General features: G+C 71.5%; 123 protein-coding genes and 1 pseudogene (1 of these 124 cut by a window edge). 84 read left to right on the forward strand and 40 right to left on the reverse strand.

Features of this window, described 5'->3' with window-relative positions; genetic code table 11:
* The first annotated feature begins 175 nt into the window (after positions 1 to 175).
* The 7 genes from meaB (at position 176) to OIE40_RS03245 (ending at position 8,408) form a co-directional block, all read left to right on the forward strand.
* Complete coding sequence (gene meaB / locus OIE40_RS03215) at positions 176 to 1,210, forward strand: methylmalonyl Co-A mutase-associated GTPase MeaB (protein ID WP_264700013.1); 1,035 nt, start codon at positions 176 to 178, stop codon at positions 1,208 to 1,210.
* A 60-nt stretch (positions 1,211 to 1,270) separates the two neighbouring features.
* On the forward strand, positions 1,271 to 2,449 hold the full coding sequence (locus OIE40_RS03220) for a phosphotransferase enzyme family protein (protein WP_264700015.1): 1,179 nt from the start codon (positions 1,271 to 1,273) through the stop codon (positions 2,447 to 2,449).
* A gap of 164 nt (positions 2,450 to 2,613) precedes the next feature.
* Positions 2,614 to 3,714 carry a BMP family lipoprotein gene (locus OIE40_RS03225; RefSeq protein WP_264700016.1) on the forward strand — a complete coding sequence of 367 codons (1,101 nt, stop codon included), beginning with the start codon at positions 2,614 to 2,616 and terminating at the stop codon, positions 3,712 to 3,714.
* Positions 3,715 to 3,791: 77 nt separating this feature from the next.
* Positions 3,792 to 5,363 carry an ABC transporter ATP-binding protein gene (locus OIE40_RS03230; RefSeq protein ID WP_413774449.1) on the forward strand — a complete coding sequence of 524 codons (1,572 nt, stop codon included), beginning with the start codon at positions 3,792 to 3,794 and terminating at the stop codon, positions 5,361 to 5,363.
* Positions 5,363 to 6,544: an ABC transporter permease gene (locus OIE40_RS03235; protein WP_264700020.1), complete on the forward strand. Its 1,182-nt coding sequence runs from the start codon at positions 5,363 to 5,365 to the stop codon at positions 6,542 to 6,544. Before OIE40_RS03230 ends, OIE40_RS03235 begins: the two co-directional genes overlap by 1 nt.
* Positions 6,541 to 7,857: an ABC transporter permease gene (locus OIE40_RS03240; protein WP_264700022.1), complete on the forward strand. Its 1,317-nt coding sequence runs from the start codon at positions 6,541 to 6,543 to the stop codon at positions 7,855 to 7,857. Before OIE40_RS03235 ends, OIE40_RS03240 begins: the two co-directional genes overlap by 4 nt.
* A gap of 146 nt (positions 7,858 to 8,003) precedes the next feature.
* Positions 8,004 to 8,408 (forward strand): cytidine deaminase, encoded by a 405-nt coding sequence (locus tag OIE40_RS03245; RefSeq protein WP_319805197.1) that lies wholly within the window; start codon positions 8,004 to 8,006, stop codon positions 8,406 to 8,408.
* Positions 8,409 to 8,414: 6 nt separating this feature from the next.
* On the opposite strand, the gene yczR is transcribed toward OIE40_RS03245, so the two are convergent.
* Positions 8,415 to 9,842: a MocR-like transcription factor YczR gene (gene yczR, locus OIE40_RS03250; RefSeq protein ID WP_264700026.1), complete on the reverse strand. Its 1,428-nt coding sequence runs from the start codon at positions 9,840 to 9,842 to the stop codon at positions 8,415 to 8,417.
* Positions 9,843 to 9,904: 62 nt separating this feature from the next.
* Between yczR and yczE the strand changes: the two genes are divergently transcribed.
* The gene (yczE, locus tag OIE40_RS03255) at positions 9,905 to 10,582 is read left to right on the forward strand and encodes a membrane protein YczE (protein WP_264700027.1); all 678 of its coding nucleotides are present in this window, start codon (positions 9,905 to 9,907) and stop codon (positions 10,580 to 10,582) included.
* On the opposite strand, the gene OIE40_RS03260 is transcribed toward yczE, so the two are convergent.
* Together OIE40_RS03260 and OIE40_RS03265 are read right to left on the reverse strand one after the other, a co-directional pair.
* Positions 10,572 to 10,853, reverse strand: a complete 282-nt coding sequence (locus OIE40_RS03260) for a hypothetical protein (protein ID WP_264700029.1) — start codon at positions 10,851 to 10,853, stop codon at positions 10,572 to 10,574. The genes yczE and OIE40_RS03260 overlap by 11 nt on opposite strands.
* A complete protein-coding gene (locus tag OIE40_RS03265; RefSeq protein WP_264700030.1) occupies positions 10,853 to 12,076 on the reverse strand; it encodes an inorganic phosphate transporter in 1,224 nt (407 codons plus the stop codon). Before OIE40_RS03265 ends, OIE40_RS03260 begins: the two co-directional genes overlap by 1 nt.
* Positions 12,077 to 12,225: 149 nt before the next feature.
* On the opposite strand from OIE40_RS03265, the gene metG reads away from it, so the two are divergent.
* A complete protein-coding gene (metG, locus tag OIE40_RS03270; RefSeq protein ID WP_264700032.1) occupies positions 12,226 to 14,013 on the forward strand; it encodes a methionine--tRNA ligase in 1,788 nt (595 codons plus the stop codon).
* 110 nt (positions 14,014 to 14,123) lie between these two features.
* Entirely contained in the window at positions 14,124 to 15,029 is a 906-nt protein-coding gene (locus OIE40_RS03275; protein WP_264700034.1) for a sulfotransferase family protein, read from the forward strand.
* Here OIE40_RS03275 and OIE40_RS03280 read toward each other — a convergent pair.
* The 4 genes from OIE40_RS03280 to OIE40_RS03295 all read right to left on the reverse strand — a co-directional run bounded on the left by OIE40_RS03280 (position 14,966) and on the right by OIE40_RS03295 (position 18,151).
* Positions 14,966 to 15,571, reverse strand: a complete 606-nt coding sequence (locus OIE40_RS03280) for a uridine kinase (protein ID WP_264700036.1) — start codon at positions 15,569 to 15,571, stop codon at positions 14,966 to 14,968. The two genes, OIE40_RS03275 and OIE40_RS03280, sit on opposite strands and share 64 nt — an antisense overlap.
* Before the next feature lie 164 nt (positions 15,572 to 15,735).
* The gene (locus tag OIE40_RS03285) at positions 15,736 to 16,110 is read right to left on the reverse strand and encodes an HsmA family protein (RefSeq protein ID WP_264700037.1); all 375 of its coding nucleotides are present in this window, start codon (positions 16,108 to 16,110) and stop codon (positions 15,736 to 15,738) included.
* Positions 16,107 to 17,651 carry an MFS transporter gene (locus OIE40_RS03290; protein WP_264700038.1) on the reverse strand — a complete coding sequence of 515 codons (1,545 nt, stop codon included), beginning with the start codon at positions 17,649 to 17,651 and terminating at the stop codon, positions 16,107 to 16,109. The genes OIE40_RS03285 and OIE40_RS03290 overlap by 4 nt, the downstream gene beginning before the upstream one ends.
* On the reverse strand, positions 17,651 to 18,151 hold the full coding sequence (locus tag OIE40_RS03295; protein ID WP_264700040.1) for a DUF2871 domain-containing protein: 501 nt from the start codon (positions 18,149 to 18,151) through the stop codon (positions 17,651 to 17,653). Before OIE40_RS03295 ends, OIE40_RS03290 begins: the two co-directional genes overlap by 1 nt.
* Before the next feature lie 112 nt (positions 18,152 to 18,263).
* Here OIE40_RS03295 and OIE40_RS03300 point away from each other — a divergent pair, with 112 nt between their 5' ends.
* Both OIE40_RS03300 and OIE40_RS03305 read left to right on the forward strand, forming a co-directional pair.
* The gene (locus OIE40_RS03300; RefSeq protein WP_264700042.1) at positions 18,264 to 18,863 is read left to right on the forward strand and encodes a TetR/AcrR family transcriptional regulator; all 600 of its coding nucleotides are present in this window, start codon (positions 18,264 to 18,266) and stop codon (positions 18,861 to 18,863) included.
* Positions 18,864 to 18,941: 78 nt separating this feature from the next.
* Positions 18,942 to 19,133 (forward strand): hypothetical protein, encoded by a 192-nt coding sequence (locus tag OIE40_RS03305; RefSeq protein WP_264700044.1) that lies wholly within the window; start codon positions 18,942 to 18,944, stop codon positions 19,131 to 19,133.
* Positions 19,134 to 19,161: 28 nt separating this feature from the next.
* Here the strand turns inward: OIE40_RS03305 and OIE40_RS03310 are convergent, their stop codons facing one another.
* From OIE40_RS03310 to OIE40_RS03325, 4 genes are all read right to left on the reverse strand, one after another.
* Positions 19,162 to 20,832: a phospho-sugar mutase gene (locus OIE40_RS03310; protein ID WP_264700046.1), complete on the reverse strand. Its 1,671-nt coding sequence runs from the start codon at positions 20,830 to 20,832 to the stop codon at positions 19,162 to 19,164.
* On the reverse strand, positions 20,829 to 21,620 hold the full coding sequence (locus OIE40_RS03315; protein ID WP_264700048.1) for a purine-nucleoside phosphorylase: 792 nt from the start codon (positions 21,618 to 21,620) through the stop codon (positions 20,829 to 20,831). The genes OIE40_RS03310 and OIE40_RS03315 overlap by 4 nt, the downstream gene beginning before the upstream one ends.
* A gap of 67 nt (positions 21,621 to 21,687) precedes the next feature.
* Entirely contained in the window at positions 21,688 to 22,017 is a 330-nt protein-coding gene (locus OIE40_RS03320) for a hypothetical protein (RefSeq protein ID WP_264700050.1), read from the reverse strand.
* 51 nt (positions 22,018 to 22,068) lie between these two features.
* On the reverse strand, positions 22,069 to 22,500 hold the full coding sequence (locus OIE40_RS03325; RefSeq protein WP_264700052.1) for a hypothetical protein: 432 nt from the start codon (positions 22,498 to 22,500) through the stop codon (positions 22,069 to 22,071).
* A gap of 66 nt (positions 22,501 to 22,566) precedes the next feature.
* On the opposite strand from OIE40_RS03325, the gene OIE40_RS03330 reads away from it, so the two are divergent.
* A complete protein-coding gene (locus OIE40_RS03330; RefSeq protein WP_264700054.1) occupies positions 22,567 to 23,976 on the forward strand; it encodes an NAD(P)H-quinone dehydrogenase in 1,410 nt (469 codons plus the stop codon).
* An 18-nt stretch (positions 23,977 to 23,994) separates the two neighbouring features.
* Here the strand turns inward: OIE40_RS03330 and OIE40_RS03335 are convergent, their stop codons facing one another.
* The 5 genes from OIE40_RS03335 to OIE40_RS03355 all read right to left on the reverse strand — a co-directional run bounded on the left by OIE40_RS03335 (position 23,995) and on the right by OIE40_RS03355 (position 28,960).
* Entirely contained in the window at positions 23,995 to 24,672 is a 678-nt protein-coding gene (locus tag OIE40_RS03335) for a hypothetical protein (protein ID WP_264700055.1), read from the reverse strand.
* 11 nt (positions 24,673 to 24,683) lie between these two features.
* A complete protein-coding gene (locus OIE40_RS03340; RefSeq protein ID WP_264700057.1) occupies positions 24,684 to 25,322 on the reverse strand; it encodes a hypothetical protein in 639 nt (212 codons plus the stop codon).
* Between the two features lie 76 nt (positions 25,323 to 25,398).
* On the reverse strand, positions 25,399 to 27,156 hold the full coding sequence (locus OIE40_RS03345) for an acetyl/propionyl/methylcrotonyl-CoA carboxylase subunit alpha (RefSeq protein ID WP_264700058.1): 1,758 nt from the start codon (positions 27,154 to 27,156) through the stop codon (positions 25,399 to 25,401).
* Positions 27,157 to 27,179: 23 nt separating this feature from the next.
* Entirely contained in the window at positions 27,180 to 27,395 is a 216-nt protein-coding gene (locus OIE40_RS03350) for an acyl-CoA carboxylase subunit epsilon (protein ID WP_264700060.1), read from the reverse strand.
* Positions 27,392 to 28,960: an acyl-CoA carboxylase subunit beta gene (locus tag OIE40_RS03355; RefSeq protein ID WP_264700061.1), complete on the reverse strand. Its 1,569-nt coding sequence runs from the start codon at positions 28,958 to 28,960 to the stop codon at positions 27,392 to 27,394. Before OIE40_RS03355 ends, OIE40_RS03350 begins: the two co-directional genes overlap by 4 nt.
* Positions 28,961 to 29,226: 266 nt before the next feature.
* On the opposite strand from OIE40_RS03355, the gene OIE40_RS03360 reads away from it, so the two are divergent.
* Positions 29,227 to 30,225: a magnesium transporter CorA family protein gene (locus OIE40_RS03360; RefSeq protein WP_264700063.1), complete on the forward strand. Its 999-nt coding sequence runs from the start codon at positions 29,227 to 29,229 to the stop codon at positions 30,223 to 30,225.
* Between the two features lie 129 nt (positions 30,226 to 30,354).
* Here OIE40_RS03360 and OIE40_RS03365 read toward each other — a convergent pair whose 3' ends face one another.
* The 7 genes from OIE40_RS03365 to OIE40_RS03395 all read right to left on the reverse strand — a co-directional run bounded on the left by OIE40_RS03365 (position 30,355) and on the right by OIE40_RS03395 (position 34,934).
* Positions 30,355 to 30,651 (reverse strand): hypothetical protein, encoded by a 297-nt coding sequence (locus OIE40_RS03365; RefSeq protein ID WP_264700065.1) that lies wholly within the window; start codon positions 30,649 to 30,651, stop codon positions 30,355 to 30,357.
* A gap of 86 nt (positions 30,652 to 30,737) precedes the next feature.
* A complete protein-coding gene (locus tag OIE40_RS03370; protein WP_264700067.1) occupies positions 30,738 to 31,409 on the reverse strand; it encodes an SDR family oxidoreductase in 672 nt (223 codons plus the stop codon).
* A gap of 24 nt (positions 31,410 to 31,433) precedes the next feature.
* The gene (locus tag OIE40_RS03375; protein ID WP_264700069.1) at positions 31,434 to 32,309 is read right to left on the reverse strand and encodes an SDH family Clp fold serine proteinase; all 876 of its coding nucleotides are present in this window, start codon (positions 32,307 to 32,309) and stop codon (positions 31,434 to 31,436) included.
* Positions 32,306 to 32,470 (reverse strand): hypothetical protein, encoded by a 165-nt coding sequence (locus OIE40_RS03380; RefSeq protein ID WP_264700070.1) that lies wholly within the window; start codon positions 32,468 to 32,470, stop codon positions 32,306 to 32,308. The genes OIE40_RS03375 and OIE40_RS03380 overlap by 4 nt, the downstream gene beginning before the upstream one ends.
* Positions 32,471 to 32,582: 112 nt before the next feature.
* On the reverse strand, positions 32,583 to 33,485 hold the full coding sequence (locus OIE40_RS03385) for a decaprenyl-phosphate phosphoribosyltransferase (RefSeq protein ID WP_264700072.1): 903 nt from the start codon (positions 33,483 to 33,485) through the stop codon (positions 32,583 to 32,585).
* Positions 33,486 to 33,495: 10 nt separating this feature from the next.
* Positions 33,496 to 34,128 carry a Maf family nucleotide pyrophosphatase gene (locus tag OIE40_RS03390; protein ID WP_264700074.1) on the reverse strand — a complete coding sequence of 211 codons (633 nt, stop codon included), beginning with the start codon at positions 34,126 to 34,128 and terminating at the stop codon, positions 33,496 to 33,498.
* Positions 34,125 to 34,934 (reverse strand): DUF937 domain-containing protein, encoded by an 810-nt coding sequence (locus OIE40_RS03395; RefSeq protein ID WP_264700076.1) that lies wholly within the window; start codon positions 34,932 to 34,934, stop codon positions 34,125 to 34,127. Before OIE40_RS03395 ends, OIE40_RS03390 begins: the two co-directional genes overlap by 4 nt.
* A gap of 92 nt (positions 34,935 to 35,026) precedes the next feature.
* Between OIE40_RS03395 and OIE40_RS03400 the strand changes: the two genes are divergently transcribed.
* The 5 genes and pseudogenes from OIE40_RS03400 (at position 35,027) to OIE40_RS03415 (ending at position 38,235) form a co-directional block, all read left to right on the forward strand.
* On the forward strand, positions 35,027 to 35,812 hold the full coding sequence (locus OIE40_RS03400; RefSeq protein WP_264700078.1) for a biotin--[acetyl-CoA-carboxylase] ligase: 786 nt from the start codon (positions 35,027 to 35,029) through the stop codon (positions 35,810 to 35,812).
* A 119-nt stretch (positions 35,813 to 35,931) separates the two neighbouring features.
* The gene (locus OIE40_RS03405) at positions 35,932 to 36,957 is read left to right on the forward strand and encodes a DUF808 domain-containing protein (protein ID WP_264700080.1); all 1,026 of its coding nucleotides are present in this window, start codon (positions 35,932 to 35,934) and stop codon (positions 36,955 to 36,957) included.
* A gap of 27 nt (positions 36,958 to 36,984) precedes the next feature.
* A pseudogene (locus OIE40_RS16990) lies at positions 36,985 to 37,362 on the forward strand (chloride channel protein); the annotation flags it as partial.
* The gene (locus OIE40_RS03410) at positions 37,349 to 37,711 is read left to right on the forward strand and encodes a chloride channel protein (protein WP_264700082.1); all 363 of its coding nucleotides are present in this window, start codon (positions 37,349 to 37,351) and stop codon (positions 37,709 to 37,711) included. The pseudogene OIE40_RS16990 and the gene OIE40_RS03410, both read left to right, overlap by 14 nt.
* The gene (locus OIE40_RS03415; protein WP_264700084.1) at positions 37,708 to 38,235 is read left to right on the forward strand and encodes a mycothiol transferase; all 528 of its coding nucleotides are present in this window, start codon (positions 37,708 to 37,710) and stop codon (positions 38,233 to 38,235) included. The genes OIE40_RS03410 and OIE40_RS03415 overlap by 4 nt, the downstream gene beginning before the upstream one ends.
* 22 nt (positions 38,236 to 38,257) lie before the next feature.
* Here the strand turns inward: OIE40_RS03415 and OIE40_RS03420 are convergent, their stop codons facing one another.
* Both OIE40_RS03420 and OIE40_RS03425 read right to left on the reverse strand, forming a co-directional pair.
* Positions 38,258 to 39,481 carry an MFS transporter gene (locus tag OIE40_RS03420; protein ID WP_264700086.1) on the reverse strand — a complete coding sequence of 408 codons (1,224 nt, stop codon included), beginning with the start codon at positions 39,479 to 39,481 and terminating at the stop codon, positions 38,258 to 38,260.
* Positions 39,482 to 39,500: 19 nt separating this feature from the next.
* A complete protein-coding gene (locus OIE40_RS03425; protein ID WP_264700088.1) occupies positions 39,501 to 40,139 on the reverse strand; it encodes an alpha/beta fold hydrolase in 639 nt (212 codons plus the stop codon).
* Positions 40,140 to 40,189: 50 nt separating this feature from the next.
* Here OIE40_RS03425 and OIE40_RS03430 point away from each other — a divergent pair, with 50 nt between their 5' ends.
* Both OIE40_RS03430 and OIE40_RS03435 read left to right on the forward strand, forming a co-directional pair.
* Positions 40,190 to 40,678, forward strand: coding sequence for a PH domain-containing protein (locus OIE40_RS03430; RefSeq protein WP_264700090.1), 489 nt, complete (start codon positions 40,190 to 40,192; stop codon positions 40,676 to 40,678).
* Positions 40,675 to 41,109, forward strand: coding sequence for a GtrA family protein (locus OIE40_RS03435; protein ID WP_264700091.1), 435 nt, complete (start codon positions 40,675 to 40,677; stop codon positions 41,107 to 41,109). The genes OIE40_RS03430 and OIE40_RS03435 overlap by 4 nt, the downstream gene beginning before the upstream one ends.
* Positions 41,110 to 41,126: 17 nt before the next feature.
* Here the strand turns inward: OIE40_RS03435 and OIE40_RS03440 are convergent, their stop codons facing one another.
* Positions 41,127 to 41,840, reverse strand: coding sequence for a Type 1 glutamine amidotransferase-like domain-containing protein (locus OIE40_RS03440; protein WP_264700093.1), 714 nt, complete (start codon positions 41,838 to 41,840; stop codon positions 41,127 to 41,129).
* A 24-nt stretch (positions 41,841 to 41,864) separates the two neighbouring features.
* Between OIE40_RS03440 and OIE40_RS03445 the strand changes: the two genes are divergently transcribed.
* The 3 genes from OIE40_RS03445 to OIE40_RS03455 all read left to right on the forward strand — a co-directional run bounded on the left by OIE40_RS03445 (position 41,865) and on the right by OIE40_RS03455 (position 45,047).
* Entirely contained in the window at positions 41,865 to 43,007 is a 1,143-nt protein-coding gene (locus OIE40_RS03445) for a 5-(carboxyamino)imidazole ribonucleotide synthase (RefSeq protein WP_413774450.1), read from the forward strand.
* Entirely contained in the window at positions 43,004 to 43,507 is a 504-nt protein-coding gene (purE, locus tag OIE40_RS03450) for a 5-(carboxyamino)imidazole ribonucleotide mutase (RefSeq protein ID WP_264700095.1), read from the forward strand. Before OIE40_RS03445 ends, purE begins: the two co-directional genes overlap by 4 nt.
* Positions 43,508 to 43,577: 70 nt before the next feature.
* On the forward strand, positions 43,578 to 45,047 hold the full coding sequence (locus tag OIE40_RS03455; RefSeq protein WP_264700097.1) for an LCP family protein: 1,470 nt from the start codon (positions 43,578 to 43,580) through the stop codon (positions 45,045 to 45,047).
* 27 nt (positions 45,048 to 45,074) lie between these two features.
* Here OIE40_RS03455 and OIE40_RS03460 read toward each other — a convergent pair whose 3' ends face one another.
* Positions 45,075 to 45,941, reverse strand: a complete 867-nt coding sequence (locus OIE40_RS03460; RefSeq protein ID WP_264700098.1) for a class A beta-lactamase-related serine hydrolase — start codon at positions 45,939 to 45,941, stop codon at positions 45,075 to 45,077.
* A 7-nt stretch (positions 45,942 to 45,948) separates the two neighbouring features.
* Positions 45,949 to 46,644, reverse strand: coding sequence for a TIGR03089 family protein (locus tag OIE40_RS03465; protein ID WP_264700099.1), 696 nt, complete (start codon positions 46,642 to 46,644; stop codon positions 45,949 to 45,951).
* Positions 46,645 to 46,681: 37 nt separating this feature from the next.
* Between OIE40_RS03465 and OIE40_RS03470 the strand changes: the two genes are divergently transcribed.
* The 5 genes from OIE40_RS03470 (at position 46,682) to OIE40_RS03490 (ending at position 53,136) form a co-directional block, all read left to right on the forward strand.
* Positions 46,682 to 47,761: a mannose-1-phosphate guanylyltransferase gene (locus OIE40_RS03470; protein WP_264700100.1), complete on the forward strand. Its 1,080-nt coding sequence runs from the start codon at positions 46,682 to 46,684 to the stop codon at positions 47,759 to 47,761.
* Between the two features lie 33 nt (positions 47,762 to 47,794).
* Positions 47,795 to 48,490: a hypothetical protein gene (locus OIE40_RS03475; protein ID WP_264700101.1), complete on the forward strand. Its 696-nt coding sequence runs from the start codon at positions 47,795 to 47,797 to the stop codon at positions 48,488 to 48,490.
* Between the two features lie 89 nt (positions 48,491 to 48,579).
* On the forward strand, positions 48,580 to 48,843 hold the full coding sequence (locus OIE40_RS03480; RefSeq protein WP_264700103.1) for a WhiB family transcriptional regulator: 264 nt from the start codon (positions 48,580 to 48,582) through the stop codon (positions 48,841 to 48,843).
* A gap of 64 nt (positions 48,844 to 48,907) precedes the next feature.
* Entirely contained in the window at positions 48,908 to 51,751 is a 2,844-nt protein-coding gene (locus OIE40_RS03485; protein WP_264700105.1) for a hypothetical protein, read from the forward strand.
* Positions 51,748 to 53,136, forward strand: a complete 1,389-nt coding sequence (locus OIE40_RS03490; RefSeq protein ID WP_264700107.1) for a DUF5719 family protein — start codon at positions 51,748 to 51,750, stop codon at positions 53,134 to 53,136. Before OIE40_RS03485 ends, OIE40_RS03490 begins: the two co-directional genes overlap by 4 nt.
* Positions 53,137 to 53,152: 16 nt before the next feature.
* Here OIE40_RS03490 and OIE40_RS03495 read toward each other — a convergent pair whose 3' ends face one another.
* A complete protein-coding gene (locus OIE40_RS03495; RefSeq protein ID WP_264700109.1) occupies positions 53,153 to 53,599 on the reverse strand; it encodes a metallopeptidase family protein in 447 nt (148 codons plus the stop codon).
* 104 nt (positions 53,600 to 53,703) lie between these two features.
* Between OIE40_RS03495 and OIE40_RS03500 the strand changes: the two genes are divergently transcribed.
* The 5 genes from OIE40_RS03500 to OIE40_RS03520 all read left to right on the forward strand — a co-directional run bounded on the left by OIE40_RS03500 (position 53,704) and on the right by OIE40_RS03520 (position 58,089).
* Positions 53,704 to 54,048, forward strand: coding sequence for a DUF3499 domain-containing protein (locus OIE40_RS03500; RefSeq protein WP_264700111.1), 345 nt, complete (start codon positions 53,704 to 53,706; stop codon positions 54,046 to 54,048).
* A gap of 20 nt (positions 54,049 to 54,068) precedes the next feature.
* On the forward strand, positions 54,069 to 55,430 hold the full coding sequence (locus tag OIE40_RS03505; RefSeq protein WP_264700112.1) for a phosphohexomutase domain-containing protein: 1,362 nt from the start codon (positions 54,069 to 54,071) through the stop codon (positions 55,428 to 55,430).
* The gene (locus OIE40_RS03510) at positions 55,423 to 55,608 is read left to right on the forward strand and encodes a Trm112 family protein (RefSeq protein WP_264700114.1); all 186 of its coding nucleotides are present in this window, start codon (positions 55,423 to 55,425) and stop codon (positions 55,606 to 55,608) included. The genes OIE40_RS03505 and OIE40_RS03510 overlap by 8 nt, the downstream gene beginning before the upstream one ends.
* 4 nt (positions 55,609 to 55,612) lie before the next feature.
* Positions 55,613 to 56,629, forward strand: a complete 1,017-nt coding sequence (locus OIE40_RS03515; RefSeq protein ID WP_264700116.1) for an SIS domain-containing protein — start codon at positions 55,613 to 55,615, stop codon at positions 56,627 to 56,629.
* A 167-nt stretch (positions 56,630 to 56,796) separates the two neighbouring features.
* Complete coding sequence (locus tag OIE40_RS03520) at positions 56,797 to 58,089, forward strand: HNH endonuclease (protein WP_264700118.1); 1,293 nt, start codon at positions 56,797 to 56,799, stop codon at positions 58,087 to 58,089.
* 134 nt (positions 58,090 to 58,223) lie between these two features.
* Here OIE40_RS03520 and OIE40_RS16995 read toward each other — a convergent pair whose 3' ends face one another.
* Positions 58,224 to 58,625 carry a class I SAM-dependent methyltransferase gene (locus tag OIE40_RS16995; protein WP_413774451.1) on the reverse strand — a complete coding sequence of 134 codons (402 nt, stop codon included), beginning with the start codon at positions 58,623 to 58,625 and terminating at the stop codon, positions 58,224 to 58,226.
* On the opposite strand from OIE40_RS16995, the gene aroQ reads away from it, so the two are divergent.
* A complete protein-coding gene (gene aroQ / locus OIE40_RS03525) occupies positions 58,613 to 59,053 on the forward strand; it encodes a type II 3-dehydroquinate dehydratase (protein WP_264700119.1) in 441 nt (146 codons plus the stop codon). The two genes, OIE40_RS16995 and aroQ, sit on opposite strands and share 13 nt — an antisense overlap.
* Before the next feature lie 56 nt (positions 59,054 to 59,109).
* On the opposite strand, the gene OIE40_RS03530 is transcribed toward aroQ, so the two are convergent.
* On the reverse strand, positions 59,110 to 59,604 hold the full coding sequence (locus OIE40_RS03530) for a SixA phosphatase family protein (protein WP_264700121.1): 495 nt from the start codon (positions 59,602 to 59,604) through the stop codon (positions 59,110 to 59,112).
* Between the two features lie 2 nt (positions 59,605 to 59,606).
* Entirely contained in the window at positions 59,607 to 59,861 is a 255-nt protein-coding gene (locus tag OIE40_RS03535) for a DUF3039 domain-containing protein (RefSeq protein WP_264700123.1), read from the reverse strand.
* Positions 59,862 to 59,920: 59 nt separating this feature from the next.
* On the opposite strand from OIE40_RS03535, the gene OIE40_RS03540 reads away from it, so the two are divergent.
* From OIE40_RS03540 to malQ, 4 genes are all read left to right on the forward strand, one after another.
* Complete coding sequence (locus OIE40_RS03540) at positions 59,921 to 60,952, forward strand: chorismate-binding protein (RefSeq protein WP_264700125.1); 1,032 nt, start codon at positions 59,921 to 59,923, stop codon at positions 60,950 to 60,952.
* Between the two features lie 27 nt (positions 60,953 to 60,979).
* Entirely contained in the window at positions 60,980 to 62,356 is a 1,377-nt protein-coding gene (locus tag OIE40_RS03545; RefSeq protein WP_264700127.1) for an MFS transporter, read from the forward strand.
* Entirely contained in the window at positions 62,356 to 62,853 is a 498-nt protein-coding gene (locus tag OIE40_RS03550; RefSeq protein WP_319805198.1) for a MarR family winged helix-turn-helix transcriptional regulator, read from the forward strand. Before OIE40_RS03545 ends, OIE40_RS03550 begins: the two co-directional genes overlap by 1 nt.
* Positions 62,854 to 62,949: 96 nt before the next feature.
* On the forward strand, positions 62,950 to 65,124 hold the full coding sequence (gene malQ / locus OIE40_RS03555; protein ID WP_264700131.1) for a 4-alpha-glucanotransferase: 2,175 nt from the start codon (positions 62,950 to 62,952) through the stop codon (positions 65,122 to 65,124).
* Between the two features lie 42 nt (positions 65,125 to 65,166).
* On the opposite strand, the gene OIE40_RS03560 is transcribed toward malQ, so the two are convergent.
* Positions 65,167 to 65,736: a helix-turn-helix domain-containing protein gene (locus tag OIE40_RS03560; RefSeq protein WP_264700133.1), complete on the reverse strand. Its 570-nt coding sequence runs from the start codon at positions 65,734 to 65,736 to the stop codon at positions 65,167 to 65,169.
* 94 nt (positions 65,737 to 65,830) lie between these two features.
* Here OIE40_RS03560 and OIE40_RS03565 point away from each other — a divergent pair, with 94 nt between their 5' ends.
* Positions 65,831 to 67,027, forward strand: coding sequence for a benzoate/H(+) symporter BenE family transporter (locus OIE40_RS03565; protein WP_264700135.1), 1,197 nt, complete (start codon positions 65,831 to 65,833; stop codon positions 67,025 to 67,027).
* A gap of 55 nt (positions 67,028 to 67,082) precedes the next feature.
* On the opposite strand, the gene OIE40_RS03570 is transcribed toward OIE40_RS03565, so the two are convergent.
* Complete coding sequence (locus OIE40_RS03570; protein ID WP_264700137.1) at positions 67,083 to 67,472, reverse strand: VOC family protein; 390 nt, start codon at positions 67,470 to 67,472, stop codon at positions 67,083 to 67,085.
* Between the two features lie 292 nt (positions 67,473 to 67,764).
* Between OIE40_RS03570 and rpsJ the strand changes: the two genes are divergently transcribed.
* The 31 genes from rpsJ to OIE40_RS03725 all read left to right on the forward strand — a co-directional run bounded on the left by rpsJ (position 67,765) and on the right by OIE40_RS03725 (position 86,850).
* A complete protein-coding gene (gene rpsJ / locus OIE40_RS03575; RefSeq protein WP_020488540.1) occupies positions 67,765 to 68,076 on the forward strand; it encodes a 30S ribosomal protein S10 in 312 nt (103 codons plus the stop codon).
* 11 nt (positions 68,077 to 68,087) lie between these two features.
* Entirely contained in the window at positions 68,088 to 68,747 is a 660-nt protein-coding gene (gene rplC / locus OIE40_RS03580; RefSeq protein WP_264700144.1) for a 50S ribosomal protein L3, read from the forward strand.
* Positions 68,744 to 69,388, forward strand: a complete 645-nt coding sequence (gene rplD / locus OIE40_RS03585) for a 50S ribosomal protein L4 (RefSeq protein ID WP_264700146.1) — start codon at positions 68,744 to 68,746, stop codon at positions 69,386 to 69,388. Before rplC ends, rplD begins: the two co-directional genes overlap by 4 nt.
* Positions 69,385 to 69,693 carry a 50S ribosomal protein L23 gene (gene rplW, locus OIE40_RS03590; RefSeq protein ID WP_264700148.1) on the forward strand — a complete coding sequence of 103 codons (309 nt, stop codon included), beginning with the start codon at positions 69,385 to 69,387 and terminating at the stop codon, positions 69,691 to 69,693. The genes rplD and rplW overlap by 4 nt, the downstream gene beginning before the upstream one ends.
* A 19-nt stretch (positions 69,694 to 69,712) precedes the next feature.
* A complete protein-coding gene (gene rplB / locus OIE40_RS03595) occupies positions 69,713 to 70,549 on the forward strand; it encodes a 50S ribosomal protein L2 (RefSeq protein ID WP_264700150.1) in 837 nt (278 codons plus the stop codon).
* A gap of 21 nt (positions 70,550 to 70,570) precedes the next feature.
* A complete protein-coding gene (rpsS, locus tag OIE40_RS03600; protein WP_264700152.1) occupies positions 70,571 to 70,852 on the forward strand; it encodes a 30S ribosomal protein S19 in 282 nt (93 codons plus the stop codon).
* A 22-nt stretch (positions 70,853 to 70,874) separates the two neighbouring features.
* Positions 70,875 to 71,267 (forward strand): 50S ribosomal protein L22, encoded by a 393-nt coding sequence (rplV, locus tag OIE40_RS03605; protein ID WP_264700153.1) that lies wholly within the window; start codon positions 70,875 to 70,877, stop codon positions 71,265 to 71,267.
* A gap of 2 nt (positions 71,268 to 71,269) precedes the next feature.
* On the forward strand, positions 71,270 to 72,088 hold the full coding sequence (rpsC, locus tag OIE40_RS03610; RefSeq protein ID WP_264700157.1) for a 30S ribosomal protein S3: 819 nt from the start codon (positions 71,270 to 71,272) through the stop codon (positions 72,086 to 72,088).
* A 2-nt stretch (positions 72,089 to 72,090) separates the two neighbouring features.
* Positions 72,091 to 72,510, forward strand: a complete 420-nt coding sequence (gene rplP, locus OIE40_RS03615) for a 50S ribosomal protein L16 (RefSeq protein ID WP_264700158.1) — start codon at positions 72,091 to 72,093, stop codon at positions 72,508 to 72,510.
* Positions 72,510 to 72,740, forward strand: coding sequence for a 50S ribosomal protein L29 (gene rpmC, locus OIE40_RS03620; protein WP_264700160.1), 231 nt, complete (start codon positions 72,510 to 72,512; stop codon positions 72,738 to 72,740). The genes rplP and rpmC overlap by 1 nt, the downstream gene beginning before the upstream one ends.
* A 5-nt stretch (positions 72,741 to 72,745) precedes the next feature.
* Positions 72,746 to 73,012: a 30S ribosomal protein S17 gene (gene rpsQ / locus OIE40_RS03625; RefSeq protein ID WP_264700163.1), complete on the forward strand. Its 267-nt coding sequence runs from the start codon at positions 72,746 to 72,748 to the stop codon at positions 73,010 to 73,012.
* Between the two features lie 14 nt (positions 73,013 to 73,026).
* Positions 73,027 to 73,395 carry a 50S ribosomal protein L14 gene (rplN, locus tag OIE40_RS03630; protein WP_264700165.1) on the forward strand — a complete coding sequence of 123 codons (369 nt, stop codon included), beginning with the start codon at positions 73,027 to 73,029 and terminating at the stop codon, positions 73,393 to 73,395.
* A 1-nt stretch (position 73,396) separates the two neighbouring features.
* The gene (gene rplX / locus OIE40_RS03635; protein ID WP_264700166.1) at positions 73,397 to 73,771 is read left to right on the forward strand and encodes a 50S ribosomal protein L24; all 375 of its coding nucleotides are present in this window, start codon (positions 73,397 to 73,399) and stop codon (positions 73,769 to 73,771) included.
* Complete coding sequence (gene rplE / locus OIE40_RS03640) at positions 73,771 to 74,427, forward strand: 50S ribosomal protein L5 (protein WP_264700167.1); 657 nt, start codon at positions 73,771 to 73,773, stop codon at positions 74,425 to 74,427. The genes rplX and rplE overlap by 1 nt, the downstream gene beginning before the upstream one ends.
* 4 nt (positions 74,428 to 74,431) lie before the next feature.
* Positions 74,432 to 74,617 carry a type Z 30S ribosomal protein S14 gene (locus OIE40_RS03645; protein ID WP_264700169.1) on the forward strand — a complete coding sequence of 62 codons (186 nt, stop codon included), beginning with the start codon at positions 74,432 to 74,434 and terminating at the stop codon, positions 74,615 to 74,617.
* A gap of 81 nt (positions 74,618 to 74,698) precedes the next feature.
* Positions 74,699 to 75,106 carry a 30S ribosomal protein S8 gene (gene rpsH, locus OIE40_RS03650; RefSeq protein WP_264700171.1) on the forward strand — a complete coding sequence of 136 codons (408 nt, stop codon included), beginning with the start codon at positions 74,699 to 74,701 and terminating at the stop codon, positions 75,104 to 75,106.
* 15 nt (positions 75,107 to 75,121) lie between these two features.
* Positions 75,122 to 75,664 (forward strand): 50S ribosomal protein L6, encoded by a 543-nt coding sequence (rplF, locus tag OIE40_RS03655; RefSeq protein WP_264700173.1) that lies wholly within the window; start codon positions 75,122 to 75,124, stop codon positions 75,662 to 75,664.
* On the forward strand, positions 75,664 to 76,047 hold the full coding sequence (gene rplR, locus OIE40_RS03660) for a 50S ribosomal protein L18 (RefSeq protein ID WP_264700175.1): 384 nt from the start codon (positions 75,664 to 75,666) through the stop codon (positions 76,045 to 76,047). The genes rplF and rplR overlap by 1 nt, the downstream gene beginning before the upstream one ends.
* A gap of 24 nt (positions 76,048 to 76,071) precedes the next feature.
* Positions 76,072 to 76,680 carry a 30S ribosomal protein S5 gene (gene rpsE / locus OIE40_RS03665; protein WP_264700176.1) on the forward strand — a complete coding sequence of 203 codons (609 nt, stop codon included), beginning with the start codon at positions 76,072 to 76,074 and terminating at the stop codon, positions 76,678 to 76,680.
* The gene (gene rpmD / locus OIE40_RS03670) at positions 76,680 to 76,862 is read left to right on the forward strand and encodes a 50S ribosomal protein L30 (protein WP_264700178.1); all 183 of its coding nucleotides are present in this window, start codon (positions 76,680 to 76,682) and stop codon (positions 76,860 to 76,862) included. Before rpsE ends, rpmD begins: the two co-directional genes overlap by 1 nt.
* Before the next feature lies 1 nt (position 76,863).
* Positions 76,864 to 77,304, forward strand: coding sequence for a 50S ribosomal protein L15 (rplO, locus tag OIE40_RS03675; protein WP_264700180.1), 441 nt, complete (start codon positions 76,864 to 76,866; stop codon positions 77,302 to 77,304).
* Between the two features lie 127 nt (positions 77,305 to 77,431).
* Positions 77,432 to 78,166, forward strand: a complete 735-nt coding sequence (locus tag OIE40_RS03680; protein ID WP_264700182.1) for a FadR/GntR family transcriptional regulator — start codon at positions 77,432 to 77,434, stop codon at positions 78,164 to 78,166.
* Between the two features lie 83 nt (positions 78,167 to 78,249).
* Positions 78,250 to 79,560, forward strand: coding sequence for a preprotein translocase subunit SecY (gene secY / locus OIE40_RS03685; protein WP_264700184.1), 1,311 nt, complete (start codon positions 78,250 to 78,252; stop codon positions 79,558 to 79,560).
* Positions 79,561 to 79,580: 20 nt separating this feature from the next.
* On the forward strand, positions 79,581 to 80,156 hold the full coding sequence (locus OIE40_RS03690) for an adenylate kinase (protein ID WP_264700186.1): 576 nt from the start codon (positions 79,581 to 79,583) through the stop codon (positions 80,154 to 80,156).
* 3 nt (positions 80,157 to 80,159) lie between these two features.
* Entirely contained in the window at positions 80,160 to 80,996 is an 837-nt protein-coding gene (gene map, locus OIE40_RS03695) for a type I methionyl aminopeptidase (protein WP_264700188.1), read from the forward strand.
* Entirely contained in the window at positions 80,996 to 81,496 is a 501-nt protein-coding gene (locus OIE40_RS03700) for a DUF2087 domain-containing protein (protein WP_264700190.1), read from the forward strand. The genes map and OIE40_RS03700 overlap by 1 nt, the downstream gene beginning before the upstream one ends.
* A gap of 114 nt (positions 81,497 to 81,610) precedes the next feature.
* Positions 81,611 to 83,041, forward strand: a complete 1,431-nt coding sequence (locus tag OIE40_RS03705) for a sodium:proton antiporter (RefSeq protein ID WP_264700192.1) — start codon at positions 81,611 to 81,613, stop codon at positions 83,039 to 83,041.
* Between the two features lie 62 nt (positions 83,042 to 83,103).
* Entirely contained in the window at positions 83,104 to 84,684 is a 1,581-nt protein-coding gene (locus tag OIE40_RS03710) for a circularly permuted type 2 ATP-grasp protein (RefSeq protein ID WP_264700194.1), read from the forward strand.
* Positions 84,678 to 85,610: an alpha-E domain-containing protein gene (locus OIE40_RS03715; protein ID WP_264700196.1), complete on the forward strand. Its 933-nt coding sequence runs from the start codon at positions 84,678 to 84,680 to the stop codon at positions 85,608 to 85,610. Before OIE40_RS03710 ends, OIE40_RS03715 begins: the two co-directional genes overlap by 7 nt.
* Entirely contained in the window at positions 85,607 to 86,452 is an 846-nt protein-coding gene (locus OIE40_RS03720) for a transglutaminase family protein (protein ID WP_264700198.1), read from the forward strand. The genes OIE40_RS03715 and OIE40_RS03720 overlap by 4 nt, the downstream gene beginning before the upstream one ends.
* Positions 86,453 to 86,478: 26 nt before the next feature.
* Complete coding sequence (locus OIE40_RS03725; RefSeq protein ID WP_264700199.1) at positions 86,479 to 86,850, forward strand: DUF1707 SHOCT-like domain-containing protein; 372 nt, start codon at positions 86,479 to 86,481, stop codon at positions 86,848 to 86,850.
* Here OIE40_RS03725 and OIE40_RS03730 read toward each other — a convergent pair.
* From OIE40_RS03730 to OIE40_RS03740, 3 genes are read right to left on the reverse strand one after another with little or no spacing between them, the layout of a single operon-like run.
* A complete protein-coding gene (locus OIE40_RS03730) occupies positions 86,840 to 87,313 on the reverse strand; it encodes a GNAT family N-acetyltransferase (protein WP_264700201.1) in 474 nt (157 codons plus the stop codon). The two genes, OIE40_RS03725 and OIE40_RS03730, sit on opposite strands and share 11 nt — an antisense overlap.
* Positions 87,310 to 88,566 carry a phytoene desaturase family protein gene (locus tag OIE40_RS03735; protein ID WP_264700202.1) on the reverse strand — a complete coding sequence of 419 codons (1,257 nt, stop codon included), beginning with the start codon at positions 88,564 to 88,566 and terminating at the stop codon, positions 87,310 to 87,312. The genes OIE40_RS03730 and OIE40_RS03735 overlap by 4 nt, the downstream gene beginning before the upstream one ends.
* A complete protein-coding gene (locus OIE40_RS03740) occupies positions 88,563 to 89,153 on the reverse strand; it encodes a DUF4126 domain-containing protein (protein WP_264700204.1) in 591 nt (196 codons plus the stop codon). The genes OIE40_RS03735 and OIE40_RS03740 overlap by 4 nt, the downstream gene beginning before the upstream one ends.
* Positions 89,154 to 89,450: 297 nt before the next feature.
* Here OIE40_RS03740 and OIE40_RS03745 point away from each other — a divergent pair, with 297 nt between their 5' ends.
* From OIE40_RS03745 to OIE40_RS03765, 5 genes are all read left to right on the forward strand, one after another.
* The gene (locus OIE40_RS03745) at positions 89,451 to 89,780 is read left to right on the forward strand and encodes a DUF6504 family protein (protein WP_264700206.1); all 330 of its coding nucleotides are present in this window, start codon (positions 89,451 to 89,453) and stop codon (positions 89,778 to 89,780) included.
* The gene (locus tag OIE40_RS03750; RefSeq protein WP_264700208.1) at positions 89,780 to 90,163 is read left to right on the forward strand and encodes an SAV_6107 family HEPN domain-containing protein; all 384 of its coding nucleotides are present in this window, start codon (positions 89,780 to 89,782) and stop codon (positions 90,161 to 90,163) included. The genes OIE40_RS03745 and OIE40_RS03750 overlap by 1 nt, the downstream gene beginning before the upstream one ends.
* Positions 90,160 to 93,894, forward strand: coding sequence for a DNA polymerase III subunit alpha (locus OIE40_RS03755; protein WP_264700210.1), 3,735 nt, complete (start codon positions 90,160 to 90,162; stop codon positions 93,892 to 93,894). Before OIE40_RS03750 ends, OIE40_RS03755 begins: the two co-directional genes overlap by 4 nt.
* Positions 93,891 to 95,078, forward strand: coding sequence for a DNA polymerase IV (dinB, locus tag OIE40_RS03760; protein ID WP_264700212.1), 1,188 nt, complete (start codon positions 93,891 to 93,893; stop codon positions 95,076 to 95,078). The genes OIE40_RS03755 and dinB overlap by 4 nt, the downstream gene beginning before the upstream one ends.
* A 148-nt stretch (positions 95,079 to 95,226) precedes the next feature.
* Positions 95,227 to 95,598 carry a DUF3040 domain-containing protein gene (locus OIE40_RS03765; RefSeq protein WP_264700214.1) on the forward strand — a complete coding sequence of 124 codons (372 nt, stop codon included), beginning with the start codon at positions 95,227 to 95,229 and terminating at the stop codon, positions 95,596 to 95,598.
* Between the two features lie 17 nt (positions 95,599 to 95,615).
* Here OIE40_RS03765 and OIE40_RS03770 read toward each other — a convergent pair whose 3' ends face one another.
* The 3 genes from OIE40_RS03770 to OIE40_RS03780 are packed head-to-tail and all read right to left on the reverse strand — an operon-like array spanning position 95,616 to position 99,904.
* Entirely contained in the window at positions 95,616 to 97,757 is a 2,142-nt protein-coding gene (locus tag OIE40_RS03770; RefSeq protein WP_264700216.1) for a transglutaminase TgpA family protein, read from the reverse strand.
* On the reverse strand, positions 97,754 to 98,947 hold the full coding sequence (locus OIE40_RS03775; protein WP_264700218.1) for a DUF58 domain-containing protein: 1,194 nt from the start codon (positions 98,945 to 98,947) through the stop codon (positions 97,754 to 97,756). The genes OIE40_RS03770 and OIE40_RS03775 overlap by 4 nt, the downstream gene beginning before the upstream one ends.
* Positions 98,948 to 98,971: 24 nt before the next feature.
* A complete protein-coding gene (locus OIE40_RS03780) occupies positions 98,972 to 99,904 on the reverse strand; it encodes an AAA family ATPase (protein ID WP_413774462.1) in 933 nt (310 codons plus the stop codon).
* Positions 99,905 to 100,072: 168 nt separating this feature from the next.
* Between OIE40_RS03780 and mraZ the strand changes: the two genes are divergently transcribed.
* The 8 genes from mraZ to murD form a co-directional block, all read left to right on the forward strand.
* Positions 100,073 to 100,501: a division/cell wall cluster transcriptional repressor MraZ gene (gene mraZ, locus OIE40_RS03785; RefSeq protein WP_264700221.1), complete on the forward strand. Its 429-nt coding sequence runs from the start codon at positions 100,073 to 100,075 to the stop codon at positions 100,499 to 100,501.
* A 147-nt stretch (positions 100,502 to 100,648) separates the two neighbouring features.
* Positions 100,649 to 101,614: a 16S rRNA (cytosine(1402)-N(4))-methyltransferase RsmH gene (gene rsmH / locus OIE40_RS03790; protein WP_264700222.1), complete on the forward strand. Its 966-nt coding sequence runs from the start codon at positions 100,649 to 100,651 to the stop codon at positions 101,612 to 101,614.
* On the forward strand, positions 101,611 to 102,276 hold the full coding sequence (gene ftsL / locus OIE40_RS03795) for a cell division protein FtsL (protein WP_264700224.1): 666 nt from the start codon (positions 101,611 to 101,613) through the stop codon (positions 102,274 to 102,276). Before rsmH ends, ftsL begins: the two co-directional genes overlap by 4 nt.
* The gene (locus tag OIE40_RS03800; protein ID WP_264700226.1) at positions 102,273 to 104,102 is read left to right on the forward strand and encodes a peptidoglycan D,D-transpeptidase FtsI family protein; all 1,830 of its coding nucleotides are present in this window, start codon (positions 102,273 to 102,275) and stop codon (positions 104,100 to 104,102) included. The genes ftsL and OIE40_RS03800 overlap by 4 nt, the downstream gene beginning before the upstream one ends.
* 8 nt (positions 104,103 to 104,110) lie before the next feature.
* Positions 104,111 to 105,604 (forward strand): UDP-N-acetylmuramoyl-L-alanyl-D-glutamate--2,6-diaminopimelate ligase, encoded by a 1,494-nt coding sequence (locus OIE40_RS03805; RefSeq protein WP_264700227.1) that lies wholly within the window; start codon positions 104,111 to 104,113, stop codon positions 105,602 to 105,604.
* Positions 105,597 to 107,021, forward strand: coding sequence for a UDP-N-acetylmuramoyl-tripeptide--D-alanyl-D-alanine ligase (locus OIE40_RS03810; RefSeq protein ID WP_264700228.1), 1,425 nt, complete (start codon positions 105,597 to 105,599; stop codon positions 107,019 to 107,021). Before OIE40_RS03805 ends, OIE40_RS03810 begins: the two co-directional genes overlap by 8 nt.
* Complete coding sequence (gene mraY / locus OIE40_RS03815; RefSeq protein ID WP_264700229.1) at positions 107,018 to 108,091, forward strand: phospho-N-acetylmuramoyl-pentapeptide-transferase; 1,074 nt, start codon at positions 107,018 to 107,020, stop codon at positions 108,089 to 108,091. The genes OIE40_RS03810 and mraY overlap by 4 nt, the downstream gene beginning before the upstream one ends.
* Positions 108,070 to 109,032, forward strand: the 5' portion of a protein-coding gene (gene murD, locus OIE40_RS03820; RefSeq protein WP_264700231.1) for a UDP-N-acetylmuramoyl-L-alanine--D-glutamate ligase. Its footprint extends 546 nt past the window's final position; 963 of the gene's 1,509 nt are visible here — the first part of the coding sequence; the start codon lies at positions 108,070 to 108,072; the stop codon falls past the right edge of the window. Before mraY ends, murD begins: the two co-directional genes overlap by 22 nt.

Genomic DNA, 109,032 nt, shown 5'->3' on the forward strand with positions numbered 1-109,032 from the left:
CCGGCGGGCGCGCGCGCGCCCCCCCCCGCCCGCCGCCCCCCCCCGCCCCCCCCCCCCCCCCCCCCCCCCCCCCCCCCCCCCCCCCCCCCCCCCCCCCCGGGCTGCAAGCGACCGACGGTGAGCGGAAGGCCGTGCTTGCGACCGGACGTCGTCCGAACTCTGAAAGGCTGTTGCCATGCGCAGGTTGAACCCCGTCGAACTCGCCGAGCGGGTGCTGGAGGGGTCGCGTCCGCACATCGCCCGCGCCATCACCCTGGTCGAGTCGTCCAGGGCCGACCACCGCGAGCTGACCAAGGAGCTGCTGCGGCTGCTCGGGCCGGCCAGTGGTGGATCGGTGCGGGTCGGCATCACCGGCGTCCCCGGCGCGGGCAAGTCCACCTTCATCGACGCACTCGGGGTGAAGCTGATCGACGCCGGCCACAGGATCGCGGTGCTGGCTGTCGACCCGTCGTCCTCGCGCACCGGCGGCTCGATCCTCGGTGACCGGACGCGGATGGCCGCGCTCACGGCGTCCGACAACGCCTACGTGCGACCCTCGCCCTCGGGTGGCCACCTGGGCGGGGTGGCGCGCGCCACCCGCGAGTCGATGATCGTGATGGAGGCCGCCGGCTACGACGTGGTGCTGGTCGAGACGGTGGGCGTCGGCCAGTCCGAGGTCGCGGTGGCCGGCATGGTCGACACCTTCCTGCTGATCGCCCTGGCCCGGGCCGGCGACCAGTTGCAGGGCATCAAGCGCGGCATCCTCGAGATGGCCGACGTGATCACCGTGAACAAGGCCGACGGCGACCACGAGGGTGAGGCCCGGGTCACCGCCCGCGAACTCACCATCGCGATGAAGCTGATCAGTTCGGACCCGAGCGCCCGGCGCCCCCCGGTGCTGACGTCGTCGTCGTACACCGGCAAGGGTCTCGACGACGTGTGGCAGGCGGTGCTCGACCACCGTGCCCACCTTCAGGCCAACGGCGGGCTCGAGTTGCGCCGGGCCCGGCAGCAGGTGGACTGGCTGTGGTCCCTGGTCGACGGGGAGGTGCTGGACGGCGTCCACAACTCCGAGCGGGTGCGGGCGCTGCGCAGCGGCATCGAGCACGCCATCGCCGACAACGAGCTGTCCGCGCTGGAGGGAGCCGAGGAACTCGTGCGCGCCTTCGTCGCCGATGTGCCGGTGATCTGGCCGTCGCGCGAGGCCGATCCGCAGGGCTTCACCGGCTGACCTACGGCGAACCACGTTGGGTACGGACCCCATTGTGGTGCACGCCGCTAGGGTGCCCGCATGCGGAAGCCGTTCGCCGAGGTGACCCGCCGCACCCAGGTGCGTCGGCTCAAGCGGCTCGCGACCCTGGCACTGCCCGCCTGGGGCCTGACCGACGCCGCGGTGCGGCTGCTGTTCCACGGCTACAACACCACCTTCCGCATCGAGGTCGCCGACGGGCGCCGTTACGCGCTGCGACTCAACACGGCGGCGGCCAAGCCCGAGCCGAACCTGCTCGCCGAGGTGTCGTGGCTGGCCGCGGTCGCCGCCGACACCCCGTTGCGGGTGCCGACCCCGCAGCGCACCCTGGACGGCGCCTGGGCCGCCCGGGTGGCCAGCCCCGACCACGGCCGCGACGTGGCGGCGGTGCTCTTCAGCTGGCTCGACGGACGCGACCTGGGCCACCGCCCCCGGCCCGAGCAGGCGTGGGTGGTGGGCCGGGCGATGGCGACCCTGCACGACCACGCCACCCGGTGGCGGCTGCCCGAGGGCGCCGAACTTCCGTTGTTCGACAAGGTGCTCACCGACCTGCCCAACCGGTTCGGCGACCATCCCGCGCTGGTCGGTGGAGCGCGCGAGGTCGTGCTGGCGGCGCACGAGCGGGCGCAGGCTCTGCAGGACGAGGCCTTCGCGGCCGGTGGGATCATCCCCCTGCACGCCGACCTGCACGGCGGGAACCTGAAGTGGGCGGCCGCGGGGCGAGATCCCTGCGTTCGCCGGGATGACGGGCAGAGCGGACCGGATGACGGGCAGAGCGGCCCGACGGACGGGGAGAGCGGCCCGACGGACGGGGAGAGCGGCAGGGGGGACGGGGAGAGCGGCCGGACGGACGGAGAGAGCGGCAGGGGGGACGGAAGCGGCCTGGCCCGGTTGCGGGTGTTCGACTTCGACGACGCCGGCCTCGGCGTCCCTGCGCTCGACCTGGCGATCAGCATCTTCTACCTGCGCGACGACGAGGCGCTCGAGGAGGCTCTGAAGGAGGGCTACGCGTCCGTGCGGACCCTGCCCCAGGTGCGGCCCGAGGTGCTGGAGGGGATGATCGCGGGCCGCAACCTGCTGCTGCTCGACGACCTCATCGAGCAGTCCAACGCCGACTTCCGGGCGATGGTGCCGACCTACGTCGCGAACACCACCCTGCGGCTGCGGAACTGGCTCGACACCGGCCGATTCCGGCGCGACGTCCCCGGCGTCCAACGCTGAACGACACCCGCTGACTCGGCGAAAACTGAGCGTGGGTAACAAGTCGGTCACACCCTGCGCCGATCCCCCTGTACGGCGCGACGAGAAGGGCCCCGACAGCTAAGGTGTGGCGCAGTTTGAGGCCGATCCGGCCCGCACCCATCTTGCTCAGGAGGCAGGTTTTCGTGAAGAAGTCCCTGATCGCACCGGTCGCTCTCGGTGCCTTCGCCCTCGCTTTCGCCGGTTGTGCGACACCGCCCGCCGCGACGTCGGCCGCTCCGTCCGCGTCGACGTCCTCGGTCGCGCAGTCCGATTTCAAGGCCTGCATGGTCTCCGACGCCGGCGGCTTCGACGACAAGTCGTTCAACGAGACCGCCTACGCCGGCCTGACCAGGGCCGTCACCGAGCTGGGCGTGCAGAAGCAGGAGGTGCAGTCCGCTGTCGCCGCCGACTACGCCAAGAACGTTCAGTCGATGGTGGACGCCGACTGCAACATCATCGTCACGGTCGGCTTCAACCTGGGTGACGCCACCCTGGCCGCGGCCAAGAAGAACCCCGACATCGACTTCGCCATCGTCGACTTCGCCTACAGCGACGACGACGGCAAGAACACCGCTCCGGACAACCTGAAGGGTCTGGTGTTCAACACCTCCGAGCCGTCCTTCATGGCCGGCTACCTGGCCGCCTCGCTGTCCCAGACCGGCAAGGTCGGCACCTTCGGCGGCGCGCCCATCCCGTCGGTCACCGCCTTCATGGACGGCTACGCCCGCGGCGTCGCCTACTACAACGAGCAGAAGGGCAAGTCCGTCTCGGTGCTCGGTTGGGACACCGCCAAGAAGGACGGCACCTTCATCGGTGGCCAGGATCCCTTCGGCGACATCCCCGGCGGCAAGAAGGTCGCCACCAACCTGACCGCCCAGGGCGCGGACATCCTGCTGCCTGTCGCCGGCCCGTCCGGTGAGGGTGCGCTGCAGGTCGCCCAGGCCAGCAGCGGCAAGGTCGGCTCGCTGTGGGTGGACACCGATGGCTGCGTCAGCCAGGAGCAGTACTGCGCGGTGATCCCGTCCTCGGTCGGCAAGGCCATGGACGTGGCCGTGTTCGAGGCGATCAAGGCCGCCAAGGACGACCAGTTCAGCAACGAGCTGTACGTCGGCACCCTGGAGAACAGCGGCGCCTACCTGGCTCCGTTCCACGACTGGGACTCGAAGGTGAGCGACGAGACCAAGGCCGAGCTGGACAAGATCAAGGCCGACATCATCGCCGGGACGCTCAAGACCAGCGAGTAAGTCGACGCGATGGAGAAGGGGGGCCGTGGTGCCCCCCTTCTTCCGTTGCCGACTCCCGAGGTGGAGGGGAACGTGGAATGATCCGGCCTGTGGCAGAGCAAGCGCGGGGCACCGGCCTGCAGTTGAAGGGGATCACCAAGAAGTTCGGGTCCTTCGTCGCCAATGACGCCGTCGACCTCGACGTCCGGCCCGGTGAGATCCACTGCCTGCTCGGCGAGAACGGGGCCGGCAAGTCGACGCTGATGAACGTGCTCTATGGGCTCTACCAGCCCGACGGCGGCGACATCCTGATCGATGGACGGCCGGTCCGTTTCGCCGATCCGAAGGCCGCGATGGGCGCCGGGATCGGCATGGTGCACCAGCACTTCATGCTGGTGGAGGTGTTCACCGTCGCGGAGAACCTGATCCTGGGACGCGAGCCGGGCGTCGTGGTCGACCTGAAGGCCGCGAAACGCACGGTGCGCGAACTGTCCGAACGCTACAACCTGCCGGTCGACCCGGACGCCGTGATCGAGGACCTGCCGGTGGGCGTCCAGCAACGGGTCGAGATCCTCAAGGCGCTGGCCAACGACGCCCAGTACCTCATCTTCGACGAGCCGACCGCCGTGCTCACCCCCCAGGAGATCGACGACCTGATGGAGGTGATGAAGGCCCTGCGCGACGAAGGCAAGGGCATCGTCTTCATCACGCACAAGTTGCGCGAGGTGCGGGCCATCGCCGATCGGATCACCGTGCTGCGCCGGGGCCGGATCGTCGGCGACGCCGAGCCGGGCACGTCCGAGACCGAGCTGGCACAACTCATGGTGGGCCGGGCCGTCGACCTGACCGTCGACAAGGAGCACGCCGCCCCCGGCGACGTCCGGCTCACCGTCGACGAGCTGACCGTGGCCAACGCCGCCGGGGCGGTGGTAGTGGACTCGATCAGCTTCGAGGTGGCCGGCGGCGAGATCCTGTGCATCGCCGGCGTCCAGGGCAACGGCCAGTCCGAGCTGGCGGACGCCCTGCTGGGCAACATTCCGGTGCTGTCCGGACGGATCCGGCTGGACGGCCGCGAGTTGAGCCAGGCGAGCCCCCGGCAGTCCATCGCGGCCGGCATGGGGTTCGTCCCCGAGGACCGCCAGCACGACGGGTTCATCGGGAGTTTCACCATCGCCGAGAACCTGGTGCTCAACCGCTACGACACCGCCCCGTTCGCCCGGGGTGCCGCGCTCGACCTGAAGGCGATCAACGACAACGCGGTGGCGCTGCGCGACGAGTTCGACATCCGTACCCCCGACGTGCAGAACCTGGGCAGTTCGCTGTCCGGCGGCAACGCGCAGAAGGTGGTGCTGGCCCGCGAGCTGAGCCGTGACCTTGCCCTGCTGGTGGCCTCCCAGCCCACCCGCGGCGTCGACGTCGGCGCCATCGAGTTCCTGCACAAGCGCATCGTCGCCGAGCGGGACAAGGGCACCGCGGTGCTGCTGGTCTCCACCGAGCTGGAGGAGGTGGAGGCGCTGGCCGACCGGGTGCTGGTGATGTACCGCGGCGGCGTGGTCGGCATCGTGCCCCCGGACACGTCGCGCGACGTGCTCGGCATGATGATGGCCGGCGTGCCCTATGAGGAGGCGCAGGCACTGGCCGTGGCCGACACCAAGGGGAAGGACGCCTGATGACCACCGCGAACGCACGAGCGGACCGGTTCACGCAATGGGCCCGCGGCCGCTGGCGGGAGTGGGCGATCACCCTGGCCGCCTTCGTGCTGGCCCTGCTGGTCGGCGCGATCCTGATGTGTGCGGCCGACCCGGACGTCGCGGGCCAGTTCGCCTACCTGTTCACCGCGCCGGCGTTGCCCCTGGGGGCGGCCTGGGCCAAGGTGTCCACCGCCTATAGCGCGCTGCTGGCCGGAGCGGTCGGCTCGCCGACGGCATTGGCCGCGACCTCGGCGGCTGCGGCCCCACTGATCTGTGCCGGTCTCGCCGTCGGTCTGGCCTTCCGCGCCGGGCTGTTCAACATCGGCGCCCAGGGCCAGGCCATCGTCGGCTCGATCGCGGCCGCCTGGGTCGGCTTCGCGCTGCCGTTGCCGCCGGTGATCCACCTGGTGGTGGCGGTGCTGGCCGGCCTGCTCGCCGGTGGCGTGTGGGGCGGGGTGGTCGGCTGGCTGAAGGCCCGCACCGGCGCCCACGAGGTGATCGTGACGATCATGATGAACTACATCGCCGGCGGGGTGCTGGCCTGGGTGCTGACCACCGACGCCTTCCAGCGGCCCGGCCGCGATGACCCGATCTCGCCGGAGGTGCCGGCCTCGGCAGCGTTCCCGCGGCTGTACGAGCAGCTCCATCTCGGCTTCTTCGTCGCGATCCTCGCCGCGGTCGCGGTGGCGTGGCTGCTGGACCGTTCGGTGCTCGGCTTCTCCATCCGGGCCGTCGGCGCCAACCCGCACGCGGCCGGCACCGCCGGCATGAACGTGAGTGCCACCACCATCATCACGATGGCGACCGCAGGCGCCCTGGCCGGCCTGGCAGGGGTGATGGCCGCACTCGGGCCGTCGGTCAACGGCGTCCCGGTACCGCTCACGGAAGGCCTGGTCGGCACCGTCGGCTTCGACGCCATCACCGTGGCGCTGCTGGGCCGGTCCCGGCCGCTGGGCATCGTGCTGGCCGGCCTGCTGTTCGGCGGCCTGAACAGCGGCGGTCTGGCGATGCAGAGCGTGGCGCAGACGCCGCTCACCCTGACCCTGGTGCTGCAGGCACTGGTGGTGCTGTTCGTGGCGGCCCCACAGCTGGTGGCCACCCTGGTGCCCTTCCTGAACGCCCGCAAGGCGAAGGTGTCGCTGACAGGAGCCGACGCATGAGCGCGACCACCCAGCACGAGCCGCACCTGCCGAGCCTGAACGACGAACCCGAGCAGCTCGACTTCACCGTCACCGAATCCCGGGACGCCCGGCGGGCCCGGTTGTCGTCGGGGGTGCTGATCCTGGTGGTCGGCGTCCTGCTCGCGGTGCTGTTCTTCACCACCACCGGAATCTCCCGGTTCGCACTGTCGGACGCCTTCGCCGAGGTGCAGTTGCCCACCATCGAGCTGCCCGGCCGGCTCACCGTGGCGTTGTGCGCGGTGCTGTGCCTGCTGGCCGGCGCCGGGTTCCTGTCCGGACGGCTGAGGGGCCGCGCGCCGATGATCGCCGGACTGGTGGCCGGCCTGGCCGTGACCCTGGGTTTCCTGGCCTGGGCGGCGGCCGGCAAGGACCTGCCGTTCCCCGTCGCCAACCAGCTGGCCGGCACGGTCTTCACCGCGACCCCGCTGATCCTGGGAGCACTGTGCGGGGTGGTCGGCGAGCGGGCCGGCGTGGTCAACGTGGCGATCGAGGGCCAGTTCCTGACCGCGGCGTTCGCGGCGGCACTGACCGGGTCGATCACCAAGTCGATCTGGGCGGCACTGTTCGCGGCGGTTCTGGCGGGCGTGCTGATGGCGGCGGTGCTGGCGCTGTTCGCCATCAAGTACCTGGTCGACCAGGTGGTGCTGGGCGTGGTGATCAACCTGCTGGCCTCAGGCCTGACCGGCTTCCTGTTCGACCAACTGGTGCAACCCAACTCACGTGCCCTGAACAGCGGTCCGGTGATGCAGGCGATCCCGATCCCGCTGTTGGCCGACATTCCGCTGCTCGGCCCGGTGCTGTTCCAGCAGACCATCCTGGTCTACCTGGCCATCGCGTCGATCGTGGTGGTGTGGTGGCTGCTCTACCGGACCCGGTGGGGGCTGCGGCTGCGTGCGGTCGGCGAGCACCCCAAGGCCGCCGACACCGTCGGCATCTCGGTGAAAGCGGTGCGCTGGCAGGCGGTGCTGGTGGGCGGCATCTTCTCCGGCCTGGGCGGAGCCTTCTTCACCGTCGGCTCGATCGGATCGTTCAGCAAGGACCTGACCGTCGGCAACGGCTTCATCGCGCTGGCCGCGGTGATCATGGGTCGCTGGCACCCGGTGCTGGCCGCCACCATGGCGCTGTTCTTCGGCTTCGTGGTGCAGATGGCGTCCCAGTTGCAGACGCTGAACACGCCGGTGCCCAGCCAGTTCCTGCTGATGCTGCCCTACATCGCGACGATCATCGCCGTCGCCGGCCTGATCGGCCGCACTCGGGGCCCGGCCGCCGACGGCGTCCCCTACACGAAGTGAGAATGAGATGCGTCAGCAGATCATTTGAGCGGAGTGTCGACGGGCATGGCAATGCCCGGAATATACGAAGTGACCGGCCACGACACCCCTTTGAACCGGATTGGGGTCTGTCCCCATTCAAGGCCACCGACCGGGAGGAGATGAGCATGGACATCGACTGGGACGCCCTGCGCGCGACGGCGCGCGAGCTGTGCGGTCGCGCCTACGCGCCCTACTCGGGGTTTCCGGTGGGCGCGGCGGCGCTGGTCGACGACGGACGCCTGGTGGGCGGCTGCAACGTCGAGAACGCCGGCTACGGGGTCACCCTGTGTGCCGAGTGCGGGCTGGTCTCCGAGCTCGTCGCCACCGGGGGTGGACGCCTGGTGGCGTTCGCCTGCGTGAACGCCCTCGGTGAGCCGCTGATGCCCTGCGGACGGTGCCGGCAGCTGCTGTTCGAGCACGGCGGTGACGCCCTGCTGGTGGACACCCCGGAAGGTATCTGGCCGATGAGCCGGGTGCTGCCGCAGGCCTTCGGCCCGGACGACCTTGACCACGTCGCCGAGAGCCGTTGAGCGGCCTCAGGCGATCAGGATGCGGACCGGGTCACCGGGGGAGCCGAGGTCGTCCAGGGAGTGCCACGCTGCCTCGAGGACGTCGACGGCGGCTTTCAGGTCGGCCTCGGGACGGGTGTAGGGCAGCCGGACGAACGAGGCCAGGCCGCCGTCGGGGGCGAAGACCGAGCCGGGAGTGATCACCAGCCCGCGGCGTTCGCACTCCACCGCCAGGGCCGACGCCCGGGGCCGGGGCAGCTCGCACCACAGGGCGAGGCCGCCCGAGGGCAGCCGGAACCGCCACTGCGGCAGCCGTTCCCGCAGCAGGCCCGCCAGCAGGTCGCGTTGCGTGCGCAACCGATCCCGTTGCGGGACGGCGTCGGCGTCCGGGCCGGTCAACAGCCGGGTCAGCACGAGCTGTTCGAGGATCGGGGCGCCCAGGTCGAGGCCCAACCGGGCGCCGGTGAAGCGGGCGACGAGGGCCTCGGGCAGTCGTAGCCACCCGACCCGCAGCCCGCCCCAGAACGCCTTGGACGAACCACCGATGCTGACCGCGGACGCCGAGTGCGCCGCGAACGGCAACGGCGCAACGCCGTCGTCGAGGGCGAGCCCGGCGTGGCTCTCGTCGATGACGGCGGTGGTGCGGGCGGCGGCCAGCGACTCGGCCACCCGGGCGCGCTGGTCGTCGTCCATCAGCGTCCCGGTCGGGTTCTGGTAGTCGGGGATGAGGTAGGCGACCCGTGGGTGGGCCTGGCGGACGACCGCCGCGAAGGCGTCCAGGTCCCAGCCGTCGGGGTCGACCGGTGCGGTCACCACCCGCGCGCCGTTGCGGCGCAGCGCCGCGACGGCGTTGGGGTAGACCGGTGACTCGACCAGGGCCCGGTCCCCGGTGCCGACCAGGGCCTGCGCGGCGGCGGCGATGGCGGCGATGGCGCCGGAGGTGACCAGCACCTGCTCCGGATCGGTCGGGACGCCGCGCGCGCGGTAGCGCACCGCGATCGCCTCGCGCAGTTCGGGCAGGCCGAGCGGGAAGTAGCCGTGCCCGGTGAGGTAGGCGGGCAGGGCCGCCACCGCGTCGGCGTAGGCGCTGGCCAGGCCGGGGGCGGCGGCCGGTGCCGCGCAGGTCAGGTCGGTGACGTCGTCGCGATCCGGCTGCGGCAGCAGTGCCCGGTCGCGGCCGCGGGCCGCCCCGCCGGGCACCTGGGTCGAGGTGCCGGAGCCCTGTCGGGCGGTCGCGTAGCCGGCCTCCCGCAGGGTCGCGTAGGCGCGGGTCACCGTCGTGCGGGAGAGTGTCAGCGCGGCCGCCAGGTCGCGCTCGCTGGGCAACCGCAGGCCCAGCGGCAGGCGTCCGTCGGCGATCAGGCCGGCCAGTGCCGAGGCCAGCCAGGAGAACGCCGGGCTGCCTGGTTCACCGAGCAGAGCGGCCAGCCGCCCGGCGGGAATGGTTCCATTCACCGGGCCACTTTCCCACGATTGGCCCTTTGCAACAAGGCCAATGCGCTGGCAGGCTGAGGGTCATGGGTCAGCCGCGCTCCTTCGAGATCTCCAATCTGGGTCCGCTGGGGCAGCTGCGCACCGGACGCCTCATACGCCGGTTCGTGCAGTTGTTCGGCGGCCTGGCACTGTTCGGTTTCTCGATCGGCCTGATGGTGCGGGGCGGCATCGGCCTGGCGCCGTGGGACGTGCTGCATTCCGGGCTCACCCACTGGCTGCCGCTCACCATCGGGCAGGTGCTCGTGCTGGCGAGCTTCCTGGTGCTGCTGGCCTGGATCCCGCTGGGCGAGCGCCCCGGCATCGGCACGCTGGCCAACGCGATCGTGATCGGCCTGGCGGCGGACGCCTCGCTGGCGGTGCTGCCGCCCGTTGCGGGCCTGCCCGCGCAGATCGCGCTGATGCTGGCCGGCGTGGTGCTCAACGGCGCGGCGTCGGCGATCTACATCGGCGCCCAGCTCGGCCGTGGCCCGCGGGACGGGCTGATGACCGGACTCGCGCGCCGAACCGGGCGCAGCCTGCGGCTGGTCCGCACCCTGCTCGAGGTGATCGTCCTCGCGGTGGGCATCGCCCTGGGTGGCGCGCTCGGCGTGGGCACGGTGGTGTTCGCGGTGGCAATCGGGCCACTCACGCAACTGTTCCTGCCGTGGGTGGCGGTGCCGGCCGAGGCGGCGGCGCAGCCACTGGGCGAGGTCAGCGCTTGACGATGTGCGGCAGCAGGCCGTCGAAGCCGACCGTGTAGCCGAAACCGTGGGCGACGATGTAGGTGATGCCCAGGGCGACGGCGGCCACGACCGCGAAGAACAGCACGCCGGCGATGACCTTGCCGAGCGGGTTGGCGGGGGTGCCGGGCAGGTCGCCGTTCGCCCAGGCGATCGACTTGACGCCCAGGGCAAAAAGGATGGGCAGCCCGGCGCCGAGCAGCAGGCCGGCGACCAGGATCCTCCAGGCGTCGTCGAGCGCGGTGAGCCACATCAGACCGTCACCTCGTGTCCGTGCTTGTCCTTGGTCTTCTTCGGCTGGGCCCACTCGTCGTTGACGTTGTGGCTGCCGATCGGCTCCTTGCGCGAATGCAGGTACATGTACACCCCAGCGCCGGCCAGCAGTAAGAACACCAGGCTGGCCCCCCACGGCGCGGGCAGCAGGTGCCCGATCAGGAACATCAGCGCGCCGACCGCCGCGGCGGCCGGCAGCGTGCTCAACCAGCCGGACGCCATCCGTCCGGCCACGCCCCAGCGCACCTGCGCCCCGGGGCGTCCGACGCCGGAGCCCAGGATGGAGCCGGTCGCCACGTGGGTGGTCGACAGCGCGAAGCCGAGTTGGCTGGAGGCCAGGATCACCGACGCGGACGCCATGTCGGCGCTCATGCCCTGCGGCGGCTCGATCTCGACCAGGCCCTTGCCCATCGTGCGGATGATCCGCCAGCCGCCGAGGTAGGTGCCCATCGCGATGGTGAGGGCGCACGCCAACTTCACCCACAGCGGCACCTCATGGGTGGTGTTCCACTGACCCGAAGCGATCAGCGCCAGGGTGATCACACCCATCGTCTTCTGAGCGTCGTTGGTGCCGTGCGACAGCGACATCAACGAGGCGGCGCCGACCTGGCCCCAGCGGAACCCGCGGGTGCGGTACCGCTCGGTGAGCCGGGCGGCGACCTTGAACACCATCGAGGTGCCCACCATCGCCACGATCATCGCCACCCCTGGTGAGATCAACGCCGGCAGGATGACCTTGCCGACCACGCCGTCCACGCTCGAGCCCTCACCGACCCACTTCACGCCGCCCCAGCCGAGGGCTGCGACGGTCGAGCCGATCAGGCCGCCGAACAGTGCGTGCGACGAACTCGACGGCAGGCCCCACAGCCAGGTGGCCAGGTTCCACACGATGGCGCCGGCAAGTCCGGCGAGCAGGATCAGCAGCAGTTTCGTGCCCCCGTCGGCCATCACCTCAGGCCGGGGCGTACCGTCCGCGTTCTGCAGGTTGATCACCGCGTTCGTCACGGTCAGCGCCACTTCGACCGACAACAGGGCGCCCACGAGGTTCAGCGAGGCGCACAGCACCACGGCCATCTTCGGGGTCAGGGCCTTCGTCGCGATCGACGCGGCCATCGCGTTGGCCGTGTCGTGGAATCCGTTCGTGAAGTCGAAGGCCAGGGCCGTGACGACGACGAGCGCAAGCAGGATGAGCTCGGGGGACACGACTTCATCGTAGGGACAATCGCTGCGCCCGTGAAACGGCAGGTTGAGGGTCTCACATCACCCCTAGTTAACGTCTCGTTCACCGGTCCGGTGGGCAGCGCGGGACGCTCGGCAAGGGTGCCGCCACGCAGCCAATAGGATGGGTGACCATGAGTTCTCCCATCCTGACCGCGGTTGCCTGGCCCTACGCCAACGGCCCGCGGCACATCGGTCACGTGTCCGGCTTCGGCGTCCCCTCGGACGTGTTCTCGCGCTACATGCGGATGGCCGGCAACGACGTGCTGATGGTGTCGGGCACCGACGAGCACGGCACCGCCATTCAGGTGCAGGCCGAGAAGGAGGGGCTCACCCCGCGGAAGACCGCGGACAAGTACCACCGGGTGATCGCCGAGGACCTGGTCGGGCTGGGCTGCTGCTACGACCTGTACACCCGCACCACGACGGTCAACCATCGCGAGACCGTGCAGGAACTGTTCCGGGCGCTGCACGCCAACGGCTACATCGTCGAGCGGCGTGAGATGGGGGCGATCAGCCCCTCCACCGGCCGCACGCTGCCCGACCGGTACATCGAGGGCACGTGCCCGCACTGCGGCTTCGACGGCGCCCGCGGCGATCAGTGCGACAACTGCGGACGCCAGCTCGACCCGATCGACCTGATCAACCCGCGCTCACGGATCAACGGCGAGACCCCCGAGTTCATCGAGACCGAGCACTTCTTCCTCGACCTGCCGGCACTGGCCGGGGCACTGGGGGAGTGGCTGGAGACCCGCACCGACTGGCGTCCCAACGTGCTCAAGTTCAGTGAGAACCTGCTCGCCGAGCTGCGGCCGCGGGCGATCACCCGCGACCTCGACTGGGGCGTCCCGGTGCCGTTGGAGGGCTGGGCGGACGCCCCGATGAAGCGCATCTACGTGTGGTTCGACGCGGTGATCGGGTACCTGTCGGCGTCCATCGAGTGGGCGAAGCGGTCCGGCGACCCGGACGCCTGGAAGCGCTGGTGGTGCAACGACGAGGCGAAGTCGTACTACTTCATGGGCAAGGACAACATCACCTTCCACTCGGTGATCTGGCCCGGCATCCTGCTCGGCGCCAACGGCCAGGGCGACAAGGGCGGCCAACCGTCGGCGTTCGGCGTCCTCGACCTGCCGACCGAGATCGTGTCGTCGGAGTTCCTGACGATGTCGGGCTCGAAGCTGGCGAGCTCGCGCGGGCACGTCATCTACGTGCGCGACTTCCTGCGCGACTTCGGCCCCGACGCCCTGCGCTACTTCATCGCCGTCAACGGCCCGGAGAACCAGGACACCGACTTCACCTGGGAGGAGTTCGTCCGGCGGATCAACTTCGAGCTGGCCAACGAGTGGGGCAACCTGGTCAACCGGTCGATCTCGATGGCGCACAAGAACGTCGGTGAGATCCCGGCCGCCGGTGAGCTGACCGAGGCGGATCAGGCCCTGCTGCAGGCGGCCAGGGACGCCTTCGCGGTGGTCGGCGACGCGTGGAGCCGGTGCAAGTTCAAGCTGGCCACCACCGAGGCGATGCGCGTGGTCGGGCTGGCCAACAAGTACCTCTCCGAGCAGGAGCCGTGGAAGCTGAAGGACGACCCGGCCCGGCGCGACACGGTGCTGCACGTCGCACTGCAGGTGGTGCAGGACTGCAACACGCTGCTCACCCCGCTGCTGCCGCACGCCGCCCAGAAGGTGTTCGAGGCGCTCGGCGGCGAAGGGGTGTGGGCCGCTCAGCCAGAGCTGGTCGAGGTGACCGAACCCGGCGCCGAGGCTCCCTACCCGGTGCTGCGCGGCGACTACGTCAACCAGGCCGCGGTCTGGGAGTCGAGGCCGATCGCGGTCGGGACGACGCTGGTCAAGCCGACCCCGATCTTCAGCAAGCTCGACCCGAAGCTCGCCGAGACCGGCCCGGAGTGGGCTCCGATCGGCTGAACCTCCCGCCCACCGGTCCTGTCGCTCGTCCCTGCGGGTGACGCAGCGTGTCACCCGCAGGTCATCGGGCGGCAACCGGGTGTTCTCGTCGCCGGGTTAGCGTGCCCGTCATGGGATCGAGATGGCGCTCCACGGTGCAGAATCTGCTGGAGTCGTGGACCGGCTACCGGTTGATGCGTCCGCGTGGCAACGACGAGGTCCGGCGTGGGCTCGCCCGGGCGCCGCTGCACCCCGAGATCGACCGGCTGGTGCCCGAACCGGTGTTCCTGTTGTCGTCGGTGCGCTCGGGCTCGACCCTCCTGCGCGCCGTGCTGAACTCGCACAGCCAGCTGCACTCGCCGCACGAGACGCACTTCCGTCGGCTGCAGGTCGTGCCGACGACCCCACCCGCGTACCAGGCGCTGGAGGTCGACGGGTTGCGGGTCGTCGACGTCGAGCACCTGCTGTGGGACCGGATGCTGCACCGCAGCCTGCAGCTGTCCGGCAAGCGGGTACTGGTCGAGAAGACGCCCAGCAACGTGTTCGTGGCCGACCGGCTCGCGACGGCGTGGCCCCGGGCGCGGTTCATCTTCCTGCTGCGGCACCCGTTGGCCATCGCGCGGTCGTGGCACGCCGCCGACCCGAACCGGCGTCCGATGGTGCGGGCCGTGCCCCACACGTTGGCGTTCATGCAGCAGCTGGAGTCCGCGCGACAGCGCCACCCGGGCGTCACCGTCCGCTACGAGGAGTTGACCGCCGACCCCGAGACGGTCACCCGGCGGCTGTGCGACTTCGTGGGCGTCGACTGGGAGGCCGCCATGCTCGACTACGGCCGCGTCGATCATGGCGAGTGGCGCGCCGGCATCGGGGACTGGAGTGAACGGATCCGCTCGGGCCGCATCCAGCAACCGCGGGCGCTGCCTGATCCCGACGAGATCCCGGACTCTCTGCGACCGATCGCCAGGGCGTGGGGCTACCTGCCGGAGGACGACGCGGGCGCCGTCAGGCCGCCCAGCCGGGCCTCGGCGTCCGCGTAACTCAGCGCCTCGAACCCGTTGGCGAGCGCCTTGCGCCGCAGCGCCCCCTGCGCCCGCCACAGCGCGAGGCCACGACGCACCAGCACCCAGGGCGACTTCCGCTTCTGTCTCAGGTCGCGGCGCAGCCGGTACCAGGCGACCAGGGCTCCCGGCCGGTCCAGGTAGAGGCCGGACGCCTCCAGGCCGGCCGCGCGGGCGAGTGGCAGCGCCTCGATCGCGAAGATGCCCTCGGCCAGCACCACTGGCGCGTCCTCGGGGACGACCAGTTCCTTCTCGCCGATCTTGCGCGATTCCGGGATGGAGTAGTCGGGGGTGTGGGTGCGAGAGGTGGCGAGCAGTTCGCTCAGCGCCTCGACGGCGGCTGCGCCGTTCCAGGTGGCCGGGTCGTCCCAGTCGGGGATGCCCAACGTCTGCGGCAGGCCCGGGTGGTCGGCGTCGTGGTAGAAGTCGTCGAGGCGGACCTGGGGGAGACCGGAGCGCAGCACCAGCCGGCTCTTGCCGCTGCCGGACGGCCCGGCCACGAACACCAGGCGTCGGTCCATGAGCCCGCAGTGTAGCGAGGCGATGGCGGTGCGGCGGTCAGCTTCGGGCATGAGGGCAATGCGTCGAGTGGGCTGCTCCAAGTCGAGCGCGGGGCTCGTGCCGGCGACCATGTCGACAAGGTGCCGGCGAGGTCCCGAGGTGGAGCGACCAGCGTGCAGTTCGGTCAGCCGGTCATGGCGGATGCGGCGCCGACGATGTAGGGGATCAGCCACAGGATCCACACGGCGATGCTGAAGCGGTGGAACGTTTGCTTCTCGTCGGCACGGTTGCGGATCAGGACGACGATGGCCCAGACCAGGTGGATGGCCATCAATGCGATGGCGGCGGTGCCGCTGACGGCCATCAGCGAGGAGAGGCCGCTGGCCTGGATGTTCTCCATTCGGCGATCCGCGGCGATCTGGGTCATCAGAAGGGTGCCGGTGGCGTCGGCTGACAGGCCGAGGCCGAAGAAGGCGGCGTGCCAGGGTTTGAGGATGCCCTGGATGCGCTCGGCCCAGATGCCGATGGAGTAGAAGACGAGGGCGAGGGTGATGATCACGATGGCTGCAACGAGCAAGGCTTCCCCTGAGGATTGGACGCCGGCTGGCGTCGGCTGGCGCGATCGAGCGCGATGGATGTGAGGGTGGCGGTGAGGAGGACGGCGACCGCGACCCAGATCGCAGAGGCGCTGGCGCCGGCGAATTGGAGGGGGCCGCTGAACGAGGTCGAGTTGGTGACGCCGGCGTTGAGGGCGGCGCCGCCGACGGCGGTGCCCAGAGCGGCGCCAAGTTGACGCACTGTGCTCTGGGTGGCCGACCCGCTGCCGGACTGGTCGGTGGGCACGTCGCGCAGAGTGGTGGAGGTGAGTTGAGCCGAGGCCAGGCCAAGACCCAGCCCGTACGGGATGAGCGTCACGGCAACCGCCCAGCCGGGTCCGTTCGCTGCGGCGACGAGCGCGGTGGCGGATGCGCCCACGACCTCGAGGACGAGGCCGAGGATCACGACCCGGGTCGGGCCGAAGTGGGCGGCCAGGTGGCGGGCGGCTGCCCCGGATGCGAACGCTCCGGCTGCCATGCCCGCCAGTACCAGGCCTGTGGTCAGGGTGTTCATCGCGAGCGAGGTGACCAGGAACAGCGGCAGGACGAACAGCAGGGCGAACTCGCCGACGGCCACAAGGCCGGCGGTGGTGTTGCCGAGGCGGAAGGTGAGCAGCCGGAACAGCCGAAGGTCGAGCACGGTGGCACGTCCGCTGCGTTGGCGCCGGGACTCCACGGTCACGAAGAGGGTCAGCAGGAGGGTCCCCGCCGCCAGGGCGACCGGTACGGCCGAGACGGGGGCGTCGACCGGCCAGGCCAGCCCGAACACCGTCAACGGCTCCTGCGGCGTCCACCAGCCCAGCGAGCTGCTCTCGATCAGACCGAACACGATCAGGCCGAGCCCGGCGGCACTGAGCAGCGTTCCGGGCACATCGACCTGGCCCTCGTCGCTGGTGCCGCGCGTGTCCGGCACCAGTCGTGCCGCCGCGATGGTTACGGTGATGCCGATCGGCACGTTCACCCAGAAGATCAGCTGCCAGCTCGCCACATGGGTGAGGAAACCGCCCAGCAGTGGCCCGAGAGCGGCCGCCCCGGACATCACCGCTCCCCACACACCGAACGCGGCGGCCCGGTCGCGACCGCGGAAGGTCGCGTTGACCGTGGACAGGGTGGACGGCAGCACCATGGCGCCGCCGACGCCCTGCACGGCGCGCCCGAGCAGGAGCGCCGTCACCCCACCCGCGAGCGCGGCCACGACGCTGCCCAGCACGAACACAGTCACGCCGACCAGCAGCAGCCGGCGGCGCCCCCATCGGTCGCCCAGCCGACCCGCCGCGAGCAGCAGTGCCGCAAAGACCACCGAGTAGAGGCCGTTCACCCATTGCGCGTCGGTCAGGTCGAGGCCGAGGTCGGCGATGATCGACGGCAGCACGACGCTGACGATGGTGCCGTCCAGCACGATCGTGCCCAGCGCCGCCGCCAACACCCACAAACTCGCCCAGGCCCTCCGGCCGACGGCCGGTTCCTCGCCCAGCACCGGCCGTGCTTCGTCGGCCGCATTCACTACAGTGACGCGGTTGCGACGGCCGGCTCCTGGGCGTGACGGACGCGTCGTCCCAGCACCAGGAACAACAGGACGAACCCGATGGTCAGCACGATGTGGCCGAGTCCGGAGACTCCGGCCAGTGCCGGCGATTCGGCGACGGCAGGCGCGATCACCTGCAGGGTGCCCTTCACCGCCATGCCACCTGCGGTCAGGACGAGCCCGACGTTCCAGAGCCAGACGAACCAGCCGAAGCGTCTGTCCTCACCCAACTGATAGACCCGCTTGAGGACGAGCAGCAGCAGGCCCACCACAGTGCCCAGCACCAGCGTGTGGGTATGCACCACGGCGAGTTGGGTGAACCCGCTGAACCCACTCGATCGGGTCAACTCCCGATACGCCAGACCGCTGGCCAACCCGACCGCGGTCCATAGCGCAGACAGACGAAACAGAACCAGGTCTGCCTTCTTCACAACCAACCTCCACGTATTGCGACACGATGTCTCGAACATGAGCAGCATACGTTGGGGACAGGGCGTCCGCAACTTGCGGACGCCGACGTCGCCAACACGGAGGCTGAGGTAGGCTCCCTCTCATCGGGCATGGCCCATCGAGCGGTGGAGGGAGCATCGGATGCCCAAGATCGCCGCGCCGACCGTCGCCGAGCACCGAGCAATGATCCGGGCGCGACTGATCGACGCGGCCGAAGCTGTACTGCGGGACCCCGCTGGCCAGCTCACCGCGGGCGCGGTCACCTCGGCGGCCGGCATCGCCCGCAACAGCATCTACCGCTACGTGGACTCGGTCGAAGACCTGCGCGCCCTTGTCGTTGACCGCTACCTGCCCGAGTGGCTGAACGCGGTGGCGGAGGCCCTGGAGGACGCCCATACCCCCGGGGACCGCGTGGTGGCCTGGGTCAGGGTCAACCTCGAACAGGCAGCCGCCACCGGCCACGGTTGGCTGATGGAGGCAGCTCGGAGCCAGTCACCGAACGCCGAGATGGACGAAAGCGTCGCCGAAGCCCACGCCGGCTTACGCAACACGCTCGCCGACTCGTGGGCCGATCTCCTCCGCCCTCACCCCGAACGCATCCCCATCGCGGCGGGCCTGACGGTCGCAATTCTCGAGGCAGGCTTCCGTCAGCTTGACCGCCGCCATCCCGCGGACCTGGTCATTCACCTCGGCACGACCGCCGCCCGAGCCCTCGTCGACGCTCTCTCCGGCGACTCCTGATCTGCGCCCCCGGCTCATTGTTGGCTGCTCGGTGGACGGTCGCACTGTTCGGCTCTGGACGGGCAACGACCGCCGCAGGTGGCGTCCGAACAGTGGCTGTTCGGCATGGAGCCGGAACAGGTTCCCGCCGTTCTCGCCGGCCGCGGGCTCAGTCTGGTCGACGACGTCGATGCCGACGAGCTCAGGTCGCGGTATGTCGAACCACTCGGTCGGCAGCTGGAGATCAACGCCATCGAGCACGCCGCCCTTGCCGTTGTCAGGCGTCCGTGATGCCGAGCGGACGCGGCGTGCCGCGCTGCTACAGGGCCAGCGCACGGGCCACCTCGGCGCGCAGCCTCGCCATCAGTGCGGACGCCTCGGCGCGGGCCACCGCCAGGTCGCCGGCACCGGGCGGCAGCCTCACCTGCAGGTAGCACTTCAGCTTCGGCTCGGTACCGGAGGGCCGCACCACGGCCCGGACCCGCTCACCGGTGAACACCAGGCCGTCGGTGGGGGGCAGCTGCGCGGTCCCGGCCGCCAGATCGACGACGTCGACCCGCTCGCCGGCCAGGAGGCCTGGGGGAGTGGCGCGCAGCCGTGCCATGGCGTCGGCGATCAGGGACACCTCCTCCACCCGGTAGCTGAGCGGTTCGGTCAGGCAGACGCCGTGGTCGCGGGCCAACTGGTCGAGCAGGTCGGCGACGCTGCGGCCCTCGGCCTTGAGCCGCGCGACCAGCGCCAACACCCGCAGCAGGGCGGTGATGCCGTCCTTGTCGGCGACGGCGCCCGGGTCGGTGCAGTAGCCGAGCGCCTCCTCGTAGCCGAACGCCAGGCCCGGCACCCGGGCGATCCACTTGAACCCGGTGAGGGTGGGCGTGAACGGCTGGCCGTGTGCGGCGGCCAGGTCGGCCAGCAGGGTGGATGACACCACCGAGCAGGCGTACGTGCCCCGCACTCCCGCGTCCAGGGAGGCGGTCGCCAGCAGCCAGCCGAGCTCGTCGCCGGACAGCATCCGCCAGTGTCCGTCGACCGGGCAGGCCAGCGCGCAACGGTCGGCGTCGGGGTCGTTGGCCAGTGCGACGTCGGCGCCCAGCTCGAGCGCCTTCGCCAACGCGAGGTCGATGGCGCCCGGCTCCTCCGGATTCGGGAAGGCGACGGTCGGGAAGGCCGGGTCGGGTTCGGCCTGGGCGCCCACCTGGTGCGGGGCGGGGAAGCCGGCGGCCTCGGCGGCCCGCGCGACTACGGCGCCCCCGACCCCGTGCAGTGCGGTGTGCACCCAGACCACCTCGCGGGGGGCGTCCGGGTCGACGAGCGTGACGGCACGGGCCAGGTAGGCCTGCACCAGTTCGTCGCCGACCACGTCGACCGAGTCGCCGCGTGGCAGGTCGGCCAGCGGTCGCTCGGACGCCGCCGCGATCTGGCTGGCGATGTCGGCGTCGGCCGGCGGGATGATCTGCGAGCCGTCACCCAGGTACACCTTGTAGCCGTTGTCCTGGGGCGGGTTGTGCGAGGCCGTGACGATCACCCCCGCCACGCAGCCGAGATGCCGGATGCCGAAGGCGACCACCGGGGTGGGTTGGTGCTGGGCGCACAGCAGCGGCCGCAGCCCGGCGCCGGCCAGGATCTCGGCGGTGTCACGGGCAAACACGTCGGAGTTGTAGCGGGCGTCGTAGCCCACGATGACCCGGCCACCGGAGTGCCCCGCCGCGACCAGGTAGCCGGCCAGGCCGGCCGCCGCCCTGGTCACCACCACCCGATTCATCCGGTTCGGCCCCGGCCCGAGTGCCCCCCGCAGGCCGGCCGTGCCGAAGGTGAGCGTGCCGGTGAACGCATCGGCCAGTTCGGACCGGGCCGACGGGTCGCCGTCGCGGGCGCGGTCGCGCAGGTTGGTCAGCGCCAACTGGGTGGCCGGGTCGGGATCTTCCGCCAGCCAGGAGTCGACGGCGTCCTCGAGCGCGTCGCCCAGGGAATGGTGCAGTTCGCCGGTCACAGTCGCTCCAGCAGGCCGGCGAGCAGGCCGCGCAGCCGCGGCTGGGCGGCCAGCCCCGCTTCGACCACCTCGGCGTGGGAGAGCGGCTCGGCGGCGATCCCGGCGGCGGCATTGGTGACCAGCGAGATGCCCAGCACGCGTAGTCCGGCCTCACGGGCCGCGATGGCCTCCAGCGCGGTCGACATGCCGACCAGGGTGCCGCCGATCGCCCGCGCCATCGCCACCTCGGCCGGTGTCTCGTAGGAGGGGCCGTGGAACTGGCAGTAGACACCGTCGGCGAGGCTCGGGTCGACCTCGCGGGCCAGCGCCCGCAGCGCGGGGTCGTAGACCGCCGTCAGGTCGACGAAACGTGGGCCGACCAGGGGAGTCGCCCCGGTCAGGTTGATGTGGTCGGCGATCAGCACCGGCTCGCCCGGTGGGTGTGAGATGCCGCCGCAGCCGTTGGTCAGCACCACCGTCGTCGCACCGGCCGCGGCCGCGGTGCGGACGCCGTGCACCACCGGCGCCACTCCGCGTCCCTCGTAGAGGTGGGTGCGGCCGGTGAAGATCGCCGCGATCGACCCGGACGTCGTCCCGACCAGCCGCAGCACGCCCCCGTGCCCGGCGACCACGGGCGCGGAGAAGCCCGGCAGTTCGTCCAGGGGGCACTCGTCGATGGGTTCACCGAGGCCGTCGGCGGCCTGGGCCCAGCCGGAGCCCAGCACCAGCGCAACGTCGAAGCCCGGGATGCCGAAGCGGCTGCGCAGGGCGTCCGCCGCCTGCCGGGCCACCAGGTAGGGGTCGTCCATGCGGTGACCTTAGCGTCGCCGACCGACGTTCGTGGCCAGGCCCCCGAACACACCCACCGACGGCGGGTCAGTCGCTGCTCGGGGCCTCGCCCTGGCGGCGCAGGTAGTCGCGGTCGAAGAAGCGGGGCAGGTCGTCACCTGGGCCGTCGCCCTCGTCGGCGACCGCCCAGTCGTCATCCCCGGCGCCGCCGTCGGGGCTGTCGTCCCACGCCGACGGGTCGAAGGACCGGGACTGCTCCAGCATCGAGCGCCGCAGCACCTGCGGGGGGCCCTCGTCGGGCTCGGGCTCGGACGCGGTGTCGGGGAAGCCCTCCTGGAGCAACTGCTTGCGCCGGCGGGTCAGCCACCACACCCCCGCCGCGACCAGGACGCCCAGAACGATCAGCACCGGCTCCATGACGTCATCATGACAGCAGGAGCCCGGGATGGCCCGAACCGGCGAGGTCGCTCAGTCGTCCTCGTCCTCGTCGTCGACCGGACGCAGGGCGAAGGTTCGAGTGCTTTCGGAGCGGCGCGGCAACTGGCCCACCAGCCACAACAGCGCGAAACCCAGGGTCAGCCACATCAGCGCCTGTCCGAGCGGCAGCAGCTCCACCAGGCCGGTGACGATGCCGAGCGCCATCAGCGCCACGCCCAGCAGCGCCGCGACCGCGGTCACTCCGAGCACGATCCGGGTGGCTGGGCTCAGCGCCGGCAGCCGTCCCGCCAGGTGCACCACGCCCAGCGCCAGGGCGCCGGATAGCGGCACCGAGTACAGCTGCAGCAGCCGCTGCTGCAGCAACGTCTGCTCGGGCAGCCCGAATGCGATCATCAGCACCGCGGCCAGTACGAGAACCCCGCTGAGTGCTGCGACGGTGATGCTGGAGCGGTCGGTGGGCACCCGGTGAGGCTACCCGTCCCGCCGGGGAACCCACGCCCGTAACACCGGGATGCGAGAATGCGGCCTGTGACGGACGTGGTGATCATCGGCGGTGGACCGGGCGGCTACGAAGCGGCGCTGGTGGCCGGTCAGCTCGGCGGAAACGTGACGCTGATCGAACGACGCGGCGTGGGCGGGTCGGCCGTGCTGACCGACGTGGTGCCGTCCAAGACGCTGATCGCGACCGCCGAGGTGATGACGACGCTGCGCGGCGCCCATGAGCTCGGCCTGCGGCTCGACGGCGAACGACACCTCGATGAGGCGTTCAGCGTCGACCTGGCCGCGGTCAACGATCGGGTGCTGAAGCTGGCCGCGGCCCAGTCCAGCGACATCGGCGGACGCCTCGAGGCCGAGGGCGTCCGGCTCATCGAAGGCACGGGACGCCTCGACGGCACCGAGCACGTGATCGCCGGCACGGCCGACGGCACGGAGCGGCTACCAGCCGACATCATCCTGATCGCCACCGGCACCACGCCGCGCGAACTGCCCACCGCCCAACCCGACGGTGAACGGATTCTCACCTGGACCCAGCTGTACAACCTGCGTGAGCTTCCCGAGCGGCTGATCGTGGTCGGGTCCGGTGTCACCGGGGCGGAGTTCGCCAGCGCCTACCACGCCCTGGGCGCCGACGTGGTGCTGGTCAGTTCCCGGCACCAGGTGCTGCCCGGCGAGGACGACGACGCGGCCCGGGTCGTCCAGCAGGTGTTCGAGCGCAGCGGGATGACCATCTTGTCCAAGTCGCGGGCGCAGGCGGCCCGGGTGGTCGGCGACGAGGTGGTGGTCGAACTGGCCGACGGCCGGACGGTCACCGGCTCGCACTGCCTGATGGCGGTCGGCTCGATCCCCAACACCAGCGGGCTCGGCTTGGCCGAGGCCGGCGTCCGCTGCAACGACGCGGGCTACGTGACCGTCGACAAGGTGTCGCGCACCACCGCCCGTGGCGTCTACGCCGCCGGTGACTGCACCGGGGTGTTCGCGCTGGCGTCGGTGGCGGCGATGCAGGGCCGGATAGCCATGTGGCACTCGTTGGGCGACGCCGTCGGTCCGCTCGACCTGCGCACGGTGGCCGCCAACGTGTTCACCGCACCCGAGATCGCCACGGTCGGCGTGAGCCAGGCGGAGGTCGCTTCGGGTCTGGCCAACGCCCACGCCGTGATGCTGCCGCTGAACACCAACGCCCGCGCCAAGATGCGGGGCATCAACGACGGCTTCGTGAAGATCTTCTGCCTGCCCACCACCGGCATCGTCATCGGCGGCGTGGTGGTCGCACCGATCGCCAGTGAGCTGATCGAGGGCCTGTCGCTGGCGGTGCGGGAGAAGCTGACCGTCGACCAGGTCGCACAGAGCTTCACCGTCTACCCGTCGCTGACCGGCTCCATCGCCGAGGCAGCCCGCCGGCTGCACGGCCGCTCGGCCGCTCAGGCCGTCTCGTACTGAGCCGCGCAACCCCGTCGCTCAGTCGACGCGCAGGCCGTCCAGGCTCGCAGCGATCGTGTCGGCCAGCTCCGGCGCCGAGTTGGGCAGGTAGCTGAGGTAGGCGTAGCTGGCATCGCCCACCTGGACGATCACGACCGTCTGCACCTCGGCGTTCGCCCGCACCCCCGGCACGGTGAAGGTCAGGTCGGTGACCCGGATCCAGGCGTCGTGGCCGTCGACCTCGGTGGCCTCGTCGCGGCGCACCTGCGGGTGGTAGTCGATGCCGCGCCAGGTGATCGACAGCGAGCACTGCGACACGACCTCGGCGCCGCTCTGACCGCCCCACGCGCCGTCGCCGGAACTCATCCGGGCCAGCGTCACGACGGCGTCCCACCCCATCGAGGTGCTGGAGCCCGGTTCGACGTTCGCGCTCTGTGAGCCGAGCAGGTTGGCGAACGGCACGTACTCGTGGTTGGACACCGGACCGAACGGCGCCGCGGCCGCCGGGTACGACATCGCCCCGACGCGGACGCGGCCGGCGGCCAGGACGGGGGTGGGGGATGCCGAGGTGGGTCGTTCGAAGGCGGGGCACGGGAAGCCGGCCACCGTCGTGGAGGTGGTGTCGGGCGGTGTGGTGCGGCCGCCGCCGTCGGTGCAGCCGACAAGCGACGAGGACGTCACCAGCAGCGCGAGCAGGCCCAACAGACCGCCACGCATGCCGCCTCCGATCAAGCGTTCCCGGACTGGATGTCTGCGATCAGCCTGCTGCCGTGCCACGACTTGAAGTAGCCGCGCGCCCAGCCCGCGTAGCCCGGCCCGCCCTCCCAGTACGGCACCCGCCGGTCGTCGCACTCCACCGTCCGGATGTAGGGGTCGGCGCCGGCCTCGATCCGGCCCGCGTCGGCGGCGCAGGCGGGAACGTTGCGGTGCTGCCAGGCGATGTTGCGCGCCGAAGGCCCGTGGCCGGGGTTGAAGAAGCAAGGCGGACGCCGCGACGGCATCGGCTCGCCGGCGGCTCGGGCCACCAGGCGCGCGGTCGTCCAGCGCGCCTCCTCGAGGATCTCGGTGACCAGGCACAGGTCGTCGGGAAGCTGAGCCTCGGCCAGCGCCGCCACCGCCCGCTGGTGCAGGCTGACGGCCCGGTCGTACTCGTCGCCGCACCCGGCATCGACCTCGGCGCCGCCGGCCAGCCGACCGAGCTCCTCACCGAAAGCGCTCACATCGGCCTCGGCCGCCTGCTTGGCCAAGGTGAGCTGACGCTGCTGCTCGGCCCTGACCCGGCGTCCCTGCAGGGCCTTGCGCCGAGCGATCACGACGAAGGCCGTGGCCACGGTGGCCACGATCAGCACGACGCCGAGATAGTCCATCTCGACATTGTGCACACAGATGCTGGCATGTCACCAAGAAAATTCGATGAATTTCGTCCCTTGCGACATAAGAACCTCATTCGATGCTGCAGAGTACGGCGCCGCTGGTCACCGTTGCGCCGGCTTCGGCCTTCAGGTTGGTGACCGTTCCGGAGCGGTGCGCGGCGATCGGCTGCTCCATCTTCATCGCCTCCAGCACGACCACCAGATCGCCCTCGGCTACCTGGTCGCCCTCGGCGACCGCGACCCGGACGATCGTGCCCTGCATGGGGGCGGTCAGGTCCGCCGAGGCGGGCGCCGTCGCCTTCGAGCCGCCGCCGCGACGGGCCGTCCGGGCCGGTTGACCGGACGCCTTGCGCGGTGCGGCGAGCAGGTCGGCCGGCAGCCGAACCTCGAGCCTGCGTCCGTCGACCTCGACCACGAAGCTCTGCCTGCCGGTGGTCTCGGTGGCCTCGGCGGAGTCGGTGTAGGGGGCGATCTCGCCGTCGAACTCGGTTTCGATCCACCGGGTGTGGACGCCGAACTCGCCGTCGGCGGCCACGAAGGCGGGCTGGTCGAGCACGGCGGCGTGGAACGGCAGCACCGACGGCATGCCCTCGAGCACCGTCTCGGCCAGGGCGCGGCGGGACCGCTGCAGCGCCTGCTGCCGATCGGCCCCGGTGACGATGATCTTGGCGACCAGCGAGTCGAACGCGCCGGGCACGGTCATCCCGGCCAGATATCCTTCGTCGACCCGGACGCCCGGGCCCGTGGGGGGACGCCACTGGGTGAGGGTGCCCGGGGCGGGCATGAAGTTGCGCCCGGCGTCCTCGGCGTTGACCCGGAACTCGAACGAATGGCCGCGGCTCACCGGGTCGTCGTAGCCGAGCTCCTCGCCGGCCGCGATCCGGAACATCTCGCGGACCAGGTCGAGACCGGTCACCTCCTCCGACACCGGATGCTCGACCTGCAGCCGGGTGTTCACCTCGAGGAAGCTGATCGTGCCGTCGAGCCCGACCAGGAACTCACAGGTGCCCGCGCCCACATAGCCGGCCTCGTGCAGGATCGCCTTGCTGGAGTCGTAGAGCCGCCGCACCTGGTCCTCGCTCAGGTAGGGGGCGGGCGCCTCCTCGACGAGCTTCTGGTGCCTGCGCTGCAGTGAACAGTCCCGGGTCGAGACCACAACCACGTTGCCGTGCGAATCGGCCAGGCATTGCGTCTCGACGTGCCGTGGCTTGTCCAGGTAGCGCTCGACGAAGCACTCGCCGCGGCCGAAGGCGGTGACCGCCTCACGGGTCGCCGATTCGAACAGCTCGGGCACCTCGGCGAGCGTGCGGGCCACCTTCAGCCCGCGCCCCCCACCGCCGTAGGCGGCTTTGATGGCGATCGGCAGGCCGTGCTCCTTGGCGAAGGCGACGACCTCGTCGGCGTCCGCGACCGGGTCGGCGGTTCCCGGCACCAGCGGCGCCCCCACCTTCGCGGCGATGTGCCGGGCCTGGACCTTGTCGCCGAGCGCCTCGATCGCCTGCGGCGGCGGGCCGATCCAGGTCAGTCCGGCGTCCAGCACGGCCTGGGCGAAGCCGGCGTTCTCGGCGAGGAATCCGTAGCCGGGGTGCACCGCCTCGGCGCCGGCCTTCTCGGCGACGGCCAGGATCTTGTCGATGTCGAGATAGGTCTCGGCGGGGGTGCTGCCCCCCAGGGCGAACGCCTCGTCGGCGAGCGTGACGAACAACGCGTCGGCGTCGCTGTCGGCGTAGCAGGCGACGCTGCCGATGCCGGCGTCGGCGGCGGCGCGGATCACCCGCACGGCTATCTCGCCCCGGTTGGCCACCAGGACCTTCGAAAACCCAGCCATCTGCCGAGATTCCTTTCTGCTTGTCAGAGCCTGCTGCTCGCGCGCCAGGCACCCGGCCCGGGGGAGGGTGGGATGCGTAGCTGGCGACGCCGGGACCGCCACCCCTGCGGCGCGGGGGTGGCGTCGTCCTCGGTGTCGGAGCCCCCGGACGCCAGCGCGGCCAGCACGCCGGTCAGCGCGGCCAGCTCGACGGCCGAGGGACGGCCGCGCACGACGATCGGGGCGATGGAGGAGGTCACAGCGGGATGTTCCCGTGCTTCTTGGGCGGCAGCGAGGCCCGCTTGGTGCGCAGCAGCCGCAGCAGCTTGGCGATCTCGGCCCGGGTGTCGTGCGGTGCGATCACCCGGTCGACGTAGCCGCGCTCGGCAGCGATCCACGGGTTGCTCAGGTGGTCGTTGTACTCCTCGACCAGCTCGGCCCGGCGGGCGATCGGGTCGTCGGCGTCGGCGAGCTCGCGCCGGTAGAGGATGTTCACCGCGCCCTCGGCCCCCATCACCGCGATCTGCGCGGTCGGCCAGGCCAGGTTGACGTCGGCCCCCAGGTGTTTGGAGCCCATCACGTCGTAGGCGCCGCCGTACGCCTTGCGGGTGATCAGGGTGACCAGCGGGACGGTCGCCTCGGCGTAGGCGTAGAGCAGCTTGGCGCCGCGGCGGATGATGCCGTTCCACTCCTGGTCGGTTCCGGGCAGGAAGCCGGGGACGTCGACGAAGGTGAGCACCGGCACGTTGAACGCGTCGCAGGTGCGGACGAAGCGGGCCGCCTTCTCGGAGGCGTCGATGTCGAGACAGCCGGCGTACACCATCGGCTGGTTCGCCACCACGCCGACCGGGTGGCCCTCGATCCGCCCGAACCCGCAGATCACGTTGGCGGCGAAGCGGGCGTGGATCTCGCAGAAGTCGCCCTCGTCCAGCACCCGTTCGATCACCTGGTGCATGTCGTAGGGCTGGTTCGGCGAGTCGGGGATCACCGTGTCGAGGAAGTCGTCCGGGTCGAGGCTCAGCTCGTCGTCGGCGTCGAGGACGGGCGGCTCGTCGAGGTTGTTGGAGGGCAGGAAGCTCAGCACGTGCCGGACGAACTCCAGCGCGTCCTGCTCGTCGCTGGCCAGGTAGTGCGCATTCCCGGAGCGGGTGTTGTGGGTGCGTGCGCCGCCCAGCTCCTCCATGCTCACCTCTTCGCCGGTGACGGTGCGGATCACGTCCGGGCCGGTGATGAACATCTGCGAGGTCTGGTCGACCATCACCACGAAGTCGGTCAGTGCGGGCGAGTAGACGTGCCCGCCGGCCGCGGCGCCCATGATCACCGAAACCTGCGGGATGACCCCCGAGGCATGGGTGTTGCGTTTGAAGATCTCGGCGTAGAGGCCCAGGCTGACGACGCCCTCCTGGATGCGGGCGCCACCACCCTCGACGAGTCCGATGACCGGCACGCCGGTACGCAGCGCCAGGTCCATCACCTTGCAGATCTTCTCGCCGTACACCTCGCCCAGGGCGCCGCCGAAGATGGTCACGTCCTGGCTGAACACGGCGACGCTGCGGCCCTCGATGGTGCCGATGCCGGTGATCACACCGTCGGTGTAGGGGCGTTTGGCGTCCATGCCGAACGCCGTCGCCCGATGCCGCGAGAACTCGTCGAGTTCGGTGAAGCTGTCCGGATCCAGCAGGGCCAGCACCCGTTCGCGGGCGGTGAGCTTGCCCTTGGCGTGGATCTTCTCGACGGCCGCCTCGGACGCCGGATGTTTCGCCTGCTCATTGCGTCGTTGAAAGTCGGCGAGCTTGCCGGAGGTCGTATGCAGATCGAGCTCCATGGACGCACCCTAGTCCTAGTCGCGCCCGGCCAGACGGCATTCCGGCAGACCCCCTCGGAGCTCTTCGGCACGGTCACGTCCGGGGAATGAGCCGGGCCGGCGCGCGGAGCGTCGACCCGATCACGGGGAAGGGGCGCGCGATTGTGGTAGACCGTGATCTCGTCGATGTCGAATGCGCGGCGACGGCTGACCACGGAGGTGTCCATGGAGACCAGGCGGCGTGAGCGCTCCGCGCGCGTCGGCGGAGTCCGGCGAGGGGCCGTCCGGTGACGCAACTGCGCAGCCGGGTCTGGCGGCACGGCGAGCCGATCGCGTCCGACTTCGCGTTGGGCGACCTCGACGGGTACCTGACCGACCAGGAGGCTCTGGTCTGGCTCGACGTGTGCGATCCCGAGGGCCAGGTGCTCGGCGAACTGGCCGGCGAACTGCAACTCGACCGGCACTCGGTCGAGGACGCCATCGCACCCCGCGAGCGGGCCAAGGTGTCGCGGCACGCAACACACCTGTTCTTCACCTGTTACTCGGCGACGCTGGGCCAGGACGCCGCGGGGTTACCCGAGCTGAAGGTCGGCCGGATCTCGGCGTTCGTGATGCGGCGGGGGCTGATCACGGTGCGGACGACGCGTGGCGCCGAGATCGACCTCGATCAGGTGATCGAGCGCTGGGAGGGCGAAGGGCTGCTCGCCGACGGCGTCGGCGCCCTGGTGCACGGCCTGCTGGACGTGCTGGTCGACGGCCACTTCGAGGCCGTGCAGGTGATGGACGACAAGCTCGAGGACCTCGAGGACCTGCTGTTCGCGGACAGCGTCCAGACCCGGCAGATCCAGCAGAAGGTGTTCGCGCTGCGCAAGGCGCTGGTCCGGCTGCGCCGGGTGGTGCTGCCGATGCGTGAGGTGGTGGCCGGGGTGATGCGGCAGCGGCTGACCGACGAATGGGAGCAGTCCCGCGACCTGGACGGCGAATTCAACGACCTGTACGACCACGTGCTGCGAGCCGCGGAATGGACCGAGTCGTTGCGCGACATGGTCACCTCGGTGTTCGAGACGAACCTGTCGCTGCAGGACGCCCGCCTCAACACGATCATGAAGAAGCTGGCTTCGTGGGGCGCGATCATCGCGGTGCCGACCGCCGTCACCGGCTGGTTCGGGCAGAACCTGCCCTACTGGGGCTACGACGCGCCCTGGGGGCTGTGGCAGAGCGTGGCGCTGATCGTCATCGGGACACTCGGGCTGTACCTGCTGTTCCGCCGCAACGACTGGCTGTAGGGCGGCGTCCTGCGCGTTGCTCGCCTGGGTGGCGCGCAGGCCGGCCGCCGCGGCGCCGACGGCGGTGATCCCGGCCTGTTCGGACTGGAACGCGGACCAGCGGATAGCCGAGCAGTCGGGCAGGACGCCCTACAGCAGCCGATCGGGGGCGTCCGGCGGCAGGTAAGGGCGGTCCTGTCCGTTCGGTTGACCCGCGGGTCCCCCCGGCCAGGTGAAGTCGAACCGCGGCCAGGTCTGGGCCATTGCGGTTCCGTCCGGATGGGTGACCTGCCACCAGTGGTGCTCGGGCGACTCGGCGTGCTCGGGCACCCAGGTGACGGCGCCCTGCGCCGTCCAGCCCGGAGGGTGCCGCAGTGCCAGCAGCGGCATTCCGAGGTGCGGGTCGTCCAGCGTCCAGCCAACCCAGTCCGCCGGCGGTGTCTTCATGGCGTCCTCCCCTCGCCGTATGATCCGCCGCACGGTTCGGCACAAGTGTGGGGGGCGGCGGGCGCCGTGCACCAGCCCCGCCGGGCTCACACCGGCCGGATGCTCAGCGTGTCGATCGACGCGTTGGCGGGGGCGTCCAGGGCCAGCCGCACGGTGGCCGCCACCGCGGCCGGGGAGAGGAACTCCTCCGGGTCGTAGGCGGCGCCCTCGTGCGCGCGCACCGCGCGCTGCATGTCGGTCGCCGTCCGGCCGGGATGTACGGAGGTCACCTTCACCACCCCGGCCTGTTCGGCGCGCAACGAGTCGGCGAGCGCCCGGAGGCCGAACTTCGACGCCGCGTAGGCGCCCCAGCCGGCGCGGGCGGTGAATCCGGCGCCGGAGTTGACGAACACGACGTGCCCGTGGGCGGTGCGCAGCGCCGGCAGCAGCAGCCTGGTCAGGTTCGCCGGTGCGATCAGGTTCGCCTCCAGCGCCTGCCGCCACGTCTCGGGATCGGTCTCGGCGATCGTGCCGAGCGGGCCGACGCCCGCCGAGTGCACCAGGACGTCGAGCGTGCCGATGCCGGCGACGGCGGCCGCCACGGCGTCGTCGTCGGTCAACTCGACGACGAACGGCTCGGCGCTGGGCAGGGACGCCGCGACCTGCGCCACGGCGTCCGCGTCACGCCCGCCGATCAGCAGGTGATGGTCGGCGGCCAGGGCGTCGGCGACGGCACGGCCGATGCCGCGGGAGGCTCCGGTGATCAGGGCGGTCTTCATGCCCCGGAGCCTACTGACCACAGCTCAGCCGTCGCGTGGGTCGTAGGTCTGCGACGCCAGCCGGCCCTCGTAGATCGCCCGCCGGCCGTTGGGGAAGCACCCCATGGAGAAGTAGCGCGTCCACAGCTCCCAGATGATCGCCCAGGACGGGCCGGCCAGGTCGGCGACTTCGACCGGCAGCCCGATCCGGGCCGCCAGTTTGGGGCCGACCGTGGCCGCGTGCTGGGTGAGCTCGTCGACCAGCGGCCCGCGCAACGACTGCACCAGGGCGCGACGCTCGTCGTCGCCGAGCTCCTCGGAGCGGCACTGCAGCGCCTCGTCGATCAGCGCCTCGGTGCGGGTGATGGCCGCCTTCGCCTGTTCGAGCATCAGCATGTTGAGGTCGGCGAGCAGGCCCGAGTACAGCGGGTACGAGTTGGGCTGCTGGGACACCCGCTCCTCGGCGGTCGCGACGGCGGCGACGATGTCCTTGGCGCCGGCCAGGCTCGGACCGACCTGGAACTGCGGGTCGACCGGGCCGAGGTCGCTGAACGGAGCCATCAGGATGCGGTCGGCGCCCAGGCACATCAGCGTGCCCGCCGACTTCGCCATGTCGGGCACGATGACCATCAAGCGGCTGCAGCGGGCCTGCATGGCGCGGATCATCCGCACCGCCACCTCGCCGTCGCCGCCCGGCGTGGCCAGCACGACATGCAGCTCACGATCGGGCTCCAGACCGATCAGCAACTCCTGGAGCACGGTCAGCCCCGGCACGAAGATCTGGTCGATCATCACGATCAACTGGGCGCCGGTCAGCGCCTCGTACTCGCGGATCAGCGCCTGCCGGGCGTACCGCTCGGCGTTCTGCGCCTGGAACAGGGGAGTGTTGGCGCTGTCGGCGCCGGCGCCCCCTTTGCTCACGCGGTGCCCATGCCCACGGCCGCGACGAAACTCGTCGGACGCCCCCGCCGCAACTCGGCGGCCGCCCGCCTCGCCTCACGGGCCACCTGGGCCTTCACCTGCCACTGCGCCACCGCGCCCGTGCTGGGCGGCAGCAGTACCGGCTGTGAGCTCCTGCTCATGTCGCCCCCTTCTGAAGGATCGATTCCCACATGTGCGCAGTGCATCATCCGGTACCGACAGAATCCTCCCGGTGAGGGTGCGGATGCAACGGTGCCGGCCGTTTCGCGGCGCTCAGCCCAGGAAGATGCCGACGCCCAGTGGGATCAGCCACAGCACCGCCAGCGCCTGCAGCACCCGGTCGTTGAGCACGACGTCCTCGGGCTCGCCGGCGTTGCCGGCGTCGATGTCCATGGCGTAGCGCAGCAGGGCCAGCACGAACGGCACGATCGAGATCGTCGTCCACGGCACCCCCCACAACTGCGACTCGCCCTGCTCGAACGTCCACAAGCTGTAGGACATGATCACGATCGAGCACGAGATCGCCCAGACGAAGCGCAGGTAACTCAGCGAGTACCGCTCCAGCGCGGCCCGCGTCCCGGCCTCGGAGCCCAGCTCCTTCATCTCCGAGTAACGCTTGCCGGCGACCATGTACAACGAGCCGAAGGACGCCACCAGCAGGAACCACTGCGACAACTCGATGCCCGAGGCCACACCGCCGGCGACCGCCCGCAGCAGGAACCCCGACGACACCATCGCCAGGTCGATGATCGGCTGGTGCTTGAGGAACATCGAGTAGCCGACCTGCAGCACCCAGTACACCGCCAGGGTCACGCCCAGCATCGGCGCCACCCAGAAGCCGATGGCGAAGCTCGCCGCCATCGTCACCGCCGCCAGCACCGTCGCAGGGGTGCTGCCGAGCTCACCGGCGGCGATCGGCCGGAACCGCTTCTTCGGGTGCAGCCGGTCGGCCTCGACGTCACGGACGTCGTTGATCAGGTAGATCGACGCGCTGATCAGCGAGAAGGCCAGGAAGGCCCACAGGCTGTTCACCAGCACCCGCGGATCGAACAGAGCCCCGGCGGCCACCGGGGCGGCGAACACCAGGATGTTCTTCACCCACTGCTTGGGACGCATCGCCCGCAGCCAGGCCGGCAACGGCGACCGCTTGACTTCGACTGTGGCGTTGGTTGACATCGCCGAAAGGCTAGCGCAGGCCCTGGGGATCGCCCGTAGGCGACGCCCACAGCCGCGTCCACTCGACGCCGAGCTGCAGCAGCAGCGTGCGCAGCAGCGGCAACGAGAGCCCGACCACGTTGTGGTGATCGCCCTCGATGCCGGTCACGAACGGCCCGCCCAGGCCGTCGACGGTGAACGCGCCGGCCACCCACAGTGGCTCGCCGGTGGCCACGTAGGCGTCGATCTCGGCGTCGTCCAGGTGTGCGAAGTGCACCACCGTGGACGCTACGGACTCGGCCGAGCGAGTGTCGGCGCCGGCCCGGACGATGATCCGGTGCCCGGTGTGCAGGACGCCGCTGCGCCCCCGCATCGCGCGCCACCGGGCAGCCGCCTCGGCGGCGTCGGCCGGCTTGCCCTGTGGCCGGCCGTCGAACTCCAACAGCGAGTCACAACCGATGATCAGTTCGTCCGATTCGCTGGGCGGCAGCCGGTCGGCCACGGCCTGCGCCTTGAGCCGGGCCAGGGTCAGCGCCAGGGCCGCCACGTCGTCGATGTCGACGGCGTCCTCGTCGACGCCCGACACGACCGCCTCGGCCGTCACCCCGGCCCGACGCAGCACCTCGAGCCGCGCCGGGCTCGCCGAGGCGAGAACCACCCTCATCGGCCGAACAGGCCCCCCAGAATGTCGCCGATCCCCCCGTCGGAGCGCTGTTGTTGCTGCTGGTCGCCCTCGTCGGCCGGGTTCTCCTCGGCGGTCGGCATCCGGACCTGCCCGTCGTCCGGGCCGGTCGGGTTGAACTGCGGCTGCTGCGCCTGTCCGCCGCCGGGGAACTGCTGGCCGGTGCCCTGCTCGGCCTGGGACTGGGTGGCCTGCGGAGCCTGACCGCCCAGGATCTGACCGAGGATGTCGCCGAAGCCACCACCGGCCGATCCCGACGATCCGGCCGCGGCGCCCGCGCCGCCGAACATGCCGCCGAGGATCGGGCCGAGCAGGTCACCGAGGCCGCCCTGGGAGGCCGATCCCGCCTGGCCGGACGCCGTGGAACCGCTCTGCTGGCTCGCGCCCATGTTGAGCTTCTTGGCGATGTAGGCCATCACGATCGGCGCCAGGATCGGTAGCAGCTTCTGCAGCAGGCCGCCCGTACCGCCGGCCGAACTGGCCTGCAGCACCTGCGCCTGTTCGGGGGAGTTGGCGAAGATGTGCCGGACGATCGCCTGCCCGTCGTCGGTGTCGACCTGGTTCAGGTCGATGCCCCCCTCGAAGAACTGCGGGTCGCTGTGCTGGGTCAGCGCCTGCGCCAGGCTCTGCGGCCCGGCGTCATCGGTGGCGACGTTGGTCTGCAGGCCGCCGAACAGGGCGGGCAGCGCATCGCGGACGGCCTGTTCGGCGGTCGTCTGGTCGGTGCCCAGCTGCTGGGCCAGCTGGTCCATCGGCAGGTCGGCAATGATCTCGTCAGCGGCACTCATTCTGAATCCCCTTGTCCGGAGGTCCGCGATGACCTCCCGGCCTCATTCTTGCGCGCCCGCGCCGGCGGCGACAGAGCCCTAGGCTGTCGGGCATGCAGCAGCCGTTGGTGGACGCCGCCGCCCTGGCCGCGCAGCTGACCGGCCCGGCCCGGCTCTACACCACCGTCGAGGCGGTGCCGACCACCGGTTCGACCAACGCCGACCTGGCCGCCGCGGCCCGCCGCGGGGCGGCGTCCGGCACCGTCCTGGTGGCCGACCATCAAAGCACCGGACGCGGCCGCTTCACCCGGCGCTGGGAGGCGCCCCCCGGCTCATCGGTTGCCATCTCGGTGCTCCTGCGGCCCGCGGCCGTGCCGCCGGAGCGCTGGCTGTGGCTGCCACTGGTCACCGGGGTCGCGGTGGCCGGCGCCCTGGCCGCACTCGGCGTCCGGACCGAGGTGAAATGGCCCAACGACGTGCTGGTCGGTGGCCGCAAGCTGTGCGGCATCCTGTCCGAGAAGGTGCTCGGCCCCGAGCCGGACGCCGCCGCGGCCGTGATCGGCATCGGCATCAACACCACCCTGAACGCCGGCCACCTGCCGGTGCCGACCGCCACGTCGCTACTGCTGGAGGGCTGCGACGCCGAGCCGACCCGGGTGGTGGCCGAGGTGCTGGCCGCGCTCGAGCCCGCCTACCGTCGCTGGGCCTCCGGCGCCGACCTGACGAGTTGGTACGCCCGGCACTGCGACACCGTCGGCCGCTCGGTGCGGGTGCTCGAATCGCCGACCGCCTCGGTCGAGGGCCGCGCGGTCGGGGTGGACGCCGTGGGCCGGCTGCTCGTCGACACCGCCGCCGGCCGGCGCGCCTTCGCGGCCGGCGACGTGTTCCACCTGCGTTGATCCAAATCGGGCACCGAACTCGGTGCCCAATCCGGATCGGCCCGGCGCCATCCGGTGGCGACGCACCGACACGCCGCTAGGCTGAGCGCTCAATCGACGGCTGGATGAGGTGGTGACGGGTGAGCGGAGGCTTCTTCGCCCTGCTGGACGACATCGTGGCGATGGCGAAACTGGCGGCCTCGTCGCTGGACGACATCGGCGCCGCCGCCGGCCGGGCCAGCGCCAAGGCCGCCGGCGTGGTCATTGACGACACCGCCGTCACCCCGCGCTACGTGCACGGGTTCAGCCCCGACCGTGAACTGCCGGTGATCAAGAAGATCGCGGTCGGCTCGCTGCGCAACAAACTGATCTTCATCCTGCCGGCCGCCCTGCTCCTCAGTCAGTTCCTGCCCTGGCTGCTGACCCCGATCCTGATGGTCGGGGGCACCTACCTCTGTTACGAGGGTGCCGAGAAGGTCTGGGAGAAGTTCGGCGGCGGCCACCACGAACCGACACCCAAGGCGGTCGTCGGCGGTCCCGACGAGAAGGCGATGGTGGCCGGCGCGATCCGCACCGACTTCATCCTGTCGGCCGAGATCATGGTGATCGCCCTGAACGAGGTGGCGTCCGAACCGCTGATGTCACGGGCCGTGACCCTGGTCGTGGTGGCGTTGGCGATGACTCTGCTGGTCTACGGCGTCGTGGCCGTGATCGTGAAGATGGACGACATCGGCCTGCACCTGGCCACCGAGCGCACGGGCTGGCTGGCCGGGCTGGGCCGGGGCCTGGTGGCGGCGATGCCCAAGGTGCTGGCCGTGCTCTCCAGCGTCGGCATCGTGGCGATGTTGTGGGTGGGCGGGCACATCCTGCTGATCGGGGTGAACGACCTGGGCTGGCACCCGGTCTACGAACTGGTGCATCACGCCGAGGAGGCGATCCTGCACGCCGTGCCCGGGTTCGCCGGCGAGAGCCTGGCCTGGCTGGTCGACACCGCGGTCTCCGCCGTGATCGGCCTGGTGGTCGGCGCCGTCGTGGTGGCGATCATGCAACTCGTCACACGCCTGCTGCCGCATCCGAAGCCGGAGGCCTCCGAGGTGGCCCCGTCGACGGGGTCAGCGGAATCCGACGCCGACCCGGCGCAGGACCACGAGAACCCCCGCCCCTGACCTGATCGGCTGTCCTGGGCTGCGGCCGTGGCCGTCAAGTTCGGAGCGAAGTCCGACCCGTTCGGGTCGCGCCGGGCGATGCCGCTGTTCAGCGTGGCCGCCGGCGTCGCGGCGATCGGAGTCGGCCTGCTCAGCGGCGGTCTCGGCGTGGTCTACAACGCGCTCACGATGGGTCTGCTCAGGGGCTCGGACGCCTCACGCGTCCCCGCCGGGGCACGCGCCGCCGCCATCGGAGCCGTTGTCGGGCTGCTGCTCTGGTTCGATCCGCTGCTGGTCGGCGGCGGGGACGACATCGCCCAACTGTTGCTGTACGGGCAGCAGTGGTCGCTGTGGGTGCTGCTGGGCTACTTCGCGGTGCGGTTCCTGGCCGGTCCGCTGTCGTACGCGGCGAATGCACCGGGCGGCCTGTCGCGCCCCTGCTGGCCTCGGTCCGCTGTGGGGGGCCATCTTCCATCAGGTGCTGACCGGCCTGGGCGGCGCGGCGGTGGTCGCCGTGGTGGGCGACAGCCCGATCCCGTTCGCCCTGGTGGGCATGGCGGCGCTGTTCACCGCCACGGTGCGGGCCCCGCCGACCGGGGTGGTGCTGATCATCGAGATGTCGGGCACTGCGTCGCTCACCACAGCCACGTCCGCCGCCGCGGCGGCCGCACTCTTTGCGGCGGTGCTGCTGAAGGGGCCGGCCCATCTACGACTCGTTGCGGGCGCGGATGCTGGCCGGCGGGATTCCCCAGCGGGGGTAGCGTCGGGGTCGTGACCAGCACACTGCGCCCCCACGACATCCTGCTCGACTCCTTCGGCCGCATTCCGCCGCTGTACGCCGAGGCCGTCGGCGGCCTCGACGTCGCCGAACTGCTGTGGCGTCCCGAGGTGGACGGGGTGAGGAACAACTCGATCGGCTGGATCGCCTGGCACCTGGCCCGGATGGAGGACGCCCAGCTCGCGCAGCTGGCCGGCCGTGAGCAGGTGTGGCTCGCCGACGGGTGGTTCCGGCGCTCGGGCGTCCCGTACCAGCCGCATGCGATGGGCTACGGGATGGGCGAGCAGGAGGTGTCGCTGTTCGACGTCACCGGCGCCGAGGTGCTGCTCGACTACTACGCCGCCGTCCACGCCCGCAGCGTCGAGGTGATCCGGTCGTTGTCGGCGGCCGACCTGGGCCGGGTGGTCGACGCGTCCTACGACCCGCCGGTGACGGTCGCCGTCCGGCTGGTCAGCGTGGTCGACGACGCCGCCCAGCACGTCGGCCAGCTCGCCTACCTGCGGGGCCTGCGCGGCCGCTGAGCTGAGGTGCTGGCCTGGGCGCTCAGTCGCCGGGCAGCAACCGCCCGGGTCCGGCCCGCAGCAGCGCGCGGCGTCCACTGAGCGCGATCACCGCGGCGAGGGTGCCGAACACCGCAACCGTGACGAAACCGCCGTGGTAGCCGGCGTGGTCGATCACCTGCCCGGACGCGCTCGACCCGATCGCCACGCCGATGCCGATGCCGGTGCCCATCCAGCTCAGGCCCTCTGTCAGCCGGTCGCGGCTGACCAGCACGGCGACCAGAGAGTTGCCGTTGATCAGGGTGGGTGCCACCGTCACGCCCACCATCGGCCCGATCAGGCACAGCAGCAGCACCGAATCGGCGAACAGCAGGGCCCAGCAGGCGACGAACAGGGCGGCCACGCCGGCCATGAACCGGGTCACCAGCGGGGCCTGCCACAGCCGGGCGCCGTACCAGAAGCCCGCAGCCGCCGAGGCGACCGAGAACAGCGCCAGCACCAGGCCGGACGCCTCGCGCACCCCCCACTCGGTGGCCGCGGCCACCACCGACACGTCGATCGAGCCAAACACGGCACCGATCAGCAGGTTGACCGCCACCACGGCCGCCACCCCGGGCACCAGCAGGATCAGCCGGCGCAGCAGCGGGGTCGGCTCGGCGGTCGCCGCCCGCGGCGTGATCGGCGGCTCGGTCGCCCGCTGCGAATACAGCAGGTGCGCACCGAGCAGGGCCAGCACCACCGGGGCGATCAGCCCCGCGGCGGGGTGCACGGCGGTGGAGAGGAACGTGGCCAGCACCGGCCCGACGATGAACGTCACCTCGTCGAGCGTCGACTCCAGCGAGTAGGCGGTGTGCAACTGGTCGGCGTTGGAGACCGCATGGTTCCAGCGGGCCCTGACCAGCGCCCCGGGCGCGCCGCCGGTGGCGCCGCAGATGATCGCGGGGGCGAACAGGGTCCAGGCCGGCAACAGCAGCACGGCGAACACCACCAGCAGCGCCAGCGCGGCGCAGGACACGATCACGGCGGGGTACATGACCCGGCGCTGGCCGTACCGGTCGACCAGGTTCGACAGCGCCGCGGTGCCCAATGCCCAGGCGACGGCGTTCGAGGCCGCCAGCGCACCCGCCAACCCGTAGCTGCCGTACAGCGCCGAGACCATCAGCACCAGGCCGATGCCCATCATCGCCCCGCCCGCGCGGGCCAGCAGGCCGGCCGCGCTGAACTGCCAGGCACCGGGAATGGTCAGGATCTCCCGGTAGGCGCGCACCGGCCGATTCTTCCACGTTTCAATCGTCGAGAAATCCGTACAGCGCGTCGTTGAACGCCGCCGTCGCCGTGCGGGGCAGATCGGCGCCCTCGCCGGCTATCGTCTCCAGCCGCGCGCCGCTGATCCTCCCGGCCAGTTCGGACGCCGCACGCGCCCCCGCCTGGTCGGCGGCCCCGGCCAGCACCAGCGTCCGGGCGGTCACCGCGGGCAGCCAGTGGCCCAGATCGATGCCCGAGGCGGCCCGGACCAGCGCCAGCATCCTCGCCCGGTCCAGCCCGGCGTCGGCGAGGCGTCCCTTCGGCATCGCCAGTACGGCCAGCCGCTGCACCAGGCCGGCCAGCTTCGGCGCCTTCGGCGGGACGTCGGTCAGCACCAGGTGCGAGACGGCCGCGGGGGAGCGGCCGGCGGCCGCCACGGCCACCGAGGCACCCAGACCGGCGCCGGCCAGCGCCACCTGGTCGACCCCGAACCGGTTCAGCTGGCCGAGTACGGCGTCCGCGGCCCGGTCGAGGTCGAAGTCGCCGGGGCGTCCCGGGCGCAGGCCCTCGAGCCAGGGCGCCACCGCCCTGGTGCCGGCGGGCAGGGCGGTCACCTGGTGCTGCCAGTAGGGCGGCGTCTGGCCGAGGCCGTGCAGGAAGACGAGCAGGGGAACGGGCATGCCCCCATGCAACCACGGACCCTCGCGCGGGCCCCGACATAATGGTCCGCATGGGATTGCCGGCCAAACTGCTCGGAGACGGTGAGCACGAGTTGCTGCACCTGCGCTCGCACGGCAAGACCATGATCGGCCCGACGCTGTGGCTGCTGCTGATCTCGGGCCTGGGCGGTGCGCTCTTCGCCGTGCTGCCGGTGGACTGGCGGCCCTGGTCGGGCTGGACGGTCGCCCTGCTGGCCGGCTTGCTCGCCGTCCCGGCCTGGTTGCTCCCGGTGCTGCGCTGGCGGACCACCACCTACACCCTGACCACGCACCGGCTGATCACCCGGGCCGGCATCATCAACAAGGTCGGCCACGACGTCCCGGTGAACCGGATCACCAATGTCGCCTACCAGCGCAGCCTGTCCGACCGGATCTTCGGCTGCGGGTCCCTGGTGTTCACCACGTCGGCGGAGGCGCCGGTGGTGCTGCACGACGTCCCCAAGGTCGAACAGGTGGGCGTTGAGGTCTCGAACCTGCTGTTCGGGGCGCGGACGCGGTGACCGAGGCGCTCTCGCCGCGGCTGTCGCTGCGCACCCAACTGGTCAGGTTCGTGCTCACCGGCGGGTTGTCGGCGATCGTCGACTACGGGCTGCTGGTGGTGCTGATGGCCTTCGGCCTCGATCACACGCCGGCGAAGATCCTGTCGTTCATCGCCGGTACCACCACCGCCTACCTGATCAACCGGCGCTGGACCTTCAACTCCGACGGGTCGCGGCGCAAGTTCGCGGCCGTGATGGCCCTGTACGCACTGACCTTCGTCCTGCAGGTCGGCATCTTCACCCCGCTGTACCCATGGCTGGTGTCGGTGGGTCTCGGCGCGGAGTTCCTGCCGAACATGAACTGGGCGCAGCTGATCGGCTTCGTGGTCGCCCAGGGCATCGCCACGGCGGTCAACTTCGTGGTGCAGCGGACCGTGATCTTCAAGTCCTGACCCGCCGCCGGTGCGGCTCAGGCCAGCAGCGTCATCTGCTGCGGTTCCCGGATCACCGTCGGCCCCGGGACGTCGTTGGGCAACACCCGGTACACCGCATGGCCCTCGGCCTCGGCGATGAAGTGCGCCGGGACGCCGTCGACGTAGTGCACCCCGGCCCCGTCGTCGGCGGCATAGCCGCCCGGCAGGTCACCGGCGGCGATCGCCGCGGTGAACATCGGATCGCGTTCCGGCTCACCGTCCAGGTGCGGGCAGAAGCTGCCCCGGACCAGACCCATCCCGCCGAGCCAGGGCCGCAGGTCGCCGAAGCTGTCGGTCACGCAGCCGGTGTACCAGCAACACGCGCCGGCCGAGATGCCGGCCAGCACCAGGGCTCCGTCGCCGTAGCGCTGCCGGATCACGTCGGTCACCCCGTGCGCCTCCCACAGCGCCATCAGGTTGACCGTGCTGCCGCCACCGACGAACAACAGATCGGCCTCGGCGAGCCGGTCGATGGACGCCGCGGCGTCCTGCCACAGGGTCAGCACCGAGGTGCGGACGCCGAGCGACCCGTAGGCGGTGAGGAAGCGGTGGATGTAGCCGGCGTCGTCGCCGGCGGCCGTCGGGGCGAAGCAGACCTGAGGATGCGCCCGACCGGTCAGGCCGATCAGGTAACGGTCCAGCGCGGTCGGCTCGCCGAACTGAGACATCGAGAAGCCGCCGCCGCCCATGGCCACGATGTGCCGCGTCATGCCGCTCACACTAGTGTTCGGAATGTGACTGTGCGGACGATCGGCATCATCGGCGGCGGCCAACTGGCCCGGATGATGCACGCGGCCAGCATTCCGCTCGGCGTGCGGATCGCGCTGCTCGCCGAAGGGCCTGACGTCTCGGCCGCGCAGGTGGTCGCCGACGTGACCGTGGGCGACTACACCGACCCCGCCACCGTCTACGACTTCGCCCGGCGCTGCGACGTGGTCACCTTCGACCACGAGCACGTGCCGCAGCCCATCCTGCGCGGCCTGCTCGAGCGCGGCGTCGGCGTCCACCCCGGCCCGGACGCCCTGGTACACGCTCAGGACAAGGTGGTGATGCGCGAGCGGCTGTCCGCGCTCGGCGTGCCCTGCCCGGCCTTCGCCGTCGTCGCCGACCCGGCCGAACTGGTCGCGTTCGGTGAGCGGACGCTCTGGCCGGTGATCGCCAAGACGTCGCGCGGCGGCTACGACGGCAAGGGGGTCTGGAAGATCGACGGGCCCCACGCCGCTGCCGAGCCGTTCGCGGCGCTGAAGCCGGGGGTTGCCATCCTGGCCGAGGAGTTCATCGACTTCAGTCGCGAGCTGAGCGTGCTGGTGGCCAGGCGACCCTCGGGTGAGGAGCGGGTCTACCCGGTCTCCGAGACGGTGCAGACCGACGGCATCTGCACCCACACCTTCACCCCGGCGCCCGGGTTGTCGCGCGAGCAGTCCGCCGAGATCGAGGCACTGGCGCTGCGCATCGCGGCCGAGCTCGGCGTCACCGGCATCCTCGCCGTCGAACTGATGCAGCGGGCCGACGGGTCGGTGGTGGTCAACGAGTTGGCGATGCGACCGCACAACACCGGCCACTGGAGCATCGACGGCGCCGCCACTTCGCAGTTCGAGAACCACCTGCGCGCCGTGGCCGACCTGCCGCTCGGACCCACGACCCAGCGCGAGGCGCACGCGGCCATGGTGAACGTGCTCGGCGGTGCCCGCGACGACCTGCTCGAGGCGCAGGCCGAACTGCTGGCCGGTGAGCCCGGCGCGCGCGTCCAGCTCTACGGCAAGAGCGTCGTCCCGGGCCGCAAGGTCGGGCACGTCACCGTCGTCGGGCCGGACGCCGAATCGGCCGCCCGCAGCGCGCAGGCCGCCGCCGACCATCTGATGGGAGTGCAGTCATGACCGACGCCACGCAGCAGCCGCAGGTGGGCATCGTGATGGGGTCCGATTCGGACTGGCCGGTGATGCGGGCCGCCGCGGACGCCTGCGCCGAGTTCGGCGTCGGCTACGAGGCCGACGTGGTCAGCGCGCACCGGATGCCCGAGGACATGGTGGCCTGGGGCCGGGCCGCGCACACGCGTGGACTCCGGGTGGTCATCGCGGGCGCCGGCGGCGCCGCCCATCTGCCGGGCATGCTGGCCGCGCTCACCCCGCTGCCGGTGATCGGCGTCCCGGTGCCGCTGAAGTACCTCGACGGGATGGATTCGCTGCTGTCCATCGTGCAGATGCCGGCCGGCGTCCCGGTGGCCACCGTGGCGGTCGGCAACGCCCGCAACGCCGGCTTGCTCGCCGTCCGGATCCTGGCGGCGGCCGACCCCGACCTGCAGCAGCGGATGCTCGATTTCCAGGTCGAGCTGCGCGATGCAGCCCGGGCCAAGGGCGCCCGCGTCCGCGGCGACTGACCGGCGTCGTTGCGACCCGTCCCGGCGAGCCGGGTCGGGGGCCGTTGGCGACGGTAGCAATACTTGTTCGGTGACCGCCGTGACTTCCCCGCTTCTCGACGCCCAGGTTCGCAGCCAGGGCGTCGCTCTGCGCCGCGGCCTGACGCTGCTCGGCATGACCCTGGTCGTGCCCGGCTCGGCCCAGCTCGCCGGCGGCAACGAACGCATCGGCCGGTTCGCCTTCCGGATCTGGCTGACGCTGATCGCGCTGGCGGTGCTGTTCGGCGTCCTGCTGCTCACCTTCCGTTCGTTCGCGATCGGCCTGTACGCCAATCCGATCACGCTGCAGCTGTTGCGCTGGGCGAGCCTGGTCCTGGGCGCCGGCTGGGTGCTGCTGTTCATCAACGCGTGGCGGTTGGGCGACCCTGCCGCGCTGTCGGCGAGGGGCAGGGTGATCGTGCCGGCCGTCGCGTTCGTGCTCGCCCTGGCCGTCGGCTTCGGCTCGTGGAACCTGGCGGCCGCCTTCGACGCGCAGAGCCGGCTGTTCGGCAATGTCTTCGGGGGCGGTGGCGACGACACCAGCAACCAGGGCCGCTACAACGTCCTGCTGCTCGGCGGCGATGCCGGCGAGGGCCGCGAGGGGCTGCGGCCCGACACGATGATCGTGGCCAGCATCGACGCCCAGACCGGCCGGACGGTGCTGTTCAGCCTGCCGCGCAACCTGCAGTGGGCGCCGTTCCCGGATTCCTCGCCGTTGAAGAAGCTGTATCCCAACGGGTACTGGTGCAAGGACGAGTCCTGCCTGCTCAACGCCGTCTACACACTGGGGATGAACCACAAGGACCTGTACCCGAAGTCGAAGAACGCGGGGATCGAGGCCACCATGGAGGTCATCTCGAACATCCTCGGCCTCGAGCTCAACTACTACGCGCTGGTCGACCTGAAGGGGTTCAAGACGCTGGTGGACGCCGTCGGCGGCATCACCCTGGACGTCGCCCGCAAGGTGCCGATCGGTGGCGGCACCGACCTGACCACCGGCCGCAAGTACCCGATCACCGGTTGGATCGGGCCCGGCAAGGATCTGCACCTGGACGGCTACAAGGCGCTGTGGTTCGCCCGCTCGCGGGAGGGTTCCACCGACTACGAGCGGATGGCCAGGCAGAAGTGCGTGCTGAACGCGATGGTCAAGCAGCTCAACCCGGTGACGGTGCTGACCAAGTTCCAGGAGATTGCCAAGGCGGGTGAGGAGATCGTCGCCACCGACGTGCCGACCTCGCAGCTCGGCACGTTGCTCGACCTGGCCCAGCGGGGCAGGTCCCTGCCGCTGAGCAGCGTCAGCTTCGCGCCGCCGCTGATCCTGCCGGTCAAGCCCGACTTCGCGAAGATCCGCGAGGTGGTGGCGACCAAGATCGCCGCCTCCGAGGCCAAGGACGACAAGGGCGACCAGCCGAAGACCGCCAGCCCCGACGGGTCCGGCTCGGCGAGCGCCAGGCCGTCGAACCAGTCGACCACGAGCCAGACCCAGGCCGACGACCTCGATTCGGTCTGCACCGTCAGCTGACGCCGCGCCTGCCGGCCGGCCGACGGCTCAGCGCAGTTCGCCGGTGCCCAGGATGTCGAACACCCACTGCCCGATCGCGTTGCAGTAGGCGCGGCCCAGGTCGAAGGTGGTCGTCCGGGTCATGATCGTCAGCAGGTAGTCGCGGCCGTCGCCCGACACGTGCCCGATCGAGTTCACCGCCCACAGATTGTCCGTGGAGGCGAACTGCACCCAGCCGTTCTTCAGCTGCACCTGCACCGAGCCGCTGCGCGGGGCGCCGACGCCCCAGGCCTGGTCGTCCTCGACCTGACCCATCAGCCCCAGCAGGTACTGGCGTTCGCTGTCGGTGAGGGCGTCGGTGCCGCCCTGCACCAGCTGGCGGACGAACGAGCGCTGGTCGTTCGGGGTCGTCCACGTCCAGCTCCAGAAGTCCTTCTCCGCCGAGCTGTGGGTGTGCTTCAGCGTCAGGTCGCCGGCCAGCGCGTCGTAGGCCTCCCGGCCACCCGCCCACGCCCACAGGGCGTCGGCGGAGTCGTTGTCCGAGTTGCGGATCGCCTTCTCGGCCTGCGCCGCCCGCTCGGCGGGCAGCGGCTGCTCCAGGTTGTCGGCACGCGCCTTGCGCAGCGCCATCGACACGATCATCGGTTTGGCCATCGAGGCGCTCTGGCTGGCGAAGCCGCCGCGGAAGTTCCAGGTGGCACCGGTGCGCAGGTCCTCCACCGAGGCCCCCAGCAGCTCCTGACCCTCGGCGATCGCGGTGAGCGCCGCCTTGAGTTGCTGGCGGACGGTCCCGGTGGGCGAGGGCGACGGTGCCGGCACGCTGACGCCGCGGCTGCAGCCGGCCAGCAGGACGCCGCCCAGGCCCAGCAAGGCGGCGCGGCGCGAGAACTCGGGGGACAGCGGGGCGGAACTCACGCCGTCATCATTCCACGCAGCGCTCCGCGGCCCGGATCGCGACGAGCCGCGCGTCGTCGGCGTCCCCCTCGACGACCACCGCCGAGCCGCCGCCGAGCAGGGGGGCGAGGATCGCCGCGCGCAGCGTGCCCAGCGCATCGCTGGGACGGACCAGGACGCGATCGGCGACCGGCTCGACGGCGGCCACCTCGGCGTGCGAGAGCACGGCGGTGCCGTCGATCCAGGCGGGGGCGTTCGCGGCGGCGGGCAGGCTGCCCGCCCGATCGGGCTGTGCCAGGGCCTCGGTGGTGAAGTCGAGCACGCCCGTCGGCAGGTCGCGCAGTCCCATGCCGAGCGGGTGCAGCGAGCAGGCCAGGGTCGCTCCCGGCACCACCGGACGCGGATCGTCCGGCCCGATGACCGCCACGTCGGCGTCCGGGTCGTCGGCGAGTTCCACGACGCACTCGCGCTGCCAGGCCGCCAGCGGCCACAGCAGCGTCATCCAGTGCCCGGGCCGGCGGCTCGCCAGCGGCAGCGCGACGCGGCCCGAGTCGGCACCCAGGTCCTCGATCAGGTTCGCGGTCTTGGCCACCCAGTTGGCGAAGGTGGTCGCGCTCAGCTCGGTGCGGCCGCCGCCGGCCAGGTCGTAGTGGGTGAGCAGCGGGTCGGCTCCGGCGCTGCGCGCCCGGCGTTGCAGGGCGGCCACGGCCACGGGTATGTCCATGCCCTGCATGGTAGGAGCCGGACGATATCGTCATGCCATGCGCTTCGCGGTGATCATGGCCGGCGGCTCCGGAACTCGGCTGTGGCCGCTGTCCCGACAGGGCACCCCCAAGCAGCTCCTGCGGCTGATCGAGGGCAAGTCCCTGCTCAGGATCGCCTTCGAGCGGCTCGGCGACCTGGTGCCGCCCGAGCGCGTGCTGGTCTGCACCGGTGCCGCCTACGCCGACCAGGTGGCGGCCGAGCTGCCCGAGGTCCCGGCACGGAACATCCTCGGCGAGCCGGAGGGCCGGGACTCGTTGAACGCGGTGGCCTGGCCGGCCGCGGTGATCGCCGCCCGTGATCCGGACGCCGTGATCGCCCAGGTGACCGCAGACCAGCTGATCGAGCCGGTGGCGGTGTTCACCGACACCCTGGCCGAGGCGTTCGAGGTCGCAGAGACCGACGCGTCCGCGCTGGTCACGCTGGGGGTGGTCCCCACCAGTGCGCACACCGGCTACGGCTACCTGCACCGCGGTGAGGCGATCGAGGGTTACGGGCACACCCACCGGGTGCTGGAGTTCCGCGAGAAGCCCGACCTGGTGACGGCCAGCGAGTACCTGGCCTCGGGCGAGTACTGGTGGAACGCCGGCATGTTCGTGTGGCGGGCGAGCACCTTCCTGGAGCAGTTGAAGGCGCTGCACCCGGTCACCCACGCCGCCGTGCTCGACCTGGCCGCGCACCCGGGGCGGCTGGCCGAGATCTTCCCGACCCTGCACAAGACGTCGGTCGACTACGGGATCATGGAGCCGGTCTCAGCGGGTGCCGGCACCGCGCACGTGGTCGCGGTGGCGCTGCCGGTGCAGTGGCGCGACGTCGGTGGCTACGCCTCGCTGGCCGAGATCCTCACCCACGACGCCGCCGGCAACGCGCTGATCGGGGCGTCGGTCCGACTGGACTCCGCCGACAACGTCATCATCAACACCGCCGGGGACGACCACCTGATCGGGCTGCTGGGCTGCTCGGGGCTGGTCGTGGTGACCACCGCCGAGATCACCATGGTGGCTCCGGTCGACTCGGCCGAGCGGATCCGTGAGCTGGTGGCCCTGGTCCGCGCCGAGGCGGGCGACAAGCATGCCTGACCGCCGCGTCCCCTCCACCCCGAAAGGCCGGCCGTGCTCGACAATCTGAAACGCATCCGGCAGCCGGTCACCTGGGCGGTGCTGGCGATCATCAGCGCGTCGTTGGTGCTGGGTATCGTGCGGCTCGCGCTGCTGGTGTTCTGGGAGAAGACCCAGGTGTTCGCGGCCTTCCAGGAGATCGGCCAGTCGATCATGAACCTGTCGCTGGTGCTGGCCCTGGTCGGCCTGGTGTGCGCCTGCCTGTTCGTGCCGCCGGCGACCCGCCACGCCGTCCGGCTGGCGAAGTTGTCGGCCTGGGTGATCGCGATCGGCACGCTGCTGCAGCTGGTCTGCCTGCTGCTCGGCCTGGCCGCCTCGGCCAACGCCTTCGGCGTGATCATGGAGATCCTCGGCGGCCTGCTCGACGTGGCACTCAAGGCGGTCGCCGCCGGGGTGTTGTGGATCCTGGTGCGGGGCGTCAGCTCCGGCCGGTTCGAGATGGCGCCCGCGGTGCCCGAGGTCGAGCACGCGCCCGACAAGCCGCGCAACCAGCCGGTGTGGCGTCCCGAAAAGGCCACCGGGACGGCGTGGCGCAGCGCCCGCGAAGCGGCCAGTGGGGCGCGTCCGGACGTCGGCGCCGCGGACGAGCCGACGGCGTCCGAACCTGCCGCAAAGGCTCCGGAGATCGCCCCGTCACCCGCTCCGAAGAGCAAATGGCAGCCCCGGCGCCGCGAAGGCGGAGGAAATTAGCACCACTCCGGGTTGACTTAGTGGAACGACAAGCATGTAATTTCCTCCATGTAGTTCAACCGGGCTGCACCGGGTCGAGGAGGAAAGCCATGCATGAGCTGGTGGCTCTGGAGTTTGACGAAGGCGACGAGGGTGCGCTCGGTTGGCAGGAGCGCGCACTGTGCGCTCAGACCGACCCCGAGGCATTCTTCCCCGAGAAGGGTGGCTCCACCCGCGAGGCGAAGCGGGTCTGCCAGAGTTGCGACGTGCGTAGCGAATGCCTCGAGTACGCGCTGGGCAACGACGAACGCTTCGGCATCTGGGGCGGGCTGTCCGAACGCGAGCGCCGCAAGCTGAAGAAGCGCGCCGTCTGAGCGTGCTCGCATCGGTGCATCGCGGCGCCGGTGACCGAGCCGAGCGCGACTACCCTAGGGCAGCGTGACCGACCCCTGGGCCTGGCTGACCGCCGATGGTGAGCCGCGCGAGCTCGACCTGGCGGCCCACCCGGTGAGCGCCCTGGTGCTCACCGACGCAGCCGACAGGATGCGGCCGCTGCTGGCGGCCCAGACCGTGCAGCCCGACGAGGTCATCGTCGCCGACACCCTCGCCGAGGCCGCCGAGCGCGCCACCGGTCGCTGGCTGTGGCTGTTCCCCTGTGCCGTGCAACCCGCACCCGACGCCCTCGAAGAGCTGCTCGCCACGGCGTCCGATGCCCCCCGGAACGCCGTCGCCGGACCCCTGCTGGTGCTGCGGCGCCGGCGCGCCCGGGTCGACCTGGTGGAATCCTGCGGGCTGACCACCACCCCGGGCGGCCGGGTGGTGCCGGCCGTCGAGGCCGGTGAGCCCGACCAGGGCCAGCTGAGCACCGAGCTCGTCCTGGGCGTCGACCTGGCGGGGGCCTTGGTGAGCCGCGACGCGTGGCAGCAGGCGCCGGGAGTACTCACCGGGGTTCCGGACGCGCTGGCCGGCGTCGAACTCGGCCGGCGGATCAACTCTCTGGGCATGCGGGTGATCGCCGAGCCGGCGGCGAGGGTGGTGCGGACCTCGTCCGAGCCGGTGGACGCCGTCGAGCTGCGGGCCTGGGAGCTGCGGATCGCCGCCGCGGCCGGCGGCGTGTGGACGAGGCTGCGGCTGCTGGTCGGCAGCGTGCTGGCCGCCCTGGGCTTCCTGCTCGGCAAGGACGCCGCCGGCGCCGCCGCCGAACTGCGCGGCGTGCGGCGCTGGCTGGCCGACCCCGACGCCCGCGCCCGGCTGGCCGGACGCCGTGTCGACAGAGCGGCACTGGCCGGGCTGACCCCGACCCGTCGGCAGTTGCTGGCGGCCGCCCTGGACCGCGCCGCGGCCCGCGCCGCCGAGGCCTGGACGCAGTTGGCCGACAACGAGGACCGGACGTCGCTGGACGAGCTGACCGGCGACGACTTCTCCGCCCGGGGCCCGTTGCAGCGGTTGTCGCCGCTGTCGGTCGGGGCCTGGGTGCTGGGGTTGACGGCGGTGGTCGCCGGCCGCCGCCTGGTCGGCGAGGGCCGGCTGGTCGGTGACGGCCTGCTGGTCTCGCAGCAGAGCTGGACCGAACTGGTGCAGGCCTGGCTCGATCCCGTCGCCGGCGCCGCGAGCCTGGCCGGGCCGCCGTGGCTGGGCGGCACCGCCCTCGCCTCCCTGGTGACGTTCGGACAGGTGGAATGGCTGGTCACGGCGGGGGTCTTCGTCGCCGTCCCGCTCGCCTGGCTGCTGGCACTGCGGGCGCTGCGGGCCCAGCAGGTCGAGGGCCCGGCGGCCCTGCTGGCAGCCCTGGGCTACGCGTTGTCGCCGGTGCTGGTGGGTGCGCTGGGCGGCGGCTGGCTCGGCGTGCTGGCCTGGGCGGTGTTACTGCCGCTGCTGGCCCACGCGCTGATCGCCTGGGTCCAGGACCACAGCTGGCGCAGTGCCGGGGCGATCGCGTTGTGGCTGGCTCTCGCGGTCACCGCGCTGCCGCCGGCCTGGCCGCTGGTGCTGCTGGTGATGTTGACGGCCCGCGGGGTGCGCAGCCTGCGGGGGGCGCTGCAGTGGCTGCTGGTGGCGGCGTCCGGCCTGGTCGGGCTGGGTCCGGCCGGGTTCGCCTGGTGGCAGTTCCCCGGACGCTTCCTGACCTCGCCCTCGCCGGCGCTGGCCGGCACGGGCGTCCCGGACCCGTGGCTGCTGGCGCTGGCGCACCCGACCGGGACCGCCACCGCGGCGCCGTTGTGGGTGTGCGCGGCGGTGACCGGCACCGCCTGGCTGCTGGCGCTGCTCGGCCTGTGGCGCCGGCCGCGGCGGGCCTGGCCGGGGTTCGCCGTCGCCGCGGCGGGGCTGCTGGCGGCGGTGCTGCTGTCACGGTTGGTGGTGTGGGTGCCCCCGGGTGTGCAGGCCCGGCCACAGGCGCTGCCCTGGCTGGTGCTGATGCTCGGCGGGCTGGCACTGGCCGCGGCGAACGGGCTGACCGGGCTGGCGGCCCAACTGCGGCACCACACGCTCGGCGCCTGGCACGCGGCGGTGCTCGCGATGACGGTGCTGGCGGTGGCGGCTGTCGGGACGGGCGCGGTGTGGTGGGGCTGGCAGGGCGCCGAGGGCCTGCAGCGCACCCGATCGGATGCGCTGCCGCCGTTCGTCCGGGTGGCGATGACAGCGGACGCCCCGGTGCGCACCCTGGCCATCGAACGCGGGCCGGACCGGATCACCTGGTCGCTGCTCGAGGGCGACCTGCCGCGGCTCGGTGAGGACGAGCGCGGGCTGCCCGGAACCGTCGAACCGCAGAGCGGGGTGGCGGCGTCGGTGGTGAACCGGTTGCTGTCCGGCAGCGGCGACAACGAGTTGACCGCCGATCTGGTGCGGCTCGGGGTCGGCTACGTGTGGCTGGGCGGCAGCGACGCCGAGCTGCGCACGGCGATCGGCAACGTGCCCGGGCTGGGCATCGGCACCGGCGACGATGCCGGTGCCACCTGGTCGGTGCCGGGCGGGGCACGCGCGGTCGTCGAGAGCGCCCGCGTGGAGGCCACCGGTGACGGGCTCACGATCGGGCCGGGCGGCGACTACCGCAGGCTGGTGCTGGCCGAGGTGGCCGACCCGCGGTGGTGGGCCACCGTCGACGGCCGCCCGCTCACCCCGGTGACGCTCGCCGATGGACGCCAGGGCTTCGAACTCGGCACCGCCAGGGGCGTGCTGCACTACGGGCTCGCCGGCGACGGGCCGGCCTGGCCGCTGGCGCAGCTGGGCGGGCTGGTGGTGCTGGCGGTGCTGGCCGCTCCCCGGACCGGGAGGCGGCGATGAGGCGGCTGATAATGCCCGCGGCCGTGGCGGTCGCGTTGGTCCTCGCCCTGGTGGGTGCCGCTGCGGTGCCGGTCCAGCAGTTCGCCGCCGTCGCGGTTCCCGACGACGACCGCGCGCGGGAGGCGGTGGCCTGCCCGGTGGTGCCCGGCTCGGACAGCGCCACGACCGTTGCGGCGGGTTCCCCCCAGGCCGAACTGGCCAGTGCCGCGTTGGCGACGCCCGAGCGGACGTCGCCGATCAGCGGATCGTTGGCGGTGCTGCCGGCCACCGGCGACCCGCTGATCGTGTCCGCGCCACGGCAGGACGAGCTCTCGGCCACCAGCCGTGTCGCGGTCGGCACCGGTGAGGACCGCGGCCTGTCGATGGTCTCCTGCGGGCGGCCGCTGACCAGCGCCTGGTTCGCCGGCGTCCGCTCGGGGCCGGGCGCCGTCGCGGAGGTCGAGCTGATCAACAGCGACGCCCAGGACGCCAGCGTCGACCTCACCGTCTACGGGCCCGAGGGCCGGGTGACCGCACCCGGGTCACGCGGCGTGATCGTCGACGCGCACTCCCGGCGAGTGCTGCCGCTGGGCCCGGTGTTCAGCCTGGAGCAACCGGTGTCGATCCGGCTCGCCACGTCGTCCGGCCGGGTGTCGGCGGTGGTCAGGCAGCGAATCCGGGACGACGCGGTGCCGTCCGGCGCCGACTGGCTGCCGGCCGCGGCCGAGCCCTCGACGTCCGTCGTGGTGCCGGGAGTGCCGGCCGGGGGTGGCGGCCGCGAGTTGGTGGTCGTCAACCCGGGGGACCGCACGGCCACCGTGACCCTGCAGGTGCTGGGTGCCGACGGCCCGACCGCGGTCCCCGGCGTCGAGACGATCGACCTGCCGCCGCAGACCAGCCGCAGCGTGCCGCTCGACGGGGCCTTGGCCGGCTCGCCGGTCGGGCTGCTGCTGACCTCTGAACAGCCGGTGGCGGCCGCGGTGCTGAGCGGCAACGGCGGAGCGGCGGGCGAGCGTGAGTTCTCCGCCCAGGTCGCCACGACGCCGCTGGCCGGCCCGGGCGTGCTCGCGCTCAGCGCGGGCCGGGCGGTCACCCCGGCGTTGATGCTGAGCAACGCGGGGCAGCAGCCCGCCCGCGCGAGGATCACGGTCACCGCCCTCGACGGCACGGTGCTGCGGCAACGCAGCGTGGAGATGGCCGCGCTCGCCCAGGCGCGGGTGCCGCTGCCCCGGCTGACGAACGCCCTGGTTCGGGTCGAACCGGAGACCCCGGGGGTGCTGTACGCCTCGGTCGCCGTGCGGGCCCGGCTCAACGACCTGGTGGGCACCGCGTCACTGGCGATGGTCTCGGGTGCGGCCGCGGCGGACCTTCCCGAGATCCGGCACGACCCGAGGATCGGCGGCTGAGCGCCTGCGGGCGCCGTCAGTCCCAGTCGTCGTCGGTGGCCCAACCCTCCGGGTCCAGCTCCTCGAGCGAAATCTCGGTCAGCGCGTGCAACTGTTCGACCAGCGTCCGGAAGACCAGGATGCGCAGCCCCTTGCGGGTCCGCGCCCGGTGCTCCAACGGACGCCGGTACAACACCACCTGGCCGTTGCGGTCGGGTTCCCGGCCGACGGCCGCCGCGAGCGGCACCCGGTCTCGGCTCCAGCCGCTGACCGCACCCGGGACGTCCTCGACCCCGACGTCGATCCCGATCAGGGCCTGCGGGCAGTTGGCCGACACCCGGCCGACGGCCTGGCTGACGCAGGCCGTGAAATACTCGGCCCGCTGGGGCCGGCTGCGCAGGGGGACGGGCGCCCCGGTGAGCGGGTTGGGCAGCGCCAACGGCCCGCGCAGGCCGCGGCCGTGACGTTCCCGGCGGTGTGACATGGGGCAAGGCTAGCCAGTGCGGCGCGGACCAACCCTCCACCCGACGTGCAGGGTGGCGCGTCGGTTGCGCGACGTCAGGGGGGTCAGCCGGTAGTGTCACGCGGGTGAGGTCACGGTCGTGTTCCCGGACGGGGTGCTCAGCGCCAGCCGTCGTCACTTTGACCTTCGCCTACGCCGATTCCACCGCCGTGTTGGGGCCGCTGGCGCTGCGCGCCGAGCCCGGCAGCTACGACCTGTGCGCGGTGCACGGTGAGAACCTGTCGGCGCCGCGCGGCTGGGAGGTGATCCGGCTGCCCGATGCGGGTGTCGACCAGGGTCCCTCCACCGACGACCTGCTCGCCCTGGCCCACGCCGTCCGGGTGGCTGGGCTGGGCCCCGATGTGGGTGCGGCGCCCGAGCCGGCGGTCAGCCGGCGCAAGGGGCACCTGGCGGTCATCGCCGACCTCTGAACGCCGGTAGGCTGCCGGGCATGATCACCCCGTCCATCTTCAAGGCCAACGACATCCGCGGAGTCGTTGTGGGCGACGATCCCGAATGGGACGCCGCGGGCGCGCGGGCCGTGGGGGCGGCATTCGTCGAGGTGTTCGGCCTGGCGGGGCGAGGTTTCGTGCTGGGCCGCGACATGCGCACCACCGGTCCTGAACTGGCCGCCGCGTTCAGCGAGGGGGCGATGGGGCAGGGCGCCGACGTGATCGACATCGGGCTGGCCAGCACCGACCAGCTGTGGTTCGCGTCCGGGACCTTCGACGTGCCCGGGGTGCAGCTGACCGCGTCGCACAACCCGGCCGCCTACAACGGCGTCAAGTTCTGCCAGGCCAAGGCGGCCCCGATCGAGCCCGAGTCTCTGGTGGCCATCGCCGAGCTGGCGCAGGGCGCCCCCCCGGCGCCGGCCGTGGTCGCGGGTTCCCGGCGCGAGGTCGACGTGCTCGCCGACTACGCGGCACACCTGCACCACCTGGTGCCGTTGGACGGGATGCGCCGGTTGAAGGTCGTCTACGACGCCGGCAACGGCATGGCGGGGCACACGGCCCCGGCCGTTCTCGGCCCGCTCGACATCGACCTGATCGGGCTGTTCACCGAGCTCGACGGATCCTTCCCGAACCATCCGCCGAACCCGCTCGAACCGCAGAACCTGCTCGACGCCCAGGCCGCGGTGCGCGAGCACGGCGCGGACCTGGCGCTGGTCTTCGACGGCGACGCCGACCGGTGCTTCATCGTCGACGAGCGCGGCGAGGTGGTCAGCCCGTCGCTGATCACCGCGCTGATCGCGCGCCAGGAGTTGGAGCGCGACCCGGGCGGCACGATCGTGATCAACACCATCACCTCCCGCGCCGTCGACAAGGTAGTGGCCGACGCCGGAGGCACGATGGTGGTGTCCAAGGTGGGGCACACCTCGGTGAAGGCCAAGATGGCGCAGTTCGATGCCGTGTTCGGCGGGGAGCATTCGGCGCACTACTACTTCCGCGACTTCTGGGGCGCCGACACCGGCATGCTCGCCGGGCTGCACATGCTGGCGATGGTGGGCCGCAGTGACGGCACCATGTCCGACCTGGTCGCCGGCTTGCCGTCGTTCGCGGCGTCCGGTGAGATCAACTCGGCCGTCGAGGACGTGCCGGCCGTACTGGACGCCGTGGCGGCCGCGTTCGCGGGCCGCGGCGAGGCCGACCGTGAGGACGGTCTGACCATCGTCGGGAACGGCTGGTGGGTGAACGTCCGGCCGTCCAACACCGAGCCGCTGCTGCGGCTGAACGTCGAGGCGCGGGACGCCGACACCATGGCGGCGCTGCGCGACGAGGCACTGTCGATCATCCGAGGAGGAGCCGATGCCTGACCTGACCCACGAGGTGCTCGAACTGCTGGTCTGCCCGGCCTGTCACAGCACCTTCAGCTGGGACTACGAGGCGTCCGAACTGATCTGCACCGGGGCCGACTGCGGCCTGGCCTACCCGCTGCGCGGAGGGATTCCCATCCTGCTGATCGACGAGGCCCGCCGGCCGGCCCGCGGCTGAGACCATGTTCGACTTCGACGATTCGCGACTGGACGACCCCGACGTCCTGGCCGCGGCCTCTCCGCTGCTGATGACCCTGGCCTCGTGCGGGGCGCGGGTGCGTCGCGAGGCCGCACTGGCCGAGGCGCCGCTGAACGGGCTGGACGACGCGGACCGCCCCCGCGCGGTGATCGCGTACGGACCTGAGGCGCGGTTGCTGCGCGCCGTACTCGAACCGGTCTGCCCGGTGCCGTTCGTCGCCTGGCCCGCCCTGGGGCTGCCCGGCTGGGTCGGCCCGTTGGACGTGGTGCTGCTGATCGGCAGCCGCGGGCCGCAGAGCCTGGCGGTGGCCGCCGAGGCGGTACGCCGGGGCTGCCGGGTCCTGGTGGCCTGCCCGCCGGATTCGCCGCTGGCGCAGCGGGCGGCCTCGCGGGCGACGACGTTGCTGCCGGTGAGCACCGACGACCCGCTGGCCGCGGCGGTGGTGTGCCTGGTGGCGCTGCACCGGCTCGGGCTGGCTCCCTACACCGCGCCCGAGGTGATCGCCGGGGCGATGGACGCCGTCGCCGAGCGTTGCGCGCCGCGCACCGACGTCTCGGTCAACCCGGCCAAGGCGATGGCGCTCGACCTCGCCGATGCGGCCCCGCTGGTCTGGGGCGGGTCGGTACTGGCGGCCCGCGCGAGCCGCCGGATCGTGGAGGCGCTGCGGCTGGCGTCCGGCCGGATCGGGTTGTCCGCCGACGCCACCGACCTGGTCTCCCTGCTGCAGCAGGTGCGTCCGCGCGACCCGTTCGCCGACCCCTTCGAGCAGGCCGGCGACGAGCGGCGTCCGGGCCTGGTGCTGGTCGACGACGGCCTCGACGACGAGTCGGCGGCGGAGTCGCGGCTGCGGCTGGAGCGCACGGCGGAGGCGGTCGAGATCCGGGTGACCCGGCTCGAACACACGACCGACTCGGTGATGGAGCGCTACGTCACGCTGCTGCTCAGCGGCCTGTTCGGGGCGGCCTACCTGCAGATCGGGCTGGGTCGCACGGCGTCCTGAGGCAGGGAGCGTCACCCGGCACCCACCGCGTCACCAGGGCACCCACTTCGTCATCCCGGCGAACGCCGGGATCTCATCACTGCACGGGGCACACCCCGGCAACCCCGGGCCCGCCGGCCGAGGGGCACCCGACGAAAACTGTCAGACCCGGGTCCTAGCGTTGGGTCATGGAGCAGCCGGGGGCGGGCGCGGTGGCCGGGTCGGTCACGCCGCTGCCGGCGTCCGCGGCCGCGATCGTGAAGCGGATCACCGCGCTCGAACGGGTGAAGAACGCCGCGGCCGCCGAGCAGGCCCGGCTGGCGGTCGAGCTGCGACGTCTCCGCGAAGCGGAGGCTCGGGCCACTCGGCATCGTCTGCGCAGAGTGCCCTCGTCGGTGGCGGCCGAGATCGGCCTGGCCAGGCGGGAGTCGCCGCACCGCGGCGCCCAGCTGCTCGGCCTGGCGTGGGTGCTGCACGCCGAGTTGCCCTGCACGCTGCGGCTGTTCGAGGCCGGCGAGATCTCCGAGTACACCGCCAGCCTGGTGGCTCGCGAGACGGCCTGTCTTTCCCAGGCTGATCGCGCCGTGGTCGACGCCGCGCTGGCGGGCCGGCTGGCGCACCTGTCGAACTCTCAGCTGACCGCCGAGGCACGTCGCATCGGCTACGAGCTCGATCCGGCCGGCGTGGTCGAACGCACGGCCCGGGCCGAGCGCGACCGGCGGGTCACCCTGCGGCCGGCGCCCGACTGCATGGCGCAGCTCACCGCCTTGCTACCGGTCGTTCAGGGGGTCGCGGTCTTCGCCGCCCTGACCCGAGCCGCGGCGACCGAACGGGCGAGCGGCGGCAGCCGCACGAAGGGGCAGGTGATGGCCGACACGCTGGTGGAGCGCCTCACCGGGCAGACCAGTGCCGAGGCGGTCCCGGTCGAGGTGCAGCTGGTGATCACCGATCAGGCCTTGTTCGGGCTCAGCGACACCGCCGCCCGGGTGCCCGGGCACGGCCCCGTTCCGGCGGCGATCGGACGCCGTCTCGCCGCCTCGGCGTCCAACGCCGGTCAGGGCTGGCTGCGCAGGCTGTACGCCCGGCCCGGGACCGGTGAACTGGTCGCGATGGAATCCAGGGCCCGGCGCTTCCCCAAGGGCATGCGGCAGTTCCTCGCCGTCCGCGACGCCGTGTGCCGGACGCCGTGGTGCGGGGCGCCGATCCGTCACGCCGACCACGTGCGGCCGGTCCGCGACGGCGGCACCACGTCGATCGCCAACGGTCAGGGTCTGTGTGAGCGCTGCAACCAGGTGAAGGAGTCACCCGGCTGGTACGCGCGTCGCGGTCCCGATCAGGTGATCGGTCTCCGTACCCCGACCGGGCACCGGTTCGTCTCCAGGCCACCGCCGCTGCCGTACGAAGCCGGCAGCGGCGACGACAGCATCCTCGAGCGACGCGTACGACTGGCTCCGGTCGACCTGTCGTGGCGGGGCGCCTGAGAGGCCGGGGTGGGGGAGTGGAGGAGCCCGGCTTCGCCGCTACACCGACGCGGGCAGTCGTGCGCGAAAAGACCATGAGTGGTTGCTCCGGGCCGCCGGTGAACGGGTCTGGCCGCAAGTTCCGGAAGGTCTCGTCAAGGGCGAGTCCCGCTCGCCGCAGGTCGGTCCCGATCTGCTGGTGGCTTCGGAACTGGAGTGGCTGCTCGCCCGCGACGACGTCGCGCGTGCTCGAGTAGCAGTTCGGCCGTGCCCAGCCGCCAAATGACGGCGTCGCCTCCGGGCCGGCTCGAAGCCCGTTGGAGCATCGCAGGGTCAGGGTCGATGCCCGTCACGACGCGTCCCGGACCGGTCAGGGTCACAGTGAGCAGACCCGTCCCGCAGCCCAGGTCGACGATGCGCCGGGCGTCGGTTTCGGCGGCGACGCGGCGGAAGAAGTCGTGGTCCGGGCCGTCGGGGTATCGGCCGCCCCGCCCGGCGTCCTGACCGGGTGACGCCGGGTCGGCCCGGGCGGCACAATGGCGACGTGACCCAGCCACAGCGCGTCCTCGTCCTCAACGGGCCCAACCTCGGCCGGCTCGGCAAGCGTGAGCCCGAGGTGTACGGGTCGGTCACCCACGACCAGCTCCGCGAGCACCTGATCGGCACCGGCGAGGGGCTCGGCCTGGCCGTCGAGGTGCGGCAGAGTGACCACGAGGGAGAAATGATCGGCTGGCTGCACGAGGCCGCCGATAACGACGTTCCAGTGGTGCTCAACCCCGCCGCCTGGACCCACTACTCGATAGCCGTGGCCGACGCCGTCGCCCAGGTCCCGATCGTGATCGAGGTGCACATCTCGAACGTGCACGCCCGTGAGGATTTCCGCCGGCACTCGGTGGTGTCGCCCTACGCCCTGGGTGTCATCGCCGGACTGGGCCTCGGCGGCTACGACCTAGCCCTGGCGCACCTGGCCGCCATCCGCGACTGAATCCAGTCGCTGCGGTCCCGGCTGAGCGTTCCTTCCGGCTCGACCAACCGGCAGCGTCAGCCGCGCGGCACCTCGAAGCGCACCATTGTCGCCCCGCCGGCCACCAGGTCGGCCCACGGGCCGTCCACCTCCAGCACCGACAGCGCCGCTGTCGGGTAACCGGCCGACGCCTCGTCCGCCAGTTCGGACGGCTCGGCGAGCAACCCGACCAGTTCGCTCATCGTGGGCTCGTGGCCCAGGACCATCACGGTTCCGACGCCCTCGTCCACCTCGCGCAGCAGGTCGAGCACGCTGTCGGCCCAGGCGCCGTAGAGCGCGTCGGTGAACTCCACCTCGACCGCGGCCGCCCCGCCCGCCTCGGCGCGCTGCCAGGTCTCGCGAGTGCGGGTCGCCGTCGACGACAGCAGCAGGTCGATGCGGTAGCCGGCCAGGATGCCGCCGGCCGCCTCGGCGTCGGCGACGCCGCGCTTGTTGAGCGGACGCCGATGGTCGGGGTCGCTGGTGCCCCACGACGACTTGGCGTGCCGCATCACGATCAGGGTGTGTGCCACGGTCAGGACTCGTCGTCGCCGGAACGCATCGACTCCCAGATCTCTTTGCATTCGGGGCAGACCGGGAACCGGTCGGGGTTGCGGCTCGGCACCCACACCTTGCCGCACAACGCCACCACCGGCGTCCCCATCACCATCGCCTCGGTGAGCTTGTTCTTCGGCACGTAGTGACTGAACCGCTCGTGGTCGCCCTCGTCGACACGCAGGTCGGTGCGCTCGTCGGTGATCGTCTGTGCGCCGGGTGCCAGTTCGGTCATGGCCGTACTCTAGTCGCGCCTGCTTGGGTCGCCAGAGCCCGGCGTGATGGGATGTCGCGATGGATGCGCTCGCGGTGGTCGGTGGACGCCTGGCGACCGGCCTGCGCGACGTCACCAGCGACCTGGCGGCGCTCGACTCGACCGGATTCTGGGCGGTGGTGCTGCCCTTCGAGGGGACGCCGACGTGCGCCCGGTTCGACCGCGTCCGCCCCGCCCAGCGCTGGCCCGGACCGCCGTGGCGCGGACCGGACCGGAGCGAATGGCACAGCTCGCTGGACGCCGGCGGCTTCGAGCGCGGCGTGCGCCGCATCCGACGGGTGATCGCCGAGGGCGGCGTCTACCAGGTCAACCTGACCCGGCGGCTGACCGCCCCGCTCCCGCCGGACGCCAAGCTGCCCGCCCTCGGCGCGGCGCTGGCCCGCAGAAACCCGGCCCCGTTCAGCGCCGTCGTGCACCTGCCCGGGCACGGCGTCGACATCGCCTCGGCCTCGCCCGAGCTGTTCCTCGCCCGGGACGGCGACCGCGTCCGGTCCGCCCCGATCAAGGGCACCGCCGCGACCGCGGACGGCTTCCTGGCCAAGGACACCGCCGAGAACGTGATGATCGTCGACCTGGTCCGCAACGACCTGGGCCGCGTCTGCGTGCCCGGCACGGTGGGCGTGCCGTCGCTGCTCGCCGTCGAGGCGCATCCGGGCCTGCATCATCTGGTCTCGACGGTGACCGGACGCCTCCGGCCGGGCATGGGCTGGCCCGAACTGGTCGCCGCGACCTTCCCGCCCGGCTCGGTCACCGGCGCTCCCAAGCTCGCCGCGCTCGAGCTGATCGCCGCACTCGAGCCGGTGCCCCGCGGCGTCTACTGCGGCGCCGTCGGCTGGGTGGACGCCGACCGCCGTGCCGGCGAGCTGAACGTGGCCATCCGCACCTTCTGGGCCGACGGCGGGGCGCTGCACCTGGGTACCGGCGGCGGCATCACTTTCGACTCCGACCCGGCGGGGGAGTGGGCCGAGACAGAACTCAAGGCCGACAACCTGCTCGCCGTGGTCTCGGCGGGTCCGGCGCGTACTGGCGGTCCGCTTCACAGCGCCCCGTAGACTCCGAGCCGTGCGGAAGAGGTGCCGATGAGCGGCAAGGCCGGCCGGCAATGGCTGACGATCGGCCTGATGATGTGCGTGATGGCGATCTCGTTCGAGTCCTACGCCGTCCTCACCGCCATGCCCGCCGCCGCCCGTGACCTCGGCAACGTGGGGCTCTACGCCTGGACCTTCACCGCCTTCGTCATCGCGATGACGTTCAGCATCGTCGCGTCCGGGCAGTTCAGCGACCGGTACGGGCCGATCCAACCGATGATGTGGGGCTTCGGCATCTTCGCCGCGGGCCTGGTGCTCGCGGCCCTGGCCCCCACCATGTGGGTGCTGCTGCTGGCCCGGTTCACCCAGGGCCTCGGCGCCGGCACGATGAACGTGGCGGTGATGGTGCTGATAGCCCGGGCCTACGACGAGGCGTCCAGGGCCAAGCTGATGATGTGGTTCTCGGCCTGCTGGATGGTGCCCGCGTTCGTCGGGCCGCCGCTGGCCGGCTGGATCGTGCAGGTCAGTTCGTGGCATTTCGTGTTCTGGTCGGTGCTGCCGGTGATGGCGATCGGCGGAGCCCTGGTGCTGCGGCCGCTGCGCAACATCGAGCTGGCGCCCGAGGAGCCGCACGAACTCAAGAAGCGGCTGATGCTGCTGGCGGCGGCCGTCGCCGCGGGGCTGGCGCTGATCCAGTGGGCGGGCCAGCGGCTCGACCTGTGGTCGGCGCTGTGGGCCGCCGCCGGACTTGCGGCCATCGTGTTCGGCCTGCCGCCGCTGATGCCCAAGTCGATCGACTGGTCCGGACGCGGAATCGCGGGCGTGGTCGGCGCCCGGCTGTTCAGCGCCGGCGCCTTCTTCGGCGCCCAGTCCTTCCTCACCCTGATGCTGATCGATGAGCGCGGCCTCGACGCGGTGTTCACCGGTATCACCCTCACCATCGGTTCGATCGGCTGGATGACCGGCGCGCTGCTGCAGTCGCAGTCGTGGCTGTCGTGGCGCCGCGACCAGATGATCATCGTCGGTGTGGCCGGCATCGCGGCGGGCATCGCCCTGCTGGCGGTGACCGCCTACCTGCCGGAGAGCTGGATCGGCCTGGTGATGATCGCCTGGATCATCGCCGGCTTCGGCATGGGCCTGCAGAACCCGAGCACCTCGCTGGCCGTGATGCAGCTCTCCGATGACGACGAGCTGGGCCGCAACACCTCGTCGCTGCAGGTCGGCGAGTCGTTGGGCAGCAGCCTGTTCACCGGCCTGGCCGGTGCCTGGTTCGCCCGCTTCCACGACACCGCCTCGGCGCCGTTCACCTTCGGTGGTGTGATGGTGATGATGGTGCTGGTCGGCCTGGTCGCGGTGCTGCTCGCCTTCCGGATCGGTCCAGTGGCCAACCGTTCCTCGGACGATCCCGCGGTCCAGACGCCGGGTTGATGGACGAGGTCGACCGGATCATCGCCGCCTGGGAGGTCGAGACCCCCGGGCTGGACACCGAGCCACTGGCGGTGCTGTCGAGGGTGAGCCGACTGGCCCGGCATCTCGACCTGGCCCGGAAGCGCTGCTTCGCCGCCCACGGCCTGGAGATCTGGGAGTTCGACGTGCTGGCCTCGCTGCGCCGCGAAGGGGCGCCCTACGAGTTGTCCCCGGGCGAGCTGATCCATCAGACTCTGTCCACCAGTGCCACCATGACCAACCGGATCGATCGGCTCGCCGGCCGGGGGCTGGTCGAACGCCAGGTCAACCCCGATGACCGGCGGAGCGTGCGGGTGAGGCTGACCCCGTCCGGTTCTGCCCTGGTCGGCGCCGCTCTGGTCGATCTGATCGACTACGAACGCGGCGTGCTGGAGCCGCTGAACCCGTTCACCCGCCGACAATTGACCGGCTCGCTGCGCACGTTGCTGGCCAGCTTCGAGGCGTCCGGCGACGACTAGCGATGTGACGGCCCGGACGCGGCGGGGCGCACCTGCCCGCCACCCGCTTCGTCCCCTAGGGTGAGGGCGTCCGAACGAGCGGCAAGGATCCCGACCATGGCGTTGTCCAACCCGTACCTGGCCGAGCTGGCCGCCGAGTTCGGCATCGCCACGGAGTTCTGGGACTGGAAGGGCCGGCTCACCGAGATCCCCGACGAGACCGTGATCGCCGTGCTGGCGGCGATGGAGATCGACGCCTCGGACGAGGCCGCCGCCGCCGCGGCCGTGCGTGAACTCAGGCTGCAGCCCTGGCGCCGGGCGCTGCCGCCGTGCACCGTGATGCAGCAGGGCCGTCCCGAGGTGCTGCGGGTGCATGTGCCCGACGGCGCGGCCGCGGACGTCTACGTCCGGCTCGAGGACGGCGGCGGGCGAACCCTGCGCCAGCTGATCAACGACGAGCCCGCGCGCGAGGTCGACGGGGTGATGATCGGCGAGGCGAGTTTCGAGCTGCCCGACGACCTGCCGATCGGGTACCACCGGGTCGGCTGCCGAACCGAGCAGTGGCGGGCCGAGGAGACGCTGATCGTCACCCCGCACTTCCTCGGCTTCCCGCCCACGATGGGCAACAAGCGGGTCTGGGGCTACGCCACTCAGCTGTACAGCGTCCGCTCTGCCGAATCGTGGGGGATCGGCGACCTGGCCGACCTGGCCGACGTGGCCACCTGGTCGGCGACCCAGCAGTTCGCGTCCTACGTGCTGGTCAACCCGCTGCACGCGGCCGAGCCGATGACCCCGCTGGAGCCGTCGCCCTACCTGCCCACGTCACGCCGCTACGTGAACCCGATCTACATCCGGCCCGAGGCGATCGCCGAATACGCCGGGCTCGACCAGCGGCAACGCCACAAGGTCGCCCAGTTGCACAACGGGCTGGCCCGCACGCTGGCGGACGAGCCGCTGATCGACCGCAACACCGTGTGGGACGCGAAGCTGTCGGCGCTGAAGGTGATCTTCGATGCCGGGCTCAAACCCACCCGGCTGATGAGCCTCAACGACTTCGTCCGCAAGGAGGGGCGCCCGCTGTCGCAGTTCGCCACCTGGTGCGCGCTGGTCAACGTCCACGGGCTGAACTGGCGGGAATGGCCGGCCGAGCTGCGGCGTCCGTCCTCACCGGAGGTGACGGAGTTCGCTGCCACGCACGTCGGCGACATCGTCTTCTTCTCCTGGCTGCAGTGGGTGGCCGACGAACAGCTCCGCGACGCCCAGTCGGCGGCCAAGGCGGCCGGCATGCGGGTCGGCATCATGAACGACCTCGCGGTCGGGGTGAGCGCCACCTCCGCCGAGGCGTGGATGCTGGGCGACACCTTCGCCCGCGGCGTCTCGGTCGGCGCCCCGCCCGACCACTTCAACCAGACCGGACAGGACTGGGGGCAGGCCCCGTGGCGTCCGGACCGGCTGGCCGAGCTCAGCTACGCGCCGTTCCGCAACATGGTGGCCGGCATCCTGCGGCACTCCGGCGGTATCCGGGTCGACCACATCATGGGGCTGTTCCGGCTGTGGTGGGTGCCGCAGGGGATGGGTCCCACCAAGGGCACCTACGTGCGCTACAACCACGAGGCCATGGTCGGCATCCTGGTGCTCGAGGCGCACCGCGCCGGGGCGGTCGTGGTCGGCGAGGACCTGGGCGTGGTGGAGCCGTGGGTGCGGGTCTACCTGCGCGACCGCGGCATCCTGGGCACCTCGATCGCCTGGTTCGAACGCGACGGCAACGGTCAGATCCTGCCGCCGGAGTCGTGGCGGGAATACTGCATGGCCTCGGTCACCACCCACGACCTGCCGCCCACCGCCGGGTACCTGGACGCCGCCCACGTGAAGCTGCAGCATCAGCTCGGCCTGCTGACCGAGGGGCTGGACGCCGAACTCGACCAGGCCCGGCGCGAACGCGAGGACTGGCTGGCGCTGCTGCGCGAACGCGGCCTGCTGACCGGCGAGGAGCCGTCCACCGTGGACATCGTGCTGGCCCTGCACCGCTTCCTGGTCGCCACCCCGGCCCGGATGCTTTGCGCCGCCCTGACCGACGCCGTCGGCGACCACCGCACCCAGAACCAGCCCGGAACCACCGACGAGTACCCTAACTGGCGGGTGCCGCTGTCCGGGCTCGGCGGCACCCCGATGTCGCTGGAGGACGTCTTCCACTCCGAGCGTGCGCTTCGGCTGTCGGCGGTGATGAACGGTTTCGTGGTGCCGCCCACCGCACACCGCTCGACCTCGGAGTTCATCATCGGCCACGACTAGCGGCCCGCCCCGCCGCTGGTCCGGGCTCGCGCCGGGAAGGCGTCAGGCGGGGGTGACGATCGTGAGCACGGCGAGCGCGCCGTCCTCGGTGCTGTAGGTGTGCACCGCGTCGCTGATCCACTCCAGCGATTCACCCGGTCCCGCGTGGCGCTGGGAGCCCTCCGGGCCCGCCAGCAGGTGACCGCGCACCACCCGGACGTGCTCGACCACGCCCGGGCCGTGCGCGGGGGAGCGCCGGACGCCGCCGGGCACCACCCGCAGCCAGAACACCTCGGTGGTCGCCCCGTCGTCATGGTGCTCGACGTGCAGCAGCCGGGCGGTCAGCTGCGAGCCGCCGCCCTCGGTGCCCGATTCGTCGCCGAGCAGGGCGGACAACGGCACGCCCAGGGGCCCGGCGACCGCGTACAGCGTGTCGAGGGTGGGGTTGCGCCGTCCCGCCTCGAGTTCGGACAGCGACCCCTTGCCGATGCCGGCGGACCGGGCCAGGGCCGACAGGCTCAACCCCCGCGCGGTGCGTAGTTCGCTGATCCGCGCGCCGACCTCCCTGCGCAGGTCGTCCGCGTCCCGGAACCCGCTGCGGCGCCGGCCGTCGCCATCGGCAGGGTTGCTCACCTCGCTGACGCTACCTTTTGGGTTGCGCACGACAGGCCGGTCCGCCGATCGAACATCGTTCTGTTTACAGAACGATGTTGCTAGGCTGCCTCGGGTGACCGATCGTCCGACAACCGAGATCCGCACCTCGACCGGTGAGCCCATCGTGGCCGGCGTCGTCACCGCGCTGGTCGGCTTCACGTCGTCGTTCGTGGTCGTCGTGGCGGGCCTGCGCGCCGTGGGAGCCGATCCCGCCCAGGCGGCGTCCGGCCTGCTCGCGCTGACTTTCACGTTCGGACTCGGAACCATCGCGCTGTGCCTGCGCCACCGCGTCCCGATCACGCTCGCCTGGTCGACGCCGGGGGCGGCGCTGCTGGCGGCGATGGGGGCGAGCTACCACGCCGGCTGGGCCGCGGCGGTTTGCGCCTTCGTGGTGGTCGGGGTGTTGATCGTGGCGACCGGACTGATCCCGGCACTGGGCGAGCTGATCGGCCGGATCCCGACCCCGATCGCGCAGGCGATGCTGGCCGGCGTCCTGCTCACCCTGTGTCTCGCCCCGGTGCGGTCGCTGGGTGCGCAGCCGTTGGCGACGCTGCCCGTGCTGATCGTGTGGCTGGTGGCCACGCGGTGGGCGTCGCGGTGGGCGCTGCCGCTCGCCCTAGTGGCGGCGCTGGCGGTCATCGGCCTGCACCTGGCCCAGCACGGGATCGGTGCCGACGCGGGGACCGGGTGGTGGCCCCGGATCAGCTGGACGACGCCGAGCCTCGAGGTGTCGGCGATCATCGGCATCGCGGTCCCGCTCTACATCGTCACGATGGCCTCGCAGAACGTGCCCGGCGTCGCGGTGCTGAAGTCGTTCGGCTACCACACCCCCTGGCGAGCCTCGATGCTCGTCACGGGTGTCGGCTCGGTGGTGGGTGCGCCGTTCGGTGGGCACGCCATCAACCTGGCCGCACTGTCCGCTGCCCTGGCCGCCGGCGAGGAGGCCGGGCAGGACCGTTCCCGTCGCTGGATCGCGGGGGTCTCGGCCGGGGCCTCCTACCTGGTCCTCGCGGCGCTGTCGGGTGTGCTGGTGACCATCGCGACCGTGGCGCCGAACGGCCTGCTCGAGTCCGTCGCGGGTCTCGCGCTGCTGGGCACCTTCAGCCAGTCCCTGCTGGGCGCCCTTCAGCATGACGAGTACCGCCTGCCGGCCGCCCTCACCTTCGTGACCGCGGCCTCCGGGATCTCCTTCTGGGGCATCGGTGGCGCGTTCTGGGCACTGGTCGTCGGACTGGCCGCCCACGCCGCGCTGCGCACACCCCGCAGGTGAGCGCGGCCTCAAATGGGGACGGTCCCATTTCAGGCCGCCGGACCCACCTCGGCGGTCAGGACGCCGGGGCCAGCACCTCGACCCGGTTGCCGAAGGCGTCGAAGCAGTGGAAGCGCAGGTAGCCGGCAAACGTCCTCCGGTCGCCGTGTGCCACCTCGAAGCCGGACGCCGCCACCCGGGTGGCCAGGGCGTCCAGCTCCTCGACCGTGTCGAGGACGATCGCCGGGTGGGCGCGCCGGGCCGGGACGAAGTCCGGCTCGACGCTGACGTGGATCTCGACACCCGCGGCGCCGTCGGCGGCGAACGACCGGAACCAGCAGCCGGGCCGGTCTGCCATCGCCGGCGGCTTGGGCACCTCGACCAGGCCGAAGGCTTCCACCCAGAAGCGGCGGGCCTCGGCCTCGCCGCCGGGTGGCATCATCACCTGCACGTGGTGCAGTCGCATCGTCGTCTCCTCACGCCGGGGTGGCATCATCGCACGTTCCCGAGCGGGCGCGGCGGGCCGGCTCCCGGGCGGCGGAGCGGGCGACACCGGCCGATTTGAAGCCCACGGGGCGAATGTGACAGAATCTTCAGGTTGCTCCGCGGCGCCCACGCCGTGGTGCCCCCCAGGCGGATGAGTCGTCAGCCGGGCCCTACCACGAACGAATTCTCGCTCGCGCGCGGCCCTGATAGGCGCGACACGCCCGACCGCGGGGGTCGGAGCAGCCGTTATCCGACGAGCAGAAGGAAAACCAGTGGCGGGACAGAAGATCCGGATCCGACTCCGGGCCTACGACCACGAGGTCATCGACTCCTCGGCGAAGAAGATCGTCGACACCGTGACCCGTACCGGCGCCAAGGTGGCCGGCCCCGTGCCGTTGCCCACCGAGAAGAACGTGTTCTGCGTGATCCGTTCTCCGCACAAGTACAAGGACAGCCGCGAGCACTTCGAGATGCGCACCCACAAGCGGCTGATCGACATCCTCGACCCCACGCCGAAGACGGTCGACTCGCTGATGCGGCTCGACCTGCCGGCCGGTGTCGACATCGAGATCAAGCTCCCCTGAGGTCGCCGAACATGACTATTGAACGAACTGTGAAGGGACTGCTGGGCACCAAGCTCGGTATGACCCAGACCTGGGACGCCAACAACAACGTCGTCCCGGTCACCGTGATCCAGGCCGGCCCGTGCGTCGTCACGCAGGTCCGGTCCCCCGAGAAGGACGGCTACGCGGCCGTCCAGCTGGGCTTCGGCGCCATCAAGCCGACCAAGGTCACCAAGCCCGCCGCGGGGCACTTCGAGGCCGCCGGGGTCACCCCCCGCAAGCACCTCGTCGAGCTGCGCACCGCTGACGCCAGCGAGTACACCCTGGGCCAGGAGCTCGGCGCCGACGTGTTCGCCGCCGCCGACGTGGTCGACGTGACCGGCGTCAGCAAGGGCAAGGGCACGGCGGGCGTGATGAAGCGGCACGGCTTCCACGGCCTGCGCGCCAGCCACGGTGTGCACCGCAAGCACCGCTCGCCGGGCTCCATCGGCGGCTCGTCCACCCCCTCGAAGGTCTTCAAGGGCATGCGGATGGCCGGCCGGATGGGTGTCGACAAGGTGACCGTCCAGAACCTCACGATCCACGCCGTCGACGCCGAGCGCGGGCTGATCCTGGTCAAGGGCTCCGTGCCCGGCCCCAAGGGTTCGCTCGTCGTCCTGCGCACGGCCGCCAAGAAGGGTGCCGCCGAATGAGCGAGAAGCAGACCGTCAAGGTGCTGGGCTCGAAGGCCACGGCCGACCTGCCCGGCGACTACTTCGACGTCCAGACCAACGTGCCGCTGATCCACCAGGTCGTGGTGGCCCAGCAGGCCGCCGCCCGCCAGGGCACGCACGCCACCAAGACCCGCGGCGAGGTCGCGGGCGGTGGCGCCAAGCCGTGGCGCCAGAAGGGCACCGGACGCGCCCGCCAGGGTTCGCGCCGCGCCCCGCAGTGGACCGGTGGCGGCGTCGTGCACGGCCCGCAACCGCGCAGCTACGCGCAGCGCACGCCCAAGAAGATGATCGTCGCCGCCCTGCGCGGTGCGCTGTCCGACCGGGCCCGCAGCGGCAACGTGCACGTCATCGACTCGCTGGTGACCGGCGAGACCCCGTCCACCAAGGCGGCCCTCGCCGCGCTGGCCGAGGTCGGCGGCGGCAAGATCCTGGTCGCGCTGAGCCGTGACGAGGACGTGGCCTGGCTGAGCCTGCGCAACGTCGCCTCGGTGCACGCACTCGCGGTCGACCAGCTGAACGCCTACGACGTGCTCAACAGCGACGACGTCGTGTTCACCACCGCCGCCCTGGCCGCCTTCACCGGCGCCGAGGACGTTTCGACTGAGGAGGTCGGCAAGTGAGCGACCACAAGATCCGCGACCACCGCGACGTGCTGCTCGCACCCGTGGTGTCGGAGAAGAGCTACGGGCTGCTCGACGAGAACAAGTACACGTTCCTGGTCGCGCCCGATGCCAACAAGACCCAGATCAAGATCGCGGTCGAGGCCGTCTTCGACGTCAAGGTCACGAACGTGAACACCATCAACCGCCAGGGCAAGAAGCGCCGCACGCGGGCCGGCTGGGGCAAGCGCCCCGACACCAAGCGGGCCATCGTGACCGTCGCCGAGGGCCAGCGGATCGACATCTTCGGCTCGGCCGGCGTCTGAGCGAAGAGGAGACACTGACATGGCTATTCGCAAGTACAAGCCGACCACCCCGGGCCGCCGCGGCTCGAGCGTGTCCGACTTCGCCGAGGTCACCCGCTCCACCCCGGAGAAGTCGCTGACCGTGCCCAAGCCGAAGACCGGCGGCCGCAACAACTCCGGCCGGATCACCACCCGGCACATCGGCGGCGGCCACAAGCAGGCCTACCGGCTGATCGACTTCAAGCGGTACGACAAGGACGGCGTCCCGGCCAAGGTCGCGCACATCGAGTACGACCCGAACCGCACCGCCCGGATCGCGCTGCTGCACTACGCCGACGGCGAGAAGCGCTACATCATCGCGCCGAACGGACTGAACCAGGGCGCGGCCGTCGAGGCCGGCGCCGAGGCCGACATCAAGCCCGGCAACAACCTGCCGCTGCGCAACATCCCCGTCGGCACCACGGTGCACGCCGTGGAGCTGCGTCCGGGTGGCGGCGCCAAGATGGGCCGCTCGGCCGGTGCCCGCATCCAGCTGGTCGCCCGCGAGGGCAAGATGGCCACCCTGCGGCTGCCCTCGGGCGAGATGCGCATGGTGGACGTCCGCTGCCGCGCCACGGTCGGCGAGGTCGGCAACGCCGAGCAGTCCAACATCAACTGGGGCAAGGCCGGCCGCAACCGGTGGAAGGGCATCCGCCCGACCGTCCGCGGCGTGGTGATGAACCCGATCGACCACCCGCACGGTGGTGGCGAGGGTCGCACCTCCGGTGGCCGGCACCCGGTCAGCCCGTGGGGCAAGCCCGAGGGTCGCACCCGGGACAAGAACAAGGCGAGTTCTCGCCTGATCATTCGTCGCCGCAAGTCCGGCAAGAAGCGCTGATTGGAACAGGTGAAGTAACAGATGCCTCGCAGCCTCAAGAAGGGTCCCTTCGTCGACGACCACCTCGCCAAGAAGGTGGACGTGCAGAACGAGAAGGGCACCAAGCAGGTGATCAAGACCTGGTCGCGCCGGTCGATGATCACCCCCGACATGATCGGTCACACGATCGCCGTGCACGACGGGCGCAAGCACGTCCCGGTCTTCGTCACCGAAGCCATGATCGGCCACAAGCTGGGCGAGTTCGCCCCCACCCGCACCTACCGCGGGCACATCAAGGAAGACAAGAAGTCCCGCCGCCGCTGAGCGAGCGAGAAAAGGAAGAGATATGAGCAACAAGGAGAACCGCCCCAGCCGGCGTTCCCGCCTGCTCGGCGATCGTCCTGGCTCGTACGCCATCGCGCGTGGAGTCCGGATGTCGCCGACCAAGGTGCGCCGGGTCGTCGACCTGGTCCGCGGCCTGCCCGTCACCGACGCGCTGACCGTGCTGAAGTTCGCCCCACAGGCCGCCTCCGAGCCGGTCTACAAGGTGGTTGCCTCGGCCGCCGCCAACGCCGAGTCGGTCGAGGACCTGCGCTCCGACGAGCTGTACATCAGTGCGGCGTTCGTGGACGAGGGCATGACCCTGCGCCGGATCCGCCCGCGGGCCAAGGGGTCGGCCAGCCGGATCCTCAAGCGCGGCAGCCACATCACCGTCGTCGTCGAACCGAAGGAGGCCTGAGCATGGGTCAGAAGATCAACCCGAACGGCTTCCGGCTCGGCATCACCACCGACCACAAGACCCGGTGGTACGCCGACAAGGGCTACGCCGAGCACGTGGCCGAGGACGTGAAGATCCGCAAGTACCTGCACAAGACGCTGGAGCGCGCCGGGATCTCCTCGGTCGAGATCGAGCGCCGCAGCGAGCGGGTCACGATCTTCCTCTACGCCGCGCGCCCGGGCATCGTCATCGGCCGCAACGGCGCCGAGGCGGAGCGGGTCCGGTCCGAGCTGGAGAAGCTGACCGGCAAGCAGGTGCAGCTGAACATCCTCGAGGTGAAGAACCCCGAGACCGACGCCCAGCTGGTCGCCCAGGGCATCGCCGAGCAGCTGAGCGCCCGCGTGGCGTTCCGCCGCGCGATGCGCAAGGCCCAGCAGACCGCCATGCGCTCGGGTGCCACCGGCATCAAGATCAAGTGCTCCGGCCGTCTGGGCGGCGCCGAGATGAGCCGGTCGGAGTTCTACCGCGAGGGCCGCGTGCCGCTGCACACCCTGCGCGCCGACATCGACTACGGCTTCTTCGAGGCCAAGACCACCTTCGGCCGGATCGGCGTGAAGGTCTGGATCTACAAGGGCGACGTGTCGGGCAACCGCGCCGAGCGCGCCGCCCAGCGGGCCGCCCGGGCCACCTCCGGCGGTCAGCGCCGGCCCGGTCGCGGGCCGCGTCGCGACGACCGTGGTGGCCGTGACAACCGTCCCGAGCGTGGCGGACGCCGTCGCGCCGAGGCCGCCGAGGCCCAGGCCCCCGCGGCCGAGGCCCCGGCCGAGAATGCAGGAGCCTGAGCATGTTGATTCCCCGTAGGGTCAAGCACCGCAAGCAGCACCACCCCAAGCGGGACGGTGCGGCCAAGGGCGGTACCAAGCTGGCGTTCGGCGACTACGGCATCCAGGCCCTGGAGTCCTCGTACCTGACCAACCGTCAGATCGAGAGCGCCCGTATCGCCATGACCCGGCACATCAAGCGTGGCGGCAAGGTGTGGATCAACGTCTACCCCGACCGTCCGCTGACCAAGAAGCCGGCCGAGACCCGGATGGGTTCCGGCAAGGGTTCCCCCGAATGGTGGGTGGCCAACATCAAGCCGGGCCGCGTGCTGTTCGAACTGTCCGGCGTCGGTGAGGACGTGGCCCGCGAGGCCATGCGGCTGGCGATCCACAAGCTGCCCTTCAAGGCACGGTTCATCAAGCGGGAAGCAGGTGAGATCTGATGGCGAACACCACCACCGCCGCCGACCTGCGCGGCCTCAGCCGTGACGAGCTCAACGCCAAGGTCAAGGAGTTCAAGGAGGAGCTGTTCAACCTCCGGTTCGCCGCCGCAACGGGTCAGCTCGAGTCGCACGGCCGGCTGCGTGAGGTCCGCAAGGACATCGCGCGGGTCTACACCGTGCTGCAGGAGCGCAACCTCGGCATCGTGCCCGATCCCGATCAGGACAAGTGAGAGCAATGAGTGAGAGCAAGCGCGAAGCAGCGCGCAAGGTCCGTGAGGGCGTCGTCGTGTCCGACAAGATGGACAAGACGGTGGTCGTGGCCGTCGAGCAGCGGGTCAAGCATCCGCTGTACGGCAAGGTCATGACCAAGACCGAGCGGCTGAAGGCACACGACGAGGCGAATGACGCCGGCGTCGGGGACCGCGTCCGGGTGATGGAGACTCGTCCGACCTCAGCGACCAAGCGCTGGCGTCTGGTCGAGATCCTCGAGAAGGCCAAGTAAGCGAGGGTTTGGAGATGATCCAGCAGGAATCGCGACTGAAGGTCGCCGACAACACCGGTGCGAAGGAACTCCTGTGCATCCGGGTGCTCGGGGGATCGAAGCGTCGTTACGCCGGCCTGGGCGACAAGATCGTCGCCACGGTGAAGGACGCCATCCCGGGCGGAAACGTGAAGAAGGGCGAGGTGGTCAAGGCCGTCATCGTCCGTACGGTGAAGGAGACCCGTCGCGCCGACGGTTCCTACATCAAGTTCGATGAGAATGCCGCCGTGATCCTGAAGGGCGACGGGGAGCCTCGCGGCACCCGCATCTTCGGTCCGGTCGGCCGTGAGCTTCGCGAGAAGCGCTACATGCGCATCATCTCGCTGGCACCGGAGGTGCTGTGACATGGCGAACTCGCTGCATGTGAAGAAGGGTGACCGGGTCAAGGTCATCGCAGGCAAGGACAAGGGCCTGGTCGGCGACATCATCGAGGTGCTGCCCGAGCAGGGCCGGGTGATCGTCGAGGGTGTGAACGTCGTCAAGAAGCACACCCCGGATCGCTCGGCGCAGACCGGCTCCAAGGACAAGGGCGGCATCATCACCACCGAGGCCCCCATCGACGCCTCCAACGTCCAGTTGGTCGTGAAGGTGGACGGCTCCGAGGTCGTGACCCGCGTCGGCTACGAGCGCCGCGAGGTCACCAAGCGGCGTCCGGACGGCTCGGAGTACTCCGCGACCCGCAGCGTCCGCATCGCCCGCAAGACCGGGAAGGAAATCTGATGACCGCCACCGTTGCAGAAAAGACGCTGCCGCGGCTGAAGCAGAAGTACCGCGAGGAGATCGCGCCTGCGCTGAACGCCGAGTTCGGCTACGCCAACGTGATGCAGATCCCCGGCCTGACCAAGATCGTGGTCAACATGGGTGTGGGGGAGGCGGCCCGCGACTCCAAGGTGATCGACGGCGCCGTGCGCGACCTGGCCCAGATCACCGGGCAGAAGCCGCAGGTGACCAAGGCCCGCAAGTCGATCGCGCAGTTCAAGCTGCGCGAGGGCATGCCGATCGGCGCCCACGTCACCCTGCGCGGTGACCGGATGTGGGAGTTCGCCGACCGGCTGCTCACCCTGGCGCTACCCCGGATCCGTGACTTCCGCGGCCTGTCGGCCCGGCAGTTCGACGGCAAGGGCAACTACACCTTCGGCCTGACCGAGCAGGTCATGTTCCACGAGATCGACCAGGACCGGATCGATCGCGTCCGGGGCATGGACATCACGTTCGTCACCACCGCGACCACCGACGACGAGGGGCGGGCCCTGCTGCGCGCCCTGGGCTTCCCGTTCAAGGCGCCCGAGAACGACCCCAAGAAGGCCGTCGTCAAGAAGCGGCGTCCGCAGGGTGCTTCGAAGAGTGCCCAGAAGAAGTCCCTGAAGAGGAGTTGACGCAATGGCCAAGACAGCCCTGAAGGTCAAGCAGTCCCGCAAGCCGAAGTTCGGCGTCCGCGCCTACACCCGCTGCAGCAAGTGCGGCCGGCCCAAGGCGGTCTTCCGCAAGTTCGGCCTGTGCCGGGTCTGCCTGCGCGAACTGGCCCACGCGGGCCAGCTGCCGGGCGTGACCAAGTCCAGCTGGTGACCCACTGACCCCGTAACCCGAGCAGGTCAGGCGCCTGTGAGACGGCGCCCTGAAACCGTTTGAGAAAGAAGAACACAAGTCATGACCATGACTGACCCGATCGCAGACATGCTGACGCGTCTGCGCAACGCCAATCAGGCGTACCACGACTCCACGTCGATGCCGCACAGCAAGATCAAGGTGGGCATCGCCGAAATCCTCAAGGCCCAGGGCTACATCGGCGGCTACGAGGTCAAGGAGCCCACCGAGGGCGAGGTCGGCAAGACGCTGACCCTGACCCTCAAGTACGGCTCCAACCGGGAGCGCTCGATCGCCGGCGTGCGGCGGATCAGCAAGCCCGGTCTGCGGGTCTACGCCAAGTCCAATGCCCTGCCGAAGGTCCTGGGCGGCCTGGGAATCGCGATCATCTCGACGTCCCAGGGCCTGCTCACCGACTCCGAGGCCAACGCCAAGTCCGTGGGCGGCGAAGTGCTCGCCTACGTGTGGTGAGAGAGGAGTACTGACATGTCGCGAATCGGCAGGCTCCCGATCGCCATCCCGGCGGGCGTGGAAGTGAAGCTCGACGGCCAGGCCGTCGAGGTCAAGGGGCCCAAGGGCACCCTGACCCACACCGTGGCCGAACCCATCAAGGTGGGCCGCAACGAGGCCGGCGAGATCGAGGTCACCCGCCCCGACGACGAGCGCGAGAGCCGCTCGCTGCACGGGCTGACCCGGACGCTGGTCAACAACATGGTCACCGGTGTGACCGCGGGCTACGAGAAGAAGCTCGAGATCGTCGGCGTCGGCTACCGCGTGATCGCCAAGGGCCCGACCCAGCTCGAGTTCAACCTCGGTTTCAGCCACCCGGTGGTGGTCAACGCCCCCGAGGGTGTCACCTTCTCGGTCGAGAAGCCGACGGCGTTCACCGTCTACGGCATCGACAAGCAGGTGGTCGGCGAGGTTGCGGCAAACATCCGCAAGATCCGTAAGCCGGAGCCCTACAAGGGCAAGGGCGTGCGCTACGCCGGCGAGCGGGTTCGCCGCAAGGTTGGAAAGGCTGGTAAGTGATGGCAATCTCGCTGTCGAACAACAAGACGACGGCCGATCGGGTCGCGGCGCGGCTGCGCCGGCAGGCGCGCGGTCGCAAGAAGATCGCCGGCAGCCCGGACCGCCCGCGGCTGGTCATCACCCGCTCGGCGCGACACCTGTTCGCTCAGGTGATCGACGACACCGAGGGCCGGACGCTGGCCTCGGCCTCCTCGATGGAGTCCGACGTCCGCAAGGCGACCGGGGACAAGACCGAGGTCGCCAAGAAGGTCGGTTCGCTGATCGCGGACCGGGCGAAGGCGGCCGGTGTGTCGAACGTGGTCTTCGACCGCGCCGGCAACAAGTACCACGGACGGATCGCCGCGCTGGCCGACAGCGCCCGCGAAGCCGGCCTGGGATTCTGACGGAACTCGAAAGGTAGACAAACGATGAATGGAAACCAGCGCCGCGGAGGCGGTGCCGCTGGTGGCGAGCGTCGTGGCCGCGAGGACCGTCGGGGCCAGAACGTCGCCGAGAAGGAGAAGAGCAACTACCTCGAGCGGGTAGTGGCGATCAACCGGGTGGCGAAGGTCGTCCAGGGTGGCCGCCGGTTCAGCTTCACCGCGCTCGTCGTGGTGGGTGACGGCGACGGCACCGTCGGCGTCGGCTACGGCAAGGCCCGCGAGGTGCCGGCCGCGATCGCCAAGGGCGTGGAGGAAGCCAAGAAGGCGTTCTTCCGCGTTCCCCGCATCCAGGGCACCATCCCGCACCCCGTCCAGGGTGAGAAGGCCGCCGGCGTGGTCATGCTGCGCCCGGCGTCCCCGGGTACCGGCGTCATCGCCGGTGGCTCGGCCCGGGCCGTGCTCGAGTGCGCCGGCGTGCACGACGTGCTCGCCAAGTCGCTGGGCTCGGACAACGCGATCAACGTGGTGCACGCCACGGTGGCCGCGCTGCAGAGCCTGGAGGAGCCCGAGCAGGTCGCCAAGCGCCGTGGGCTGTCCGTCGAGGACGTCACCCCCGCCGCGCTGCTGCGCGCCCGCGAGGAGGCGAAGCACTGATGAGCAAGATCAAGGTGACCCAGGTCAAGTCCGGCGTGGGTCGCAAGCAGAACCAGCGCGAGACCCTGCGGTCGCTCGGTCTCAAGCGGATCGGTGACTCGGTCGTGATCGAGGCCCGCCCCGAACTCGTGGGCATGGCCAAGTCGATCCCGCACCTGGTCACCGTCGAGGAGGTCGACTGACATGCCGTTGAAGCTGCATCATCTGCGCCCCGCGCCCGGGGCCAAGACCGAACGCACCCGCGTCGGTCGCGGTGAGGGCTCGAAGGGCAAGACCGCGGGCCGGGGCACCAAGGGCACCGGCGCGCGCAAGAACACGCCGCAGAACTTCGAGGGCGGGCAGATGCCGCTGCACATGCGGCTGCCCAAGCTCCGCGGGTTCAAGAACCCGTTCCGGGTCGAGTACCAGGTGGTGAACGTCGCCAAGCTGGCCGAGCTGTTCCCCGAGGGTGGGCAGGTCGGCCCTGCCGAACTGGTCGCCAAGGGTGCGGTCCGCGACGGCAACTTGGTCAAGGTGCTGGGCAACGGTGAGCTCTCCGTCGCCCTGCAGGTGAGCGCGCACGCGTTCTCCGCCTCGGCCAGGACCAAGATCGAAGCCGCCGGGGGCACCGCCTCGCAGCTCTGATCCCCGAGCCACGACGGACGGGACGACCCTCAGGGTCGTCCCGTCCTCGTCGTTGTGGGACGTCGGCGGAGCTCCGGCGTCGAGGCAAAGGTGCGACTATTGTGGCGGCCAACGTAAGGACACCCCCATGGCTTCGGCACAACTGCACCACGCCGCCCTCGACGCGATCGGGCAGGAGATCGTGGACGGCGTGCGCCCGGTCGGGTCAGTGCTCACCCTGGCCGATCTGGAACAGCGGTTCGTCGTCTCGCGCACCGTGGCCCGCGAGATCATGCGCATCCTGGAGTCGCTGGGCATGGTGCGTTCCAGGCGTCGGGTCGGCATCACCATCCGGCCCCGGTCGAACTGGAACGTGCTCGACCCTTTGGTGATCGGCTGGCGGCTGCGCGGCGACGAACACGACCGGGTGCTGCTCGACGTCACCGAACTGCGCGCCGCGCTGCAGCCGATGGCGGCTGAGCTGGCCGCCCGCAACGCCACCGCCGAGCAGCGCGGCCGGCTGGTCGAGCTGGCCGATGCCATCGTGAGGCACAGCCGCCTGCCCGACGACACCGGGCTCGCCGAAGCCGAGATGGACTTCCACGCCCTGCTGCTGCGCGCGACCGCCAACGAGTTGTTCGCCGGCTTCTCCGAGGTGGTCCGGCTGGTGCACCGGCTGGACGGGCCGCCCTCGCCCGAACCGGGCCTGGTGTGGGCGCAACGCTATCGCCGGATCGCCGCCGCGATCGCGGCCGGGGACGGCAACACCGCCCGGATCGCGTCCCGCGCCCAGGTCGCCCAGGGGCTGGCCGGGATGACCGCCCGGGTGGGCGAACGTCCGTCGATCACCGAGGCGCCCAGCGCCGAGCACTGGTCGGTCTAGCGACCGTCCAGAACTTGGTAGAGTCGTCCAGGTTGCGCGCGGGTCCCGGCGCACCGATCCATAGGCAGAGGAGATCCGGTCGAATGCTGTCGGCCTTCGTGAACGCGCTGAAGACGCCTGACCTTCGCCGCAAGATCCTGTTCACCCTCGGCATCCTGGCGGTCTTCCGGCTGGGGTCGGTGATCCCGACGCCGAACGTGAACCTGGTGAACGTCAACGCGTGCCGGCTCGAGGCGACCACCGGCGCCAACGCGGGGCTCTACTCGATGATCAACCTGTTCTCGGGTGGCGCCCTGCTGCAGCTGGCGATCTTCGCGCTCGGGATCATGCCCTACATCACCGCGAGCATCATCCTGCAGCTGCTCACCGTGGTCATCCCGCGGCTGGAGACGCTGAAGAAGGAGGGTGCCTCCGGTACCGCCAAGATCACCCAGTACACCCGCTACCTGACGCTGGTGCTCGCGGTGCTGAACGCCACCGCCTTCGTCACCCTGGCCGTCAACGGCCAGCTGTTCCAGGGCTGCACCCGCGACCTCGTCTACGACACCGGCATCTTCGCCATCGTGGTGATGGTGCTGACCATGACCGCCGGCACCGGCCTGATCATGTGGATGGGCGAGCTGATCACCGAACGCGGCGTCGGCAACGGCATGTCGGTGATGATCTTCACGCAGATCGCGGCCCAGTTCCCGGCGTCGCTGTGGGCGATCAAGGAGAGCCGCGAGGGCGCCGCCGGCTGGCTCGCCTTCGCCGTCGTGCTCGCCATCGGCCTGCTGGTGATGCTCGGCGTCATCTTCATGGAGCAGGCCCAGCGCCGGATCCCGGTGCAGTACGCCAAGCGGATGGTCGGACGCCGGCTCTTCGGCGGCACCACCACCTACATCCCGATGAAGGTCAACCAGGCGGGCGTCATCCCGGTCATCTTCGCCTCGTCGATGCTCTACCTGCCGGTGCTGTATTCGCAGTTCCAGCCCGACAACGACATCTCGCAATGGATCCAGACCCACCTCGTGCGGGGCACCGGCCTGTGGTACAACACGATCTTCTTCGTGCTGATCATCGCCTTCACCTACTTCTACGTGGCGATCACCTTCAACCCCGAAGAGGTCGCCGACAACATGAAGAAGTACGGCGGCTTCATCCCCGGCATCCGGGCGGGCAAGCCGACCGAGGACTACCTGGCCTTCGTGCTGTCGCGGTTGACCGCGCCCGGGTCGCTCTATCTGGCCCTGATTTCACTCATTCCGGCGATCGCCTTCATCTTCTTCAACGCCCAGACAAACTTCCCCTTCGGTGGCACTAGCATTCTGATCGTGGTCGGCGTCGGACTGGACACCGTGAAGCAGATCGAGTCCCAGCTCCAGCAACGCAACTACGAGGGATTCCTGCGATAACTCGACGGTGAGGTAGCGACATGCGTTTGCTGATCATGGGTCCGCCAGGGGCGGGCAAGGGCACCCAGGCCGCGGTGATCGGCGCACACTACGACATCCCCGCGATCTCCACCGGCAACATCTTCCGGCTGGCTATCACCAAACGGACGCCACTGGGCGAACGGATCAAGCGGATCATCGCCGATGGCGGCTACGTTCCCGACAGCCTGACGCTGCGGGTGGTCGTGCAGCGGCTCGAGGAAGAGGACACCAAGGGCGGCTGGCTGCTGGACGGCTTCCCGCGCACCGTCGGCCAGGTGAAGGCGCTGGACGCCGAACTCGATGGTCACGGCTACCAGCTCGACGCGGTGATCTCGCTGACCGCCGATGAGACGGCGCTGGTCGAGCGGCTGTTGAAGCGGGCCGAGATCGAGAACCGTCCCGATGACAACGAGGAGACCATCCGCACCAGGCTCGAGGTCTACCACGAGCAGACCGACCCGCTCATCGACGTCTACCGCGAACGCGGGCTGCTTATCGAGGTGGACGGCATGGGCGAGGTCGACGAGGTGTCCGAGCGGGTGCTGGCGGCGCTCGCCGAGAAACTCGGTCGCTGATCCGTGGCGGACGGTATCGAGGTCAAGGACGCCGACCAGCTGCTCGTGATGCGGCGCGCCGGCCTGGTCGTCGGACGCACCCTGCGGGCGCTGGCCGACGCCGCGGCGCCCGGCGTCAGCACCGGCGAACTGGACGCCCTGGCCCGCGAGCACCTCGCCGCGGCCAAGGCCACCTCGTCCTTCCTGAACTACGGCGGCGGCTGGGGCGTGCCGCCGTTCCCGGCGGTCACCTGCATCTCGGTCAACGACGAGATCGTGCACGGCATCCCCGGTGACCGGGTGCTGGCGCAGGGCGACCTGGTCTCGATCGACTTCGGCGCCATCGTCGACGGCTGGCACGGCGACGCGGCCGTGTCGGTCAGTGTCGGCGAGCCCCGGCCCGTCGACGAACGGCTCAGCGACGCCACCCGCGAGGCGATGTGGCGGGGCATCGCCGCCGCCCGGCCGGGACGCCGCGTCGGCGACGTCTCCGCCGCCGTGCAGGGCTACGTGCAGAGCCGCCGCGAGCGGTACGGGATCGTCCGCGAGTTCACCGGCCACGGCATCGGCACCGAGATGCACCAGGCGCCCGACGTGCCCAACCACGGACGCCGCGGCCGCGGCCCGCTGCTGGTCACCGGCATGTGCCTGGCGATCGAACCGATGCTCACCCTCGGCAGCGAGCGCACGGCGATCCGCGACGACGGCTGGACGGTGGTCACCGCCGACCGCAGCCGCGCCTGCCACTGGGAACACACCGTCGCACTGACCGGCAAGGGCCTGTGGGTGCTCACCGCAGAGGACGGCGGCGAGTCCGAGTTGAACCGGCTCGGCGCCACCTTCGCCCCGCTCGCCGACTGATGGCAGCGGACCAGCGCTGGCGGGGAGTCGTCTCGGCACTCGACGATCCCGCCCGGCGGGTGCTCTACGCCCGGATCGTGCTGGCGGCGGACGCCGGCGCCCCGCTGCATGCCGAGGCGCTCGATCCGGCCGACGCCCGGCGGCTCCGGGTGCTGACGGCGTCCGGGATCGTCACCGTCACCGGCGAGGTCCTGCTGCCCGGCGAGATCTTCGGCGCCCTGCTCAGCAGCGGGGCCCCGCGGGTGCCGAGTGGGCCGGAACGGTTCCTGATCGGTGGGCGGCTGCGCGGGCTGCCCCGGCGGGCCAGGGACCGCGCCGAGCTGTTCGGCTGGGTGGCGCGCAGGGTGCTGACGCCGGCCGAACGGCTGGGGGAGCGCGAGCTCACCGCCCGGCTGGCCGAGTTCGCCGACGACCCGGTGGCGCTGCGCCGCCAACTGGTGGACGCCGGCGAGCTGACCCGCAGCCCCGACGGCACGGACTACCGGCTGGCCGAGGCCTGAGCGTGCCCCTGGGTCGCGACGGGTCACCTGGACGTAACCCATGGTGCGGGCAGGATCGGTAGCCTGACGCCACCCGGCCCGCCGGCGGTGGGGACCAAGTGAGCAGGAGGCGTCGTGACCATCACGCTGGCTCTCGACATTCCGTGGTGGGGCCTGCTGCCGTTCGTCGCACTGCTGGCCTGCATCGCGGTGCTGCCGCTGGTGCCCGCCACCGCCCACGCCTGGGAGCGCAACCGGGTCAAGCTGGGCGTCGGGCTGCTGCTCGGCCTTCCGGTCGCACTGTGGCTGTGGACGATGGGCGACGAGGGCGAACTGGCGGTGCTGCACGCCGTCGTCGAGTACGGCCAGTTCATCGCCCTGCTGCTGGCGCTGTTCGTGGTGGCAGGCGGCATCCACCTGGCCGGTGACATCGAGGCGACCCCGAGGGCGAACGTGCTGCTGCTCGGCGGCGGCGCGGTGCTGGCGTCCTTCGTCGGCACCACCGGCGCGGCGATGCTGATGATCCGGCCGGTGCTGCGGACCAATGCCGAGCGCAGGCACCGGATGCACACGGTGGTCTTCTTCATCTTCGTGGTGGCCAACGCCGGCGGCCTGCTCACCCCGCTGGGCGACCCGCCGTTGTTCCTCGGCATGCTGCGCGGCGTCCCGTTCGAGTGGACGTTCACGCTGTTCCCGCAGTGGCTGTTCGTGAACCTGTTGCTGTTGGCCGGCTTCTATGCGCTGGACGTCCGCAAGCACGCCACCGAGGACCGCGAGGCGCTCAGCCTGGACCACACCAACATCCAGCCGTTGAAGCTGCACGGCAGGCTCAACTTCGTGTTCCTGGCGATGATCGTCGCCGCGGTCGCGTTCGTGCCCTCGATCGACGTTCACACCCTGGCCGCGGGGCACGCCGGCTGGACGGACTGGGTGCCGTGGCGGGAGGTGGTCTTCGCGCTGGCGGCGGTGCTGTCGCTGCGGCTGGGGGACCGCTGGGCCCGCTACGAGGGCAACGAGTTCGCCTGGCCGCCGATCCTCGAGGTGGCGGCGCTGTTCATCGGCATCTTCCTGACCATGGTGCCGGCCCTGCAGTACCTCGCCGAGGTGGCGCCCAGCCTGCCACTGAACACCGTCACGTTCTTCATCTTCACCGGCGGGCTGTCCTCGGTGCTCGACAACGCCCCCACCTACGCCACCTTCTTCGAGATGGCCAGGACGCTGGGCGAGGGCTACCCGGCCGAGGCGCTGGTGGCGGGCGTACCGACCCACTTCCTGACCGCCATCAGCCTCGGCGCGGTGCTGTGCGGGGCGATGACCTACATCGGCAACGGCCCAAACTTCATGGTCAAGGCCGTCGCCGAACACGCCGGCGTCGCGATGCCGGGCTTCGGCGGCTACGTGCTGCTCGCGCTGCGCGATCTGGCCCCGATCCTGGTCGCGCTGGTCTGCATCTTCCTGTCCGGGCAGCTGTGGGCGCAGCTGGCCGGCTGGGCGATCGTTGCGGTGCTGCTGGGCATGGCCGCGGTGCAGGTCCGGCGGACGCCGCGCGAGCCCGTCCTCGACTGACCGGTCGGCGAAACGGGCCCCAGTGATACCGCGATGAAACAAATCGGCAATACCCTGACCCCGTGAGTGCACTGTTCTCCGACTACCAGGCTTCCGGGCCCGCCTACGACGAGATGATCTCCGCCCAAGGGGTGCGGACGGCCTACTCCTCGGCACTGCGGCAACTCGGCAAGCTCGAGGCCGACGAGGTCCGATCCCGCGCCGACTACCTGAAGAGCACCTATCTCGATCAAGGCGTCACCTTCGACATCGGTGGCGAGGAACGGCCGTTCCCGCTCGACATCGTGCCGCGCATCGTGATGGCCGAGGAGTGGTCGGTGGTCGAGGCGGGCGTCGCCCAGCGGGTCAGGGCGCTCGAGGCGTTCCTGGCCGACGTGTACAGCGACGGCAAGGTCTTCGACGACGGCGTGATGCCGCGCCGGGTGGTGGCGTCCTCACCGCACTTCCACCGGGTGATGCACGGCGTGGTTCCGCCCAACGGCGTCCGGGTGCACGTGTCCGGCATCGACCTGATCCGCGACAACGAGGGAACCTTCCGGGTGCTGGAGGACAACGTCCGGGTGCCCTCCGGGGTGTCCTACGTGATGACGAACCGGCGGGCGATGTTCTCCGCGCTGCCCGAGGTGACCAGCCGGCACCGGATCCGCCCCGTCGAGCAGTACCCGCTGCAGCTGCTGGCCGCGTTGCGGGCCGCCGCGCCGTCCGGCATCAGCGACCCGAACGTGGTCGTGCTCACCCCCGGTGTCTACAACTCCGCCTACTTCGAGCACGCCCTGCTGGCCCGCATGATGGGAGTCGAACTGGTCGAGGGCCGCGACCTCGTCTGCCAGGCCGGACGCGTCCGGGTGCGCACCACGCAGGGCCTGCGCCCCGTGCACGTGATCTACCGACGCCTCGACGACGAGTTCCTCGATCCGGCGACCTTCAGGGCCGACTCGATGCTGGGCTGTGCGGGGCTGATCAACGCCGTCCGGGCGGGCAACGTGACGCTGGCCAACTGCGTCGGCAACGGCGTCGCCGACGACAAGCTCGTCTACACCTTCGTCCCCGACCTGATCCGCTACTACCTGTCCGAGGAGCCGATCATCCCCGGTGTGGACACCTGGCGGATGGAGGACCCCCACTCCCGCGAGGAGGTGCTCGACCGGCTCGACGAGCTCGTGCTCAAACCGGTGGACGGCTCCGGCGGCAAGGGCATCGTGATCGGCCCGGCGGCCAGCCAGCGCAAGCTGGACAAGCTGCGTTCCGACGTGCTGGCCAACCCGCGCGGCTGGATCGCCCAGCCGGTCGTGCAGCTGTCCACCGTGCCGACGATGATCGAGGGCACGATGCGCCCCCGGCACGTCGACCTGCGGCCGTTCGCGGTGAACAACGGCACCAGCATCTACGTTCTGCCCGGCGGGCTGACCCGGGTGGCGCTGCCCGAGGGCGAGCTGATCGTGAACTCCTCCCAGGGCGGCGGCTCGAAGGACACCTGGGTACTGGCCCGCGACGGCGTCCGGGCGCAGCGCAAGAGGGCGCGGGCCAAGGCCGTACCGATCGGCGTCCCGCTGGTCGACATCGCCGACGAGGAGGTCCAGCAGCAGCACGAGCAACAGCAGCAGTCCCGGCTGGAGGCTGCGGAGGGGACCGGGGCATGCTGAGCCGGATCGCCGAGTCCCTGTTCTGGATCGGCCGCTACCTGGAACGCGCCGAGGACACCTGCCGGATCGTCGAGGTGCACCTGCAGCTGCTGCTCGACGACCCCAGCGTCGACCAGGAGGCCGCCGGCCAGTCGATGCTCGAGGTGATGGGCTACCCGCCGCCCGAGGACACCTCGGCCGACACCCAGTACGTGCTGAACGCGCTGTGCTACGACGACGATGCCCCGGCCTCGGTGTCGGCGGCGTTGGGCGGTGCCCGCGAGTCGGCCCGCCGGGCGCGCGAGACCGTCTCGACCGAGATGTGGGAGTCGATCAACACCACCTGGAACTCGGTGCGCGGCGGACGGCTGGCCCGGATGCGCCCGGCGACCGCCTTCAAGCACATCAGGGAACGCTGCGCGGTCATCTCGGGCACCGCCGACTCGACGATGAGCCACGACGAGGGCTGGCAGTTCCTGATCCTGGGCCGCTCCATCGAGCGCGCCGACATGACCGCGCGGCTGATCCAGTCGGCGTCCATCACCTCGGGCTCGCAGAGCGCCTGGAACAACGTGCTGCGAGGCTGTGGCGCACACCACGCCTTCCTGCGCACCTACGGCGGTGTCACCACCGACCGGGACGCCGCGGAGTTCCTGCTGCTCGACCGGCTGTTCCCGCGCTCGCTGGTGTTCACCCTGACCGCCGCCGAGCAGGCCCTGGCCGACCTGGGCCAGACCGAACGTCGCGCCGGCATCGAGGACGACGCCCAGCGCCTGCTCGGCACGGCCCGGGCGGCGCTGGAGTACCGGCCACCCGGCGAGGTGCTGTTCGACCTGCCCAGCCGGATGGCCGACCTGCAGTGGGTGTGCAACCAGGCGACGACGGCGATCAGCCAACGCTACTTCGAGGGCGCCACCGCGGCAGTGTGGCGGGGAGGCGAACAGTGACCAGGCAGATCCGGATCGTGCACCACACCGGCTACTCCTACCCCGAGGCGGTCGCCGGCTCGTACAACGAGGTGCGGATGACGCCCCGGTCGAGCCGCGAGCAGTGGGTGCTGTCGTCGCGGATCGAGATCCAGCCCTCGCCGTGGGTGCTCAGCTACACCGACTACTGGGGTACCAAGGTGAACTCGTTCGAGATCCGGGAACGGCACTCCCGGCTCGGCGTGACCTCGACCGCGACGGTGGAGATCACCCGTCCCGCCGAGCGCGCCCCCGGCACCAGCTGGGAGCAGTTGCGGGAGCCGGCCTTCGAGGACCGCATGGTCGAGATGCTCACCGTCAGCGAGCACGTCGACCCGGGCGACGAGCTGTGTGACTTCGCCGCCGGCGTGGCCGGCGAGACGTCGTCGCCCGCCGAGACGGTGTTCGAGGTGGTGCAGAAGATCCGCGAACAGGTCAGCTACGTGCCGGGCGTCACCCACGTCCGCACCCGGGCCCGGGACGTCTGGGAGGCGGGGGCGGGAGTGTGCCAGGACATGGTGCACGTCGCCATCGGTGCCCTGCGCAGCGTCGGCATCCCCGCCCGGTACGTGTCGGGCTACCTGATGCCGGCCAAGGAGCCGCTGATCGGCGAGGCGCGCAAGGGCGAGTCGCACGCCTGGCTGCAGTATTGGGATGGCGCCTGGATGGGCCTCGACCCGACCAACGACTCCGCGCCCGGCGAGTCGCACGTCGAGGTCGGCATCGGCCGCGACTACTCCGACGTGCCGCCGCTGCGCGGCATCTACTCCGGCGCCGGAGAGTCCGAGATGTACGTCGACGTGGAGATGACCGTCCTGGAGTGACGGTCGGGCCCCACTAACCTGGGGGGGTGGACAACCTGCCGATCTCGTCGAAGTACCGCTCCCGGCCGTTGGAGCCGCTCGGCGACACCGAACGCGAGGAACTGGCCGGACGCCTGAACGAGTCGTTCGCCCGGGGCGAGCTGGAGACCGACGACTACCGGGAGATGCTCGACCGGGTGTTCGCGGCGTCCACGCTGGGTGAGGTGGCCGAGGTGGCCGCCAGGCTGCCCGGCAAGGACACCTTCGCCGTGCCCGCCACCATCGTCACCGGCACCAGTGCCCCCGGCGAGCTGGTGCCGGCCAAGGGCCCGGGCAACCGTGGCGCGATCATGCTGGCCGCCGGGCTCGGCACCGGCATCGCGGTCGCGATCCTGCTGCTGGTGCTGATCATCCTGTAGTCAGGGCCCTGACCAGGATGAGCGTCGGGCCTTCCCAGTCCAGCCCGTCGAACTCGTGCATCGGCAGGAACCCGACCGCCCTGTAGAAGGCACGCGTGGCGGCGTAGCCGGCGTCCGGGAAGGACGGCCCCACGGTGTGCACCTCAAGAAGTCGGCATTCGTCGGCGCGCAGGTGGTCCGCCACGGCCGTGACCAGTGACCGGCCGATGCCCGCGGCTCGGTGATCTGCGTGAACCGCGATCAAACTGAGCTCCGCGGACTCGGGGAAGTGCCTGTCCACCAGGGCGACCCCGATGGTCAGTCCATCGACCACGGCCAGGAACGAGTCCAGCGTCGCCGACTGGTCGACGTAGCTGCGGATCGCCTCCTCGATGCCGAACCAGGCCGGCAGCGAGCGCAGGACACGGTCGACCCCCGCCGGATCGTGGCGCCGTTCGATGCGGATGCCCTGTGATTGCGTCACGGCCGGACCGCCTTGTTGGTGGGTCTGATGTCGGATCCGGTGAGGTTCTCGTGGGTGACGTAGACGGCCAGCGCCGCCGACAGCAGTTGCGCCCACGGGTCGTTACCGCCCCGGCTGGAGGCGCTGGCCGTCACCACGTTCGGCAGGGCGGTGCGCAACGCGGGTTGCCGCAGCCATGTCCGCGGCGAGCTCCAGCGGGTGCCGTACGACGCGTCCGGGACGCCGGCGGCGTGGTCGTGGGTGATCAGGCGACCGGGTAGGCGGTACTCGACCCGGACTCCGGCGGCGGTGTGCCGAACGGTCTCAAGGACAGTGTGAGTCCGGACATCGAACTCAATGTCCGGACGCACACTGTCCTCGGTGCCGGTGCTGACCCGTGGGGCCAGCGCGGGCCTGGGGCGGTTGAACAGGGGTTCGGTCGAGCCGGTGAGCCGCCGGTACTCCCAGGGGTTGATCGTCGCCACGATCGCGTCGACCGCGGTCTCGCCCTCGGCGGTGCGCACGAGGCCGGATTCGATGGCCGTCACCGGCTCGCCCAGCCGCACCTCGACGCCGCGCAGGTCCAGCCGCTCCGCGAGCAGATCGATCAGGCCGGACGCCGGCACCGGCACGCCGTCCCGGGTCAGCTGCCAGCGCCCGAACGTGCGTTCCAGGGCGAGGCGTACGGCGACGAAACCCGGGGTGCGGGCCGGGTCGGAGCCGATCCGCCAGGCGGTCGAGCGGACCAGCGCCGCCGCCTGGGGGTGGCCGGCGTCGCGGGCCAGCGCCTCGACGCTCCGGTTGAGTCCCAGCCGCCGGCGGCGGGCCGCGGTGAGCGCCTCGTCGGTGAACTCGTCCTCCAGACCGAGCCGGCGCAGCAGCTGCCAGCGCCCGTCCAGGTCGTCGAGCAGGTCACGCCAGCGGGTCGCGGCCGGCACACCCCAGGCCTCGCCGAGCGCCGCCCACTGCTCGCCACGATCCGTCGGTAGCACGAGGGTCGAGCCGTCGGGGAAGTGGTGGGTGGCAGGCGGGGCCGGCACGAGCGCGTGACCGGTGCGGGCCAGCTCGGCGTCGAAGGGGCGTCCGGACTTGCGGAACAGGTCGCGCCACGGCGCCGGAAGGGTGAGCACCGGCGGCAGCGCGCCCGGGTCCGCCCAGCGCCCGCCGAGTTGGTCGCGGGCCTCGAACAGCAGCACCCGGTGCCGCTGTTTGGCCAGCCGGGCGGCGGCCGCCATGCCGGGCAGCGAACCGCCCACCACGGCGATGACGCTCATCCGGACGCCTGCCGCGTCCGCCGGTCCCGGAAGGCGCGCCAGCCGCGCCGCACCCGGCTGAACAGGAAGGCCGCCAATCCCAGCGCGCTCAGCAGCAGGACGCCGGCTATCACCGCGGCGGCCACCGGGAACGCCGCGGCGAGCGCCAGCACGCCGACCAGCGTGACGTCCTCGGCGGTCGAGGCGGCCACGTTGGTGACAGGCTCGGGGGAGGTGTTGACCGCCAGCCGCAGCCCCGCCTTGGCCAGGTGGGACAGCAGCGCGGTGATGCCGCCCACCGACGCCAGCGCGATGGTCGGCAGGTCGCCGCTCTGGCCGGCGATCAGCGCGCCGATGGTGGCCCCGGCGATCGGCCGGATCACCGTCGAGACCGTGTCCCACGCCGAATCCAGGTAGGGGATCTTGTCGGCGACCAGCTCGACGGCGGCCAGCACGCCCATCACGATCAGCACGTCGGTGCGCTGGAAACCGACCGGTACGCCGTCCATGCCGGCGAAGCGGCCGAGCAGGCCGAGCACCAGCACCGTCGCCCACGCGTTGATGCCGCTCGCCCAGCCGCTGGTGAACGCCAGCGGAAGCACTTCCATGCGGGCAAGCGTGCCAGAGCCCGCCTGGATCATGCGGTACTGCGCCGCCCGGCTCGCCCCCGGGAGCCCTGAGCGCCAGGCCCGGGGCCGCGTCCCGGACGAAAACTGTCAGTGGCCCGCGACAGGGTTGACGTGTTGCCGGGATCGGGGGTTATCCTGGGAACACGTCGAACAGATGTTCGATATATGAGTCGGGGAAGGGCTCACAGCTCCCCGGTGCGGACGGATCTCGACCCCCGTCCGCACCGGGGTCGTCCATTCCCTGGCAGGTCCGAAGGCGAAACCGGGGGTCACAGCGTGCGCAGGTATGACGAGACGATCGAGGTCCGGCAGGGCCTGGTCGGCGACGACGAGGGACCGGCGGTTTTCCTGTGGCGGCACAAGGTGTGGAAGGTGACCGAGTTGCAGACCCGTTGGGTCGAGACGGCCGCCTGGTGGAACTCCGCCCAGGTGCGGGCGGCTCGTGGCGACGACACCCCCGGCGCCGAGGCCGACGACGACCTGCTCGGCGAGCAGGAGGTCTGGCGGGTGGTGGCCGCCGACGGCAGGCTGGGTGTTCCCGGGGTGTACGAGCTGGCCCGGTCGTGGGGCAGCGGGTCGTGGCGGCTGCGGGCGGCGGTCGACTGATGCCCGCCGAACTGACCGCCGCCGCGGCGGCGCTGGCCGAGGCCGAGCTGGCCGAGCAGCCCGCCCAGCGCTTCCTGCTGGCCCACCTGGCCGCGCTGCGGGTGGCGGCGGTGGTGCTGGCCTGCCGGGCGTCCGGACGCGGCTCGACCCGCCCCCGCGACGTCTGGCAGGTGCTCGCCGAGGTCGCCCCCGAGTACGCCGAATGGGCCGGCTTCTTCGCCTCGTCGGCGCTGAAGCGGCGGGCCGTCCAGGCCGGTGAGGGTGCGCTGGTCAGCGCCCGCGAGGCCGACGACCTGGTCCGCGACGCCGGCATCTTCCGCGACCGGGTGGCCCGCCGGCTGGCCCGGGGCACGACCGGCACGACCGGCACGGTCGCATCATGAGCGACCCGTTCGTGCACCTGCGAGTGGCGTCCGGCTATTCGCTGCGCTACGGCGCCTCGCAGCCGTCCGCCCTGGTCGACGCCGCCGCCGACGCCGAGATGGACACCCTGGCGCTCACCGACCGCGACGGCCTCTACGGTGCGGTGAAGTTCGCCCGCGCCTGCCTGCGCACCGGTATCGCACCGGTGATCGGCGTCGACCACAGCATGGCCGACGGTTCCCGGGCGGTCAGCCTGGCCACCTCGCGGCGCGGCTGGGCGTCGCTGTGCCGGCTCACCTCGCAGGTGCACCTGGCCGGCGAGCGGGGCAGGCCGCGCTGCACCCCCGAGGCGATCGCCGGCCACGACGACCTGGTGGTGATGCTGGGCGACGACTCCGACCTGGGCCGGGCGCTGGCCGCCGACGACAACGACGGCGCCGAGCGCAGCCTGCACCGCTGGCTGGACGCCGTCGACCGGCACCGGCTCGCCGTCGCGGTCACCAACCAGCACGTCGCCGGCCGCGGCGTCGGCTCGGCCGCGCTGGCCGGCCGGATGCTGGCCTTCGCCGACGCCCACGGCCTGACCGGCGTGCTCGCCAACGGCGTCCGGATGACCGGCAAGCACCTGGCACCCACCGTCGACGTGCTGGACGCCTCGCGCCGGCTGGTCCCGCTGGACGCCCGCAACGTCGACCGGCGCAACGCCGAGGGCTACCTGAAGAGCGGCAAGGAACTGTTGGCCGCCGCCGAGCAGGTCGCCGCCCTGGCCGGACGCCGCGACGCCGAGCGGCTGATCGGCGACACCCGGCTGCTCGCCACCCGGGCCAGGCTCGACCCGCGCGCCGACATCGGGCTGGGCGAGATCCACCTGCCCGAGTTCGACGTGCTCGACGTCCGCGGATCGGCGCCGGACGCGATGACCGCGCTGAAGCTGCGCTGCGAGGCCGGCGTCGCGGCCCGCTACGGCACCTCCACCCCCGCGGTCGAGGCCCGGCTGGCCGACGAACTGGCGGTGATCGAGGCCCTCGGCTTCGCCACCTACTTCCTCACCGTCGCCGAGGTGGTGGCGATGATCGGCCGGCTCGGCATCCGCTGCGCCGCCCGCGGCTCCGGCGCCGGGTCGCTGGTCAACTACCTGCTCGGCATCTCGGGCGTCGACCCGATCCGCTACGGGCTGCTGATGGAACGCTTCCTGTCGCCGCTGCGGCAGGTGCTGCCCGACATCGACATCGACGTCGAATCGGCCCGCCGCACCGAGATCTACGACGCGATCCTCGACGTGTTCGGCGGTGACCGGGTGGCGTGCGTGGCGATGATGGAGACCTACCGCGTCCGGCACGCGATCCGCGACGTCGGCGCGGCGCTCAGCCTGCCGCCGCGCGAGATCGACGCGATCGCCAAGGCGTTCCCGCACATCCGGGCCGCGGACGCCCGGGCCGCCCTGCGCGACCTGCCCGAGCTGCGCGCCGCCGGGCTGGGCGAGCGCCGGCTCGAGGTGCTGTTCCAACTGGTCGAATCGTTGGACGGGCTGCCCCGGCACGTGGCGCTGCACCCGTGCGGGGTGCTGCTGTCCGACACCACCCTGCTCGACCGCACCCCGGTCGAGGCCAGCTTCGGCGGCTTTCCGATGAGCCAGTTCGACAAGGACGACGTCGAAGATCTCGGTCTGCTCAAGCTCGACGTGCTGGGCATCCGGATGCAGTCGGCGATGGCGCACGCGATCGAGGAGATCCGCCGGGTCGAGGGCACCGAGGTCGACGTCGACGTCCTCGCCCCCTACGACGACCCCGACACCTACGACATGATCGGCAAGTCGGTCACCCTGGGCTGCTTCCAGATCGAGTCGCCCGGCCAGCGTGAACTGGTCGGCAAGTTCGGCCCGAGCGACTTCTCCGACATCATCATCGACATCTCGCTGTTCCGGCCCGGGCCGGTGAAGTCCGAGATGGTGGTTCCCTTCCTCGAGACCCGGCAGGGCTGGAGTCGGCCGCGCTACCTGCACCCCGACCTGGTGCCGGCGCTGGCCGAGACCGGCGGGGTGGTGGTGTTCCACGAGCAGGTCATCCAGATCATCGCGATCATGACCGGCTGCACCCTCGCCCAGGGCGACGAGGCCCGGCGGGCGCTGGGGCGTCCGGACACCCAGGCCGACGTGAAGCGCTGGTTCATGCCCACCGTGCTCGGCCGCGGGTACGACCGGACGGTCGCCGAGAAGGTGTGGTTCGTGCTCGAGTCGTTCGCCTCGTTCGGCTTCTGCAAGGCGCACGCAGCGGCGTTCGCGCTGCCCACCTACCAGTCGGCCTGGCTGAAGCGGCACTACCCGGCGCACTTCCTGGCCGGGGTGCTCACCCACGACCCGGGCATGTACCCCAAGCGGCTGATCCTGGAAGAGGCGCGGCGGTGCGGCATCGCGATCCTCGGGCTCGACGTGAACGTCAGCGACGAGGCGTACCGGGTCGAGAAGCTGACCGAGCTCTTCCCGGTTGCGTCCGGCGCCGCGGCGGATCCGCCGCCTCAGACGCACGGTTCGTTCTCGCCGGGGAACAGGACCTCTCACCGGCTCACCCCCGGCGACGGCCTGCCGGACGGTCGCGGCTACGGCATCCGGCTGTCCCTGGCCGACGTGAAGGGGATCACCGCCGCCGAGATCGCCCGGATCGTGGCGGGACGTCCGTACCATTCGCTGTCGGATTTCTGGCGGCGCACCGGCAATCCGTCCGACATCACCGAACGGCTGGCGCTGGCCGGCGCCTTCGACGCGCTGTACGGCATCGAGGCGCCCGGCGCGGTGCGCCGTCGCGGGGCCGTCACCCGCCGCGACCTGCTGCTGGCGGTCGCCGACCTGGAGCGGGCCGACCGTGCCCACGCCCGGGCGCACGGCCGGGCCCGCGGGCTCAAGCCGGCCCGTCGCGTCGAGGCCGGGGACGATCCGCTGGAGCGGGCCAGACGGCAGGCGCAGGGCGCCAGGCCGGTCGCCCCGCAGGAGATCCAGCTGCCGCTCGATTTCGGCGAGCCGGACGAGGCGGGTCCCGACGAGCTCGACCAGGTGCACCCCGACCGACTGCACCCCGACCGGCGCACCCCGGCCGACGTGGCGCCGACCGGTCTGGCCGAGCTGAGCGACGCCGAACGGCTCAGTGCCGAGTTGGAGATCATCGGCCTGGACGCCAGCCGGCACCTGCTCACCGACCACCTGCCGTTCCTGGACGCCCTCGGCGTCACCTTCGCCGCCGACCTGCTCAGCCGGCGCAGCCACGGCGAGGTGCTGATCGCCGGGGTGAAGGTGGCCACCCAGACCCCGCCGGTGCGGTCCGGCCGCCGGGTGGTTTTCCTCACCGTCGACGACTCCACCGGCCCGGCCGACGCCACCTTCTTCGAGGACGCCCAGGGGCCCTACGCGGCCACCGTGTTCAACTCCTGGCTGCTGCTGGTCCGTGGCGAACTGCGGCGCACCGGGCCGCGGGGGGTGTCGGTGCGGGCCACCGGTGCCTGGGACCTGACCGTGCTGCACAGCCTGTACAGCCAGGCCCTGGCCGAGACCGGCGAGACCGACGCCGCCCTGGGCCGCGTCCGCGAGGCGATGGCCGAGGTGCCCGACGGCTTCGGCGTGGGCGACGCCGACGGACGCCGCCGGGTGCTGGTGCACGCCAGCGGCTTCCAGCAGTCGCCCTACGCCGACGTCAAGCCGGCGGGGGAGAACATCACCTCGCGCAAGCTGTGGCACACCAGCCCGGGGAGTTCCGGCCGATGACGACCCCCCGGGTGATCATGCACATCGACATGGACGCCTTCTACGCTTCGGTCGAGCTGCGCCGGCGTCCGGAACTGGTCGGCACCCCGATGTTCGTCGGCGGCGCCGATCGCGGGGTGGTGCTGAGCGCCAACTACGAGGCCCGGGCCTTCGGCATCGCCGGAGGCATGCCGTCGGCGCGGGCGCGGCGACTGTGCCCGCACGCGGTCGCCGTGCCCGCCGACTTCGACACCTACGGCGAGGTGTCGGCCGGCATCGTCGCGGTGTTCGAGTCGGTCACCTCGCACGTCGAGAGCGCCTCGATCGACGAGGCCTACCTCGATGTCACCGGCAGCCTGCGCAGCTACGGCACGGCCCGCGAGCTGGGCGAGTACCTGCGGGCCGTGGTGGCCGACGAGCAGGGCATCACCTGCTCGGTGGGCATCGGGCCGACCAAGTTCGTCGCCAAGATCGCCTCCGGGCAGGCCAAGCCGGACGGCCTGGTCGAGGTGCTGCCCGGCGACGTCACCTCGTTTTTGCACCCGTTGCCGGTCGAGGCCATCTGGGGGGTCGGCGAAGCCACCGCCGGCAAGCTGCATCGGCTCGGCATCAGCTCGGTCGCAGAGCTGGCGCACACCCCGGCCGGCACCCTGCAGCGGGCCTTCGGGCCGCATCAGGGGGCGCTGTTGTCCGAACTCGCCTGGGGCCGGGACGCCCGCCGGGTGGTGGCCCGGCCGGGGGAGCGCGGGGTGGGCTGCCAGGAGACCTTCTCGCGCGACACCGATGACCCGGCGCTGGTCCGCGCCGAGTTGCTCCGGGTGGCCGGCACGGTCGCCTCCCGGATGCGCCAGTCCGGGGTGCTCGGCCGGGTGGTCACCCTGACCCTGCGGTTCGCCGACTTCCGCACCGTGTCGAAGTCGCTGACCCTGGCCAGCCCCACCGACGGCACCGACGAACTGCACGCCCAGGCGATGAGGCTGTACGCCAGGTTCGGGCTGGAGCGGCCACGCATCCGCCGGGTCGGCATCAGGGTCGAGGGCCTGGTGGACGCCGACCAGGCCTACTGCCAGCCCACCCTGGACGCCCCCGACCGCGGTTGGCGCGAGGCCGAGCTGGCGGTGGACGCCGTCCGCCGCAAGTTCGGTCCGCACTGCCTCGAGCGCGCGGTGCTGACCAGGCACGGCTACGCCCCGCGCCGGCCCTGATCCGCGTCCCGTTGCCGCCCGGTAACGGCCCTTGCCCGGCAACCCTCGACGGTGACTTCGCCGATCTGTTCCGTTTGGTCTGTCGCCCGCCTAGACTTGGTTCGCGCTCCAGCCTTGTGCGCCCCGTTGATAACGAAGGGAGGGTGGCATGGCTCTTTCCGAGGAGGAACAGCGACTCCTGACCCAGATGGAGGAGGCACTGGCAGCTGAGGATCCCAAGCTGGCCAGTACTCTGCGTGGCACCACAACCCGGCGGTTGCACCGTCGTCGAGCCGCCATCGCCGGAGTCGGTTTCCTGATCGGCATCGCCTGCCTCGTCGGAGGCATGCAGGTGAGCCCCGCCCTCAGCATCGTCGGATTCGTCATCATGCTGGCCGCCAGCGTCGTCGCGATCACCTCGTGGCGTCACGTCGGCGACGCCGCGGCGTCCAAGCCCTCAGTGCGTTCACCGCAAGGCGAAAAGGCCTTCATGGACAAGATGGAAGAGCGCTGGCGCCGTCGTCAGGACGAGGGCCAGTAACCCCCCGCGACACCGGTTCAGCCCTTCCACCACAACCCCCGCCACAGCGACCGCGGGAACAGCCGTCGCCACCACGGTGGCCGGCGAACCGCCTCGATGCCCGCCCGCACCCGCTCGACGTCGGCGCCCAGTTGCCCGACGTCGCCCAGCGACTCCGCGTACCGCGCGCGTTCCACCAGCACCGCCACCCGGCCCATCGCCGCCGCCGCGTCCGGGCCCAGGTCGTCGGCCACCCGGGTGCCGATCTGCCGAGGCGACCCCTGCGGCCACTCCGCCCCGGCGTCCCAGACCGTGTCGCGCACCTCCTCCCAGGCCGCGGCGACCGCCTGCCGCGGCTGTCGCACCACAAGTCGGCGGGTCCGTCGCAGCCGGCGCAGCAGCGCCGGGGTGACCCCGGCGGCGAGCGTGACCAGCAGCCCCGCCGCCGTCCAGCCCAGCCAGGTCAGGTCGGCCGCCACCGCCTCGGGCTCGGGCTCGTCGACGTTGGAGGTGGGCTCAGCGGTCGGCTCCTCGGTCTGCGCCGAGGGCGACGGGGTCGCGCTGGCGCTGGGCGTCGGTGCCTCCTCGGAGACCGGCAACGTGTAGGACGGTGGCGTGGCCACCCCCGGCGTCGGCTCGAAGGCGACCCAGCCCAGGGTGCCGAAGTACAGCTCCGGCCAGGCATGCATGTCGCGGATCGACACCTCCCAGCCGTCCCCGACCCGATCGCCCGGCAGGAACCCCACCGCGACCCGGGCCGGGATGCCGACCGCGCGGGCCAGCACCGCCATCGAGGTGGCGAACTGCTCGCAATAGCCGGTGCGGTCGTCGAACAGGAACCGGGTGAGCGCCTCGTAGCCCGAGCCCGGCGCCGGCTCGGTGCTGTAGCTGAACCGCGACGAGCGCAGCCACTGCTGAATCAGCAGCGCCTTCTGCCCGTCGGTGGCGGCGTCGGCGGTGATGTTCTGCGCCAGCTCACGGATCCGCTGCGGCAGGTCGTCGGGGACGGCCGCGGTGGTGGACCCGTCGACCGGATAGCCCGCGGCAGCGGCCCGCACCCGCTCACCGCTCGGCGTGGTGTCGATCACCGTCGCCTGGTAGCGCAGCGCGTTCGTGGCCTGCTTCTGGCCGGCCCCCGCCGCCAGCACACTCAGCGACTGCGGGTCGTGCCGCCACTGACCGGACGCCGTGAACGAGGCCGGCGCGTAGGGCAGCGGCAGCCACTCGCTGTTGAAGTCGCCGACCGTCACGTCGATCGAGTACCGCGGGCTGTCGGCCGGCGCTCCCTGGGGCGCCGGCAGGTTGCCCTCGAACAGGTCGATCGCGTTGAGGTGGAAGCCAGTGGCGTCGAAGGCGGGCAGCGAGGTGAGCCGCAGGTACACCCCGGTGCCGGTGCTGGTGGTGTAGTCGAGCACGGGCCGGTCCACGGGCATCTGCAGGTTGCGCCGCAGGTCGAGGCTCGGGTCGCCCATCTCGACCGGGCCCTGACCGCTGAACGGTGCGCCGCGCCCGGCGTCCAGCCCGGGGGTGAAGACGCCGGCCAGGCCGGCGACCAGCAGGCCCGACAGCAGCATGGCGCCGCCGCCCAGCAGCAGGCTCCAGCGTGAGCCGTCGGCGGCCTGGAAGCGCAGCGCGCGGTTGCGGTTGGCCGCCTCGGCGAGCAGCACTCCGACGTAACCGACGGCCAGCCACAGCAGCGGCCAGAAGGTCACCAGGGCGGGCAGGGCCAGCGCGGTGACGAGGTAGGGCACGGCCAGCGGCAGCAGCGTCCAGGCCGGATGGCCGTAGCCGACGGCGAGCTGGTCGGCCAGGAAGGCGAGCACCCCGATCGCAGCCACCGCGATCAGCCGGACGCCGGTGTTGGGCCCCATCGGCGCACTGGACAGCACCGTCCAGCGCAGCGCGTCCTGGACCAGGCCGGGCAACTGGCCCGGGCCGCTGACCCCGGACGCCGCACCGAGCACCGTCAGCGCGGCCAAGCCGGCGCCGGCCTGGAGCAGCCGGGCCGCCACGCCCGCACCGGCGACCCGCCGGGCGATGATGCCGGCCCCGCCGACGACGGCGATCAGCAGCAGCGAGTCGGAGAACAGCCGGCCGTCCTCGGTGATCGGCCCGAGGCCGGTCAGTGTCAGCGCGGTCGCCAGCATCACCGCCAGCCCCATCCGGTCGGTGTCCCTCACAGCGGCTCACCGTCCAGGGCGGACCAGGCCTCGGGGATGCGCAGCGACAGCGCATCGCCGACGACCCGCCAGCCGTTGGCGATCAGGATCTCGGCCGGGTCGGACTCGCCGGGATCGGCCGGGTGCAGCACGATCGCCCGGCACAGCCGCCCCTCGGGCCGCAGGTCGGTCAGGGCCACTGCGTCCGCCCGGGAGAGCCGGCCGAGGATCGCCACCAGCAGCTGGCCCCGGGCCCGCGAGCCGGTCGCCCCCGAGCGTTCCAGGCCGTCGCCGCCGGTCAGCCGGCTGTCGGTCAGGTGATCGAGCAGTGCCTCGCGCACGGTGTCGCCCTCGGCGGCCAGGGTGTGACCGTCGGCGTCGGCGAGATCGAGGTCGTAGCCGGCCTCCAGCAGGTGCACGCCGATGGACGCCGCCGCCGACACCGCCCACTCGAAGCTGGCGGCCGGACCGACGCCGGTGTGCGCAGCGCTGCGGTTGTCCAGCAGCACCAGCGCGCTGGGCTCCCAGGCGTGCTCCTCACGACGCACCATCAGCGTGCCGGTGTGGGCGGTGGAGGGCCAGTGGATGCGCCGCACCTCGTCGCGCGGCCGGTACTCGCGGATCAGGGCGTCGTCCGCGCCGAGCAGGCTGCTGCGGCGGTGGGCGGCGTCGCCGGTCAGGCCCGCCCCGGAGCCACGCAGCCGTTCGTCCAGCGGGTGGATCGCGGGGGTCACGGTGAGCAGGTCGCTGTGCGGCAACCGACGGTGGACGCCGGCGAGGCCGAGCGGGTCGGTGGTGCGCCAGTGGATCGGGCCGACCCGGTAGCGCCCGCGGACCACGGTGTCGAGCTGGTAGAAGTGCCTGCTGTGCAGCCGCCCCCAGCCCGAGGGCACGGCCAGCACGGCGCTGCCGTCGAGGTGGGCCGGCACGGTCTCCTCCACCACACTCCACGCCCCCAGCCCGACGCTGTCGCGGAGCAGGTCGAGTTGCACCCGCACCTGCGAGCCGGCGGGGACCCGTTCGGGCAGCAGCCGGCGGTGGGCCGCTGGGCGGCGCCCGGACAGCCAGGCCACGACGGCGCCGGCGACGACCAGTCCGAGCAGCAGGCCGCCGGGCCAGGCCAGCGCCTGCAGCCCGGTGGTGCCGGCCACGATCAGCAGCGCGACCGCGACCGTCGCCAGGCCAAGTCCCCGGGACGTCAGCCGGAGCATCGCCGGCCCCTGCCAGGCACCGGGTCAGTCCCGGTCCGGGATGGCGACGCTGTCGACCGCCGCCCGCACCACCTCGTCCGCCCCGCGACGAGCGAGCTGCGCGGCGGGGCTGAGCAGGATGCGGTGCGCCAGGGCCGGCACCGCCAGGGCCTGGATGTCGTCGGGGATCACGTAGTGCCTCCCCTCGAGCACTGCTCTGGCCTGACAAGCGCGGAGCAGTTGCAGGCCGGCCCGCGGCGATGCGCCGAGCCGGACGTCGGGGCTGCGCCGGGTGGCCTCGAGCACGGCCACCAGGTAGTCCTTGATCGCCCGGTGCGCATAGATCGAGCGGGCCGAGGCGGTGAGCGCGGCGACCGTCGCGACGTCGGTGACGGGGCGCAGCTCGGCGAGCGGGTCGCCGGCGCCGTGGTGGTCGAGCATCGCCACCTCGGCCGCGCGCACCGGATAGCCCATCGAGATCCGCAGGGTGAACCGGTCGCGCTGCGCCTCGGGAAGCGGGTAGGTGCCCTCCATCTCGATGGGGTTCTGGGTGGCGACCACCAGGAAGGGGTCGGGCAGCGGGTGGGTGACGCCGTCGACGGTGACCTGGCGCTCCTCCATCGCCTCGAGCAGGGCCGACTGGGTCTTGGGTGAGGCCCGGTTGATCTCGTCGCCGATCACCACGTTGGCGAAGACGCCGCCCGGCTTGAACTCGAACTCGCGCCGCTCGCCGTTGAAGATCGAGACGCCGGTGATGTCGCTGGGCAACAGGTCCGGGGTGAACTGGATGCGCTGGGCGGTGCCGTCGATCGAGCGGGCCAGCGCCTTCGCCAGCATCGTCTTCCCGACGCCCGGCACGTCCTCGATCAGCAGGTGCCCCGACGAGAACAGCGCCACCAGCGCCAGGTCGACGGCCTCGGGCTTTCCTTCGATCACCGTCTCGACGCCGGCGCGGATGTCCTCGGCGACGGCGCGCAGGTCGTCGACCTCGCTGCCCGCGCTGCGCTCCACGGTCCCCCCTCGTCGTCGGTTGCAGCAACCCTACCGGGCGGTGCTGGCAAGAACAGGGGTGATGAGGGGTGCCTCGGTGGAGGAAAGTGGAGTACAGTGGCGCTAAGTGGAGGACGAGTCGAAGGGGGGTCCCCGGTGTTCCTGGGCACCCACACCCCGAAGCTCGACGACAAGGGCCGCTTCTTCCTGCCCGCGAAGTTCCGAGAGGAGCTGACCGGGGGCCTGGTCATCACCCGGCAGCCTGACCGCTGCCTGGCGATCTTCACCCCGGCCGCCTACCAGGCGACCGCCGACAAGTTGATCGCGGGGTCGACGAGCCTGGCGAAGGTGCGCTCGGTCCAGCGCATGTTCGCCTCCGGCGCGGAGTCCTCCACCCCGGACAGCCAGGGTCGGATCACGGTTCCCGAGCATCTCCGCAACTACGCGGGGCTGCAGCGGGAGATCGTCGTGATCGGCGCGCTGGACCGGATCGAGGTCTGGGACGCCGAGACCTGGAACTCGTACGCGGACGCCAACGAGGAGGCCTACGCAGAGATGGACGAAGAGGTATTCGGCGCGGGGTGACCCGCACCGCGAAGCAACCGCCGCGTGCGGTGCGGCTTCAATCCGAGGGGCTCCGCCCCCTGGCGCACCTTCCCCGGTGCCAGGCGGCTCCCACGGATTGAAACCACAACGCACGCGACGCAGCCAGACGGGCTGGAAGGGGTCGAGATGGACGGGCAGGCCGCAGCGCACGTGCCGGTGATGCGTGACCGCATCGTCGAGCTGCTGAGCGTGCCGCTGCAGGCCCCCGGCGCCGGCTACGTCGACTGCACCCTTGGCCTGGGCGGCCATGCCGAGGCGATCCTCACCGCCTGCCCGCAAGCCACCCTGATCGGCATCGATCGCGACCGGCACGCGCTGGACGCCGCCGCCCGGCGGCTGGAGCGCTTCGGCGACCGGGTGGCGCTGTTCCAGGCCCGCTACGACGAGTTGCCCGAGGTGCTGGCCGAGGTCGGCCGGCCCCGTGTCCAGGCGATCCTGGCCGACCTCGGCCTGTCCTCGATGCAGATCGACACCACCGACCGCGGCTTCGCCTACCGCACCGACGCCCCGCTGGACATGCGGATGGACGACACCCAACTGCTGACCGCGGCGGAGCTGCTGAACACGGCGACGGCGTCCGAGCTGGCCACGATCCTGCGCCGTTTCGGCGAGGAACGGTTCGCCGACCGGATCGCCCGGCTGATCGTCGCCGAACGGACCGTCGAACCGTTCAGCGGGTCGGCCCGGCTGGTGCGGGTGATCGAGAGCGCCCTGCCGGCCGCCGCCCGGCACGCCGGCGGCGGCCATCCGGCCAAGCGGACCTTCCAGGCCCTGCGGATCGCCGTCAACGACGAACTGGTCGCGCTGGCCGGACTGCTGCCGGCAGCCATCGACGCCCTCGCCGGCGGCGGGCGGCTCGCCGTCCTGGCGTACCACTCCGGCGAGGACCGGCTCGTCAAGAACGCGTTGCGCGACGCAGCCACCGACCGCGCCCCCCGCGGGCTGCCGGCGGTGCCGGAGCAGCTGCGGGCCCGGCTGGTGCTGCTCACCCGGGGCGCCGAGCGTCCCACCCCCGACGAAGTACAGAGCAATCCGCGGGCCGCCTCGGCGAGGCTGCGCGCGGGCGAACGGATCGACGAGGTGGCCGCATGACAGCACTCCAGACCCCCAGGCGCTCGCCGCAGCAGCCCAAACGGCGAGAGTCGTTGCGTGAGGTGCCGCCGGTGAACCGGCGGATCGCCGGGGTGCCCTTCGTGCTCGGCCTGGGGGTGCTGCTCGCGATCGGAATGCTGGGACTGCTGCTGCTCAACACGGCCCTGCAGGAGCAGGCGTTCGCGGTGCGAGACCAGCAGAAGCAGGCCGACCTGCTCGGCTACCGGGTCTCCTCGCTCGAGTCGGAGGTGACCGAGGCACGCTCCAGCAGCCGGCTGGCGATCGAGGCGACGAAGCTGGGCATGGTGCCGAACCCCTATCCGGTCTACCTGTCGTTGCCCGCCGGCACCGTGATCGGCGACCCGACCACGATGACCGGCAACGAGGTGCCCGGCATCCGTTACCGCACCCCCGAGCAGCTGGAGAAGATCGCCAAGGCCCGTGAGAAGGCCGCCGCCAAGGCGGCCGCCGAGGCCAAGGCGAAGGCGAAGGCGGCCAGGGAGGCGAGGGCCGAGGCCGCCGCCGAGGCCAAGGCCAAGGCCGAGGCGGCCAAGAAGAAGGCCGCCGCGGCGAAGAAGAAGGCCGAGGAGTCGCGCACGAAGGCCGACGCGGCCAAGAAACAGGCCGAGCAGGACAAGAAGAAGAACGGGGAGCGCGGATGACGGCGAAGTCCAACGGCTCGCGGCGGCTTTCGAGACTGAGCCGGGCCAGGTTGCCGCTGGCTTCGCCGATCCGCCGGATGCGGGTGCTGCTGATCGCCATCGCGGTGGTGTTCTCGCTGTGCGCCGGACGCGCGCTGCAGGTTCAGGCCCTCGACGCCCGGACCTACGCCACCGAGGCCGCCGAGCAGATGCAGCAGACGGTCGACCTGCCGGCCCTGCGCGGCGACATTACCGACCGCTACGGCGACGTGCTGGCCTACACCGAGGCCACGGTGAACGTGATCGCCGACCCGATGACGGTCACCACCAACGGCAAGATGCACGTCGAGTCGATGACCACCAGGGACAAGGAGATCGCCGCCACTGCGCCGCAGAAGATCGCCGACATCCTGGTGCGGTACCTGGGCGGCAACCCGGAGGACTACCTGCCCCGGCTGACCAAAGCGGGCAGCTACCACCAGGTGATCCGCAAGGAGGTGCCGGCCGAGACGTTCGTCCAGATCCAGAACGAGATGACCGCGCAGGGCCTGATCGGGCTGCGGCGCGACGTCGCGCCCACCCGGCGCTACCCCAACGGTTCGCTCGCCTCGAACCTGATCGGCTGGGTGAACGAGGAGGGTGACGCCGCCGGCGGGCTGGAACTGTCCCTGGAGAAGCTGCTCAAGGGCACCGACGGCAAGGAGGTCTACGACTCCTCGCCCAACGGCAAGATCCCGCTCGGCAACAACGTGCTGATCCCCGCCCAGAACGGCCACGACTTCAGCCTCACCATCGACTCGACGATGCAGTTGATGGCCGAGCAGCGGGTGGCCACGGCGATCGCCGAGACCGGGGCCCAGGCGGCCGCGGTCATCGTCCAGGACGTCAAGACCGGTCAGGTGCTGGCGATGGCCAACGCCCCGTCCTTCGACAGCAACGATCCCGGCAAGGGCAATCTCGACGACATGGGCAACCGGGCCGTGATGAACGTCTACGAACCCGGCTCGGTGCAGAAGATCCTCACCTTCGCCGCCCTGATCGACTCGGGCACCGTCGACCCCGACGACAAGGTGAAGGTCCCCGGCTTCATCAAGCAGGACCAGTACAAGATCACCGACTGGTGGAACCACGGCACGATCACGCTGCGGGCGCGCGGCATCTTCGCCGAGTCGTCCAACGTGGGCACCATCGTGCTGGCCCGGAAGATGACCAAGGAGCAGCTGCACGCCTACTACTCCTCGTTCGGGCTGGGCCGGCGGACCAACGTCGGCATCGGTGGCGAGGCCACCGGCTACCTGCCCAAGGTGACCATGCCCGACTACACCCGCGACGGCATCGCCTTCGGCACCAGCCTGTCGGTCACCGCGCTGCAGAACGCCACCGCGGTCTCGGCGATCGTCAACGGCGGCGTCTACCACGCACCCTCGCTGATCGCCACCATGGACGGCAAGGCGTTCACCCCGTCCGGCCAGGACGCCACCCCGCACCGCGTCGTGTCGGAGGAGACCTCCGAGCAGGTCCGCTCGCTGATGGAGCAGCAGGCGCTGAACCAGAAGAGCGCGTCGTTCTCCATCGACGGGTACCGGATCGGCACCAAGACCGGCACCGCACGGCAGATCAGCGCCGATTGCGGTTGCTACAACGGCGAGTCGGTGGTGTCGACGGTCGGCGTCGCGCCGATCGACGACCCGCAGGTGCTGGTGTACGCGGTGGTGTGGAACCCGAAGAAGGGTGCCTCCGGCTCCACCGTCGCCGCGCCGATCATGCACGACGTGCTGCAGGTGGCGCTGCCTCGCTACGCCGTCGCCGCATCGACCACCAAGGGCACCAAGCTCCCGCTGAAGTAGGGTGAGGCATGGCTGAGCACACCGTCCGGCTGTCCGACCTCGGTGCGGCGGAGATCAGCGTCACGGGGGTCGCCCTCGACTCCCGCCAGGTGCGGGCCGGCGAGTTGTACGCCGCCCTGCCGGGGCAACACACGCACGGCGCCCGGTTCGCGGGCCAGGCCCTCGCGCGGGGTGCCGTGGCGGTGCTCACCGACGAGGAGGGCCGGCAACTGGTGCCCCCCGGCGTGCCGGTCATCGTGGTCGACGACCCCCGGGCCGCGCTGGCGTGGGTGGCCGCCGCCGCCAACGGTGAACCGGCCACCTCGATGCGGATGTTCGGGGTGACCGGCACCGCCGGCAAGACCAGCACCGTCTTCCTGCTGGACGCCGCGCTCGGCGCGCTGGGCGAGACTGTCGGCACGCTGGGCACGATCGGGTTCCGGCTCGGCGGGCGCCCGATCGAGCGCGACCGCAGCACGATCACCACCCCCGAGGCCCCCGACCTGCAGGAACTGCTCGCGCAGCTGCGGGACGCCGGCGCCACCAGCGTGGCGATGGAGGTGTCCTCGCACGCCCTGGCGCTGCGGCGGGTCGGCGGCATCACCTTCGACGTGGCCGGCTTCACCAACCTGGGCCGCGACCACCTCGACTTCCACCACGACCTCGAGGACTACTTCGCGGCCAAGAGCGAGCTGTTCCTGGACGGCCGGTCCCGCGCCTGTGTGGTCAACGTCGACGGCGAGTGGGGGGGCAGGCTGGCCGGACTGATCGGCGCCGAGGGCACCCCGCTGCTGACCGTCGGAACCGTGGGAGACGCGGCTGCCGACTTCCGCCTGTTGGCGTCCACCTCACGGGCGAGCGGCAGCGAGGTGCGTGCCGCCACCCCGGTCGGCGAGTTGAGCTTCACGGTCGGCCTGCCCGGTTCGTTCAACGCGGCCAACGCCCTGCTCGCCGCGGCGATGGTGCACGCCGCCGGGCTGGACGTCGAGCGCGCCGTCACCGGCTTCGCCACCGCCGCGGTGCCGGGCCGAATGCAGCCGGTCGCGCTGGGGAAGGGCGCGCCGCACGCCGTGGTCGACTTCGCCCACACGCCCGAGTCGGTCGCGGCCGCGCTGGCGGCCCTGCCGCAGCCCCGGATCGCGGTGCTCGGCGCGGGCGGCGACCGGGACCCGAGCAAACGGGGGCCGATGGGCGCCGCCGCCGCGGCCAACGCCGAGGTGGTGGTGGTCACCGACGACAACCCGCGCTCCGAACCTCCCGCCGCGATCAGGGCCGCCGTACTGGAGGGGGCGCGGGCCCAGGGCTCGGCCGAGGTGCTCGACGGCGGCGACCGCCGGTCCGCGATCGGGCTCGCGCTGGGCCGCGCGGGTGCGGACACCTGGGTGGCGGTGCTGGGCAAGGGACACGAGACGGGACAGGATGTGGGCGGCGTCATCAGCCCGTTCGAGGACGTGCAGGTGATCGCCGAGGAGTGGCGCAGACTGCGTGGGCTCGATCCTGGGGGGAGTGCGACCGGTGCGTGAACACACCATCCGGCAGGTGGCGGCGCTGGCGGGCGCCACCGGCGGCGACAGCGACGATCCGGCCGGCCCGGACGTGGTGGTCGATTCGCGGCTGGCCACGCCCGGCTCGGTGTTCGTGGCGTTGCCCGGCGAACGGGTCGACGGCCACGACTACCTGGCCGCCGCGGCCCAACGGGGAGCGGTGGCGGCGCTGTGCCTGCGGGCCACCGATGCGCCGCTGGCCCACCTGCTGGTGCCGGACGCCGTGGCCGCCCTGAGCGCGTTGGCCCGCGGGGTGGTCGCCGAAGCGAAGGCGTCCGGCCTGGAGTGCGTGGGGATCACCGGCTCGTCGGGCAAGACCAGCACCAAGGACCTGCTCGGCCAGGTGCTGGCGGCGCAGGCCCCGACGGTCAGCCCGAAGGGGTCGTTCAACAACGAGATCGGCGTGCCGCTGACGGCGCTGCGGATCGATGCCGGCACCCGTTACCTGGTCAGCGAGTTCGGGGCCCGGGGCGGCGGGCACATCACCTGGCTGAGTGGCATCGTGCCGCCCGACGTGGGCGTCGTGCTCAACGTGGGCCACGCCCACCTGGGCGAGTTCGGCTCGGTGGCGGGCATCGCGCAGGCCAAGGGCGAGCTGGTCGAGGCCGTGCCGGCAACAGGCTGGGCGGTGCTCAACGCCGACGATCCGCTGGTGCTGGGCATGGCGCCGCGGACCACCGCGCGGCTGGCGACCTTCGCGGCGTCCGGCCGGCCGGGACCGGGCGAGCTGCGGGTGTGGGCCGAGTCCGTCACCGCCGACGAGCTGCAGCGGCACTCGTTCGTGCTGCGCAGCGCCGGCGCGGTCGAGGCGGCCGAGCCGGTCAGTTTGCAGGGCGCCGGCTCCCACCAGGTCGCCAACGCGCTGGCCGCCGCGACCGCCGCGCTGGCCCTCGGCCTGCCACCCGCGGTGGTGGCCGGGGCGCTCACCGGTGCGGTGGCCCAGTCCCAGTGGCGGATGCAGCTGATGCCGCGCCCCGACGGCGTCCTGGTGGTCAACGACAGCTACAACGCGAACCCCGATTCGATGCGGGCCGCGCTGACCACCGTGGCCGGCATGCGGCGTCCGGGTGGGCGCGTGGTGGCGGTCCTCGGCGACATGCTCGAACTCGGGCCGGACGCGGCGGCCGAGCACCGCGAGCTGGGTCGCCTGGCCGCAGGGCTCGGGTTCGTCGTGGTCGCCATCGGCGACTTCGCCGAGGCGATCGCCGAGGGCGTTCGGATGGCCTCCGGCAGCGTCCGGGTGGTCGCCGATCGGGACGCGGCGGTTGCGGTGGCGGGGGCCGATCTGGAAGCGTCCGATGTTGTGGTGGTGAAGGCATCGCGCGGGCTCGCGCTGGAGGTGGTCGCCGACGCGTTGGCGTCGGGTCCGGACGCCGGGGCGGGTGAACGCCGATGAGGACCATCCTGCTGGGCGGCGGCCTGGCCCTGGTGGGGACCCTGTTCGGCACCCGCTTCGCGATCAAGGTACTGGTCAAGAACGGTTACGGGCAGTTCATCCGCGACGACGGCCCGACGGCCCATCACACCAAGCGCGGCACCCCGACGATGGGCGGCATCGTCATCATCGGGGCCGTCATCTTCGGCTACACGCTGGCCCACCTGATCACCTGGTCCCCGCCCACGGCGTCCGGGATCCTGGTGCTGTACCTGGTCGCCGGGCTCGGCCTGGTCGGCTTCGCCGACGACTGGACGAAGATCTCCAAGGCGCGCTCGCTCGGCCTGACCAGCTGGGCGAAGCTGGCCGGGCAGGGCGCGGTCGCAGTCTCGTTCAGCATCCTCGCCTTCCAGTTCCCCAACGCCCAGGGTCTGACCCCGGCCAGCCCCGCCATCTCGTTCCTGCGCGACATCCACTGGCTGCAGTTGCCGATCTGGCTCGCGGTGCTCTGGCTGGTGCTGCTGATCGCCTCGTGGTCGAACGCGGCCAACCTGGCCGACGGGCTGGACGGCCTCGCCACCGGCGCCGCCACGATGGTGTTCGCCGCCTACGCGGTGGTGAACCTGTGGCAGAGCAACCAGTCCTGTTCGACGTCGTCGACCGCCGGCCCGCAGTGCTACTGGGTGCGCGACCCCAGTGATCTCGCGGTGGTGTCGCTGGCCCTGGCGGGGGCCTGTTTCGGCTTCCTGTGGTGGAACGCCAGCCCGGCCAAGATCTTCATGGGCGACACCGGTTCGCTGGCCATCGGTGGCGGCTTCGCCGCGCTGTCCATCTTCACCCGCACCGAACTGCTGATGCTGATCATCGCCGGTCTGTTCCTGGTGATCACGCTGTCGGTGGTGCTGCAGGTCGGCTGGTTCAAGCTCACCAAGGGCAAGCGCCTGTTCAAGATGGCCCCGCTGCAGCACCATTTCGAGCTGCTCGGCTGGGCCGAGATCACCATCGTGATCAGGTTCTGGATCTTCTGCGGGCTGTGCGTTGCGCTCGGGCTTGGCATCTTTTACGGCGAATGGACGGTGGGGTTGCCGTGATCGACTGGCTGCCGGAGGCCACGCGGCTGTCGCCGTGGCCCCGGGCCACGGTGGTGGTGGCCGGGCTGGCGGCGTCCGGTTACGCGGCGGCCGACGGGCTGCTCGAACTGGGCGCCCGGGTCGTGGTGCTCGACGAGGCCGACACGCCGGCCAACCGCGAGAAGGCCACCATCCTGGAGACACTGGACGCCACCGTCCGGCTCGGCGCCGGGGTCACGGCCACGCTGCCGCCCGAGGCCGACCTGCTGGTGGTGTCGCCGGGCTGGCGGCCCACCGCGCCGCTGCTCGCCCAGGCGCGTCGCCGCGGGGTGCCGATCTGGGGTGAGGTCGAACTGGCCTGGCGGATGATGCAACCCGACCGGGTGGTGCCCTGGCTGGCCGTCACCGGCACCAACGGCAAGACGACCACGGTGAACATGCTCGAGGCGATGCTGGTCTCGGCCGGGTTGACCACCACGGCGGTCGGCAACGTCGGTCGTCCGATCGTCGAGGCGGTGCTGGACGAGGTGGCCTACGACGTGCTGGCCGTCGAACTCTCCAGCTTCCAGCTGCACGCCACCAACTCGCTGGCCCTGCATTCGGCGGCGGTGCTCAACCTGCACCCCGACCACCTGGAGTGGTACGCCGACCCGTCGTCGTGGGACAGCGACGCCCCCGACGCGATGGCCGCCTACGCCCGCGACAAGGCCCTGATCTTCGAGCGGGTGACCCACAGCTGCGTGTACAACGTCGCCGACGAGGCCACCCTGCACATGGTCGAGGACGCCGAGGTGACCGAGGGTGCCCGCGCCATCGGCTTCACCCTCGGCATTCCCGCGGTCGGCCAGCTCGGTGTCGTCGACGACCTCCTGGTCGACCGGGCGTTCGTGCCGCAGCGCCGCGATTCGGCACTCGAGCTGGCGAAGCTGTCGGACGTGCGGCCCTACGCCCCGCACAACGTC

The organism is Micropruina sonneratiae (assembly GCF_025972045.1).
Lineage (GTDB): Bacteria > Actinomycetota > Actinomycetes > Propionibacteriales > Propionibacteriaceae > Micropruina > Micropruina sonneratiae.

Excerpts from the sequence above, each read along its gene's own strand:
- rplB (WP_264700150.1), top strand. The coding sequence starts at position 69,713 with ATGGCTATTCGCAAGTACAAGCCGACCACCCCGGGCCGCCGCGGCTCG.
- OIE40_RS03490 (WP_264700107.1), top strand. The coding sequence starts at position 51,748 with ATGAGGCGGCTGATAATGCCCGCGGCCGTGGCGGTCGCGTTGGTCCTC.
- OIE40_RS03480 (WP_264700103.1), top strand. The coding sequence starts at position 48,580 with ATGCATGAGCTGGTGGCTCTGGAGTTTGACGAAGGCGACGAGGGTGCG.
- OIE40_RS03545 (WP_264700127.1), top strand. The coding sequence starts at position 60,980 with ATGAGCGGCAAGGCCGGCCGGCAATGGCTGACGATCGGCCTGATGATG.
- rpsC (WP_264700157.1), top strand. The coding sequence starts at position 71,270 with ATGGGTCAGAAGATCAACCCGAACGGCTTCCGGCTCGGCATCACCACC.
- OIE40_RS03315 (WP_264700048.1), bottom strand. The coding sequence starts at position 21,620 with ATGGACGACCCCTACCTGGTGGCCCGGCAGGCGGCGGACGCCCTGCGC.
- OIE40_RS03335 (WP_264700055.1), bottom strand. The coding sequence starts at position 24,672 with ATGCGTGGCGGTCTGTTGGGCCTGCTCGCGCTGCTGGTGACGTCCTCG.
- OIE40_RS03245 (WP_319805197.1), top strand. The coding sequence starts at position 8,004 with ATGGACATCGACTGGGACGCCCTGCGCGCGACGGCGCGCGAGCTGTGC.
- OIE40_RS03700 (WP_264700190.1), top strand. The coding sequence starts at position 80,996 with ATGGCAGCGGACCAGCGCTGGCGGGGAGTCGTCTCGGCACTCGACGAT.
- OIE40_RS03540 (WP_264700125.1), top strand. The coding sequence starts at position 59,921 with ATGGATGCGCTCGCGGTGGTCGGTGGACGCCTGGCGACCGGCCTGCGC.
- OIE40_RS03735 (WP_264700202.1), bottom strand. The coding sequence starts at position 88,566 with ATGAGCGTCATCGCCGTGGTGGGCGGTTCGCTGCCCGGCATGGCGGCC.
- OIE40_RS03465 (WP_264700099.1), bottom strand. The coding sequence starts at position 46,644 with ATGGACATACCCGTGGCCGTGGCCGCCCTGCAACGCCGGGCGCGCAGC.
- OIE40_RS03260 (WP_264700029.1), bottom strand. The coding sequence starts at position 10,853 with ATGTGGCTCACCGCGCTCGACGACGCCTGGAGGATCCTGGTCGCCGGC.
- rplX (WP_264700166.1), top strand. The coding sequence starts at position 73,397 with ATGGCGAACTCGCTGCATGTGAAGAAGGGTGACCGGGTCAAGGTCATC.
- OIE40_RS03355 (WP_264700061.1), bottom strand. The coding sequence starts at position 28,960 with ATGGAGCTCGATCTGCATACGACCTCCGGCAAGCTCGCCGACTTTCAA.
- OIE40_RS03365 (WP_264700065.1), bottom strand. The coding sequence starts at position 30,651 with ATGAAGACACCGCCGGCGGACTGGGTTGGCTGGACGCTGGACGACCCG.
- ftsL (WP_264700224.1), top strand. The coding sequence starts at position 101,611 with ATGACAGCACTCCAGACCCCCAGGCGCTCGCCGCAGCAGCCCAAACGG.
- OIE40_RS03470 (WP_264700100.1), top strand. The coding sequence starts at position 46,682 with ATGCGCTTCGCGGTGATCATGGCCGGCGGCTCCGGAACTCGGCTGTGG.
- rplC (WP_264700144.1), top strand. The coding sequence starts at position 68,088 with ATGACTATTGAACGAACTGTGAAGGGACTGCTGGGCACCAAGCTCGGT.
- OIE40_RS03385 (WP_264700072.1), bottom strand. The coding sequence starts at position 33,485 with ATGTCAACCAACGCCACAGTCGAAGTCAAGCGGTCGCCGTTGCCGGCC.
- OIE40_RS03320 (WP_264700050.1), bottom strand. The coding sequence starts at position 22,017 with ATGGAGCCGGTGCTGATCGTTCTGGGCGTCCTGGTCGCGGCGGGGGTG.
- OIE40_RS03275 (WP_264700034.1), top strand. The coding sequence starts at position 14,124 with ATGGGATCGAGATGGCGCTCCACGGTGCAGAATCTGCTGGAGTCGTGG.
- OIE40_RS03550 (WP_319805198.1), top strand. The coding sequence starts at position 62,356 with ATGGACGAGGTCGACCGGATCATCGCCGCCTGGGAGGTCGAGACCCCC.
- OIE40_RS03645 (WP_264700169.1), top strand. The coding sequence starts at position 74,432 with ATGGCCAAGACAGCCCTGAAGGTCAAGCAGTCCCGCAAGCCGAAGTTC.
- rpsE (WP_264700176.1), top strand. The coding sequence starts at position 76,072 with ATGAATGGAAACCAGCGCCGCGGAGGCGGTGCCGCTGGTGGCGAGCGT.
- rpmC (WP_264700160.1), top strand. The coding sequence starts at position 72,510 with ATGGCGAACACCACCACCGCCGCCGACCTGCGCGGCCTCAGCCGTGAC.
- meaB (WP_264700013.1), top strand. The coding sequence starts at position 176 with ATGCGCAGGTTGAACCCCGTCGAACTCGCCGAGCGGGTGCTGGAGGGG.
- OIE40_RS03495 (WP_264700109.1), bottom strand. The coding sequence starts at position 53,599 with ATGTCACACCGCCGGGAACGTCACGGCCGCGGCCTGCGCGGGCCGTTG.
- rsmH (WP_264700222.1), top strand. The coding sequence starts at position 100,649 with ATGGACGGGCAGGCCGCAGCGCACGTGCCGGTGATGCGTGACCGCATC.
- OIE40_RS03230 (WP_413774449.1), top strand. The coding sequence starts at position 3,792 with ATGATCCGGCCTGTGGCAGAGCAAGCGCGGGGCACCGGCCTGCAGTTG.
- rpsS (WP_264700152.1), top strand. The coding sequence starts at position 70,571 with ATGCCTCGCAGCCTCAAGAAGGGTCCCTTCGTCGACGACCACCTCGCC.
- OIE40_RS03740 (WP_264700204.1), bottom strand. The coding sequence starts at position 89,153 with ATGGAAGTGCTTCCGCTGGCGTTCACCAGCGGCTGGGCGAGCGGCATC.
- rpmD (WP_264700178.1), top strand. The coding sequence starts at position 76,680 with ATGAGCAAGATCAAGGTGACCCAGGTCAAGTCCGGCGTGGGTCGCAAG.
- OIE40_RS03505 (WP_264700112.1), top strand. The coding sequence starts at position 54,069 with ATGATCACCCCGTCCATCTTCAAGGCCAACGACATCCGCGGAGTCGTT.
- OIE40_RS03510 (WP_264700114.1), top strand. The coding sequence starts at position 55,423 with ATGCCTGACCTGACCCACGAGGTGCTCGAACTGCTGGTCTGCCCGGCC.
- purE (WP_264700095.1), top strand. The coding sequence starts at position 43,004 with ATGACCGACGCCACGCAGCAGCCGCAGGTGGGCATCGTGATGGGGTCC.
- yczE (WP_264700027.1), top strand. The coding sequence starts at position 9,905 with ATGGGTCAGCCGCGCTCCTTCGAGATCTCCAATCTGGGTCCGCTGGGG.
- OIE40_RS03515 (WP_264700116.1), top strand. The coding sequence starts at position 55,613 with ATGTTCGACTTCGACGATTCGCGACTGGACGACCCCGACGTCCTGGCC.
- metG (WP_264700032.1), top strand. The coding sequence starts at position 12,226 with ATGAGTTCTCCCATCCTGACCGCGGTTGCCTGGCCCTACGCCAACGGC.
- OIE40_RS03300 (WP_264700042.1), top strand. The coding sequence starts at position 18,264 with ATGCCCAAGATCGCCGCGCCGACCGTCGCCGAGCACCGAGCAATGATC.
- rplV (WP_264700153.1), top strand. The coding sequence starts at position 70,875 with ATGAGCAACAAGGAGAACCGCCCCAGCCGGCGTTCCCGCCTGCTCGGC.
- rpsH (WP_264700171.1), top strand. The coding sequence starts at position 74,699 with ATGACCATGACTGACCCGATCGCAGACATGCTGACGCGTCTGCGCAAC.
- OIE40_RS03690 (WP_264700186.1), top strand. The coding sequence starts at position 79,581 with ATGCGTTTGCTGATCATGGGTCCGCCAGGGGCGGGCAAGGGCACCCAG.
- OIE40_RS03395 (WP_264700076.1), bottom strand. The coding sequence starts at position 34,934 with ATGAGTGCCGCTGACGAGATCATTGCCGACCTGCCGATGGACCAGCTG.
- OIE40_RS03370 (WP_264700067.1), bottom strand. The coding sequence starts at position 31,409 with ATGAAGACCGCCCTGATCACCGGAGCCTCCCGCGGCATCGGCCGTGCC.
- OIE40_RS03280 (WP_264700036.1), bottom strand. The coding sequence starts at position 15,571 with ATGGACCGACGCCTGGTGTTCGTGGCCGGGCCGTCCGGCAGCGGCAAG.
- malQ (WP_264700131.1), top strand. The coding sequence starts at position 62,950 with ATGGCGTTGTCCAACCCGTACCTGGCCGAGCTGGCCGCCGAGTTCGGC.
- OIE40_RS03235 (WP_264700020.1), top strand. The coding sequence starts at position 5,363 with ATGACCACCGCGAACGCACGAGCGGACCGGTTCACGCAATGGGCCCGC.
- OIE40_RS03535 (WP_264700123.1), bottom strand. The coding sequence starts at position 59,861 with ATGACCGAACTGGCACCCGGCGCACAGACGATCACCGACGAGCGCACC.
- OIE40_RS03340 (WP_264700057.1), bottom strand. The coding sequence starts at position 25,322 with ATGGACTATCTCGGCGTCGTGCTGATCGTGGCCACCGTGGCCACGGCC.
- rplE (WP_264700167.1), top strand. The coding sequence starts at position 73,771 with ATGACCGCCACCGTTGCAGAAAAGACGCTGCCGCGGCTGAAGCAGAAG.
- OIE40_RS03410 (WP_264700082.1), top strand. The coding sequence starts at position 37,349 with ATGCACCGGGCGGCCTGTCGCGCCCCTGCTGGCCTCGGTCCGCTGTGG.
- OIE40_RS03750 (WP_264700208.1), top strand. The coding sequence starts at position 89,780 with ATGCCCGCCGAACTGACCGCCGCCGCGGCGGCGCTGGCCGAGGCCGAG.
- OIE40_RS03805 (WP_264700227.1), top strand. The coding sequence starts at position 104,111 with ATGGCTGAGCACACCGTCCGGCTGTCCGACCTCGGTGCGGCGGAGATC.
- OIE40_RS03715 (WP_264700196.1), top strand. The coding sequence starts at position 84,678 with ATGCTGAGCCGGATCGCCGAGTCCCTGTTCTGGATCGGCCGCTACCTG.
- OIE40_RS03520 (WP_264700118.1), top strand. The coding sequence starts at position 56,797 with ATGGAGCAGCCGGGGGCGGGCGCGGTGGCCGGGTCGGTCACGCCGCTG.
- OIE40_RS03440 (WP_264700093.1), bottom strand. The coding sequence starts at position 41,840 with ATGACGCGGCACATCGTGGCCATGGGCGGCGGCGGCTTCTCGATGTCT.
- OIE40_RS03295 (WP_264700040.1), bottom strand. The coding sequence starts at position 18,151 with ATGCTGCTCATGTTCGAGACATCGTGTCGCAATACGTGGAGGTTGGTT.
- OIE40_RS03220 (WP_264700015.1), top strand. The coding sequence starts at position 1,271 with ATGCGGAAGCCGTTCGCCGAGGTGACCCGCCGCACCCAGGTGCGTCGG.
- rplD (WP_264700146.1), top strand. The coding sequence starts at position 68,744 with ATGAGCGAGAAGCAGACCGTCAAGGTGCTGGGCTCGAAGGCCACGGCC.
- rpsQ (WP_264700163.1), top strand. The coding sequence starts at position 72,746 with ATGAGTGAGAGCAAGCGCGAAGCAGCGCGCAAGGTCCGTGAGGGCGTC.
- OIE40_RS03570 (WP_264700137.1), bottom strand. The coding sequence starts at position 67,472 with ATGCGACTGCACCACGTGCAGGTGATGATGCCACCCGGCGGCGAGGCC.
- mraY (WP_264700229.1), top strand. The coding sequence starts at position 107,018 with ATGAGGACCATCCTGCTGGGCGGCGGCCTGGCCCTGGTGGGGACCCTG.
- OIE40_RS03390 (WP_264700074.1), bottom strand. The coding sequence starts at position 34,128 with ATGAGGGTGGTTCTCGCCTCGGCGAGCCCGGCGCGGCTCGAGGTGCTG.
- OIE40_RS03775 (WP_264700218.1), bottom strand. The coding sequence starts at position 98,947 with ATGCTCCGGCTGACGTCCCGGGGACTTGGCCTGGCGACGGTCGCGGTC.
- dinB (WP_264700212.1), top strand. The coding sequence starts at position 93,891 with ATGACGACCCCCCGGGTGATCATGCACATCGACATGGACGCCTTCTAC.
- rplF (WP_264700173.1), top strand. The coding sequence starts at position 75,122 with ATGTCGCGAATCGGCAGGCTCCCGATCGCCATCCCGGCGGGCGTGGAA.
- OIE40_RS03380 (WP_264700070.1), bottom strand. The coding sequence starts at position 32,470 with ATGAGCAGGAGCTCACAGCCGGTACTGCTGCCGCCCAGCACGGGCGCG.
- OIE40_RS03800 (WP_264700226.1), top strand. The coding sequence starts at position 102,273 with ATGACGGCGAAGTCCAACGGCTCGCGGCGGCTTTCGAGACTGAGCCGG.
- rplP (WP_264700158.1), top strand. The coding sequence starts at position 72,091 with ATGTTGATTCCCCGTAGGGTCAAGCACCGCAAGCAGCACCACCCCAAG.
- rplR (WP_264700175.1), top strand. The coding sequence starts at position 75,664 with ATGGCAATCTCGCTGTCGAACAACAAGACGACGGCCGATCGGGTCGCG.
- OIE40_RS03765 (WP_264700214.1), top strand. The coding sequence starts at position 95,227 with ATGGCTCTTTCCGAGGAGGAACAGCGACTCCTGACCCAGATGGAGGAG.
- secY (WP_264700184.1), top strand. The coding sequence starts at position 78,250 with ATGCTGTCGGCCTTCGTGAACGCGCTGAAGACGCCTGACCTTCGCCGC.
- OIE40_RS03755 (WP_264700210.1), top strand. The coding sequence starts at position 90,160 with ATGAGCGACCCGTTCGTGCACCTGCGAGTGGCGTCCGGCTATTCGCTG.
- OIE40_RS03430 (WP_264700090.1), top strand. The coding sequence starts at position 40,190 with ATGGGATTGCCGGCCAAACTGCTCGGAGACGGTGAGCACGAGTTGCTG.
- rplO (WP_264700180.1), top strand. The coding sequence starts at position 76,864 with ATGCCGTTGAAGCTGCATCATCTGCGCCCCGCGCCCGGGGCCAAGACC.
- OIE40_RS03345 (WP_264700058.1), bottom strand. The coding sequence starts at position 27,156 with ATGGCTGGGTTTTCGAAGGTCCTGGTGGCCAACCGGGGCGAGATAGCC.
- OIE40_RS03240 (WP_264700022.1), top strand. The coding sequence starts at position 6,541 with ATGAGCGCGACCACCCAGCACGAGCCGCACCTGCCGAGCCTGAACGAC.
- OIE40_RS03425 (WP_264700088.1), bottom strand. The coding sequence starts at position 40,139 with ATGCCCGTTCCCCTGCTCGTCTTCCTGCACGGCCTCGGCCAGACGCCG.
- OIE40_RS03680 (WP_264700182.1), top strand. The coding sequence starts at position 77,432 with ATGGCTTCGGCACAACTGCACCACGCCGCCCTCGACGCGATCGGGCAG.
- OIE40_RS03400 (WP_264700078.1), top strand. The coding sequence starts at position 35,027 with ATGCAGCAGCCGTTGGTGGACGCCGCCGCCCTGGCCGCGCAGCTGACC.
- rplN (WP_264700165.1), top strand. The coding sequence starts at position 73,027 with ATGATCCAGCAGGAATCGCGACTGAAGGTCGCCGACAACACCGGTGCG.